The following is a 115,343-nucleotide window of genomic DNA, read 5'->3' as shown; positions in this document are numbered from 1 at the left end:
GTATTTGGCCCTGAATGGGCAGGCGGCGGCGTATTTACGCTGTTTGCCGTGTTGTTTATGTTCATTGGTGCCCAATTTGTTGGTATGGGATTACTCGGTGAATATATCGGTCGTATTTATAACGATGTGCGTGCGCGCCCGCGTTATTTCATACAGAAAGTGGTCAGCGCTGAGCAGACCGAAAATAATCAGGAAGTAGAAAAATGAAAGCGATTGTCTTTGCCTATCATGATATTGGCTGTGTCGGCCTGAAAGCCCTTGTTGAAGCCGGTTACGATATTCAGGCGGTCTTTACCCATACTGACTCTCCTGGCGAGAATCGCTTTTTCTCTTCTGTCGCCAAAGTGGCCGCAGATCTAGAGCTACCGGTATTTGCACCAGAAGATGTTAACCATCCGCTGTGGGTTGAACGTATTAAGCAATTACAGCCTGATATCATTTTCTCTTTCTACTACCGCAATATGCTCAGTGATGACATTTTGTCATCGGCACCACGTGGTGGTTTTAATTTACATGGCTCTTTATTACCGAAATACCGTGGGCGAGCGCCGATTAACTGGGTGTTGGTCAATGGTGAGACAGAAACCGGTGTGACTTTACACCAGATGGTGAAGAAAGCCGATGCAGGCCCGATTGTCGGTCAGCATAAAGTCATCATTAGTGAGACAGATACTGCCTTAACGCTACATGCAAAAATACGTGATGCCGCCCAAGAATTGCTGCGTGACTTATTGCCTAAAATGAAAAGTGCGTCATTGCCTCTGGTACCCCAAAAAGAAGCTGGAGCCAGCTATTTTGGCCGCCGTACGGCAGATGATGGCGAAATTTATTGGCAAAAATCAGCATCAGAAATCAATAATCTGGTGCGCGCAGTGACCGAACCTTACCCCGGTGCGTTCAGTTATCTTGGGCAACGCAAATTGATCGTCTGGCGCGCACGTCCACTCAATATTGTTCATGGCAAGCAAGCTGGTACCGTGCTGTCAACCTCTCCATTAGTTGTCGCTTGTGGTGAAGGCGCGCTGGAAATTATGACGGGTCAGGGGGAGGACGGGTTATATGTTCAGGGGCACCGTTTGGCCCAAGAAATGGGGATTGTCACTGACGTCCGTCTCGGTAACAAGCCAAGTAAAATCCTGAAAAGACGTACCCGCGTATTGATATTGGGCGTCAATGGCTTCATTGGTAACCATCTGACTGAGCGTTTGTTGCGTGATGACCGCTACGAAGTTTATGGCTTAGATATTGGTTCTGATGCCATCAGTCGTTTCCTGGACAACCCGAATTTCCATTTTGTTGAGGGTGACATTAGTATTCATTCCGAATGGATTGAATATCACATTAAAAAATGTGACGTTATTTTGCCTTTGGTAGCGATTGCGACTCCTATTGAATATACCCGTAATCCGTTGCGTGTTTTCGAATTAGATTTTGAAGAAAACCTAAAAATCGTTCGTGATTGTGTTAAATACAATAAACGTATTGTCTTCCCATCCACCTCCGAAGTGTATGGCATGTGTGATGATAAAGAATTCGATGAAGACAGTTCACGACTGATTGTTGGGCCGATTAATAAACAGCGTTGGATTTACTCGGTTTCCAAACAACTGTTAGACCGTGTTATCTGGGCTTACGGCGCGAAAGAAAATTTGAAATTTACCCTGTTCCGGCCATTCAACTGGATGGGGCCGCGTTTGGATAATCTTGATGCCGCCCGCATTGGCAGTTCCCGCGCCATTACGCAGCTTATTTTAAATCTGGTCGAAGGCTCGCCAATTAAACTTGTCGATGGTGGGGAGCAAAAGCGTTGCTTTACAGATATTCATGATGGTATTGAAGCATTATTCCGTATTATTGAGAATCGTGATGGTGCCTGTGATGGACAGATAATCAATATCGGGAACCCAACCAATGAAGCCAGTATTCGTGAATTGGCGGAAATGTTATTAAGCAGTTTCGAACAACACGAATTACGCGATAAATTCCCGCCGTTTGCGGGCTTTAAAGATATCGAAAGCAGCGCATATTATGGGAAAGGCTATCAGGATGTAGAACATCGCACGCCAAGTATTCGTAATGCGCGGCGTATATTACAATGGCAACCAGAAATTACTTTGCAACAAACCGTCACGGAAACTTTGGACTTCTTCCTGCGTGGTGTTGTTATTGAGCAGAGTGTTATTGAGCAGAGTGTTAATGAGAAAAATGCCATTGAGCAAAACAAAACCTCGAAGGATGAACATCAGGTATGAAGCAAGTTGGCCTGAGGATTGATGTAGATACCTACCGTGGGACGAAGGAAGGTGTGCCATCATTACTTGCTGTACTGGAAAAATATGATATTAGTGCCAGCTTTTTTTTCAGTGTTGGGCCGGATAATATGGGGCGCCATTTATGGCGCCTTTTCCGCCCCCGTTTCCTGTGGAAAATGCTGCGTTCTAATGCTGCCTCGCTTTATGGCTGGGATATCTTGCTGGCCGGAACGGCCTGGCCGGGTAAGCAAATCGCTAAAGATTTCGGCCCGTTGATGAAAGAGACTTTACAGGCGGGGCACGAAGTTGGCTTACATGCTTGGGACCATCAAGGTTGGCAAGCTAAAGTCGCCTCTTGGTCAGAACAGCAATTAACTGCGCAGGTGCAATGGGGCGTTGATGCATTACAAGAAAGCATTCAGCAACCGGTCACCTGTTCTGCGGCGGCGGGTTGGCGTGCCGATGAACGTGTTTTGGCAGTAAAACAGTTGTTCTCATTCAGCTACAACAGTGATTGCCGTGGTACTCATCCTTTCCGCCCATTGTTGCCTGATGGCCGCTTGGGTACTGTACAAATTCCCGTCACTTTACCCACTTACGATGAAGTCGTGGGCAGTGAGGTTCGGGCTGAAGACTTTAATGATTTCATTATGAATGCCATTTCACATGATAGCGGTGTGCCGGTTTACACCATTCATGCTGAAGTCGAAGGGATGTCACAGGCATTGATGTTCGAACAATTATTGATGACGGCGCAGGAGCGCGGTATTCAATTTTGTGCTCTGAGTTCACTATTACCCGAAAATCTGGATTCACTCCCCGTAGGGAAAGTTGTACGAGCTGCTTTTCCAGGGCGAGAGGGGTGGCTAGGGTGTCAGTCAGATATAAAGGATGTGCAATGAGGCTGTTAAAAGGAAGTGGCGCTGCGCTGCTGGCATTGTTTTTTGCTTTGGTTTATCTATTGCCGATTAATAGCCGTTTATTATGGCAGCCTGATGAAACACGTTATGCTGAAATAAGCCGCGAAATGTTACAGCGTGGCGACTGGGTGGTACCGCATTTACTGGGAATTCGTTATTTTGAAAAGCCTATCGCGGGATATTGGTTCAATAATATTAGCCAGTGGATCTTTGGTGATACAAATTTTGCCGTACGATTCGGTTCAATATTTAGTACTGCGCTGAGTGCCGTCCTGGTTTATTGGTTGGCAACGTTATTATGGCGTAACCGCTCCACATCGTTTTTAGCGGCATTAATTTACCTTTCCATGCTGTTGGTATTTAGTATTGGTTCTTATGCCGTACTGGATCCGATGATTTCATTATGGCTCACTGCATCGATGGTTTGTTTTTATCTCACGCTGCGAGCAGAAACCGCAAAACAAAAAGCAGGAGCTTACCTCCTCCTTGGTTTGGCTTGCGGTATGGGCTTCATGACTAAGGGGTTTCTGGCATTGGCAGTGCCGGTCATCTCGGTATTGCCGATTGTCATACAGCAAAAAAGAGTAAAAGAGCTGATTGTTTTTGGTCCGATAGCCATCGTGGGTGCGGTAATATTGAGCTTGCCGTGGGCATTAGCTATTGCTCAACGCGAGCCTGATTTTTGGCGCTATTTTTTCTGGGTCGAACATATTCAGCGCTTTGCAGAGAAAGACGCTCAGCATAAAGCCCCCATTTGGTATTATTTACCTATTCTGTGTCTGGGGGTTTTGCCTTGGTTGGGGTTATTACCTGGAGCCTTATTGAAAGGGTGGCGCGAACGGGTTGCACGGCCGGAGCTATTCTTTTTACTCAGTTGGGTATTAATGCCGTTGCTATTTTTCAGTGTGGCTAAAGGGAAACTTCCGACTTATATTTTGCCCTGTATGGCACCATTATCTTTATTGATGGCCGCTTATGCTACTGATTGTGCTGAGAAGATGCGCATGCGGGCATTAAAGATTAATGCTGCGATAAACCTCGGCTTTGGGCTTATTTGTGCAGTGGCTATCTTGATTATTGGTATGGGGCTGGTGGCTCATCTGGTGGCATATGAACCTCATGAACATCAAAAAGTCGTACTGGCGACAATTGCCTTTGCCGGATGGGGGATAGTCGGTTTTGTTACTCTGCGTAATAATGCGCGCCATTGGCGCTGGGCTGCGGCTTGCCCATTGCTGTTTATAGTGCTGGTAGGTTATCTGATCCCACAACAGGTCATTGATTCCAAACAGCCGCAGAACTTCATTCGGAATAATTTTGACGAACTCAATAGTAGCCGTTATGTGGCCACTGACAGTGTGGGTGTCGCGGCTGGGCTTGCTTGGGAGCTAAAACGCAGCGATATTTTGATGTTTAGCGAAAAGGGCGAATTGGCTTATGGGCTGAATTATGCTGACAGTGAAAGTCACTATATCAATGGCCGAAATTTCAACGATTGGCTAGCTGAGGCTCGTAAGCTAGGTGATGTTTCACTGGTGGTTCAATTATCCCGCGATGAGAAAATACCGGATACTTTACCTGCAGCGGATAAAGTTAACCTGATGAATCGCTTAGTCCTTTTGTGGTACAAGAAAACACCATGACCAACTACCTGTTATTGATAATGGTCAGTTTATTGACCTGTGCGGGGCAGTTGTGTCAGAAACAAGCAGCGCAATGTTGGGCCTTGCCGCAAGAAAAGCGGCTGGCCCCGATATTGCGCTGGCTGGTTAGTGCCGTGTTGTTACTCGGTTTGGGGATGTTGCTGTGGTTACGTTTACTGCAACATTTACCTCTGAGTGTGGCGTATCCAATTCTCAGTTTTAATTTCGTGTTAGTCACCTTGGCCGCTCAACTGTTTTATGGCGAGAAAGCGACTTCTCGCCATTGGTTGGGGGTCGCTTCCATTATGTTTGGTATTCTTTTAATTAGTTGGCAGTTATGAAAGGGTATGGCTGGGGAATCGGAAGTGTGCTGCTGGTGACGGCTGCACAATTAATATTGAAATGGGGCATGATGAATACGCCATTAATGTCGTTAGCCGATATTAATGGGCAATTCTTATTCAATCACCTGACACAATTACTCGCCGTTATTTGCGGGCTGGCGGGATATGCTTTATCAATGTTGTGTTGGTTCTTTGCACTAAGATATTTACCGCTCAATCGTGCGTATCCACTATTAAGCCTCAGTTATGCATTGGTTTATTTAGGCGCTGTATCACTCCCATGGTTTAGTGAGTCTGCAACTTTACTGAAGACATTGGGTGCGGGCTTTATTTTACTGGGCATATGGTTGATTAATACAAAACCAATAAAAAGAGACTGAGATTTCTATCCAATTGATATTTAACTGATAAATATCAAATCATAGTGGTTTTATAGACATGAGATTCAGAAGTAGGCTGAGTAATGAGAGTCACCAGCATGCCCGCAACTTGAAAGATGGTGGGTATATACCCTAAATAATTCGAGTTGCAGGAAAGCAGCCAACGCACATGCAATTTGAAGTATGACGGGTATAACTTGTTTTTTCCAAAATCGATAGTTAAATTACCTTACTGATATCCTTCATTAGCAACTAGCTGATTGTATAGTGAATTGGCTAAGCTAAGCTTTACCTTGGTGAATTATTGATGCGGATACGTTTCTGGATCTTTCTGATCAGTATTATCCTTGCTGGCTGTAGCAGCCATGCCCCGACACCAAGTGGTCACTTGTCTGATTCTATTGTGGTGGTTGCCAAACTGAATGAACAACTGCGCCAGTGGGAGGGTACGCCTTATCGTAATGGTGGGTTAGACCAACGCGGCGTTGATTGTTCTGGTTTTGTTTACCGCACATTCCGTGATCGTTTTGACATGCAATTGCCTCGCACGACTATTGCGCAAACCACGTTAGGCACGAAAGTCCCCCGTGATGAACTGATGCCAGGTGATTTAGTGTTCTTTAAAACCGGCAGCGGGCAAAATGGATTACACGTTGGCATTTACGATACTAATGATGAATTCATTCATGCCTCAACGAGCAAAGGTGTCATTCGTTCATCGCTAGAGAATGTTTACTGGAAACGGGTGTATTGGCAAGCGCGCCGTATGTGAAACATCCCCTTCACCCTTGAAGCCGCAGGGGTGTTAGCTGCGCTCACACACCCGAATCACTTACTTGATGTAAGCCCATCGGGATGAGTTTGCTGGCTGCCTACCTGCAACTCCAATGGTATTGGGGTATTCGTTCCCCCTTGAAGCTGCAGGGGTGTTAGCTGCGCTCACGCACCCGAATCACTTACTTGATGTAAGCTCATCGGGATGAGTTTGCTGGCTGCCTACCTGCAACTCCAATGGTATTGGGGTATTCGTTCCCCCTTGAAGCTGCAGGGGTGTTAGCTGCGCTCACACTCATTCACCCGAACCTAAAGATATCTAGGCCGATTATGTTATCTTAGTGGCTGCTTATTCTGGTTCGGAGCCGCGTTTATGTCATCCCTTCGGTTACTCATTTCTGATTCCTATGATCCCTGGTTCAATCTGGCGGTAGAAGAGTGTATTTTCCGCCAAATGTCGCCGGATCAGCGGGTTCTGTTTTTATGGCGTAATGCCAATACCGTGGTCATAGGCCGCGCGCAGAACCCATGGAAAGAGTGTAATACCCGGCGTATGGAACAAGATGGGGTGAAGCTGGCCCGGCGTAGCAGCGGTGGCGGGGCGGTATTTCATGATTTGGGTAATACCTGTTTTACTTTTATGGCCGGTAAACCGGAATACGATAAAACGATATCAACTCAAATTATTCTGAATGCATTGGCCTCTATGGGTATTCAGGCTACGGCATCGGGCCGCAATGATTTGGTGGTGGTCAAGCATGATGGTGAGCGCAAAGTCTCCGGTTCTGCTTATAAAGAAACTAAAGATCGTGGTTTTCATCATGGGACTTTATTGCTCAACGCTGATCTCAATCGTCTGGCTGATTATCTCAATCCTGACCCGAAAAAATTGCAGGCCAAAGGCATTACCTCGGTGCGGTCACGGGTGACGAATCTGGTGGAGTTACTGCCAGGAATTGATCACGAAAAGGTTTGTGTCGCCATCCAACAAGCTTTTTTCAATTATTACGATGAAAAAGTCTCAGCAGAAATCATCTCCCCACAAGCATTGCCCGATCTGCCCGGTTTCGCCGAACAATTTGCCAAACAGAGTAGCTGGGAGTGGAACTTTGGTCAGGCCCCGGCATTTAGCCATCTGGTCGATACCCGTTTTGTCTGGGGCGGAATTGAACTGCATTTTGATGTATTGCACGGTGCAATTGACCGCTGCCAAATATTTACTGACAGTTTGAATCCAGCGCCGTTGGAAGCCCTCGCCGAACGATTACAGGGCACAACTTATCGCCCCGACGCCATTAATGCAATTTGCTTGCAATTAAGTGATGATTTTCCTGACTCACAAGCTGAACTGTTACAAGTTCGCCAGTGGTTGGCGGAGGTTATGCGCTGATGGGTATACCCGTCATACTTCAAGCTGCATGTGTGTTGGCTGCTCTCATTACTCGGCCCGTCCATGGGCCTCGCCTCTGCGAGGCCGCTGCAAGCAGTGTTCAAATCTGCTCCCAGCAGATTTGTCATCCGAATCATTGACTGACGTCAACTCATCGGGAATTATGCGCCTCTAATGAGGCTCACCCTGCGGGCCAGCGCAAGCGCTGTTCAACATGGTTTTCAACCAATTTGTCACTCGGTTGCCGCCTTCCTGCAACTCGAATTATTTAGGGTATACAGAATGGATGATAAAACACCTCAGTTTAATAGTAGCTATGGGCAGAAATTGAGCGGTTTTTATACTCATTTGCAACCCACACCTTTAAAAGGGGCGCGGCTGCTTTATCACAGTGAGCCGCTTGCGCGCGAACTGGAGCTTGATGCTAGTTGGTTTAGCGACCCGAAAGCGGCGGTATGGGCGGGCGAAACGCTATTACCCGGTATGGAGCCATTGGCACAAGTGTATAGCGGCCACCAATTTGGTATGTGGGCGGGGCAATTGGGGGATGGGCGCGGTATTTTACTAGGAGAACAACAGCTTAGTGATGGCAGACAGATGGACTGGCATTTGAAAGGCGCCGGTCTAACGCCTTATTCCCGCATGGGGGATGGGCGGGCAGTATTGCGCTCCGTGGTGCGCGAGTTTTTGGCCTCTGAAGCTTTGCACCACTTAGGGATCCCTACCAGCCGCGCGTTGACCATCGTGACCAGTGACCACCCGGTTTATCGCGAGCAAGCAGAGCGGGGGGCGATGCTATTACGAGTGGCTGAAAGCCATGTGCGTTTCGGTCATTTCGAGCATTTCTACTACCGCCAGCAGCCCGCTCAAGTTAAACAGCTTGCCGATTATGTTATCGCGCGACACTGGCCGCAGTTCGTAGGGCAAGAAGAATGCTATTTGCTGTGGTTTACTGATGTGGTTAAGCGCACTGCACGGCTAATGGCCCACTGGCAGACGGTGGGTTTTGCCCATGGTGTGATGAATACCGACAATATGTCGATACTGGGTATCACCATGGATTATGGCCCATTCGGTTTTCTTGATGATTATGTCCCCGGCTATATATGTAATCATTCTGATCATCAAGGGCGCTATGCTTTTGATAATCAGCCTGCAGTGGCATTATGGAACCTGCATCGGCTGGGGCAGGCGCTGTCTGGTCTACTGACCGCGGAGCAGTTGCAGCGGGGGCTGGAGGCCTATGAGCCAGAATTAATGGTGGCTTACGGTCAGCAAATGCGCACCAAATTAGGCTTTTCCGAGCGCGATAGTCAGGATAATGACTTATTGACGGGGTTATTGAGTTTGATGATTAAAGAAGGGCGGGATTATACCCGGACTTTCCGTTTGCTGAGTGACGTGGAAATACATTCCGCACAATCGCCATTGCGGGATGATTTTATCGACAGGGCCGCTTTTGATAGTTGGTACAGCCGTTATCGCGCGCGTTTGCAACAAGAGCCGATTGATGATGCACAGCGCCAGCAAATCATGAAAGCAGCGAATCCTCACTATATATTGCGTAACTATTTGGCGCAGTTGGCTATTGAACACGCTGAAAAAGATGATATTCAGCTCTTGCAGCGTTTACATCAGGCGTTGCAGCAGCCTTTTGCTGACCAACCTGAATTCAACGACTTAGCGGCATTGCCACCAGAGTGGGGCAAGCATTTGGACATTTCCTGCTCCAGTTAGTCAGAATAGGTGGCAGGAGGACTTTCCCGCCACCCGAGTTTTTCCCCTCAGTTAGTTTCAGCCGCCGCGCGAAGTTGGTTGAGAATATCCGGAGTTTGTAAGCCGAACCCCAGTAGAGCCATGTCATCAAGCACCAGCAGGCGTTTTTGTTTACCTGCCGGTGTGAGGGCCAGCCCCGGCAAGCGCCAGACATTCTCTACGCCCTTGAGCGCCGCCACGCCATGGGTGGTGACAATCAGCAAATCAGGCGCACTGGCGATGATCCCCTCCTGTGACAAAGGGCGATATCCGCTAAATTCCTCAATGGCATTTTTCAGCCCTGCCGCCCGGAACATACTCTCTGCGGCAGTATCTACTCCTGCCGCTAAGGGCGGAATTCCTGCATGAATCATGACAAATAATGCTTTCACTGGCAGCGGGGTTGAAACCACCGTGGCTAGCTGCTGTTGGTAATGCTGAATCAGTTGTTGGCCTTTTTCTTCTTGATTCACAGTGGCGGCAATCATCCGTATCTTATCTATTACTCTCTCCGGCGATTTATCTGCCGGAACAAAGATAAGCTGGATCCCGTGATCCTTCACTTGTCTTAATGCCCTTGAAGACTCGGCGCGTGCGGTGCTCAACACCAATGTGGGTTTTAAAGCAAGAATGCCCTCCACATTCAGCAGGCGCATATAACCCACGTTGGGCAGCGCTTTTAGTGGCGCAGGATTCAGACTGGTGCTGTCACGGGCGACAATGTGCTCACCGGCACCTAATGCGTAGGTGATTTCAGAAACATCGCCGCCAATGGTTACGATACGTTGTGTTGCAAGGCAATTTATTGAAATAACATAAATAAGTGAAATGAAAAATCTAAATGAAACGACCAATTTAAATGCCGCTGTCCATTTATTCATCCAGAGTACCTATTGCGATCAATCCAGCTAATTGATCATGCCATTTATTTTGCTCGGGTTGACCTTCGCTGCGTTGACCAAAGATTTGCAAAATATGCTTACCCTGCTTATCAAGCAATTCCAGACTTGAGACAAATCCCTCTTTAGTCGGCTTGCGCGTCACCCAGCTTTCGGCGATAGCTAACTGATTTATCTGCAAATTAAACTGAGGGTCACTCACGGTTACCCACCAGCCGTCAGCGGGGTTTTCCTGTTGCGAAATCTCAAGTTGTTCAATAACCCCGGTGAATATTTGCATGCATCCACTGTTGCCGACGAACATCATTATTTCATTTTGGTCAGTGTGAGCGGCGTTAAGTATTTGTATTAATGCTTGATTGTTAACCCGACAAGCTAAGTCATCTTTAACCGCGTTAAAAGCCTGTTGGCGGGTAATGTTATGGCGCTTCAGCAGCATAAAAAATTGATGGATATCAGTCAGTTTGCGCCATTCAGCATCAATAATGGCGTTGTCGATGTGAGATACGGTGGGGGCTTCATCAGCAGGCTCTATTGTCAGCGGAGAATTATTCGCCGTACGATACTGAGCGACCAACGCGTGCCAGGCGTCTTGGTTTGTTTCCTCGGTACAATAGATCTGATGAATGGCATTACCTTGAAAATCAAAACATTGGATACTCAGTTGCTCACCGGACGCGGTGGTTTCGCGCAGGCTGAAAATAGTGCTCCAGTGGCGAAAAAACAGTCTTAAATCCAGTGCGCGCGGATTAAGGAGCAAACCCAGATGGCCATGGAGCCGCAAGTTTTGATACTCGCCGATCATTTCATGTGTCGCGTGTGGGTTACGGGTGATTGAGCGGGTGACGCCAACTTTTTTTAACTCGGTAAGCAACAGGCTGGCGCTGATATCCAATCGTTCTGCATCCTCGCCCACCCGGACATAGGCCAGTTCGGCTTCGCTAACATTCAGTTTTTGGGCTAAATCACGCGAGGACAGTTCGGCGTGAGTTTGCTTGGTGTTGAGATAGCGTTGAGACAGTGTTATTTCCATTGATTTGTTCCTTGATAATTTAGTGCCGCAGCTTGTGACGCTGCGACAGGGTTCCATAGAGCCAGTTAATTATGGTTGTTTATTGACCGCGCATCATGGTCGGCGGGATGAAATATCACCATTGATAGCTGATTAATAACTTAGCATTGCGCCCATCCTGAGGCGTTTCTTGCGGCGAGTAATATTCTTTATTAAAGGCATTGCCCAGTACCGCCGTCGTGGTGATCCCGTTGAATGCCCCTTGCCCACGGTAGCTCAGATAAAAGTCATGCACGGCGTAACCCGCTTGCGGTTTATAGGGTTTACGTGACGAAGTTTGGGCGTCATTATTTTTCATAAATTGGGTGTTTTCTGCCATGGTGACTATCCAGCCGGTGCTAAAACCGCTGTTTGCCATCGGGATATTCAGGCGGCTAGTAACGGTGTCAGGATTGATGCTGTGAATAAATTGGCGAGTATCGAGGTTGATGCCACGGGTGCGGTTATAGGTCAGATTCCAGTCAAACCAGATGTTTTGATAATCCAGCGAGGCATCCCAACCCCAGCTTTTGCTGCGCGGAATATTGATATAACCGGAGTAATTCTTAATAAAGGGGTTGGTATGGACTTCACTGGTAATGCGGTCTTTGGCGTCAATATGGAAATAGCTGGCTTTCAATTTGACGGTATCGTTATCGGCCAGCAGATTGTCAAAATGTAAACCCAAACCGGTTTCTTGAGTCACGTTACTCTCTGGTCTTAGATTTGGATTGGGCTGCCAGCGATTAACAAATATCCCCATAGGAAAATGTATTGAATTGTTATAAAGTTCAGCCAATGTTGGGGTGCGAAACGCCTGACTGTAAGCCCCAAACAGCATTAACCAATCGGTCGGATTGACGGTCACCGCTCCGCGTGTGGACTGGTTTTTAGCTTCTCGATCAGCAAAACCCTCGCGGCTGTTTTTATAGCGGTCGAAACGGGTGCCCACCAGCAAGGTCACCGGCAGGTCGCGTAAGGTCACTTCATTTTGTAGCCAACCGGAAGAAAATTTGATTTCAGCCGGGGGGAAACTGCGGGTAACGCCGTTAGGGATTTGCTGCTGGTGGTAGGTTTCCACGCCATAAGTCAGCAGATGAGCAGCCGGGCTGTGAGTGAATAGCGAGCTGCGATTCTCCAGTTTTACGCCACGGGTTAGCTGCTTGCGGCTGCCGTAACCCTCACCGCGTACGTCATCGTTGACATTAATCTCGGAAGTGTAAACTTGCGTGGTGGCATCCAGCCAATTAAGGTGCTGCGGCTGTAAGCGGTAGGTTAGCTCGGCGTCGCGTTGGATAGTCGAGCGCGCCATCATCGGGCTGATATTATGCTTCAAGTTTGCCCCGCTCTGGTTGGCCATGCGGGGTTCCAGCGCGCGGTTGTTGTAATAGCGCAGAGCGGTGCTTAATGATTGGTTATCAGAAAGAGAAATAGTGCCCTTGAGCATCAGGCTATCAATGGCTTCATCGTTGGGCGCCTCATCACCATTGCTTTGGCGAATATTTCCTGTCATACGTTTACTCAGGGCAATAATACCGTCGAAATGTTCGGTTCGGCCAAAAGCAGACATCGTGAGGCCCTGGCTGTGGGAGGCACTGGCGCTATTATGGCTAATTCGCATGCCCAACTTTTCACTCTCTGCAAGTAAATCCGCAGCATCAACCGTCTGGTAAGCAATAACTCCCCCCATGGCACCGCTACCAAATAGCGAGGTTGATGGGCTACGAATCACACTGACTTTCTTGATTAACGCCGGGTCAAGAAATGTGCCATTAAAATGTGTCCCTTTGATTCCCTGACGAATGCCATCGATTAACACCAGCACGCCGTATTGGTCATAGCCCCTGATATTCACGTTTTGCCCGTTGGTGCGGCCAACCCCGGTGATACTCACCCCCGGCACATTTTTTAGCATGTCGGTGGCGGTGGTGGCAGTTTGCTGCTGCGGCAGCGAAGCATCAATGACCGTCACGACACCGGGATGTTTAAAATTGTCGGCTATAGTGCGCGTACCGGTCACTTTCAGAGTGTCATTATGATGCTTTGACGAGGGGCTGGCGTTTGCCGCTGACGACAACGCCAGGGTAATAATCAGACTGCATGAAGATAAACGAAAGACATGAGGCATAAACAGCTTTCCTTATATTATTAAATATAATCAATGGATTGCTGGCTGCCTAAGTATTAACTATTCGGTGGCTGGCGTGGTAAATTGTGATAAGACTTATCACCAAAAAGTGACTCAGAATTACTTAGTCAATATGAGTTTCCCGGTTTTAGTTTGGCGCAAATAATAAAGCTGGCCTTGGTGATTGATGGCGACAACATCATGTAGCCCAAGCAGTTGTTGGCTGTTAATACATGCAAATGGCACTGAGAGGGGTGTCTGGTCAGTGGCATTTTGAGTGTGATAAGTGGCTTTGTGCATAAGGCAATTCTTCAGAGTTCATATTATTATCAAGTTGATAATAATTATCATCTCCATTTGTGGTTTGTTTCAATCCTAATGTTTATTAGTCGTTATTCCGATGCATTTTTTTTCATTAGTTATTAGCACTTTGACTGATTAGGGTCGGGAAAAAAGGGGAGTATACCAATGGAGGGGCTTTGTATATTTAGTACAGTGATGGAATGCCGGTGAAGAGAAAGCGATTCCACCACTGTTATAACGGGAATTAATGCTAATTAACCTTGCTATTCATTGCTCATTAAAACGGCTACTCACGGCATCCGCCAGTAAACTGAGCAACTGTTCAGTATCGGCCCAATTCAGACAAGGGTCAGTGATGGATTGCCCGTAAGTCAGCGGTTGGCCAGCCACAATTTTCTGTGTACCTTCAACCAAGAAGCTTTCCGCCATAACGCCGACGATAGCGGTAGAACCGGCACGGATCTGCTGGCCGATATCTGCTGCAACTTCTAACTGGCGGCGATGCATTTTCTGGCAATTGCCGTGGCTGAAATCCACCACTAAATGTTCGGGTAAATCAAATTCACGCAAACTATCACAAGCCGCCGCGAGGTCAGATGCACCATAATTGGGCGTTTTGCCACCACGCATGATGATGTGCCCATAGGGGTTGCCACGGGTTTGGTAGATAGTCATTTGCCCGGTTTTGTCTGGCGATAAAAACATGTGGCTCGCTTGTGCTGCACGGATAGCATCAATGGCGATGCGGGTGTTACCGTCAGTGCCATTTTTGAAGCCTACCGGGCAGGAGAGGGCTGATGCCATTTCGCGATGGATCTGGCTTTCCGTCGTCCTGGCCCCAATTGCGCCCCAACTAATCAAGTCGGCAATATATTGACCGGTCACCATATCCAGGAATTCGGTGGCGGTCGGCAAACCTAACTCATTGACGGCCAACAGTAAGCGCCGCGCCATTTCAATGCCCAAATTCACCTGACATGAGCCATCCAGTGCGGGGTCTGAAATCAACCCTTTCCAGCCGACCACTGTCCGTGGTTTTTCGAAATAGGTGCGCATGACGATTTCAAGGCGGTCTTGATAGCGAGTCCGTAATACATTCAGCCGCGTTGCATAATCGATTGCAGCATCCAGATCGTGAATCGAGCAAGGCCCGACAATCACCAATAAACGTGGGTCTTCACCGGTGAGTATTTTTTCAATCCGCTTACGTGACGCCGTCACATTATCAGCAACCGTCTCGGAAATCGGTAATTTTTCCGCCAATTGTTGTGGCGTCACCAAGCTATCGATGCGCGAGGTCCGCAGTTCATCAGTTTTGTGCATGAAAACTCTCTAAATCTATTCTTCTCTGCGGCAGAAATACCGGGAAGTGATGGCGATCACAATAAACCAAAAACAGATGAATTCAACCGCCAGCATCATGATTTATACAAATTTTGATTAAATAGGATGTAAACTATTTTTTGCGGGAATGCTATACCCACAGGTGCTAAGGGGGTAATTAGAACATTCGGCGGCTCATCCCCAAAATATCCAGAATTTTGGTTGAGATCTCTTCGACGGAATAGTTGGTGGAATTCAGATAGCGAATCTGATTTTTACGAAACAGGGCCTCGACCTCTCCAACTTCAATCCGGCATTGGCGCAGCGATGCGTAACGGCTGTTTTCACGCCGTTCTTCACGAATGGCTGCCAGGCGTTCAGGATTAATGGTTAAGCCAAACAACTTCTGCTGGAAAGGTTTCAGCGCCGCCGGAAGCTGTAAATTGTCCATATCATCGGCGATAAAAGGGTAATTAGCGGCACGAATACCAAATTGCATGGCCAAATACAGACTGGTGGGGGTTTTGCCGCAGCGGGAAACACCCAATAAAATCACCTGAGCCTGGTCGAGATTACGCAGAGAAATGCCATCATCATGAGCCAGTGCATAGTCAATAGCGGCAATGCGCGCATCATATTTGTCCAGGTTACTGGCAGTTAAACCATGGGTGCGGTTGAGGACGGGTTGCGGTGATACCCCCAGTTCGCCCTGAAGTGGGGCCACCAGCGCTTGCACAATATCTTGGCAGAACCCTTCACTATGCTGAATGAGCTCCCGAACCTCAGCACTGATTATTGAATAGAAAACCAAGGGGCGGACGCCGGTCTCGCGGTATATTGCATTAATCTTCTCGCACACCTCTTGAGCCCGCGTAGCACTTTCAACAAATGGCAGCGTAAAGGTGGTCGCTTTGACCGGAAACTGAGACAAAACAGCATGGCCGAGGACTTCTGCCGTGATTGCCGTACCATCCGAAATATAAAATACACTTCTTTCCACACTGACTCCTGAATAGTTTCCTGGTCGATCTTTGCCGTTGTTTAACGCTATCAGTGTGCCTTATTCGACCTAGCGGTAAAGTGTTCGCTGTCAGAATAGCCTGAAAATAGTTTTTCTTGTTGGGTTGATCGATTCACCTGTCCATGGGGTATGGATGATTGTGCTAGTCTGAAACGTACCCTACTGATCGTCCCATAATTAATGACCTGTAAAAGGATTGTTTCGATGTCCAACAATGGCCTAACCCCGTGTAATGTGCTTTGGTACAACCAGCTTGGCATGCATGATGTTGAAAGAGTGGGCGGCAAAAATGCCTCTCTAGGTGAAATGATAACCCATCTTTCAGAACTGGGTGTCTCGGTGCCCAATGGTTTTGCTACCACAGCTCAGGCTTTTAACGACTTTCTGGAGCAAAGCGGCGTTAACAACCGTATTTATCAATTGTTGGATAAAACCAATGTTGATGATATTGCGGCGTTAGCCAAAGCCGGCGCGCAGATCCGTCAATGGGTGATTGATACGCCGTTCCATCCTGAATTCGAACAATCTATTCACGATGCATATAAGCAGTTAGCGGATGACCCGAATGCGTCCTTTGCTGTACGTTCGTCAGCCACCGCAGAAGATATGCCGGATGCCTCTTTTGCCGGGCAGCAGGAGACTTTCCTGAATGTGCAGGGAATTGATGCGGTGATGATTGCTATCAAGCATGTCTTTGCCTCACTGTTCAATGACCGGGCCATTTCTTATCGCGTGCATCAGGGCTATGACCATCGCGGCGTGGCACTGTCGGCGGGGGTGCAGCGGATGGTGCGCTCAGATCTCGCCTCCTCTGGCGTGATGTTTACCATTGATACTGAATCAGGTTTTGATCAAGTGGTCTTTATCACCGCCGCCCATGGTTTGGGGGAAATGGTGGTGCAGGGCGCGGTCAACCCTGATGAGTTTTATGTCCATAAACCCACATTACGTGACGGCAATCCCGCGATTTTGCGCCGTAATATGGGGTCGAAAAAGATTCGCATGGTTTATACCGAAAACCAAAACCATGGCAAACAAGTTCAAATTGAAGATGTGCCAGAAGCGCAACGCAATCGCTTCGCTCTCAGTGATGATGAAGTGGAAGCACTGGCCCATCAGGCATTACTGATTGAAGAGCATTATGGTCGCCCGATGGATATCGAGTGGGCAAAAGATGGCCATACCGGCCAGCTGTTTATCGTGCAAGCGCGTCCGGAAACGGTGCGTTCCAATCAGCAGGTCATGGAGCGCTACCAGTTAAATACGCAAAGTAATGTACTGGTGGAGGGCCGCGCTATCGGGCATCGCATTGGCGCGGGGCCGGTTAAGGTCATTCATGATATCAGCGAGATGGACAGAATTCAGGCCGGTGATGTTTTGGTGACAGATATGACTGACCCTGATTGGGAACCTATCATGAAAAAGGCATCAGCCATTGTCACTAACCGTGGTGGGCGAACCTGCCATGCGGCCATTATTGCCCGTGAGCTGGGGATCCCTGCGGTGGTGGGGTGCGGTAATGCCACGGATCTGTTGAAAGAAGGGCAGAATGTGACGGTTTCCTGCGCAGAGGGGGATACCGGCTATGTTTATCATGAGTTGCTCGACTTCTCTATTCAAAGTTCACAAGTCACTGAATTACCTGATTTGCCATTGAAAATCATGATGAATGTGGGTAACCCAGACCGGGCTTTCGATTTTGCCCGCTTGCCAAATGAGGGGGTCGGGCTGGCGCGGTTAGAATTTATCATTAACCGCATGATTGGCGTCCATCCGAAAGCGCTGCTGGAGTTTGATCTACAGTCAGCGGAAATTCAGGCTGAAATTAAGGCGCTGATGAACGGTTATGACAGCCCAGTTGAGTTTTATGTCGATCGTCTGACCCAAGGGATTGCCACTCTGGGGGCGGCATTTTCACCCAAGCGGGTGATTGTGCGCTTGTCAGATTTTAAATCTAACGAGTATGCCAATTTGGTCGGGGGCGAAAAATATGAACCCCATGAGGAAAACCCGATGCTGGGCTTCCGGGGAGCAGGGCGTTATGTCGCAGACAGTTTCCGCGACTGCTTCGCACTCGAATGTGAGGCGGTTAAGCGCGTGCGCAATAAGATGAAATTGACCAACGTTGAGATAATGGTGCCTTTCGTCCGCACTGTAGAACAGGCCAAAGCGGTGGTGGAAGAACTCGCCCGACAAGGGCTTAAACGCGGGGAAAATGGCTTGAAAATCATTATGATGTGTGAAATCCCATCTAATGCTTTATTAGCTGATCAGTTCCTTGAATATTTCGATGGTTTCTCCATCGGTTCCAATGATATGACTCAGTTAACTCTGGGGCTGGATAGGGACTCGGGTGTGGTGTCTGAATTGTTTGATGAGCGGAATGAGGCGGTAAAAGCCCTGTTATCCATGGCGATTCAGGCGGCTAAGCGGCAGGGTAAATATGTCGGAATTTGCGGGCAGGGGCCGTCAGACCATGAAGACTTTGCGTTATGGTTGATGGAGCAAGGAATCGACAGCTTGTCCCTTAACCCAGATACCGTGGTGCAAACTTGGTTAAGTCTGGCCCAAGCCACTCATCATTGATAAACCGGCGCATTGATCAATACCCGTAAAGAGTATTTTCATTATCCGCAGCGATGGCTGCGGATTTGAATGTTATTTGTAGTTTTACGTTAGAAATAAATAGCAAAAAAAAAGCCTGTCTTAGGTGACAGGCAAAGACTACACACAGCAATACGTGTATTCGATTACAGATATTTAAATATGTCATTATGAAATGATTTATTTAAATATCTCAGGGGAAGCATTGAGAATATTAAATAAATTCCGAGAGTTAGTCATTAAGAAATATCTGAATAAAATTAATTAAACATATATTTATTATAAAAGTAATTTCGTCTTGTTATTAATAACAACATTATTTAATGAATTTATTTGACCATCTTTTTTTAATCAAAAATAGAATTCGTTGTGAGGAATATAAATATGGATATTAAAGGCCTCATTGTTTATTAATAATAGCGTAAATTGCTGGGCAATAGGGGTTAGGCAGCATAACTGCCAAACCCCATGATATCCGTCATACTTCAAATTGCATATGCGTTAGCCGCTTTTCTGCAACGCGCATTATTTAGAGTATAAATTTCAACGCTCAAAGCTCTTCTAAATGTTTGGCGACTTCGTTAATGCTCTCTTCGGGTTCTGGTGCTTCACTGACCCAAGCCGACGTCAATCGGTAAGAAATAGCTAATACTACCGGGCCGATAAACAACCCAATCATGCCGAATGACAGCAAGCCGCCAATAACGCCAGACAGAATTAATATCATCGGCATATCAGCTTCCATGCGGATCAGATAAGGCCGTAAGACGTTATCCATGGTCCCGACAATACAGCTCCACACCAGTAAGATGGTGCCCCAGGTCGAATCACCCGTCCAGTATAGCCAAATGACGGCGGGGATCATGATGAGCAGTGGCCCAAGTTGCGCGACGCAACAAATAAACATTAAGACGGTGAACAGCGTCGCGTATTGAATCCCGGCAATGGCGAGACCAATCCCGCCCAACACGGCTTGCACCAGTGCAGTGACCACAACACCTAACGCGACAGCGCGAATGGCTTTCGCCGCCAGCACGACTACGGCATCACCGCGTTTATCTGCCGCCCGCACTGCAAAATGGCGAATGCCTAAGCCCACTTGTTCCCCGTGGAAATAGAGCAAAATACTGAACAGCACCATCAGCGCCAGATGAATCAAGAAGTAGCCGATATGAGCGGCTTGTGCGACCAACCAGGTTGCGGCGGCACCGACATAAGGCTGAACTTTGGCGATAAGGACATTCCCGCCACCGGCAATCAATGTATGCCAGCCGCTATACAGCTTGTTACCCACCATAGGGACTGATTTTAACCAGGTGACATCGGGCATTTTTAAATTGGATGGGCTAGATGCCCACTGGATAAGCGGGCCACTGTTTTCCACCAGGCTACTGACCAGTAATGCAATCGGGATAACAAACAGTAAAATCAACAGGATGGTCATAATAATCGCAGCCAACCAGCGTTTGCCCCAAAGTAGATTTTGCAGCCGGATCAGCAGCGGCCAGGTGGCAATAACCACCATGCCAGCCCAGGCAAAGCCCATAATAAAGGGCTGTACCACCCAAAAACTGGCGATAATCATTATCATAATGAATATCACCCCAAACATCAGTCTGGGTAAATCGAAACGACGTAGCTGCGGGTAACTCATCAGTGGGTTCTCACTTCACAATTCATGGCAAGATGGCCATCATACCGTTTTTGGGTACCCATTAGATTTTGCACTAATGAGGGTTCTGCACCAATTTCATTCAGTCTCAGCTGTAATCATGGTGTATTTCCCCCGTTTTTAACAGACCACTTGAGTTTTACTACTGTATTTTTATCAAAAAAGTGGCGAAGTGCTTGGCGTAATATAAATCTGATGGCAGAAAAAGTGTCAAAGTAACGCGCTTTTACTGCGCTATGGCTATTATTTGCGCAATATAAAATTTTGATACTGAATAGTTTATGACGGTATTTGACCTTGGCTGATAGTCATCACTTTCGCATCATTCTGAATTGATATAAATCGTTCGACAAAGGTGATTGCGAACAGATAATCTTCCAGTGGAATAATCCTTAAAACAATGACACATATAGATAGGGTCGCACTAATGATCCCACAGATTTCTCAAGCACCGGGTGTTATTCCGTTGGTGCTGGATTTTTTGGATGCTTTGAAGCAACACGGATTCACCGGCGATACTGCCACTCATTATGCCGATCGCCTGACCATGGCGACGGACAACAGTATTTATCAATTACTGCCTGATGCCGTTATATTCCCGCGCTCGACTGCGGATGTGGCACTGATTGCCCGCCTGGCGGGGCAGGATAATTTCAAATCGTTGGTCTTCGCCCCACGCGGTGGCGGAACGGGCACCAATGGCCAGGCATTGAACACCGGTATTGTGGTGGATATGTCGCGCCATATGAACCGCATTCTGGAGATAAATGTCGAGCAAGGTTGGGTGCGGGTTGAAGCGGGCGTGATTAAAGACCAGCTTAATCAATATCTGCGGCCGTTCGGCTATTTCTTCTCACCAGAATTATCTACCAGCAATCGCGCCACTTTGGGCGGAATGATTAACACCGACGCCTCTGGTCAGGGTTCATTGGTTTATGGCAAAACGTCTGACCATGTGCTGGGTTTGCGCGCCATTTTACTGGGTGGTGAGATGCTGGACACCCGCGCGATGCCGACGTCGCTGGCAGAAACGATTGCGCAGGAAGATTCCGTCACTGGCCGTATTTACCATACAGTGTTGAATCGCTGCCGTGACCAACGTGCGCTGATTCTGGAAAAATTCCCTAAATTAAACCGCTTCCTGACCGGCTATGATTTACGTCATGTGTTTAGTGATGACCTACAAACGTTTGATTTAACGCGGATTCTAACCGGCTCTGAAGGCACTCTGGCCTTTATTGCCGAAGCAACGCTGGACATTACACCTTTGCCAAAAGTTCGCCGTTTGGTGAATGTGAAATATGACTCTTTTGATTCCGCGCTGCGCAATGCCCCGGTTATGGTGGAAGCCAAAGCGCTGTCAGTGGAAACCGTGGACTCCAAAGTCCTCAATCTGGCGAAAGAGGATATTGTCTGGCACTCGGTTAAAGAATTGATTACTGATGTCCCTGATAAAGAGATGCTGGGGCTGAATATTGTTGAGTTCGCTGGTGATGATAAGCCGCTGATTGACAAGCAAATGGAGTCACTTTGCCAGCGTTTGGATGATTTGATGGCGGCCCATGAAGGCGGGGTGATTGGCTACCAGATTTGCAGTGAATTAGCCGGGATTGAACGTATTTATGGCATGCGCAAAAAAGCGGTGGGGCTGCTCGGCAACAGTAAAGGGCAAGCCAAACCAATCCCATTCGCCGAAGACACCTGTGTACCACCACAACATTTAGCCGATTATATTGTTGAATTCCGTCAGTTGTTGGATAGCCACAACCTGACTTACGGCATGTTTGGCCATGTGGATGCTGGCGTATTGCATGTTCGTCCGGCACTGGATATGTGCGATCCGCGACAAGAAATGCTGATGAAGCAGATTTCAGATCAAGTGGTGCAACTGACAGCGCGCTATGGTGGCTTGTTGTGGGGGGAGCATGGTAAGGGCTTCCGCGCAGAGTACAGCCCAGAGTTCTTTGGTGAGGTGCTTTATCATGAATTGCGGCAGATAAAATCAGTATTTGACCCCGATAACCGCCTGAATCCGGGGAAAATTTGTTCTCCATTGGCCAGTGACGCGCCGATGATGAAAGTGGACACCCCCGACAAACGCGGCACTCTGGACCGGCGCATCCCACTGGCGGTCAGAACCTCATTCCGTGGCGCGATGGAGTGCAATGGTAATGGGCTTTGCTTTAACTTTGATGTCCGCAGCCCCATGTGTCCGTCAATGAAAATAACCGGTGACCGGATTCATTCGCCGAAAGGGCGGGCAACGCTGGTGCGGGAATGGCTACGGCTGTTATCCGAGCAAGGGGTTGACCCAGTAGCTCTGGAGCAAGGGCTGGCAACCCAGCGGCCCAGCTTGCGCGGGTTGATTGAAAAAACGCGCAATACCTGGCATGCCAGCAAGGGTGACTATGATTTCTCTCATGAGGTTAAAGAGGCGATGTCGGGCTGTCTGGCGTGTAAAGCTTGCTCGACACAATGCCCGATAAAGATTGATGTACCGGGCTTCCGCTCCCGCTTCCTACAGTTGTATCACACCCGCTATCACCGGCCATTGCGTGATTATGTCGTCGCGGGTGTGGAAGATTATGCCCCGCTGATGGCGAAAGCGCCGAAAGTGTTTAACTTCTTCCTCAAGCAACCTTGGGTGGGTGCATTAAGCCGCAAAAGCATCGGCATGGTGGATTTACCGCTATTGTCCAGCCCAAGCTTAAAGCAGTCATTGTCCGGGCATTACGCCAGCACCATGACGCTGGAACAGCTTGAGAAGTTGTCCGCAGCTGAGCGCAGCCAACATGTTTTGATCGTGCAAGACCCGTTTACCAGTTATTACGATGCGCAGGTTGTTGCTGATTTTGTTCGGCTGGTGGAGAAACTCGGTTTCAATCCGGTGTTATTGCCATTCTCGCCGAATGGTAAAGCGCAGCATATCAAAGGATTCCTGCAACGTTTTGCCAAAACAGCCCGGAAAACAGCTGATTTTCTTAATCGCATTGCGCTATTGGGTATGCCAATGGTGGGGGTTGACCCGGCCTTGGTGCTTTGTTATCGCGATGAATATAAAGAGATTTTGGGTGATTCCCGTGGTGAGTTTAGTGTGCAGTTAGTTCATGAGTGGCTACAGGTGGCGTTGACGGAGCAACCCGAGCAGCCAATCAGCGGCGAACCTTGGTATCTGTTCGGCCATTGCACTGAAACCACGGCGCTACCAGCCAGCAGTCAGCATTGGGCCTCGATATTCTCCCGTTATGGTGCCAAGCTGGAAAACGTCAGTGTCGGTTGTTGCGGCATGGCGGGAACCTATGGTCATGAAGCAAAAAATATCGATAATTCATTAGGTATTTATGCATTATCCTGGCAGCAGGCTTTACAAAAACTGCCGGGTAAACGTTGTTTAGCCACCGGTTATTCTTGTCGCAGTCAGGTTAAACGCATTGAAGGCAATGGCTTGCGGCACCCATTGCAGGCGCTGCTAGAGTTGGTTTAATATCTACAGACCATTAACATTTGTGCAACTTCAAGTAGGAAGGGGAAAGGATGCTTTGGAAACGCAAAACGACGCTAGCTGAACTGAACAAAATTGGCGCTGATTGTATGGTCGCCCACTTGGGTATTGAAATAACCCGGCTGGGCGATGACGAATTGGAAGCGACGATGCCGGTAGACCATCGGACAACTCAACCTTTTGGGCTGCTGCACGGCGGGGCGTCAGTGGTGTTGGCGGAGTCGTTGGGGTCGATGGCGGGGTATTTGTGTACCACTGACGGGCAACAAGTCGTGGGGTTGGAAATCAATGCCAATCATCTAAAAGCGGCCCGGTCTGGGAAAGTGCGCGGCTGTTGTCGTGCTATTCATGTTGGCCGCAGCCATCAGGTTTGGCAAATTGAAGTTTTTGATGAACAAAACAACCTGTGTTGTACCTCCCGTTTGACTACTGCCGTGCTATCCCCCACATAATATACTCGTCATACTTCAAGCTGCATATGCGTTGGCCGCTTTCGTTCACCCCAGTCACTTACTTGTGTAAGTTCCTGGGGACTCGCTCAATTGCCGCCTTCCTGCAACCCGAATTATTTAGAGTATACTCCCTCGAAATGCATACCTATATGTGGCTCTGTGCCAGAGTACATCCATTTTCATTCCCCCTGAGAGAGTTTTCAGCTAAAGTTAATGGAGAAATAGGTATTTTTTATGAATGTTTAAAAATTCAGGGATTAACCCGATTAGCCTCTGAAATAACAAGGGATTTGAACATCGCTGTGATAATTATTGTTTTATTTCATGGCGATAAAAGAGCACTTGTTTATCCAGACTTCTTTGGCCATCGCAGCATGCTTGTTCGTTGCCGCCTCATTTGAGGTCTAAACGGTACTTTTCTTAATATCCCTGCAAAACAAACGGTTGAAGTGATAATTATTATCACTACCATTGTCAATAAGCTGTGTTGATTTCCCCATAATCAGCCAGCTCATTATTAACCTGAAAAGTGAGAATCTCACCGGTATTAAGGTAGGGCATATGCAACAGGAATCCGTCGGGACATTTTCACTCGATGATAATGTTTGGCAAGGCGTTACAATCACTGACAGCGCAGCGGCGCAAATCACCCGACTCATGCAACAGGACCCTGAAGTCAAAGGGTTACAGCTTGGGGTGAAGCAATCCGGTTGTGCCGGATTTGCGTATGTGATGGATATGACCAAGGAGCCGGCCAGTGACGCGCTAGTGTTTGAACAGGGCGGCGCCAGACTTTACGTGCCACTGAAAGCGATGCCTTTTATTGATGGCACCGTGGTGGATTACGTCCGCGAAGGGCTGAATCAGATTTTTAAATTTAATAATCCTAAAGCTCAGCATTCCTGCGGGTGTGGCGAGAGTTTTGGCGTTTGAGCGATGTAAACGAAATGACACGAAGCAATGTAGAAGTTCCAGATGAAGTGCAGGCTTGGGTCAGCGATGGTCGCTACAAAGAAGGTTTTTTTACACAGCTCGCGACTGATGAGCTGGCGAAAGGCCTCAGTGAGGATGTCATTCGCGCCATTTCTGCCAAGCGTAATGAGCCGGACTGGATGCTGGAGTTTCGCCTAGGAGCTTATCGAAGTTGGCTGGAAATGGAAGAACCGCACTGGCTGAAAGCACATTATAAAAGTCTGGATTATCAGGATTATAGCTATTACTCAGCGCCATCCTGTGGCAGCTGCGATGATAGCTGTGATTCGCAGCCCGGAGCGGTGCAGCAATCGTCTGCCGATAGCGCGGCCCCTCGCGATTTGTCTGAACAAGCAATGAATGAGTACCTCACCGCCGAGGTCGAGTCTGCATTTGCCCAGTTAGGGGTGCCGGTGCGGGAAGGCGCTGAAGTGGCGGTTGACGCCATTTTTGACTCGGTTTCGGTGGCAACCACTTATCGAGGGAAACTGGCCGAACAAGGCATTATTTTCTGCTCATTTGGTGAAGCTATTCAGGAGTACCCGGATTTAGTACGCAAGTATCTCGGCTCAGTGGTGCCAGCGAAAGATAACTTTTTTGCCGCGCTCAATGCCGCAGTGGCTTCTGACGGCACTTTTGTTTATGTGCCGAAAGGGGTGCGCTGCCCGATGGAGTTATCAACCTATTTCCGCATTAATGCTGCCAAAACCGGTCAATTTGAGCGCACCATTCTGATTGCTGACGAAGACAGTTATGTCAGTTATATCGAGGGGTGCTCCGCGCCCGTTCGTGATAGTTATCAGTTGCATGCGGCGGTGGTTGAAGTCATTTTGCATAAAAATGCCGAAGTGAAATATTCGACCGTACAGAACTGGTTTGCTGGGGCTGACAGCACCGGCGGTATTCTCAATTTTGTGACCAAACGGGCGTTGTGTGAAGGTGATGGCTCCAAAATGTCATGGACCCAATCTGAGACTGGCTCGGCGATTACCTGGAAATACCCCAGTGTGATTTTGCAGGGCGATAACTCCATCGGTGAGTTCTTCTCGGTCGCGCTGACTAACGGCCATCAGCAGGCGGATACCGGCACCAAGATGATCCACATTGGCAAAAACACCAAATCAACCATTATTGCCAAAGGGATCTCCGCCGGACACAGCCAAAATACCTATCGTGGGTTGGTGAAAATCCTGCCGGGCGCGGATAACGCGCGTAATTTCACTCAATGTGACTCGATGCTGATTGGCCCGGATTCCGGCGCGCATACTTTCCCTTATGTGGAAGTGCGCAATAATACGGCGCAATTGGAGCACGAGGCGACAACCTCCAAAATTGGTGATGACCAACTGTTTTATTGCTTGCAGCGCGGTATCAGTGAAGATGATGCCATCTCAATGATTGTTAACGGCTTCTGTAAGGACGTGTTCTCCGAATTGCCGCTGGAGTTTGCCGTCGAAGCACAGAAGTTGTTGGCCATCAGCTTGGAACACAGTGTTGGTTAAGTCTGAGCTGAATAAGTATTTGCAGAGTTTTGCGCGCCTGCGCACCAAGGAAACCTATGTTAAGCATCAAGAACTTAAAAGTCAGTGTCGAAGGTAACGAGATCCTCAATGGTTTGAATCTGGACATCAAACCCGGCGAAGTGCATGCCATTATGGGGCCGAACGGCTCAGGGAAAAGTACCTTGTCTGCGGCGCTGGCCGGGCGGGAAGAATATGAGGTCACTGAAGGCAGTGTGACTTTCAAGGGCAAAGATTTGCTGGAGCTGGCCCCGGAAGATCGTGCGGGTGAGGGCGTCTTTCTGGCTTTCCAGTATCCGGTAGAAATTCCGGGGGTCAGTAACCATTTCTTCCTGCAAACCGCCGTCAATGCGGTACGCAAATATCGCCAACAGGAACCGCTGGATCGTTTTGATTTTGCTGATTTCATTGAAGAGAAAATTGAGTTGCTCAAAATGCCGGCAGACTTACTGACTCGTTCAGTGAATGTGGGCTTCTCGGGCGGTGAGAAAAAACGCAACGATATCTTGCAGATGGCGGCGCTGGAACCCTCTTTATGCATTTTGGATGAGACAGACTCCGGTCTGGATATTGATGCGCTGAAAATTGTCGCCAACGGGGTGAACTCGCTGCGCAATGAAAATCGCGCCTTTATTATTGTGACTCACTATCAGCGCATCCTCGATTACGTCAAACCAGACTTTGTCCATGTGCTGTATCAGGGGCGAATCATTAAGTCTGGTGATTTCACGCTGGTGAAACAGTTGGAGGAGCAAGGCTATGGCTGGCTTACCGACCAACAGTAATATCCCAAATCAACAACGCATTCTTGCCGAACAGCGTAGCAATGCCTTAGCGAATTTTGGCCAGCTATTTGAACAGAGTCAAAAGCTTAAGCAGCACCAAAATGGTCAGGGTGCTGAAGCTACGGCACATTGGCAACAGGTGCTGGCATTGGGTTTCCCCAGCATCAAGCATGAAGATTGGAAATACACACCGCTGGAGCGTTTATTCGCCCATAGCTTCGGCTTTGCTCCGGCGGTGAAAGTGACGGCGGCTCAGCGCGATAATTTGTCATTGTTGCAAGATGCCCATCGTTTGGTTTTCATTGATGGACGATATGCCCCGGAATTGAGTGACAGTGAATGTGGCCCGTATCAACTGGCACATATAACTGAAAATACTCAGTTTCCAGCGGCGATTCAGTCGGAAGTCTTTTTGCATCTGACCGAAAGTCTGGCTCAGGAAAGCTTGCACATCCGTTTGCCTGCCGGGCAACACAGTGATAAACCGCTGTATCTGTTGCATATCAGTTCAGGCAATAGCTCTGAGGTGGTGAATACCAGCCATTACCGTCACCATCTGGCGATTGAGGCGGGCGCACAGGCAGAGGTCATTGAGCATTTTGTCAGTCTTAATGAACAGCCGCATTTTACCGGTGCGCGGCTGACTGTTTCGGTGGGTGAGAATGCAGAGTTGAACCACTGCAAACTGGCGTTCGAAGCGCCCCAAAGCACCCATTTTGCCCATAATGACTTAGTGTTAAGCCGTGATGCGCGAGCGAAGAGTTATAGCTTCTTGCTCGGCGCGGGGCTGACCCGCCATAACACCAGCGCCCAGTTAAATGGCGAGGGTGCCAGTTTGTCGATGAATAGCTTGCTGCTTCCTATAGGGCGAGAAATTTGTGACACCCGCACTTACCTGGAACATAACAAAGGCTATTGTGATAGCCGCCAACTCCATAAAGTCATGGTGCGCGAGCGGGGTAAAGCTGTCTTCAATGGCATGATAAAAGTGGCTCAGCATGCAGTAAAAACTGACGGCCAGATGACCAATAATAACTTACTGCTCAGTAAGTTAGCTGAGGTGGATACCAAGCCACAGCTGGAAATTTATGCCGATGATGTGAAGTGCAGTCACGGGGCTACCGTCGGGCGTATTGATGCAGAACAGCTATTTTATCTGCAATCACGCGGTATCAATCAAGCTGATGCGCAGCAAATGATTATTTTTGCTTTTGCCGCCGAATTGACCGAAGCCATCCATCACGAAGCCATTCGCAAAGCTGTATTGGCGCGAATTGCCGAGCGGTTGGCTGGGGAGTCGCTATGAGTTTCTCTATTGGGCAAGTCAGTATTGAGCAAGTCAGAGCTGATTTCCCGCTGCTTGGCCGTGAGGTTAACGGCCAGCCGTTGGCATATCTGGACAGCGCCGCCAGCGCACAGAAACCACAAGTGGTTATTGACCGCGAACTTAACTTCTATCGTACAGATTATGCGGCGGTTCATCGGGGCATTCACACTCTGAGTGCCGAAGCAACGGGGCAAATGGAAGCGGTACGTCAACAGGTCGCGGACTTTATTCATGCCGCTTCTGCGGAAGAAATCGTCTTTGTCAAAGGCACGACGGAAGCTATCAATTTAGTGGCGAACAGTTATGGCCGCCATTTTCTGCAAGCCGGTGACAGCATTATCATTACCGAAATGGAGCATCACGCCAATATTGTACCGTGGCAGATGCTGGCAAAAGAGATTGGCATTGAAATCCGTGTTTGGCCGCTGACGGCGACGGGTGAACTTGAATTAACCGCGTTGGCGAGTTTGATTGACGGCACCACTAAACTGTTGGCGATCACTCAAGTTTCCAATGTGCTGGGGACAGTGAATCCCATTAAAGAGATCGTGGCGCAAGCTAAAGCCGCGGGCTTGGTGGTGCTGGTGGATGGCGCACAGGCGGTGATACATCAGCCGGTCGATGTTCAGGATTTGGGCTGCGATTTTTATGTTTTCTCTGGACATAAACTGTACGGCCCATCGGGCATTGGTATTTTGTACGGCAAAAGTGAATGGCTACAAAAAATGCCGCCATGGGAAGGGGGCGGTGCGATGATCAAAACTGTCAGCCTGACACAGGGCACCACCTTTGCTGATGCGCCATGGCGTTTTGAAGCGGGGTCTCCCAATACTGCCGGTATTATGGGGCTGGGTGCTGCAATCAGTTATGTGAATCAGTTGGGGCTTGCTAATATCCAGCAATATGAGCAATCACTGATGCAGTATGCATGGGAACAACTGCGCCAGATTAACAGCCTGACACTGTATGGCCCGGTAAACCGGGCTGGGGTTATTGCGTTCAATCTGGGGCCACATCATGCTTATGATGTCGGCAGTTTCCTGGACCAATACGGTATTGCGATTCGTACCGGGCATCATTGCGCCATGCCGCTGATGGCATTTTACAAGGTGCCAAGCATGTGCCGGGCGTCGCTGGCGCTTTATAATACCCGTGAGGAAGTTGATCGGCTGGTGGTTGGGTTGCAGCGCATCGAAAAATTGCTGGGCTGAGTGTTCTTTAAAACCGATTATACCCAAAGTCATTGGCGCTGCCGGTAGGCAGCAGCGGCCTCATAGAGGCGAGGCCCACGGACGGGCTGAATCGTGAACGTAGCTAATATCCCTGCGGCTTCAAGGACGCGGGGGATTATTTAGGAAGCATGTTATGGCTGGTTTGCCAGATAAAAATAAATTGATTCGTAATTTTTCCCGCTGTTTAAATTGGGAAGAAAAATACCTGTATGTGATCGAGTTAGGTGCGCAGTTGCCGCCCTTAACTGAGCAGCAGCGCCAACCAGAAAATCTTATCTCTGGCTGTCAAAGCCAGGTGTGGATTGCAATGACTCGCTCTGAAGCTGGGCATGTGGTTTTTGCCGGTGATAGTGATGCTGCTATCGTCAAAGGTTTGGTCGCGGTGGTGTTCATCCTGTATCAAGGTTTGACTCCACAGCAGATAATTGAGTTAGATGTTCGGCCCTTTTTTGCCGATTTAGCCCTCAGTCAGCACTTAACACCTTCGCGTTCCCAAGGTCTTGAAGCCATGATCCGCGCCATTCGCACTAAGGCTGTTGCCCTCAACGTTTGCTGATCTACGCCAACATTTTGTGCTTTATTCTTCGCGCTGTGTGCATTTTGCGCCGCGCGTCACAGTATTAAAATGGTGATATTTCAGCAGCTTAAATCGGCCTCCATGCCAGAAAAAGCACAATAAATTACATTGTAACACCTTGATTTTTAGAGATATAAATTGCCTTTATAATATGGGCTGTTACTATATGGTGGCCTTATAATTGGCTGCTAAAATTAACGTAGATATATCCGTCATTTTTCAAACTGCTGGCGCGTTGGCGGCTTTTCGTTCCCCCGAATCACTTACTTGTTTAAGTTCATCGGGATTATGAGCCTCACTCTGAGGCGCTGTTCAACATGGTTTACAACCAAGTTGTCACTCGCTTGCCGCTTTCCTGCAATTTGAGATTTATTGGATATAACCGTGTAAATCGAATTTTAAGAAGTGATGTAGGAACTAAGCATGAAACGTGCATTAACTTTGATTGGTATGTTATTCGCAACTTGTCTGGCGGGAAGTATCACTGCTGCCAATGCGACCGAGTATCCTCTGCCGCCAGCCAATAGTCGTCTGATTGGTGAAAATACTACTTATACTGTTCCAAATGATGGCCGTCCGCTGGAGGCTATTGCTGCCGATTATAAAATCGGTTTGTTGGGGATGCTGGAAGCAAACCCAGGTGCTGACCCGTATTTGCCATTACCGGGTTCAGTGCTCACTATTCCGACCCAGATGTTGCTGCCAGATACCCCACGTGAAGGTATCGTCATCAACTTGGCTGAACTGCGCCTTTATTATTACCCTAAAGGTCAAAACAAAGTTGTGGTGTACCCAATCGGTATCGGCCAGTTAGGGCGTAATACCCCAACGATGACAACCACAGTCAGCCAAAAGATCCCGAACCCAACCTGGACACCAACGGCAAATATCCGTAAGAACTATTTGGCGGAAGGTATTACTTTGCCATCAGTGGTTCCGGCCGGCCCGGAAAACCCTATGGGGCTGTTTGCTATGCGGTTGTCTGCGGGGAAAGGTGAATACTTGATCCACGGCACCAATGCGAACTTTGGTATTGGTATGCGTGTCAGCTCCGGCTGTATCCGTTTACGTCCGGATGACATTGAAGCGCTGTTCAAATCCGTACCTAAAGGTACTCGCGTGCAAATCATCAATGAACCGGTTAAATATTCTGTTGAGCCAGATGGTAAGCGTTATGTGGAAGTTCATCAGCCGTTGTCTCGTGTAGACAGTGATGATCCGCAAACAATGCCAATTGCTATCAGCAGCAGCCTGCAGAAGTTTATTAACGACAGCCAGACTGATGCACAAGTGGTTCAGGAAGCGATTGTACGCCGTGCTGGTATGCCCGTCATCGTCACTGTAGGTGAGACTGCCACTGAGCAGGCTCCGGTTGCTGTAGCGCCTCAGGGCGAGCAACAGGCACAACCACAGAACGAAGAGCAGCAACCTACGGAGCAAGAGATGCCTAAGTTGGTTCAACCAGGCCCGGTTTATTCAGCTGCAAACTAAGAGCTGTGAGCTAAGTTCTCATCTCACACGCACCTTTGCCATGGCAGCCGTCGGTTTGCTGTGGCAAAGCATAGCGTGCACCCATATTGTGAAACGAGTTGATGATAAGTAGGGCGTTAGGGAAGAGGTCAGCAGGGAAGGTCACAATCAGAAACTGGTTTTAGCAAGATAAAAAAAATGGCGCACAATGTGCGCCATTTTTCATTCAGGAAGTAATATTACTTCTTGTAAGCGTGAGCTTGGTTGTCAAGACGTTGGTTAGCACGTGCTGCATCGTCTTTAGCTGCTTGAACGTCAGAACGGATTGCGTTCACGTCGTTGCTCAGTTGGTCAACTTTAGCGTTCAGAGTTTGAACGTCAGAAGACAGTTGATCGATTTTAGCATTGCTTGAACAACCAGCCAGCATAGTAGAAGCCAGAATTACCGCGCCCAGTACAAGTTTAGTACGATTCATTATTAACACCCTCTAGATTAAGTTAATCTCCATGTAGCGTTACAAGTATTACACAAAGTTTTTTCGAAAGAGAATAAATTTTTAGTATTAGGGGGGTTTATTTTGATCGTTCGCTCAAAGAAGCATCTTGTTTTAAAAAAAAGTTAAAAAAACGAGGGAAAACAGCCGGATTCTTTCGGAAAAGTCCGACTCAGAAAAAAACTTTTGGGCGCTTAGGATAAAATGGATTTTTCGGAAAGTTTATTTAGAGATGTTTAAAAAGAAAACGCCGCTATGAAAAGCGGCGTTTTTAATTAGTATTGACTCTTTCGTTGAGATTATAAAACGTGTACGGAAGAGGTATTGGTGGTGCCGCTTGGTACTAAAGCACCAGAAACCATAATGACTACGTCGCCTTTCTGCGCCAGACCGCTGGCCAGAGCCGCTTCTTTACCAATGCGGTAGAAGTCATCTGTTGAAGCAATTTCGGCGACTAATTGAGTTATCACACCTTTAGTCAGAATTAACTGACGAGCAGTGGTTTCATTGGTCGTCAGGGCTAAAATGGTCGCGGTTGGGAAGTATTTACGAACTGACTTAGCTGATTTACCGCCGCCAGTTGCCACCACTATCACTTTTGCTTCCAGTTTTTCTGCAGTTTCTACTGCGCCACGGCAAACCGCTTCAGTGATACGCATTTTGCGATTATCGTTCAGCGTTTCGATGCGGCTTGGCATGATACGGTCTGTACGCTCACAGATGGTCGCCATGATGGTGACAGACTCTAATGGGTACTTACCCTTGGCACTCTCACCAGACAGCATCACGGCGTCGGTACCGTCCAAAATGGCGTTAGCAACGTCGCCGGCTTCTGCACGAGTAGGGCGTGGGTTTTTGATCATGGAATCGAGCATCTGAGTTGCAGTGATAACAACTTTACGTGCACGGTTACATTTCTCAATCATCATCTTCTGGGCGAAGATAACTTCTTCTACCGGGATCTCAACACCCAAGTCACCACGGGCAACCATGATACCGTCAGAGGCTTCCAGGATTTCGTCGAAGTTATTCAGACCTTCCTGGTTTTCAATTTTGGAGATGATCTGGATGTGCTCGCCGCCGTGTGCTTTCAGGTGTTCGCGGATTTCCAGCACGTCAGAACGCTTACGGATAAAGGAAGCGGCAACGAAGTCCACGCCTTGCTCACAACCAAAGATCAGGTCAGCTTTATCTTTTTCAGCCAATGCAGGCAGTTGGATAGAAACGCCTGGCAGGTTAACGCCTTTGTTTTCGCCCAAGTCACCGTTGTTCAGCACTTTACAAACTACAGTATTTTCAGTGACTTCAGTCACTTCCATACCGATCAAACCATCATCAACCAGTACGGTGTTGCCAATTTTTAGGTCAGCGGCAAAGCCCGGGTAGGTCACAGCAACGATGTTATTGTTGCCAATAACGCTTTGGTCTGTGGTGAAAGTGAAAGTCTGGCCTGCAACCAGCGCTGCATCTTTGCCGCCTTCCAGTTTCATGGTGCGGATTTCAGGGCCTTTGGTGTCCAGCAGAATACCGGCTTTCAGGCCAGTTTTTGCCATAACAGCACGGATATTCTTGATACGTTGACCATGCTCTTCATAGTCACCGTGGGAGAAGTTTAAGCGCATAACGTTCATACCTGCATTCAGCAGGTTCGTCAGCATTTCTTCGGATTCGGTTTTTGGACCTATGGTACAAACAATTTTAGTCTTTTTCATGACGGATTTTTTCTACAAGTTGTGATGGATAAAAAGCAAATGTTCCGTTAAATACAGCAACGGAGTGGGATCTGATTAGTGTCTGGTGTAGCGAAACGTTACCAAGAAGCAAAACATTACTAAGAATAGATGACAGTTGCGGAAATAGAATGGAAAACTTTAGCACGAGGCTAAACGCATGATCGGTATACGATGGCGTAAATGTGAGTTGTATTTTTTTAGCGTATCGGCAGATCAAGATGCTGAAACCATTCAACTGAAACGACGGTTCGTATTATAAGCGGTAAGTCGCGGGAAATGAAATAGAAAACAGAAACTCATTGTCGTTTTTTATAAAAATGGGCCATTAGTCGCGCAAACAGAGAGAATAATACTTAGTTTGTTGCGCAACAAAAAAAGTTTTTAACAATTTTAACAAGCGGATGGCGGAAAAATTGATGAAAGCAATATAACCAGACTTAAGAAATTCGAGTAGGGGATATTGAGTCGGACAGAAAATTAAGCAAACAGCAGAGTGGTGCGTTCTAATGGACTCGAACCATCGACCCCCACCATGTCAAGGTGGTGCTCTAACCAACTGAGCTAAGAACGCATTGAGAAACTATCAATTTGAAATTTGTAGATAATACCAAATTGGTGCGTCCGAATGGACTCGAACCATCGACCCCCACCATGTCAAGGTGGTGCTCTAACCAACTGAGCTACGGACGCACATGATACTCTGGTCACTTCAGGTAATTTAATTAAAGTGGTGCGTCCGAATGGACTCGAACCATCGACCCCCACCATGTCAAGGTGGTGCTCTAACCAACTGAGCTACGGACGCACATACTACCCTTCTTACTTGAAGCTATAGCGTTGTTAGCTGCACTTACTCACCCGAATCACTGACTTGAGTCAGCTCTGCGGGACTCGTGCGTTTGCTGCCTAGCTACAGCTCCAATTACTGGGTATATTATTTTCACTCTTATTACCTGCCATCAATGCTGACAGCGGGGACGAATATTAACGAGCTGCCCGTCTGCTGGCAAGGGGAAAAACATAATATTCACTGCAAACTCACGTAATTGCTGAGATTTTACCCATTACGCTGTTTTTTTCTTCATCTTTTCTGATTTATAGGGGCGTTAATCATGGGCATAAGCCGCTGTGATTAACGCCCACAATACGATTAGCTTCCAAAATAATAGCGCTTAGTGTGCCGCTTTTTGCAGAATAAAAGCGGACGGTTGCTTTTGTAACCAACGGATGCGTAGCGCCATTAAGATCGCCGCCAAGGTCAGGCCGATAACAAACCCAATCCAGAAGCCACTAGGCCCCATGGCCGGAACAATATAATCGGTCAGCCCTAACAGATAGCCACTCGGTAACCCCACCAGCCAATACGCGGTAAAAGTAATAAAGAAGATCGAGCGGGTATCTTTGTAACCGCGCAATACACCGCTGCCAATCACTTGAATAGCATCAGATAATTGGTAAAGCGCCGCCAGCAACATTAAGTGGGAGGCCATCACCACGACTTCCGGAGTTTTGTTATACAGCAGCGCAATATGCTCTCGGAATACCACGGTAAACACTGCGGTGACACAAGCCAGCATTAACCCAACCGCAATACTGGTATAGGCGGCCACTTTGGCGTCATCAACCAACCCTTGACCGAGGCGAAAACCAACACGAATGGTCGCGGCGACACTCAGTGACATCGGTAACATAAACATCAGTGAGCTAAAGTTGAGGGCAATCTGATGCCCTGCAACGGCGACAATCCCTAGCGGAGAAACCAGCAATGCCACTACCGCGAACAATGTGACTTCGAAAAACAGCGCCAGTGCAACGGGCAATCCAAGGCCACCGAGGCGTTTCATCACTTTCCAATCAGGGGCGGCAAAACCTTTCTCTAGCTTGATATCTTGCTGTGAGCGGGCGCGAGTCACATACCAGCGCATCATCAAGAACATCACCCAGTAAACTGTCCCGGTTGCTACCCCGCAACCCACCCCGCCGAGCGCCGGGGCGCCAAATTTACCGTAGATAAAAATATAGTTAATGGGAATGTTGACCAGTAAGCCAATAAAGCCAATCACCATCCCTGGTTTGGTTTTGGATAATCCCTCACACTGATTTCGCAGCACTTGGAAAAATAGATAACCGGGCGCGCCCCACATAATGGCATGCAGGAAACCAACCGCTTTGTCGGCCAGCACCGGGTCAATATTGTGCATCTGTCTAATGACGTGGTCGCTGTTATAGATGACCACCATAATTAACACGGAGACACAGGAAGCCAGCCAAAACCCTTGTCTGACCTGGTGAGCAATCTGATTGCGCCGCCCTGAGCCGTTAAGTTGGGCGACCGTCGGGGTCAGCGCCAATAATAACCCGTGACCGAATAAAATAGCCGGTAACCAGATAGAAGTCCCAACAGCAACGGCCGCCATATCGGTCGCACTGACAGAACCGGCCATAATAGTATCAACCACGCCCATGGCTGTTTGGGACAATTGCGCAATAACAACAGGAATAGCGAGAGCTAATAAGCTACGCGCTTCGACAATATACTTCTGCACGTATACACCTTTTTCTACCCGTCGTCTTTCAAGATGCAAGGGGGTTGGCTGCCCTCATTACTCGGCCCTTTCATGGGCCAGGCCTCTTCGAGGCCGCTGCTAGCAGCGTTCAAATCTGCTCCCGACAGATTTGTTACTCGGTTGCCGCCTACCTGCATCTCGAAGTTACTTGGGTATAACCTAGTTATGATGTCAATAACGACTATTTATCGCGCATGAGCGATAAATAAAATAGCGGAAAAACTTTGGAGCATAAAAAGTATAAAAGATTGTACCTTCTCACCGTGCTTAAGCAATCCTTGTCATTAAATATACCCGTCATACTTTAAGCTGCATGTGCGTTGGCTACGCTGAATAACCCGAATCACTTACCTGTGTAAACTCATCGGGATGAATGAGCCTCATCCTTGAGGCTCACCCTGCGGGCTAGCATAAATAATGCTGTTCAAATCGGTTCCCGACCAGATTTGTCACTCACTTGCCGCCTGCCTGCAACTCGAATTATTTAGGCTATATCAACTGAATATCAACGAAATAACTTCAATAGTAATTTTTAGTCTAAGTGGTTTGGTTTTCTTTATCTTCTGAGGCAGAATCACGGCAAAGAAATTTTCTCTCTAGATAAGAGGCATGGCGTATGTTTACCGGTATTGTTCAAGGCACCGCGCCCGTGGTAGCCATCGACGAAAAATCCAACTTCCGTACTCATGTGGTTGAAATGCCCACTGAAATGTTGCCTGAGTTAGCCTTGGGGGCTTCTGTGGCCCATAATGGCTGCTGTTTAACAGTGACCGAAGTTAATGGAAATCGGGTCAGTTTCGATTTAATGAAGGAAACCCTGCGTATCACCAATTTGGGTGATATTAAGGTCGGTGATGTGGTTAATTTGGAACGCGCGGCTAAATTCAGCGATGAAATTGGTGGGCATCTTATGTCCGGGCATATTATGTGTACCGCCGAAATAACTAAAATATATACATCAGAAAATAACCGTCAGATCTGGTTTCGACTGCCCAGCGACGATTTAATGAAATATGTATTACATAAAGGTTTTATCGGTATTGATGGCATTAGCCTGACTATCGGTGAAGTCGTAAGCAATCGTTTTTGTGTGCATTTGATCCCAGAGACACTGGCGCGCACCACATTAGGTAAAAAGCGTTTGGGGCATAGAGTGAATATCGAGATAGACCCACAGACGCAGGCGGTGGTGGATACCGTTGAGCGGGTATTAGCGCAACGCGATATTGCACAGCTGTCTGCAGCGGCAGCTGATAAAGCTATCCGGGGATAGGATACTAAAAGAGTAGGGGGCTGATGAGCCCCCACCTTGACAGCGTTTTTAGAGACTAACGCGCCACTCGAATACCGCCTTCTACGCCATTTGGACTGAATAATACCTGCCACAATTGAATGTCTCTGGCGCGGAATGCACCCGCACAAGCATTCAGATAATAGCTAAACATCCGTTCAAATCGCGGTGAGTAATTCTCCGCTAAATTCGGCCATGCGGCTTGGAAGCGTTCATACCATGCCATCAGTGTTCGGTCGTAATCTGCCCCGAAATTATGCCAGTCTTCCATGATGAAATAAGGTTCGCTGGCTTGGGCTATATGTTGTACTGACGGTAGACAACCATTAGGGAAAATATACTTATCAATCCACGGGTCAACGCTCAGGTCAGTACGATTAGCGCCAATGGTGTGCAGTAAAAATAACCCATCAGGCTTCAGATTTCGGTTAGCCACCTCAAAGTAGGTGCGATAATTTTTGGGGCCGACATGCTCGAACATTCCTACAGAGACGATGCGGTCAAATTGTTCATCCAGGTCGCGATAATCTTGCAGCAAAATAGTGACATCCAAACCTTCACAACGTTTTTGGGCCAATTTTTGCTGTTCAGCCGAGATGGTCACGCCGGAGACGGACACCCCGAAATGACGTGCAGCATAAGCAGCAAGCCCGCCCCAGCCACAACCAATATCGAGCAAGGTCATGCCGGGCGCTAATTGCAGTTTCTCACAAATCATCTGCAATTTGTTTTCCTGCGCTTGCTCAAGTGTTGTGGCGTCTTTCCAATAAGCGCAAGAATATTGCATATTGGGGTCGAGCATGAGGCTAAACAGGTCATTGCCCAGATCGTAATGTTCTTTACCGACAATCCAGGCTCTTTTCTTTGATTGCAAGTTGATTATACGCGCAGCAGCAATGCGTAAAGTATCTTTGAAATGGTGTGGAAGTTGTTTTTCCAGACCCGCTCTGAGAACGCGTTGGAAGAAAATATCCAGACGGTCACATTCCCACCAGCCATCCATATAACTCTCACCTAATGCCAAAGATCCTTCTTGTAATACCCGTTTGAAGAAGTTCGGGTTATTAACTTGAATGTCGAAAGGGCGTGAGCCATTGATTTCAATATCAGCCCGATTCAGCATTTCTTGTATAATGCGAAACCACGGATTTTCTTGAATACTTTGGTCTTCAATACAGGATGAACTCATAGCTTCTCCATCACTTTCTTCTGACTTATGACGCGCGATAAAATTTATATACGCGGGTACATACCAATAAAGTTGGTGTCTGGTATCCATTACGGACAGAGGAAGATTAAGAAGAAACCCTAATGACACTTTGGTTTAGGGCAACTCATCCATAAGAGGAAATGTGACGCAATCCACGCGCACAGAAAATGCTTAAGATAATGCTTTTTTTAAATGGTAATCTAATCAGTTCGATTGAGTATAGGCTGGCCGGAGCGCTTTCTCAATAATAAATCGCGTCCGGCCTGCATGTTCTTTAGTGACTATTTTTATTGGAGATTATGACTCCGCGTAATTATAGTCATCATTATTAGTATGGCTTTTTTCATTTTTCATCGCGTAGCAATGAATGCCATAACCTAATATGGCTAAAGCGACCGTCGATAGCATCACCGTGACTGTTGCCAGTAAAGGTTGGCTGATAAAGAGCGAAACTATCATGCTGGCAATAAAACACAAACCCAACTGAAGTGTGTTTTGTAGCGCTGCCGCTTTGCCAGTATTCGCCGGAAAGGGCATTAATGCATTCGCTACGATAATAGGGTAGCAGGCACCATTCACCAGCGCCATTATGCAAAACGGAATAAGTAAGGTCACCAGTGTTGGTGTCGTCAATGTGGCGATCAGATAGAGCGCAATCATACTGAAGGCATAACCGGCCAACAGCCACGGCAGTAGAGTGTTGCCTTTAATTCGACTCAATGCACTGCGACAAGCAAAACCCCCTAGCAGAAAGGCTAATGTTTGTGGAACATAACTCAAACCAATGGCATTCGGGCTATATCCCATATCACCTAAAATAAAAGGCGAGCCGGTTAACCAGGCGAAAAAACCGGCGCTGCATGCAGCAAACATCATTACGTTGCCGCTAAATACCGGAGATTTCAGCAATTGCCAGAAACTAATGGCACTTTTGCTTTTAAGCCCGTCATCCGAGGCCCCTTTTTTCCGTTCCTTAAGCAGTGCGGTCGGGATCAGCAGTAGCAATGTAATCGCCAATAAAACGACAAAAATTGACCGCCAACTGAAGTGGTTTAATAGCCACGCACCTAATAAAGGGGCTAGCGCAGGGGATAACGCCACTAAAGGCATTATGGTCGCAAACACCCGATTGACTTTGCTACTGTGGTATCTATCTACCACCAATGCTTGCCAGCTCACGGCTGCAGAACAGACTCCCACCGCCTGAATAAAACGCAGAACCAATAACTGTGCCGCTGTTTCAACCCATAAAATCCCCAAACAGCCGATGGCAAATAAACCCAACCCGACTAATAGCACAGGTTTACGGCCTAACTTATCGGAAACAGGCCCCCAGATAAGTTGAGCGATAGCGAAACCAGCGAGAAAGATACTGAGGCTGGCACTGATGGAGCCGGCAGAGGTGCGCAGCTCTTGTTGCATAGCGCCAAAGGCAGGCAAATACATGTCGGTGGCCAGGTACCCCAACATGCTCAAACCGGCCAGGTAGAACATGAAACTAGAAGTCGTTTTCATTTTTTGTGTCTCATTATAATTTTGCAGGCAAAACTCTTATCATGGAAATTCCATTGCGGGGGGCATTCTAGCGGCGAGCTATTCTGTTGTGAAACGGTAATATTTGCGCCATGCTATCAAAAAAATTGATAGTAAATATTCAGTCTAAGGGAAGTGCAGAATCATGTGGTCAGAATATTCATTGGATGTGGTCGATGCAGTTGCCCGCACCGGGAGTTTCAGCGCTGCTGCTCAAGAATTGCACCGCGTCCCGTCAGCGGTAAGTTATACCGTGCGCCAGTTGGAGGAATGGCTGGCCGTGCCGTTATTTGTACGGCGTCACCGGGATGTAGAATTGACGGAAGCGGGCAGGGTTTTTATCAAAGAAGCCCGAGATGTTATCAAAAAAATGAATGGCACGCGGCGACAGTGCCAGCAAGTGGCGAATGGGTGGCGTGGGCAACTCAATATCGTGATCGATAAAATCGTCAAACCTCAGCGGAGTCGCCGCTTAGTATTGGATTTTTATCGCCATTTTCCTGATATCGAACTGCGGGTACGCTATGAGGTATTTAATGGTGTCTGGGATGCACTGGCGGATGGCCAAGCTGAAATGGCCATTGGGGCGACTCGCGCCATTCCGGTTGGCGGGCGGTTTATCTTCCGCGACATGGGCTTTTTGACTTGGCATTGTGTGGTGAGCGTCAATCACCCCTTAGCCCACTTAACCGGTTCCCTTATTGATGACCAATTGCGGCCTTATCCCTCACTCTGTTTGGAGGATACCGCGCGAAATCTGCCGAAACGAGACACCTGGACCTTGGATAACCAACAGCGTTTAGTGGCACCCGATTGGGCGACGGGAATAGATTGCCTGTGTGCAGGATTATGTGTCGGAATGGTGCCCGCGCATATGGTGTCGCCCTTGATTGAACAAGGGAAACTGGTGGTATTAACCTTGGCCGAGCCACTTCCTGATAGCCCGTGTTGTTTGACGTGGGAGCAGAATAATCATTCGCCAGCTTTAGCATGGATGCTGGCGTATTTAGGTGACAGTGTCACACTTAATAATGAATGGCTAAAAGATGATAATGCCGTGATTGAGGACTGAACGCACAGCGTTAGCTGCCGGTAACATGAGGGCTACCGGCAGGTGAAGATTAACGGCGGTAATCGCGGTAGGGGCCATCAGCAACAGAGCGGCGCTCGACCAGCTTAGGGTGTACTTCAATCGTTTGTGGGTCTTCGCGTTTACTGACAATTCTGTCGAGCAACATGGCAAAAGCGGTTTCACCTAATCTCTCTTTTGGCTGATGAATAGTGGTTAGCGCCGGTGAGAAATACCGCGCATTGCGCACATTATCATAGCCGATCACCGAAATATCTTGTGGCACCCGCAGGCCCAATTCATCCGCCGCGCATATTGCCCCCATCGCCATAATATCGCCGCCACAGAATACGGCGGTCGGGCGGTGTTTTTGCGTCAGAATTTGGTGCATAGCTTTATAACCGGATTCTGGCTCAAAATCCCCCTGAACCACCCATTCGTCACGTAGCGGGATATTGGCCTCTTCCAGTGCTTTCAGGAAGCCCTGATGGCGACCACCACCGGTATTCCGTGATAACTGACCGGGAATAGCACCGATATCACGATGACCGCGCTCAATAAGATAACGGCCAGCTAAATAGCCACCTTCGAATGCATTATCAATAATCGAGTCAGTAAAATCGCCACGGGCGGTACCCCAGTCCATCACCACCATTGGAATATTGCGATAATCTTCTAACATCCCCAGCAATTGTTCAGGGTATTCAGAACACATCACCAATAATCCATCGACACGCTTTTGCGCCAGCATGGATAGATAGGCTTTTTGTTTATCAAGATTATTATGAGAGTTACATAAAATCAGGGTGTAACCTTTGCTATAACAACTATTTTCAACCGCTTCGATCACCTCAGCAAAATAGGGTGCTTCACTGGATGTTGCCAACAAACCAATTGATTTAGTGTGATTAACTTTCAAGCTGCGGGCCACAGCACTGGGCGAATAATGCAGCTCTTTAATGGCCGCCCACACAGCGGCTTTGGTATTTTCGGCGACGAAACGAGTTTTATTGATAACGTGCGAAACGGTGGTGGTGGACACACCCGCGTGTTTGGCCACATCTTTAATCGTTGCCATAAAAAGAATGACTCCTAAGCTCACCTGTTACAGCAGGTAAGTATTATGTTAATCGTTTGCCCGTATGACTCGAACACCGCTCAGACAGAAACACGATAGTAGGCTGGTAAGTTGAATCAGCAGGCTGTCTGAGAGGTTTTATTGGACGTTATGAGTCGGCATACAGTTATGAACTGCGAATTTTGGCTGATCTGGAGGAAAAGTGAAAGCGTTAATCAATGTTATAAAGTGCGTAATGAGCACAAGATTTTTTTTCTTAACTGTGGGAAAATGATTTAACGCACTAATTGTGTGCCTTTACCTTACTATACTTGAAGTATGACGAGTATAAAGATTAACCGGCTGAGGAGTTTTTATGGATACCAATCTGAAAATGTCGCTGATTACGACTGTTGGTGCGCTGGCAATGATTATTGTTTTTAGCTTCGTGGCGGTAATGAATTAATTAAACCGCTTGCCGGTATGAAGCCATTAGTAGGGCGGTTAACCCGCCCTTAATTATTTCTACTGATAATAACCACGTGTGTATCTTTCTGTTTGCGCGGTATCAGGCTAAATTTTTCTCAACGAAAGACCAATTCACTAAAGCCCAGAAGTTCTCCAGATATTTTGGTCGCGCATTACGATAATCAATATAGTAAGCGTGCTCCCATACATCCACCGTCAGCAGTGGTTTATCCGCAGTCGTCAGCGGTGTTGCCGCATTTGAGGTACTGACAATCGCCAGTGTGCCATCCGCTTTTTTGACCAGCCACGTCCAGCCTGCGCCAAAGTTTTTCACTGCCGCATCAGTAAATTGTGCTTTAAATTCAGCGAAAGAACCAAAGGATTGATTAATGGCATCGGCAACTTTGCCAGTAGGTTCGCCGCCACCATTTGGTGATAAACAGTGCCAGTAAAAGGTGTGGTTCCAGACTTGGGCTGCATTATTAAAGACACCGCCACTGGAGGTTTTAATAATCTCTTCCAAGGATTTACCCGCAAACTCAGTATCCTTAATCAGATTATTGAGGTTGACCACATAAGTGTTGTGGTGCTTGCCGTAATGGTACTCCAGCGTTTCTGCAGAAATGTGCGGTTCCAGTGCATTTTGTGCATAAGGTAATGCCGGTAATTCAAAAGACATCGCTCTCTCCTTTCGGGGTTGCTCAGGGTGTTTGCTCCTCAAATCCGATCTTTCGCAGTCGCTAAGATAGGGTGAGGGGCGGTTAAAATCGTAATTGTTGTATTTTTGTTGTGGGTATTAATCTTAACAACTTTCAACAGAAATGACAGAGATAACCATATCGTTTGATGGGGTATTGCGTAAAAACCATGCACTGATGTTATTCGATTAAGGGGAGTGATGATTGGGTTATTGGCACCCGATAGCGTTACCGGGTTCGATATTAGTGAATGGTTTTTATTAGCGAATAGATTCTGATTAGCGAATAGTTTTGGGTGTTACGACGCGGCGAGCGCCAACATAATGATCTTGCCAGTAGTCATTATCTAGCATGCTAATACGAATGTCTTCACCCGTACGCGGCGACTGAATAAATTTGCCGTTGCCTAAATAAACACCGACATGATCAGCAACACCACGATTAGCTATATTAAAGAAGACTAAATCCCCACTTTCTAATTCAGCGCGCTTAACCGGCGCAGCATCGCGTAAATGATACATTTCATTCGCTGTACGCGGCATTTTTATTCTGATGACATCTTTATAGGCGTAATAAATAAGCCCGCTGCAATCAAAACCTGTATTAGGGGAGGTACCGCCCCAGCGATAAGGTTTACCGACTTGCTTCATCAGTTTACTCATCGCAGTCTGTTTGGCGTGCTGGTAGCGTTTTTTATGTGCAGGGCTGAGCTTTATCTTATTATTTGCCGCTAATTCGGCATCCGCTTTACCTTGGGCTTTATTTCGGTGGCGGCCATAAGCGACTTTCTCTGTTTTACTCACCGCCGCTTTTTTATTGGCTGCGGTTTTAATCTGTGGTTTTTTAGTTGCGATTGTTTTACTCGGAATTGTTTTACTGCTGCTTGATTTTTTTCCTGTAGTTTTAGTGACTTCCGGTGTTTTCTTCTTAATGGCTTTGCTGGCAGTAGCCGCTGTTTTCTTTTTATCGTTATTGGCGATTGTTTTATTTGTGACATTTTTACTGGCGGTTTTATTGCTGGTCACTTTGGCTTTTTTAGTTGTTTTATCGGCTTTACGTTTTTTACGGTCATCAGAGTTGGCCTGACTGATTTGGCCTTTCTTTTGCTCAGCCGAGACGTGAGCCTGCGGCGAAGCATGCGCAAGGTTTAGAAATAGCTGGGTAAACAGCAGCACAAACAGCGTAAGAATTAAACGCATAATAACGCTACCAACCTTGGCCCTGAAATGAATACGAAGAGTCACAGTATTGCTGAAACTCAGGATATAAAAAAGCAGAGAGCGACAGGATTTGAATCGATATTGTGAGAAAACATTAATGGCGTCGCAATCGTCGCTTTTTCACCCGGTAAATGGCCTTAAATCAACCATATGTCAACGGGTTAGCTGCCCGGTACTTCTGGTATCCCACGATGAAGATAATAATGAAGTCATGGGATCAAAAATGTTATTCTGAATGCACATATTTGTAGCTGACAATATAACCATTTGCTGACAGAGTAAAGCCCCTGCAAAAGATGGCGTTTTATTCCAGTAGTGACAGTCGCTACAATAGACAGGACGCAATAATAAAATAGCCCTAATGGTTAGGTTCTAAGTATTGTAGCCACGAAATGGCTTGAGGAAGCAAGAAATGACGACGATTGATAAAATTCAGCGCCAGATAGCAGAAAACCCAATCCTGCTTTACATGAAAGGCTCGCCTAAGCTGCCAAACTGCGGTTTCTCGGCTCAGGCGGTACAGGCGCTATCCGCGTGTGGCGAACGTTTTGCTTATGTTGATATTTTGCAAAATCCTGACATCCGTGCTGAGTTGCCAAAATATGCTAACTGGCCAACCTTCCCACAACTTTGGGTTGACGGCGAATTGGTCGGCGGTTGTGACATCCTGATGGAAATGTATCAGCGTGGCGAACTGCAACAACTGCTGAAAGAAACGGCAGATAAATACCGTACTGAAGAAGAAAAACCCGCAGCAGAGTAATATGCTGGCAGGTCAGTATAAAAAACAAAAGGTGGCTTGCTGGCCACCTTTTTTAATGGGTCAATGTCTATTTTTTGCTGGAACCCTATTGCTCGGATTCGCCCGCAGGTACCGGCCAGCCACCGAGTTTCTTCCAACGATTGACTAACTCACAGAATAATTTTGCCGTTTGCATTGTATCGTACAAAGCAGAGTGTGCCTGGCTGCTATCAAACGGAATACCTGCCGTCAGGCAAGCTTTTGCCAATACGGTTTGCCCCAGAACCAACCCACTGAGCGCTGCGGTATCGAAGGTGGCAAAGGGGTGGAACGGGTTGCGCTTCAAGCTAGCGCGTTCAGCCGCCGCCATCACAAAGCTGTGATCAAAGTGGGCATTATGCGCGACGATAATGGCGCGGTTGCAGCCTTTATCTTTCAATCCCTTACGAACGGCTTTGAAAATGGCGTGTAAAGCATCATGTTCACTGACCGCACCCCGTAATGGATTGGTGGGGTCTATCCCATTAAATGCCAGCGCTTCCGGTTGCAAATTGGCACCCTCGAACGGCTCTACATGAAAATGGAGCGTTTCATCAGGCAACAGCCAGCCATCCTTGTTCATTTGCAAGGTGACGGCGGCAATTTCGAGTAATGCGTCGGTTTGAGCATTAAAACCGGCGGTTTCCACATCAATTACTACGGGGTAATACCCACGAAAACGGCCACTCAGGGCGTTAAGGTCACTTTTATCTGCCATCAGTTTCTTATCTTCAACGAATTCAGCACGCATTATGTCAAATTTTGGCGTGGGATGCAGGGGGATATCGCGATGAGAAAAAAGGCACCTTGTTGGTGCCCTCTGGTTAATCAGTTTCCGAGGCCGTGTCCAGCACTCTTATTCTCGATTAACTCGATTTTGTAACCGTCGGGATCTTCGACAAAAGCAATAATTGTATTACCGCCTTTTACCGGGCCAGCTTCGCGGGTCACTTTGCCCCCAGCATGACGAATTTGGTCGCAGGTGGCGGCAACATCATCCACACCCAGTGCCAGGTGACCAAATGCAGTCCCCATTTCGTAGCTATCTACACCCCAGTTATAAGTCAGCTCAATGACTGAGCCTTCACTCTCATCGCTATAGCCGACGAATGCCAGTGAGTATTTATACTCGGTATTTTCGCTAGTACGCAGCAAACGCATTCCTAATACCTTGGTGTAGAAATCGATGGAACGTTGTAAGTCACCAACGCGGATCATGGTATGGAGTAAGCGCTTCATAATACCTCTTTATTATCAATAATTTAAAATTGAAAATTTATTGCAAATCAAAGCTAATTTATAATCATATAGTAATATCATTGCACTCACTACCCTATGACGGTCAGTTTATGTGGTGCAAATAAGAACGGCCAGGCATAGCCTGACCGTTATGAAACCAATAGATTGATAGATTACAAGGTCGGGTAGTCGGTATAGCCCTTAGCACCGCCGCCGTAGAAAGTTTCGCCGTCAGGTTCATTCAGTGGCGCATTTTGTTGCAACCGCTCAACCAGATCCGGGTTGGAAATATAGCTACGGCCAAAAGCGACGGCATCAATAAATCCTTTCTCAATCAGGTTTTCAGCTTTTTCTGCAGTATAAGCACCGGCACCGACAATCACACCTTTGAAGCGGGCGCGCACAGCATCGCGGAATGCATCCGAATAAGGCTTGCCACCCGCCCAATCTGGCTCAGAAATGTGCAGAAACGCGATATTGCGTTTGTTTAATTCTTCAACCAGATACAGCGCCGCTTCTTCCTGATCTTCACCATTATCCAGACCATTGAACGGCCCCAGCGGTGAAATACGGATACCAATATGTTCAGCACCCCATTCAGCCGCAGTGGCATCAACCACTTCCAACGTCAGGCGAGTACGGTTTTCAATGCTACCACCGTATTGGTCGGTACGCTGGTTTGATGCCGGAGACATAAATTGATGCAATAAATAGCCGTGTGCCGCATGCAATTCGATATAGTCAAACCCAGCTTCACGAGCATTGGCTGTCGCCTGGCGGAAATCATTAATGATGCCTGGAATCTCTTCCGTTTCCAACGCGCGCGGGGTAGAGCAGGGAACACGAACCCAAGCCCCGGATTCATCACGGATCGTCGTGCGAGTGTCTGCAGCAATTGCTGAGGGCGCAACAGGGGCTTGTTGGCCCGGCTGTAAACTGCTGTGCGAAATACGACCGACATGCCATAACTGTACGGCAATATGTCCGCCGTCATCATGAACGGCTTGAGTGATTTTTTTCCATGCGTTTAACTGTTCTTGCGTGTGTAACCCCGGAGCCCCGGCATAACCTTTCGCCTGGAAAGAAATCTGTGTTGCTTCAGTGATAATCAAACCCGCACTGGCGCGTTGGCGATAATACTCAGCCATCAATGGTGTTGGAATATCACCTGGCTCAATACTGCGCAAGCGCGTCAGCGGGGCCATAAATACACGGTTCGGCAAAGTGAGCGCGCCAACTTTCAAAGGGGAGAACAGTTTAGCAGTCTTCATGGTGCGTCCTATATTAATAGACCAGTCGACTAGTGACTGGGTAAATCCTGAAAATAAAAAATAGTAAACTCAGGATCATTGGATTATTGGGCTGGTTGTAAAATCAGTTCGATACTTTCTAGCGCACAGGTCAGCGGCGTAACGGAGCGTTTCACCTTGGCTCGCAGTGACGCGCCGAGCCATAAGGCATAGAGCGTTTCTGCGGTCGCAGCAGGGGACAGCATGATACGCAAAGAGCCTTCTTCAACACCGGCTTCGATAGCATCTTGCAATCGACCAATGACGCGAGCGGTGCCAATATCTAGCGCGTGGCGCATAGGTTCGGATAAATCACTCACTTCGGCTGATAGTTTAACCGCCAGACAAGCATTGTGACATTCACTGCCACAATAGTTAGCAATAGATTGAGCGAAATAGTGCAGCAAATGGTGACGTTTATCACCTTGTGAACCCGTCAATAGGTTTTCCATTGCAGCATCATAGCGATCAAAATAGCGCTGTAGCATCGCCTCACCAAATACTTCCTTCGAGCGGAAATAGTGATAAAACGACCCTTTCGGGATACCCGCAGTGGTGAGCAACTGACTGAGACCCATACCATTAAAGCCGAGGCGTAGGCTGAGGCTCTCACCGGTTGCTAACAGATGTTCACGGGTGTCTACATGTGCGTGCTGTATTTTGTTCATGCTTAAAAGATTAATAGACCGATTGGTCTAGGTCAAGAAAAAAATGCCAGCAGAGGAGAAACTGGCACTAAGTTTGGCTATTTATTGGGGCATTTTACCGATTAATCTTAACTCCGGCATTTCTGTAGTAAATCCATTCCAGGCTGATACTCAGTAGTTTGAATATTCATCATCCCCAGGAGGGTGTGGAAGAGATTGTCTTGTGAAACTTCATCGTGTTGGGCGCTATCTGATAAACACTGGCGATTAATGCCATAGTTTTTTGTATATTCAGGAGATAACCACATCAATAAAGGTATGTGTGTTTGCTGGCTGGGGGCGAACATATAGGGCGTTCCGTGTAAATACAGGCCATTCTCACCCAATGACTCGCCGTGGTCAGAGAGATAGACCAGCGCGGTGTTAAATTTATCATGATGTTGTTGCAGCAATTTAACGGTGCTGTCTAGCATCGCATCAGTATAAAGAATGGAATTGTCGTAGGTATTCACCAACTCCTGGGAGGTACAATCCTGAATTTGGTTGCTATCACAGGTTGGCGAAAACTGACGGATCTCGGGTGTTGAGCGGCGGTAATAGGCTGGGCCATGACTGCCCATTTGGTGCAGTACAATCACGCTATCGCCTTGTATTCCATTGATATAATTATCTAACTTGTAGAGCAATGCGTTATCCAAACAGACACCATTCTCACAATCGGTAGTGAGTTGTAACTGGGTGACGTCTTGATGGGGAATGCGGTCGCAAGCACCTTTACAGCCGCCGTCATTTTCGCGCCACAACAAATTTAACCCGGCGCGAGCCAGAATATCCATCAAGCCCTGCTGGTGGCTGGCCAGTGTGGCATCATAATTTTTACGTGACATATTGGAGAACATGCAGGGTACCGAAACCGCAGTTTCAGTCCCGCATGACGATGCGTTTTTGAAATAGATAACACCTTGTTTTTGCAAGCGTGGATTAGTTTCTCGGCCATAGCCGCCCAAGGAAAAACTCTCTGCTCTGGCAGTTTCACCCACCACTAAAATGACCAAGGTTTTCTTTTGTTGCCCGCTAATTAAAGGGCCTTTATGGGCATCTTCGCCTATTGTCACTAGCGCCATATTACTGGCGAAATACTTATGTTTGGCGAACTGGACACTACCGCTGACAAAATTACTCGGTGTGAGCATCTTAACGATGCTTTTATTATTACGGATAAGCGAGGCGTAATCTTTATAAAACAGTGTTGCGACAAGCATGATAATGACGGTTGATAGCAGGATATTGGCAGCTCGCAGCCCCAGCATATACCACCAAGGGCGCGTTGCGTTGATGCGCACCAAGCAGACAAGAGTGGCGGGGAAGATACCTAACATTAGCAGCCACAAAGCCATGCGCGGTGTGAAAAGGGCGGTAGCTTCTTGCGCATTGGTTTCAAAAGCATTTTGCAGCATATTGGCGTCGATAACGGCACCATAACTGAACATAAAATAGTTGCTGACGGCCCCTCCGAGCAGAAACAGAATAATAATGGGCTTGCGTAACACGGGTACGGCCAACAGGCTGAAAATAACATTAAGAGCGCAGAAAATGACCACCGGTATAGTGGCGGCAAAGACATAACTGTCACTGCTGTCAAAGTGAATGAGCGACCAAGCTTTATCAATAAACAGCGCATTCTGGAAGAGAGTAAAAAACAGAGCATTGGCTAAAATAAAAACCAAATCGTTACACTGTAACTTATATCGAGCATTCATTGTGAAAATAAGACCCTACAGTTTACTAATTGACAGAATGCTACTGAATAAAACTTAAGATAACCTTAGTCATCAGGGTGCCTTGTGAGGAATGATGAATAATAAGACTTGTCACCCGCCGTGAAGCAGTCTTCAATTAAAGTATACCTTTTGTACTTGGGGCCGCAGGGGTGTTAGCTGCAACCTCAAGTTCTTCAGGTATGTCAGCAGCAGGAGGCGATTTGGCTCAGCAACTTGAGTTTTTTGACATCCCCAGCCCGTGCCGCGGTATCTGCCAAACAGATGACCGTGGCTTTTGTCGTGGGTGTATGCGTAGCCGGGATGAGCGCTTTCATTGGATAAAAATGAGTGACCCGCAAAAGCGAGATGTCCTGCGGTTGTGTCGTCAACGGCTGTTGCGTTTGCAGCGGGCTAACAAACAACAGGATGATCCCTTACCAGAACAACCTTCATTATTCTGATGCGCCATTATTTTGCCTTAGTGTTTAGCGATTATGGCGGTTTCGTTGATCAGCCCCAATTCATTGCCCAGGGAGGATTTAACCTTTCTGCGGGTTGTGTATGCTTATGGGCAGATAAATAAATGAGGTAGCTAATAATGGATACACGTAGTCAACTGGCTCCGATCGGGCCTGAATTTTCTCGCATGATTTGCGGTTATTGGCGGCTGATGGAATGGGACATGACTCCGGCGCAATTGTTGACTTTTATCGAGCAACATATTGAGTTGGGTATCACAACTGCGGATCATGCTGATATTTACGGCGGTTATCAATGCGAACAGGCATTCGGGCAAGCATTACGTCTTAAACCCTCCCTACGCAGCCAACTGGAGTTAGTCAGTAAATGTGGCATTGCCACCACAGCTAAGCCAGAGCATGCCTTGGGACATTATATTACTGACCGCTCTCATATCATTGAAAGTGCAGAACAATCTTTGACGCATCTGCATACAGACTACCTTGATTTGTTGCTAATTCATCGCCCAGATCCATTGATGGATGCAGACGAAGTGGCTGAGGCATTCACTCAGTTACACCAAAGCGGCAAAGTAAAACATTTTGGCGTTTCAAACTTTTCGCCTGCGCAATTCAGTTTACTGCAATCACGGCTGCCATTCTCATTGGTCACGAATCAGGTAGAGATTTCACCGCTGCATCAGCCCGCGATTGTGGATGGGACACTTGATGCTTGCCAACAGTTGCGTATTAAGCCCATGGCATGGTCTTGTTTGGGCGGTGGCCGCCTGTTTAGTGACCCTGAGTTCCAAACATTGCGTAATGAATTACAGACAGTAGCGGACGAAATCGGCGCTGAAAGTATTGAACAAGTGGTTTATGCCTGGGTGCTACGTTTGCCTTCGGCGCCATTACCAATTATTGGTTCTAGTAAGATAGCGCGGGTGAAATCCGCATGGGCGTCACTCTCTCTCACAATGACGCGCCAGCAATGGTTCCGTATTCGCCGTGCTGCGCTGGGCTATGACGTGCCTTAAGTGAGTTCTCTGCGCCAGCCAGCTTCAGGCTGGCGCAACTTTATCTTTCTCATCAGCACTATTTTCCTCGCCAGCACTATTTTCCTCACCCGGCACTGCCAACTGAAGTTGAGTCAGCGAGCAATACAATCGCCAGATAAGTCCGGCCAACTCTCGGCCAGAGGCATCCGGATATTGTCCTAGAATTGCACTCATGCGCTGTAATTCCTGCAACGTGGCTTGCAGTGAACTGGGCTGAACACCTTTTTCGGTCATGCAGCCTTTCAGACAGTGAATACACACATCCCGCACCGCGGATAAAGGGGCTGAAGTGGTTTGCCAATCACGCAACTGCCACACCACATGGCTGCAATTGAGCAGCACCATGCCCCAGCGGAGCAGCCACAAGCGCGCCGGTTGATCTTTGCTGAGATTGAGTTGATTAATGCGGTGATATATCAGTGACTCAAACTGACTCTGGCTTTGTTGCGGATGGCTGCTGAGCTGGTCGATAAAATCACGCCGTAACATACGAATAATTCGCCGACTTTTGCGTTTATCGGAGCTAGGGCGCAGTAGCTGAAATGCAACGCCCGCCAACATGACGCCCACTAGCTTGCCGAGGTTATCATTTAGAAAGTCTTGGTAATCATAGCTGGGCGGGTTGGTCACACTCAGAAACGACCCCATAAAAACAATCAATTGCCCCCACAGGGCGGTATAAGCCGGATGCTGAAGTTTCATCATTTGCATGGTGATTAGAATCGGGAATAACAGCACGGCAAATTGCCAAAAATCATCAAGTTGCACTATCACGCCAAACTTCAGAATAAAGCAGCTAATAGAGAGCAAAACAATGGCTTTCAGTAGCGTGGCAATACTTTCTGTCGGTGAGGGAGTGGCGGAGTAGAGCACGCAACTCACCGCCGCCAATGCCAGCGCGGCACTGCCTGAACTCCACTGAGTATGTATCCAGAATGCACAGCCGATAACAATGCAAACAAAGGTTCTCAGACCATTATAAGCGGCCTCATAAGTATCAGTATGGCGCGCCAATGAGGTCACTGGCGGCGGTAACACCATGCCGATTTCAGGTTCTTTATCCAGTTGCGCCAGCCAGCGATTCACCTGCAAATAAAGCCAACAAAAATGCCGCAATCTTAACCAAAAAGCCCGATGGCGATAATCAAACTCATCATGAGGCGCAATTTGTTGCAGGATCTTGGCTATCTGGTATTTATCACAGCCCGGTTGCTGCAAGGCCGCTAGCAATTGCGCGAGCACCGCTGGCAGATTCTCTGGCGGCGATGGCCAGTTAACTAGCATGCGGCGCAAACTGGTAATCACGCTGGTGATGCGTAGCTGGCGATGCAGAATAAAATTCAATACATTATTTTGCCGCCGTAAGCGGTAATGGCTCCAAAAAGCCTGAATACGCAGCAGATTCATGGTGAGGATCTGCCCAATGACTCCCTCATGTGAAGTGCGAATTTGTGGCGTTTGTTCGGTTTGCCACAATAATTCCGCGTGTTCCAGCAAGCGCGATTGCATACGGCGCAATGATGTCAGCAGTGCTTCGCCGTCTGAAGTGCTGGGGAGCAGCATCATCATCAGACCGCCGCAGAGAATGCCGGTAATCACCTCACAGACTCGGGCCTGGGCGATATCAAAGATTTGTTGTGTGTCAGTGGTATTGACGGTAGAGAAAGCGATGATCGCGGTGGTGTAGCCGGCTAAAGCAAAAGCATAGGAAACGTTATTTTGATAGTGATTTGAGACAAATGTGCACAGGCCAATCCAGGCGGCAATGACAAAAGTAAACAGCCAGGGGTCATTTAGGCAATGGCCGGCAATTATCAATGATGCCGCAGCACCAATCAGGCTGCCAATAACTCGCCCGATACTCTTGCTGATGACGCCCCCGATGGTCGGGAAACTGACCACCGCTGCGGAGGTCATCGCCCAGTATGGCTCATCTAAATTCAGCGTAAACGCAATCCATAGGGATAAACACATAGCCAGCGAATTACGCAGTGCGTAACGCCACTGACCCGCATTAGCCTTGCCCCAAGGCGTTTGTTGCCATGAGGGGAGAGTGAGGCGCATGGTTTAATCCACCAGCGAAATGGTGCAGGTGGTGCCAGCAATCAATGTGACATCAGCCGGGACATCCAACAATTTAATCCTCACCGGAACTCGCTGTGCCAGACGCACCCAGGGCACATTCGGTTTCACATCCACTAATAAATTACCGCCAGTATCGACACTTTGGTCATAAATGGCGCGCCCAATACTTTCCACTACTCCCTGTAAAGGAATGTTTCCATTATACAAAACAATATTAGCTTTATTACCTTCTCTAATGTGTCTGAGCTTAGTTTCTTCGAAATAGCCCATCACATAGAATGAATCAGTATCGATTAGCGCGACTAATGGCGTACCGGTAGTGGCATAGTCACCTACGCGGGTTTGCAAGTTGGTGATGTACCCGTTGGTTGGGGCATAAATGTTAGTTTTGCTAAGGTTCCACTTCGCTTGCTCGAGGCTTGCCAACGCGCCTTGATAGGCTGCTTTCATGCTGTCCGCTGTTAGGTTGGCGATATCAAGGTCTTCACCTGAAATGATGTTTTTGGGTAAGTTTCGGCGACGTTCGGCCTCATGATTGGCTTTAGCTAATTCAGCCTGAGCACGCACTACGGCCGCTTGAGCATTATCCAGAGCCAATTGGTAGGGTTGTGGGTCAATCACAAATAATAAGCTACCCGAGCTTACCAACTGGTTATCATGAACTAATATTTTAACCAATCGACCAGAGACTTCTGGTGTGATACTGACTAATTCTGCCCGGACTTTACCATCGCGAGTCCAGGGTGATTGCATATAATAATTCCACATCCACCAACCGGCACAGAGTGCGAGGGCGAACACGATGACTGAAGAGAAATATTTAAGTGACGGATGAGTCATATCAATTTACCAACTGGCTAATATCCATAAAGAAACGCTGACCGCAATGACAAAAATGGACAGATCCATTAATATTGGATGCCAGATGTCACCAGAGTAGATCCAATTCCGCAGCACATGATGGATCAATAGCCATAGCACCAAACCTAGTATAACTGCCTTGAATATTGGCGGGAAATAGATAGACGCACCTAATACCAAATCTGATAGGGGTGCCTTTGCGGATAATATTGATACATACATAAGGTTAATCCTTAAGTGGTAATTTAAGTAAATTCATAAATATTTTTAAAGGATTTTCCGTATTTATTGCTATTGTCCTAGCATCGACGGTATATATACATTTGTGTTTTTAATGTTAATTACTCAAAATAGACTGGACTCTGGTAGTTATGCTAGCACGCTAAATAAAAGGAGGGGCAATTGGAATCGACATTAGGATCTGATTTAGCACGATTAGTTCGCGTTTGGCGCGCGCTGATCGACCATCGGTTAAAGCCGTTGGAACTGACCCAAACGCATTGGGTTACCTTGCATAACATTAATCGTTTACCACCTGAGCAATCACAGATTCAACTGGCAAAAGCGATTGGTATCGAACAACCATCATTAGTTAGAACCTTAGATCAACTGGAGGAGAAAGGTCTAATTACACGCCATACTTGTGCAAATGATCGGCGTGCAAAGAGGATAAAACTGACGGAACAGTCTTCACCGATAATAGAGCAGGTTGATGGAGTCATATGTTCCACCCGCAAAGAAATTCTTGGGGGGATCTCAGCAGATGAAGTTGAAGTATTATCTGGCTTGATTGATAAGCTTGAGAGAAACATTATTCAATTACAAAGTAAGTAAAATAAAGCTTTACGACTCTATTCACAGCAGAAAGAAAATTTTTAGCCGTAAAAATAAGCCAGAGATCGTTATGATCTCTGGCTTTTATCGATGACATCACGCGTGCGCTGTTATTAATGCACTGTTACTGATGTATTGTCGTATGCGCCATTAATTAGCGCGGGCTAACAGTAACGGTGCTGCCGCTGCTGGCGAGCATAACGCGCTGACCTACGCTAAAGCGTGTTGGGCCTTGTTTCTGAACAACCAGAATGGTTGTGCCATCATCTTTACGCACTTCAAGTTGCACGCCGTCAGTACGGTTCATTGCACCCTGAACACCTTGTCCTGCCATACCACCTGCCACTGCACCCGCCGCCGTCGCCAAGCTACGTCCGGTACCGCCACCAACAGTATTCCCCAGGAAACCACCCAGAACAGCACCACCGATAGCGCCCATAACATTGTTGTCATCGCCACCTTGGATGGTGACCGGACGAACTGAAAGCAATGTGCCGTAAGTCACCGTCTGTACTTGTTTGGCTTGTGATGCACTAAAAACGTCACCAGACAAGGTGCTGTTGTTAGCACAACCGGTTAGAGTTACCGCAGCAATAGCGATGGCGATTAATGGCTTGATCATAAAAACTCCTATTAAAATGCATAACCGTATTACGGTTTAGTCTGTCTGGTATATCCAAATCCAGTCCATTTAAGGCCTAGTATTTGCATAAAGTATGGCTTACCCAAGTATTTATTTCACTACTTAACTTATTTTTGATGGTCGTTTAAGTTTTCGACCACATCAATGGAACCGCAGCTTAGCGGGTAATAGCTCAACCAATATTAAACGGCAGTTTAACTTTCTTAAAGTCAGAAATATCATGCTGTAAACGAAAATGTCAGCATCAATAACTTTTATGTGATTCTTACTGCAAATAGAAAACCTTCTTTAAGACATGCCCCTATGGCGGTATACACTTAAAAAAGTATATCTTTTCATGGTGTTAATTTTATTATTCTGACTAAGCTGGCGCAAAGTCTTGTTGCTATTTTGTCCCTCAACGGGAAATAAGGTCATTGCTATGAAATCAGGCCGTTTTATTGGAGTTATGTCAGGAACCAGTCTGGATGGCGTTGACGTCGTGCTGGCTGCCATTGATGAGCGCATGGTGGCTCAGCAGGCCAGTTATTGCCACCCGATGCCGCTACAGCTGAAGAACGACATTCTTGGCATGTGCCAGGGGCAGTCGACCACACTATCCGCAGTGGGTAAGCTCGATGCCCAATTGGGGATGTTATTTGCCGAAGCCGTGTTGGCGCTATTGGCCAAAGAGGGGTTGACGGGGCAAGATATCACCGCCATTGGCTGTCACGGGCAAACAGTATGGCATGAGCCGCTGGGAGAGCCAGCCTTTACCCTGCAATTAGGTGATAACAACCGCATTGCTGCCATGACAGAAATTGCTACTGTCGGGGATTTTCGTCGCCGGGATATGGCCTATGGCGGGCAGGGCGCACCTCTGGTTCCGGCCTTCCACCATGCATTGTTAGCCCATTCCACTGAGCGGCGGATGGTTTTGAACATTGGCGGCATTGCGAATTTATCTCTGCTATTGCCTGATTCGCCGGTGCGCGGTTTTGATACTGGGCCAGGGAATATGCTGATGGATAGCTGGATTTGGCGCAATCGCTCCTTACCTTATGACAAAGATGCTGCTTGGGCGCAGTCAGGGCGGGTTAATCAGCCACTACTGAAGCTGATGTTCAGTGACCCCTACTTTGCCAAACCCGCGCCGAAAAGCACCGGGCGCGAATATTTCAATGCGGGGTGGTTGGATGAGCAATTGACTAAAGTTCCGGGCATAAAACCTGAGGATATTCAGGCGACATTAGCGGAGCTAACCGCACTGTCTATTGCTGAGCAAGTGCAGTTAGCCGGAGGCTGTGAGCGGTTATTGGTCTGCGGGGGCGGGGCGCGCAACCCATTAGTCATGTCGCGGATGTCAACCTTGCTGCCGGGTACTGAAGTGTGTGTCACCGATGATTTTGGCGTCAGTGGCGATGATATGGAAGCATTGGCCTTCGCTTGGCTGGCATTCCGAACTTTATCCGGTAAATCGGGCAATTTGCCCTCGGTGACCGGCGCCAGTTGTGAGACCATTTTAGGAGCTGTCTATCCTGTATCCTTACGATGACAGTGTTAAGCTGCCCTAGGTTACGCTGGTTTATTCACGCAATAAGGACGGCAAAATGAAATATTTAATGGGCACGACAACCATCTTCGGCGCTGTGGCCGTATTGATGCTGGCGGGGTGCAGTTTGGTAGAACCCACGAAGAGCGAAACCTTGCATTATCAATGTGGCACCACCAAGCTGAAAGTGCTGCAAGACAATAAACAAGATAAAGTCAGCTTTGTTTTAGATGGTGAACAACTGACCTTGCCGCAAGTGCGCGCGGCGTCTGGTGCCAAATACAGTGATGGTCACTATACTTTCTGGTCGAAAGGGAATACGGCTTTTGTTGAGCGTGACGAAAAAGTCATTATCAATGACTGTGTGTGGATAAAATAAATACTTTGATCAAGTAATCAGGCTATTGCTGGCTCAAGGTGATTGTGATTCTGCTGCTGCAAGGGCAGAATAATAATCACTGCTTTCCTGTGCATGATCGAGCTTACATGACTGACAAGAATGAATTTGATGTGGCAGACTCGCGCCGTGAATATATTCGCGGTGGTCTACGCCGTAGCGATTTAACCGAAAATCCATTGGAGTTGTTTGAGCGCTGGCTCAAACAGGCCTGTGATGCACGTTTGCCTGACCCGACGGCCATGTGCGTGGCCACCGTCGATGCGAATGGTCAGCCTTATCAGCGGATTGTGCTGTTGAAGCATTATGACGATCAGGGGTTGGTGTTTTATACCAACTTAGGCAGTCGCAAAGCGCAGCAATTAGCTGAAAATCCGCATATCAGTTTATTATTCCCCTGGCATATGCTCGACCGACAAGTCATTTTCCTTGGTAAAGCAGAGCGCCTTTCCACCCTTGAAGTGTTGAAATACTTCAGTTCCCGTCCGAAAGACAGCCAGATTGGCGCTTGGGTATCCCAGCAATCTTCACGAATTTCTGCCCGAGGGGTGCTGGAAAGTAAATTTCTCGAGCTCAAGCAAAAATTCCAGCAAGGTGATGTACCGCTGCCCAGTTTTTGGGGCGGATTCCGCGTTAAATTCGATTCAGTCGAGTTCTGGCAAGGAGGCGAACACCGGTTGCATGACCGTTTTATCTATCAACGGGATGCAAATGCATGGGAAATTGACCGTTTAGCACCCTGAGAGTGATGAAATCCTAGCGATCGTGCTGCGAGCGCTTTATTCTATACCCATCATACTTCAAGCTGCATGCGCGTTGACTGCTTTCGTTCACCCCAGTCACTTACTTGAGTAAGCTCCTGGGGATTTGCTCAATTGTCGCCTTCCTGCAACTCGAATTATTTAGGGTATAAATCCGCGTTACCTCGTAAAAGACACGTTTTGTGAAAACAATTTTTTTGTGAAAAACAATTTTTGTGAAAAACAATGGAGTCGTTGATGACCAGCAGCAACCTGATTAAACAATTGCAAGAGCGGGGCCTCGTTGCCCAGGTTACGGATGAAGACGCGTTAGCAGAGAGACTGGCGCAAGGGCCAATTTCACTGTATTGCGGGTTTGATCCGACCGCAGACAGCTTGCATTTGGGTCATCTGGTTCCGTTGTTATGCTTAAAGCGCTTCCAACTGGCGGGGCATCGCCCGGTCGCTTTAGTCGGTGGTGCCACCGGTATGATTGGTGACCCAAGCTTCAAAGCCAGCGAACGTAAACTGAATACTGAAGATACGGTGAATGAGTGGGTGGAGAAAATTCGCCGGCAAGTGTCACCATTCCTGGATTTTGAATGTGGTGAAAACAGCGCTATTGCCGCCAACAACTATGATTGGTTTGGTGGCATGAATGTGCTGACTTTCCTGCGTGATATCGGTAAACACTTCTCTGTTAATCAGATGATTAATAAAGAAGCCGTTAAACAGCGCTTGAATCGTGACGATAGCGGTATTTCATTTACTGAGTTTTCCTACAATTTGCTGCAAGCTTATGATTTTGCTTGCCTGAATAAAGCCCACGGTGTGGCGCTGCAAATTGGGGGTTCTGACCAATGGGGTAACATTACCTCAGGTATCGATTTGACTCGCCGCCTTCACCAGCAGCAGGTTTATGGTCTGACCGTCCCATTGATCACCAAAGCAGATGGCACCAAATTCGGTAAAACTGAAGGTGGCGCGGTATGGCTTGATCCGCAGAAAACCAGCCCTTACAAATTCTACCAGTTCTGGATCAATACCGCAGATGCTGACGTTTATCGCTTCCTGAAGTTCTTTACTTTCATGAGCTTGGAAGAGATTAATGCGCTGGAAGAAGAAGATAAAAATAGCGGTAAAGCCCCGCGCGCTCAGTATGTGTTGGCAGAAAATGTCACGGGCATGGTGCATGGCGAAGAGGGGCTGGCGGCGGCTAAACGTATCACCGCAAGTTTGTTCTCCGGTGATTTAAACCAGATGACAGAAGCTGACTTTGCTCAGTTGGCGCAAGATGGCATGCCGACCATTGAACTGACCCGTGATGCTGATTTGCAGCAAGCGTTGGTCAATGCGGAGTTAGTTCCGTCCCGCGGTCAAGCGCGCACCATGATTAACTCTAATGCCGTGGCTATCAATGGTGAGAAACAATCCGATCCGGAATACACGTTCACGGATAGCGATCGTCTATTTGGGCGCTATACCTTATTGCGCCGTGGCAAAAAACATTATTGCCTGATTAGCTGGCTGTAAGAGTAAAAGAAAATAAGGGGCAAGTGTGCTCCTTATTTTTTTGCTGATGGTTTATTCACTTTAGGCCGTACCAATGAAAAATATACTTTCAATTCAGTCTCATGTTGTTTTCGGCCATGCGGGTAATAGTGCGGCTGAGTTTCCTATGCGCCGGATGGGTGTTAATGTCTGGCCGCTGAATACTGTCCAGTTTTCGAATCATACTCAATATGGTCACTGGACGGGATGTGTCATGCCAGCCAGCCATCTGACTGAAATTGTTCAAGGTATTGCCGATATTGATCGGCTGAAAGATTGTGATGCCGTATTGAGTGGTTACATTGGTTCACCGGAACAAGGCGGCCATATCTTGGCGGCCGTTGCGCGCGTCAAGCAGGCCAATCCTAATGCCTGGTATTTTTGTGACCCGGTCATGGGACATCCTGAAAAAGGCTGTATTGTCGCACCGGGTGTGGCAGAGTTTTTCTGCCAAGAGGCATTACCTGCCAGCGACATTATTGCGCCTAATCTGCTCGAACTGGAGCAACTCAGTGGTGCGCGAGTCGAAAATGTCGAACAAGCTGTTAAGGTCGCCCGTGACCTTTGTGTTAAAGGGCCGAAAGTTGTTTTGGTCAAGCATTTGAGCCGCGCCGGTTATAACCTGGACTGTTTTGAAATGTTATTAGTGACCGCTGATGATGCCTGGCACATTAGCCGCCCGCTGGTGGATTTTGGTACACGCCAGCCAGTCGGTGTGGGTGATTTGACGAGCGGATTATTGCTGGTCAATTTGCTCAAAGGCGAACCATTGGATAAAGCGCTTGAGCATGTGACTGCCGCAGTCTATGAAGTGATGCTGAAAACTCAGGAGATGGGTGAGTATGAACTTCAGGTGGTTGCGGCGCAGGATGCGATTGTTAATCCTGGCTGCCAATTCACGGCGACGAAATTATAATCTGTTGCTAAAGTGCCCCTTAATCAGGGGCACTTTAATCCCGCTAATGACTTATTTCTTTATATCTTTTCTGCTGCCAAGGCTTCTTTTACTGCCGGGCGGCCAGCTACCCGCGCCATATATTTGTCTAAATGGCTGCGCTGCTTAATATCAAGCTTCAGTGCATTCGCCCACCGGGTGACCGTAAATAGATAGGCGTCGGCTACACTGAATTTTGAGCCTAACAGATAATCATGTTTTGCTAATTCGCTATCGACGTAGCTGAATTGTTTATCCAGCCGCTCACGGGCAATCGCTTTATATTCATCGGGTGTTTTCGGGTTAAACAGTGGGCTGAAGCCTTTATGTAATTCAGTCGCCACGAAATTTAACCACTCAATGGCGTGATAGCGAGAAAGGGTGCCTGATGGTGCAATTAGCTGACGATCGGGCACAATGTCTGCCAGATATTGCACGATAGCCACACCTTCGGTGAGTAGGCTTCCGTCATCCAGTAACAGAGCAGGAACTTGTCCTTTTGGATTGATGCGCAAATAGTCTTCACCCGTTTCAGTTTTTTTAGTCGCCAGATCGACGCTTTCAATACTGAAATCTAGCCCCGCTTCACGTAATACAATATGGGGGGACAAAGAACAGGCACCGGGTTTATAGAACAATTTCATCACAGACTCCTTAATAGCGAACTGAAAGATAAAAGCTTCTATTAATCCTAAGGCAGGGAGGTAAAAAATGCAGCTAGTACAATGTAATATAATTATGCGGGAAGTAAGAAATTGACCTACAGCAGTGAATTTCCGCCACTGTAGGCCATCCATGACAGTTATTTTCTGTCAGTGGACGAGTTGTTACCGTGGTGGACGTGTGCTGATAGAGGCTGACCAGCTAAAGGTGGTGGTGCTTGGTGCTGTTTTTTTGGTTTTTCTTTCTACGCGGGTTAACTTGGCGATTTGTTCTCGGGCGTTCATGATTTTTTCTATTGCTTCGTCTTTGACTTTATTTTGTTCTGAATTGGTTAATGCCCTTCCTAAATTTATCCTGGCTTTATCGAGTTGCGTTTTGACATCGCGTTGCTCACTTTCGGTCATTTCTTTTAATGTCAGCTTTTTCATTTTTTTTTGCCTTGTTTGCATCAGTCACACACAGTGTACAACCTTATTCTGTGCGGGGATGTAAGAGATTGCGATCCAGGCGACATTAATCACCATAAAAGCCTGTTAGCGACTTTAAAAAAAACTATTTAAGGGCTGTTCACTGAGACATTGCCTGAAGAGCGATGCGTTGCCACCAGTGACAGTGTCACAGAATTCAGTTGTTACTGTCATCAGTCATTACCGTTATCAATGATTACAGCAGGCGCGAACCATAACCCCACAATAAGACAGTGAGGCCCAGAAGTAACTCTAACACCAGCACCCCGATGGCAAAGGTCGAGCCGGAGAAAATAAAACCTTCTTGCCGGTCAATGTTCAGGAAAGTGGGGATCCCCAGATACATCAGATAACCGGCATAACAAAGTGCAATCACCCCGACCAATAAGCACAACCAGATGATTGGGTAGAGGGCAACTACACCCGCCAAAAACATCGGTGTGGCGGCATATCCAGCGAACAGAGTACAATTTTGCCAACTCGGTCGGCTTTCATAACGGCGGGCCATCCAGTAAATGACCCGGCCCATCAGTGCCACGGCGGCCAGAATCAGCACATAGAAAATCACAGCAGAATAGAGCGCGGTTAGCGGGGTTAGTTTTATGCTCTGGCCGTCACCAAAGCTCCAACCGACTTGCGTGGTGCCGATAAATGCGCAAATCACCGGGATAGCCGCCATCAGGAGAATGTGATGAGCATACATGTGGCGTACGCTTTCGCCCTCACGTTTGATTTGCTGTAATTCCTGACCGGGATGGGTCATAAGTCCCCAAACATGGTTGATCATAAATCACCTCATTATCACCGACTACAGTAAGCTTCTCGGGGTTAATGCACCTCGAACACTTTAAAGTGTAGTTTATTTTTTGTACAAAAGAGGGGCGTTATTCACATTGGCTGTGGTGATAATGGAGATATCAATTGAGTAAATGTTTAAGATTAAACCGTGACATTAATTAATGCGTTAATTACCGGAGCCGCTATGAGTATTCAGGGAAATGATAATCGAATCGATAATATAGAGTTTGCTGTCAGTGATATTGCCCGTTCGAAAGACTTCTACGGGGCGGTTTTTCAGTGGCGGTTTACGGATTACGGGCCGAGCTATTGTGAATTTACTGATGGTCGATTGACCGGGGGTTTTACTTTGGGCGAGGTTAAGCCCAATGGTGGGCCACTTGTCATTCTCTATGCTGATGATTTAGCACAGACGCAAAAACGTCTGGAACAGGCGGGTGCCAAGATTGTTATTCCGGTATTTGCTTTCCCCGGTGGGCGGCGTTTCCACTTTACCGATCCAGACGGCTATCAGTTGGCGGTATGGTCAAATAACTGACCGCCCGCGGATGTTAAACAAAAAAAACGCTCCCGAAGGAGCGCTTTTAACCAACCAGCAGATTAAACGGCTGTGGCGGACGGTGCTTTGTTGCTGTCACTCGGTGCTAATGTCATGCGATACAATTTTGGTGCAGTCAGCATCATCAGAACCGCGATGATAGCAGTTACAATACCAATCTGCATAAACACATGGCTATAGATGGCCAGTGATGCATGGGCGTCAGTGATATCACTTGGCACAGCGGTCAATGCGGCAACTTTACCGGCGATCATCGCAGCAGCAGCGGTGGTCAGGAACCATGACCCCATGATGAAGCCCATAAGGCGCTGCGGCACTAATTGCGCCACCATTGCCAGACCCAGGCCAGAAATCATCAGTTCACCAATACTTTGCAATGCATAGCTGAGGATTAACCAATTGACAGAGACAATACCGTGTTCGTTAGCTAAGCTTGCGCCCCATGGCAGTACCAGGAAGGCAGCGGAGCAGAGCACCATGCCGAAGGCAAATTTGTGCGGCATGGGCAGGCTATCGCCCATTTTGTTATAGATTGCGGCCAGTATTGGGCTGGCAACCATAATCCAGAATGGGTTCAAAGCTTGAAATTGTTCCGGCTCGAAGTTAATCCCCAAGATGGAGTGTTCAACGTTATGAATGGCGAAGAAATTCAGTGATGTTGGCATTTGGCTGTACAACACAAAGAACACCACCGCTTCCAGCATCAACAGGAATGCCACAATCATTCTACGGCGCGCGATGCCGTGCAGTGAAAATGTCTCTTTGGCAAAAATACAGATGATGCCGAGAGACACCAGCGCCAGCGCCCAGCGGGCAACTATTTGGTTATGCAGCAGCCAACTGGACAGCGCAATCAGCGCTACCACGCCGACCAGTACCATCAGCAGCTTTTTAAATTGCAACGGCGCGAAGTCAGGTTTAGAACCTTGATTTTTCACCCATTTACGGCAGAACCAGAAGTTCACCAGAGTGATTAGCATCCCAATAACACTCAGTGAAAATGCGACGCTCCAGCCATATTTCACTGCCAACCATGGGGTTGCCATCATAGAGAAGAACGAACCTATGTTGATGGACATATAGTACATGGTGAATGCACCGTCCAAACGCGGGTCGTCTTTGTTATAGCAGGTTGACAGCAAGGAGGATGGGTTGGCTTTGAATAAACCATTACCAACAGCAATGGTTGCCATGCCCAGATAGACCCAGAAAATATCATGGCCGGAGTAGGCTATCATGGAATACCCCACCGCCAGCACCAGCGCACCCAGCACGATAACGCGTTTCGCACCGAGAACTTTATCCCCTAACCAACCACCAATGGCAACGAAGCCATAGACCAGGGCGCTGAAAGAGGAGAATAAGGTTATCGAATCGGCTTCGCTCATCCCGAGCATTTTTACCAGATAAACGGCCATGATCCCTTGCAGGCCGTAATAACCAAAACGTTCCCAAAGTTCTATAGAGAAGATCAGATAAAACGCTTTCGGTTGCTTGAAAGCATTCAAACTGATTTCGGGTTGACTGCCGTTTGGTGGCTGTTGGCTATCTTTTGGTTGTTGATGGTTGTTTGCTGTTGACACGGAAACCCCTGTTTTCACTACCTGACATAGATATAAATGACAGAAAAGACAAAAGTGAATGCGCGAGATGGCATCCTTTTGCGTTGTTATAAGATGTTTAGCGGCGGTTAATGTTCACTATCTTTGTCAACGAGACAAGGGTTTTGCAATGTTCTGTTACATTTATCCCAGTCAGCGCGATGCAGCTATGTTGCAAATGTTATGCAGAATTAACGTTTATGTTTTAGCTCTTTGGCGATTTTTTGTTTTGATTAAAAGCTGAACTGATTTTATTCAGGCATATATTCTGCTATTTACCCATTTCATGGTTCATATCGTTAAATGTATGTGAATAGCCAAATCAATATTGTGCTTATAATGAAAAGTCTGAAATTATCCAAAATTCGGTTAAATGTTAATCAGGCAAGTTCTTGAGTCGAGCAGCAAACTGAGTGCTGGATCCCAGAGTTATGTAAATTTTTGGTCTAAAAAACGGCAGTGCGGCAAAACACCGGATGGAAGCACGATGGTATACTGCATCGAATCATGAAAATCTGAGATTTTGTATGGATATCAAACAGCTTATCTATCTGTGTAATTTGGAGCGCGAACGGCACTTTGGTCGTGCAGCAGAAGCCAGCTTTGTCAGCCAGCCAACTTTGTCAATGCGCTTGAAAAATCTGGAGCGGGAGCTGGGTGTGCCACTGATAAACCGTGGCAATAATTTTGAAGGATTTACTGCTGAAGGTGAGCGAGTTTTAGCCTGGGCGAGAGAAATTGTCTCTGTCTATCAAGGATTAAAGCTGGAGGTGGAATCACTTAAGCACGGTCTGAATGGCACGCTACGGATTGGTATAGTGCCGCAATGCAGCATTTCATTGGCGCAATTGCTGAAAAGCGCCAGTGAGCGCTACCCCCATCTGGACTATCGGGTCTCAGTGTTAAGTGCTGATCAACTGCTGGAAGCCCTGACGGGGCACTCGGTTGATGTGGGAATCGGTTTTTTCGAACTGAGCACTTTGAATGAACTGCATTTTCAAGCTCAACCGCTCATTGATGGCGGGGTTGAGTTGCTATTCCACCCGGAACATTTCCCTGAATTGATTGGCACTGAGCCGCTAACCCTTTCCCAGGTAGCCGCATTGCCACTTTGTTTGGCGGAGCCGAGCCGCTATTTCCGCCGCTATCTGGATAATAATTTTCGCGATGCAGAGCTGTCATTACATATTCGGCTGGAAAGCACCTCTATCTTCCAATTGCTACAAGGGATTTTTGTCGGCTTGGGCTGTGGTTTATTCCCGCAAGGCAGTTTGCTGGAAGAAATGTCCCCGGCGTTACAGCGCAGGTCGGTGGAGATTCCTAAGATGAACCGCCATGCTGCGGTGGTGGTAGCTGAGCCAGGGCGGGTGACACCGCTGGCCCAGCACTTCTTTGATGTTGCCCAAGAATGGCTCATTATCCACCGAGAATAATGGTAGCAACGGGGCTTGAGTCAAACAGTTTGCCCCAGTGTATGGCGTAGGCGGTTGGCCCAGCCCGCCGAGGCAATACAAAAAATAATACTGAGTAGCTGTTTATCACTGAGACCCAAGGCCAGCAACGGGCTAATATGCTGGTGGCTAAAGCGCTCCGGGGCGCGGGTCAGCTCGGCCGTAACAGAGATAAGCTGATGAGTCATTTGTTTATTGGGCAGGGCGGCTAACGCACTGTCAATCAAAGCCGAATTAATCCCCATCTGTAGCGCGGCTAATAATGAGTTATTTCTGGGCAGTTGTTGCAAATTATGCTGATGCCGGGTTTGGCAATAGAGGCTGCCGTTGATTCGGGCACTGACCAGCGAGACTAATTCCTGCCAGTCAGATTCGCTGGTCGGTGAAAAGGGAACTCGCGCTGGGTTATCTAACTGCGCGGTAATCGCGTTATAGGCTGACAAACTCTCTTGATGGTATGCGAGCAGTTGGTTGAGTGTGACCTCGACATCAACCGGTGATTCTTCTGCGGTAATAGACTCATTTTCCGCCAGTGAGGGCAGCCAACCTTGCCATTGTGGCTGACTTTCGGGTAATGGGCTTGAGGGGGCATCCTCCATCCGCGGGAAACCGGGCAGCATGACGGTCGGATAACCCGCTTGAGCAGAAAAACCGGCGACAACTCTGGCCTGAAAACCGATAAAACCAATTATCTGCGATAAAACAATAATATCTGCATTTGTCAGCCCCACCTCTGCTAACTGTTGCAGCGCATGCCGGTCAATCAAGGTCGGCTGGCTGGCGAGTTGGCGTGCATACTGGGTGATTTGTGTGAGCCGTATATTACTTTCCCGCGAGGCATCCGGGCTGGAAAGTGGGGTGAGGCGGGCGGCATAGTGGCTGCATAATCGTTGGACTCCGGTAACCTGAGCAACAGTCAAGGCGCTACTTAACCGGTCATACAGAGAAAAGGTATTTTCGGGGTCTAACGCCACAACCGGAGGGAAAAGCGCCTGATACATGGCATCTGAAGCAGATAAAATTGCGGCATGGTGTTGTAAGATATCGCCTAAAGGGGTGGGGATATCGTTGGCTAAGCCGAGCAGGAAGACACCTTGTTCAATGAGGTTTTCACCATGATAGGGATTGCTGATGTTACCGCTATGTGCCGTGTCATTTTCGTCGGTAATTTGCGCGCTAATAGCCCGGCCACTGCGCTGAGTTTCATGATACCAATGAGCATTATCTTGCCGTCTAAATTGTACCATAGTGACCTCCAAGTTAAGGGCAGCAACACGCCAAAGTTAAAAAATGTGGGTGACACGCCGCAGCCCCTTGCGACGGGTGCGGATGAATGATGAACAGGGCGAGTCGCGGGGTATCTGGTTGGGCGTTATGGCAGAAGCGGGGGTTCAGCATCGGCGAAATATCCTGTTGTTTTATAGAATGAACACAGTGGATATCATTACCGATTGGGTTTGCGAGATAAAATAACGTTAAACCATAATCAATAACCAAAAGTAATAACATATTATTATATATAACAAAAATGTCATTACGTTAGCCAGTAACCGGGTAAAGGGCAGCTTAGGAGTATAAAAAAACCGCGATCAAGAGATCGCGGAGTCAGATTCAATATCGCCAAAACCGAGTTGGCGTTCATGGTCAGCAGTGAGTCAGTCAGAAGTTCGCGGTATCCCGCCGCCAAGCATCTGCGGTGAGCGCTTCACCAAAATGACTGGAAATCAATCGTTTGGTCAAGTCATGCAAGGGCGCAGCCAGCACTTCGGCGGTACTGCCGCGCTCCACCACCGCCCCTTCATGCATCACAATCACCTGGTCACTGATATGTTTCATCATACCCAAGTGCTGGGTTACATAAATATAGGATATGCCGTGTTTTTCCTGTAATTCCAACATCAGATTAATAATCTGTGAGCGCATGGACATATCCAACGAGGCCAAAGCTTCATCGGCAACAATCACTTTAGGTTGCAGGATCAAGGCCCGCGCCAGTGCGATCCGCTGCTTTTGGCCGGAGGCTAACATATGAGGATAATAATTAGCATGATCCGGCAACAGCCCCACTTGGCGTAACGTCTGGTAAATGCGCTGTTCGCGTGCCGCGGCATCTAAATCGGTATTCAGTTTCAGCGGCGCATCCAGCAATTGACCAATACGCTGACGGGGGTTCAATGAGGTGCTGGGGTCTTGGAAAATCATCCGGATACGCTGGCTGCGATAAGCATAATCGCCATACACCAGACGATGGTCATCAATCAGCAATTCACCGTCGGTCGGCTCAATCATGCCCGACAACATTTTCGCCAAGGTGGATTTACCCGAGCCATTTTCACCAATCACCGCCAGAGTCTGGCCTTCGCGCAAGGTAAAACTGACCGATTTAACCGCCTCGACATGTTGACGGCGAAATAATCCGGTACGATAACGGAAAGTTTTGCTCAGATTTCGGACTTCGAGCAACGTCTCGGCCATTATTGCTCCTCCAGATTTAAGGGGAAGTGGCAGGCAAAGGCGTGGTTTTTCACCAAGCGCAAGCGCGGTGTTTCAATGCAGGTTTTCTGTGCATAAGGGCAACGCGGCCCCAGACGGCAGCCAATCGGCAAATGTTCCAGCGACGGAATGGCTCCCGGCAAAGTATTCAGCCGACTTTTATGTGGCAGAGCGCGACCAAAGTCGGGCATGGCGCGGATTAGCGCTTGAGTATAAGGATGGTGCGGGGTAGCCAACAGATCTTCGCAAACTGCACTTTCTACAGTCTGACCGCAATACAGCACATTAACCCGAGTGGCCCATTTGCTCATCATCTGTAAATCATGGCTTATCAGCAAAATCGTGGTGTTGTTATTTTGATTAAGTCGCGCCAGCAGGCGGAAAATTTGCGCTTGAGTGGTCGGTTCCATCGCATTGGTCGGCTCATCGGCAATCAACAAGCGGGGCTGATTAGCCAGCGCGATAGCAATCATCACTTTTTGGCATTCGCCTTCTGTTAACTCATAAGGATAACTGCGCATAATATCTTTATGGTCTTTAATCCCCACCCGGTGCAGCAGCTCGATGGCCCGACGTTTGCGCCAATGAAATCGTTGCCACCAGCGGCCTTTGTATGTCCAACCGGGGATAGCTTGCACCAATTGCTGACCAATACTTTCGGATGGGTCCAGACAAGATTGCGGTTCCTGAAAAATCATCGAAATATTATGGCCGATTACCTTGCGGCGCTCACGCGGAGTCAATTGCAATAAATCAATGTCATCAAAACGAAAGCGGTCAGCGGTAATGCGCCAATTGTCTTTGCTCACTCCACAGATGGCTTTAGCAATCAAGCTCTTACCTGACCCTGACTCGCCGACCAGCCCGCGAACCTCACCCTCAGTCAGGGTAATACTGATGCGGTCAACGGCTTTCACCATTCCTTCAGCGGTCATAAACTCAATCGTGAGGTTGCGAATATCAAGTAACGGCATTATTCGACTCCATATTATTCAACACCCGCATTAATCGCCCGGCGCATACCATCACCTAATAGGTTAACCAACAACACACTGACCAAAATGGCTCCGCCGGGCAGCATTACTGTCCACGGGGCGACATAGACTAAATCCAGCGAGTCCCCGAGCATCGCGCCCCATTCCGGCGAGGGTAATTGTGCGCCCAAATCGAGAAAACCCAATGCCGCAATATCTAAAATCGCCATCGATAACGCCCGGGTAAATTCAGTGACTAACACCGATGCAATATTAGGAAAAATGGCGTAGGCCAAGATATGCGGGGTGGAAGCGCCGTCCAGACGAGCGGCAATCACATATTCTTTATCCAGTTCATCATGCACGGCGCTATAAATGGTGCGCACCATGCGGGGTAACAGTGCCAGCCAGACGGCGAACATCGCGTGCTCTAAACTGGGGCCGACAAAGGCCACCACAATGATGGCCAGCAACAGTGATGGAATAGAGAGCAATGTATCCAGCACGTGATTAAGAATCGCCGAACGAAAACCATGGGTGATGCCCGCAAAAACCCCCAACACCACGCCACACAGGGCTGCCGCCACCGTCACCAGCAGCGCGGAGCCGTAAGTCGATGCCGCACCGGCCAATAAGCGGCTTAAAATATCGCGCCCTAAATCATCAGTGCCCAGAAAGAAAGAGACATTACCGTAGCGTGACCAGGAAGGCGGCAGTAATTGGTAGCCCAAAAACTGTTGGTCGAGGGCATAAGGGGCCAGAGTGCTGCCCAACAGACACAGGGCCAACAACCCCAGGACACCGTAAAACCCCACCATCGCCAGGCCATCAGCATAGAAAAGCCGCCAGGTATACAACAGCGGGCTGGGCATTTTCTTCTCGCGGTAGACATTATCGAAGGGCATACCATTCCTTATGCTTTAACGGCGTCATCATCGCGCCCAGAATATCCGATAGCACATTAACAACGATAACCAACGAGCCGACTACCATCACTCCTGCGGAGATAGCGGCGTAATCTTGTTGACGAATGGCGTTGATAAGCCAGCGGCCTAGCCCCGGCCAGTTAAAAACCACTTCGGTTATCATCGCCAATGTCAGCATGGTTGAGAACTGCAAGCCCAATTTCGGAATGATGGGGGGCAACGCATTGTGCAGGACATGGCGGTGAATAATGGTGAAGCGGGATAAACCTCGGGTGGCCGCCGCCTTAATGTAGTTTTGCCCGATAACATCATCGGTGCTGGTGCGCATTAAGCGGATAACTTCTGTGGTGGGGGCCACGGCTAAAGCCGTGATGGGCAAAATCATGTGCTCAAGCGCACTGAGCATCATCTCTTTACGATAGGGCGAGGTTGATAACCAGGCATCGACCAAGGCCAGCCCGGTGACGGGTTTGACTTGATACAAGAGATCAAACCGCCCAGAGACTGGCAGCCAGCCCAAGTGCAGTGAAAAGAACAGCATCAATAACAGCGCTAGCCAAAACACCGGAATAGAGAAACCAAGAAGCGCAATTGAGCTAATGGCAATATCAGCAAATTTGCCGCGCATCACCCCGGCAATAATTCCCAGCGGAATGCCGACAAACAGGGCCAGAGTAAAAGCTAAAACACAGAGTTCCATGGTGGCGGGGAAAGCTTCGCGTAATTGCTCACTGATCGGCTGACCATTAATGCTGGAAACACCAAAATCCCACTGGAACAAGCTGCTGAAATAGAACTGGTAAGCATCCAATAGCGATGCGCCGCTTAACGGGCCGTGAGGGGTAAAATAGCTCAGACTAAAACTGACTAATGACAACATAAACAACGTTATCACCAGCAGCAATAAGCGCCGTAACGTAAAGATTATCATGGCTTTTTACCCTCGTCGCTCTGACTTCCGCGAGATTGACTTTCGCGAAACACACCGGCAAAAGAAGAATTACCAAACGGGCTTAACACTAAACCTTTAATATCATATCGGTATGCTTGCAACCGTAAGGATGACGCCAAGGGCAACAATGGTAGCTGTTGCTCCAGAATACGCTGGGCCTGCTGATAATATTCAATACGTGCCGATAATTGCTGGGAACGTAAGGCTTTTTGCAGTAATTCATCAAATTCAGGGTCACACCAGTGAGCATAGTTTGTTTGCGAACGAATTGCTGCACAGCTTAATAATGGGCGGAAGAAACTGTCCGGGTCATTACTGTCGGTTGACCAGCCAGAGAGTGTTAGGTCGTGGTTCATCTCCATCAGGCGAGCTTCCTGGAAGCGGCCTTCGACTGGCACGATATTCACCGTAATCCCGACTTGCGCTAAATCGGCCTGTATTAACTCGGCTGTTTTTAATGGGCTGGGGTTATAGGACTGCGATGCCGTCGGCACCCATAAGTTGAGTTGCAGTTTAGTGATGCCCAGTTCTTTGAGAATTTCTTTGGCTTTTTCTGGATTATATTCAGTTACTTGAGCCTGATTATCATAAGCCCAGGATGCTCGAGGTAAAATGGACGCTGCGGTCTCAGCTGTACCGTAATAGATTGATTGCATCAATCTTTGGTTGTTGATTGATAAAGCTATGGCTTGCCGGACGCGTTGGTCATTTAGCGGCGGTTTGCGGGTATTAAAGGCCAAATAGGCGACGTTCATTCCTGGGCGTAGCGTCAGGCGCAGGCGGGGATCATCGCGTAAAATAGATAACTGGCTCGCGGCTGGATAGGCCAATACATCACATTCGCCGGTCAATAATTTGGATAACCGACCGGTTCCTCCTACGCCCAAGTCAATGACGACCTGCGGCATGCGCGGCAAACCTTTCCAATAGTCACTGTTACGGGACAAGCGGATATATTGCCCAGACCGATATTCGTTTAACAAGAAAGGGCCAGTGCCGACTGGTTCGCGGTCAATTTGTTCTTGTCGGCCCTTTTGGGCTAAGACATCAGCATATTCAGCTGAAAGCACTGGCGCATAATGGGTCGCCAGATGCCAAAGAAAGGACGCATCGGGGGCTTTCAGTTTAAATTCAACCGTATAGTCATCAAGCTTTTGGACACTTTGTACCGCGTCAGCAAATTGCAAGCTATCAAAGTAGGGATATTCACCACCGTTGACATCATGATAAGGATGCTTTGGATCAAATACTCGCTGAAAACTGAAAACGACGTCATCAGCATTCATTTTTCGCGTGGGAGTAAACCAATCAGTGGTCTGGAAAGGAACATCTTTACGCAAATGAAAACGGTAGGTCGCGCCGTTATCCAGCACTTGCCAGCGCTCTGCTAATTCAGGAATTAACCGGTAAGTATAAGGGTCGACATCCAGCAAACGGTCATAAAGCTGCGCCGCGAGAGTGTCGACGGTTAATCCGCTACTGGCCATCTGTGGGTTGAAAGTATTCAGTATCCCACTGACACAATAGACAAAACCACGCTGGCGGATATCCGGCAGTGGTTGAGTGGGGGCGGCGGCCGGGGTAGGTTGCGCCAGTGCTGGGGTCGCAAGGCAAGCCAGCGACAGCATCCAAATCGACAGCATCCAAATAAATAAAGCACGCATAAACGCTTCGCAGTCAGTAAGCAATACTCTCATTGTACCGTAATCTGACACTCCCCCCAATCCATTGAGCAAAACAACTGTGCCGTCTGCTGCTTGTTGCAGCAATAAACAGTAAATGATGGTTTATTCATTGGGAAATCATGGATGTCTATCGTTAGGCGGAGAGATATTTTATTCTGAGGTCGCGCATAATCTCATCATAATCAGTATGGTAATGAGAAAAATTCTCAACAAAGTGTTTGCAAGTGCTATTGATAACCATTATCATCGCTTTGCTCTTCGGGATAAGGCCTAAAGTTTCAGGCTTTTGACAGAAAAGCACGACATTGCTCACATTGCTTCCAGTGTTTTTTAAGCCAGCTCGGGTGCTGGCTTTTTTTTTGCCTATGACTCACCCATACATTAATAGCAAGTATAAAACCCAGCAATCTCTCCCTTGGTATTTATAAGTTTTATTTATATATAAAGGGATTTTGGTTTATAAAATACCATGATTTTGAGATATATTTTTCTTGATCATTTTATGTTTATTTATATTTTAGCTGGTTGAGAATTAGATATTAATATACTTCATGAGAGGTTGTTAATGATATTAGTTAAATTTATCACATTATGCTTAGTGAGTATTCTGATAATGTCTAATAGCAAAGCCAAACCACCGGATATTGTCTGGCGAGTTGATACGCGCGGTTTGGAGGATATATTCAATAATGGTTTTAGTGCGGCGGGTGATAATGATAATGTTGTTGAGCATCTCACTGGCAGAAGTTGTCATCATCATGGTGGCGGGCTAATTAGTAGTTCTTTTATTTCGACGACATCTAATCGCGGTTTTGCTTATCGTTATGCTGAGCGAATTTTGCGTGGTATGGATGCGCAGGGTGATGTTCATGCCCAAGTCTATATTTATCAAATTCGGGCAACTGAAAATATGTATAGCGCAGGCACTACGTTAGAGTTTTTATTGCAGGGCGATGACCATGGCCAACATCACGAAATATCGAGAATATTACGCTATACACCCTATTTATCCGAGTGGATGGCGCATCGCAGAATCGAACCAGAGCAGATAGCCACTCAAACCGCCTATTATATATATCGGGGTGCAATACGCAGTGAATCTAACCTCCACAACACCCGATTTGTACAAACACGATCAACAGCTAATGATGGGCCATTTCCCACGGTGTATACCCGAAGGCCAGTAATGCGATGGGCGCGTAGCTGGGTGATGAGGTTAGGAACCAACCCCATGGTAAATGCATGCTTTGGTAATTTAGAACATACAGAATTCAAACGGGATATTCATGGTAGCCGAGGAGGAGATAACAGAATGTTCATGTTAGTAACAATTTTGTAGTCATAAATTAATATTTTCATTCATCAGAAAATATAATAGAGATTAACTCATGAAACTAATCAACTATAGTCTTGTATTTATTATTTCCATATTCAATAGCGTTAGTTTTGCAGTTATGCCTGGTAGTTTACAATCACAATGTGATGCTGATAATGGCACTATGATTTATAATAAGGTGATACAGAAATTTAATATGAGTGTGATGTGGCGTCCTGGAAAATCTCCAATGAATGCTGTTAATATAAAAATTAATGATAGCTGGTACGGTGCCATTGCAGAAGATACAACGTATGGTGATTCGTCCAAAGGGCTGTCCAACTTTGCCCAAGCCGCTTATCTAATTAATTTAACAGTTAATGTTTGTGTGAAAGATAAGTACCTCCGTGGAGTGGAAGGTGTTAATTAGATCTCCATCAGATGAGTATATTCACATTGGCCTGAATAGTTTGCGCATGATTTTATTATTGTGGTTCATTTTCTCCCGTTAATATTGCATGTTTTTTTAGCATGCCACGTAATTGATGGTAAGTTAATCCTAACAGGCTGGCGGCCTTACGCTGATTAAACCGCGCTTGTTCCAAGGCCTGTTGGAGCATGTGATATTCGCTGTTATGTAGCCAATGTTTAAGATTAAGGGGCAGGGAGGGTAATTCGCCGGTTGCGGTGCCAGGATTATTGCTCTCGAGACTTTCATCTTCTCTGCTTGGCCGGCGAGCAAAGGGATCAATAATAATATTATCCAACGCCTCATTATTATCGCCATGGCGATATACTGAGCGCTCGACCACATTCTTCAGCTCACGAACATTGCCCGGCCAACGATATCCTAACAATTGCTGTTTGGCTTGAGGCGTAAAACCAGGGAACAATGGCAAACCTAATTCCCGACACATTTGAATAGCAAAATGCTCTGCCAGCAGCATAATGTCTTGCTGACGCTCACGTAACGGCGGCAGCTGCACCACATCAAATGCCAGGCGGTCGAGTAAGTCAGCGCGGAATTTCCCTGCGGCTGCGAGTGCGGGCAAGTTATCATTGGTCGCGCACACTAAACGCACATCCACCTGTAAGGGTTGGCTGCCACCCACCCGCTCCAGATGACCATATTCAATCACCCTTAATAGTTTTTCCTGTACCAACATCGGCGCAGTGGCCAGTTCATCTAAAAATAGCGTGCCCCCGTCGGCGCGTTCAAAGCGGCCAAGATGACGTTTTTGCGCGCCAGTAAAAGCCCCAGCCTCATGGCCGAACAACTCTGAATCGAGTAAGTTTTCATTCAGTGCGGCGCAGTTGAGTGAAATGAACGGCCCTTGCCAACGGTCTGATAAATAATGCAAACGATGGGCTATCAGCTCCTTGCCGGTTCCCCGCTCACCAATCACCAACACGGGCTTATTCAGTTTTGCCAGCCCGGAAACTTGCTCCAGCACCTCAACAAAAGAGTTTGCTTCGCCTAACAGGTTTTCTATTTGCTCGCTCATGATGAAATTCGCCAATAGTTGGTGAGAATAATCACTCTACCTTTTATTCTCAAACAGTCAAAAATATTTTTTTGTTATTTTTCAGCTTATTAACTTTCACTAAAAGTTGGCACGACTCTTGATATATCACTATCGAGATTATATGAAGCGGCGCAACCAAACGCCAACTTCAGTTTAAAAAAACTAACTTCAGTTAAAAGAACCAATAAGTTAAAAGAGGATGTAATTATGGGTATTTTTTCTCGTTTTGCCGATATCGTGAATGCCAACATCAATACATTACTGGATAAAGCCGAAGATCCGCAGAAGTTAGTGCGGTTGATGATTCAGGAAATGGAAGATACGTTGGTAGAGATTCGCTCAACATCAGCTCGTGCACTGGCTGAGAAAAAACAATTGCTGCGGCGTATTGATCACAGTGAAAGTCAGCAACAAGAGTGGCAGGATAAAGCCGAACTGGCTTTGCGCAAAGATAAAGAAGATTTGGCCCGCGCCGCCCTGATTGAAAAGCAAAAAGTGGCGGCGCTGATTGATACGCTGACTCGTGAAGTCGCGACCGTTGATGAAACACTCAACCGGATGAAGCACGAAATTACGGAGCTGGAAAGTAAACTGACTGAAACTCGGGCCAGACAGCAAGCTCTGACACTGCGCCATCAAGCTGCGGCATCTTCTCGCGATGTTCGCCGTCAGTTAGACAGTGGCAAGCTGGATGAGGCGATGGCACGTTTTGAACAGTTTGAGCGCCGTATCGACCATATGGAAGCAGAGGCTGAAACCGTGGGTATCGGCAAACAAAAATCACTGGAAAGCCAATTTGCTGAACTGAAAGCGGATGACGAAATCAGCAATCAACTGGCGGCTCTGAAAGCAAAAATGAATTCAGCTCAGTAAGTTGGCACTCAATTGCAGAAAAATACCGGGCGGGCCGTCGGGAGAAAGGCGGCCTGCTATGACGACAACGCGGATACCCGCGAGCATAAATTTAAGGGGAATGAATGAGTATCCTGTTTCTTGCTATACCGCTGACCATTTTTGTGCTGTTTGTTGCGCCGATTTGGTTATGGCTGCATTACAGCAATCGCCAGCAAAGTGGTGCTCAACTCAGCCATCAGGATATGCAACGGTTATCGCAGTTAACTGACGATGCCCGTCGGATGCGTGAGCGTATTCAGACTTTGGAAGAAATTCTTGATGCGGAGCATCCGAACTGGAGGCAATCATAATGGGCGATATGTTTAAAAATAATTCATTTAAAAACGATTCATTTAAAAACAATATGTTAAGTAAGAAGAAACTCTATCGCGTGCCCGAAGAGGGGATGGTCAAAGGTGTTTGTGCCGGGTTGGCGCATTACTTTGATATTCCGGTGCGATTAATTCGCGTGATGGTGGTGTTGTCGCTATTCTTTGGCCTGTTTGTTTTCACTATTGCGGCTTATATCGTGCTGACTTTTATGCTGGAACCGGCACCTGCGTCTAGTTTCAGTGCGCATAAGGAAGCAACACCGCGCCAGCTTCTCGACCAGTTAGAATATGAATTGAGCGCTGGGGAGCAACGCTTGCGCCAGGTCGAGCGCTATGTGACTTCCGAAACTTTCGGAGTACAGAGCCGTTTTCGTCAGTTGTAATGTGACCCATTCATTTCACAGTGAAGCCTGCCGGAGGGCATAAATATGAACAATAACTCTGCTCGTCCCCGCGCAGGTGTAGTATTAACTACACTAATTAAAATAATTTTTAGTGTTGCTTTGACCTATGGCCCAGCGGGTGCCGCGGGCTTTATCGTCAAGAATGTCAGCCGTAAACCCTTGCGTTGGTTACTGCTGATGATGCTGGAACCCATGCTGAAACGTGCGATGGGAGCAGCGGTGGGCCAATTTGCTAAGGAGAAGCATGAAACGACTGCAAAATGAGATTACATCATTGGTTAATCGCGGGATGGATAGACATCTGCGGTTGGCTGTAACCGGCCTGAGCCGCAGCGGGAAAACCGCTTTTATCACTTCTTTAGTGAATCAATTACTTCATGTTCACAGCGGCGCACGTTTACCGCTGTTTTCTGCTGTGCGCGAAGAGCGCCTACTCGGCGTGAAGCGGGTGCCGCAACGAGATTTGGGCATTCAGCGCTTTCGGTACGACGAAGGGCTGGCCTCTTTATATGGTACACCGCCAAATTGGCCGACTCCGACCCGTGGCGTCAGTGAGATTCGTTTGGCGCTGCGTTTTCGTTCCAGCGATTCTCTTTTGCGCCATTTTAAAGAGACCTCGACCTTGTATCTGGAAATTGTCGATTATCCGGGTGAATGGTTGCTGGATTTACCCATGCTGGAACAAGATTATTTAAGTTGGTCGCATCAAATGGCGGGCTTGTTACAAGGTTCCCGTGCTGAGTGGGCTAAACCCTGGCTGGCGCTGTGTCAGCAGTGTGATCCGCTGGCCCCTGCCGATGAAAATCAACTGGCGGCGATTGCTCAGGCTTATACTGATTACCTGATTCGTTGCAAAAATGAAGGGCTGCATTTCATTCAGCCGGGGCGGTTTGTGCTACCGGGTGATATGGCGGGGGCACCTGCATTGCAGTTCTTCCCATGGCCGGATGTGAGTGGCCTTGGTGAATCGCGGCTAGCTCAGGCCGATAAACACTCCAATTTGGGGATGTTACGCGCTCGTTTTAACTATTATTGCAACTCGGTGGTTAAAGGTTTTTACAAAGAGCATTTTGTGCGTTTTGATCGGCAAATCGTGCTGGTGGATTGTCTGCAACCGCTGAATAGCGGGCCGCAGGCGTTTAACGACATGCGCCTGGCTTTGACACAATTGATGCAGAGTTTCCATTATGGAAAGCGCACACTATTTCGCCGTTTATTCTCTCCGTGTATTGATAAGCTAATGTTTGCCGCCACCAAAGCCGACCATGTGACAGCCGATCAACACGCTAATTTGGTCTCTTTGCTGCAACAATTGGTACAGGAAGCTTGGCAGAATGCTGCATTTGAAGGGATCAGCATGGATTGTGTCGGGTTGGCCTCGGTGCAGGCGACGGAAAGTGGAATTGTTGACCATCAGGGGCAAAAAATTCCCGCGTTACGCGGTCACCGATTGGGCGATGGTCTGCCGCTGACGGTCTTCCCCGGCGATGTTCCTGCGCGTTTGCCCGGCCCCGCTTTTTGGCAGCAGCAAGGGTTCCATTTTGACGAGTTTCGCCCTCAAACCGTACATGTTGACAGCCCGTTACCGCATATTCGTCTCGACGCGGTAATGGAATTCTTATTGGGAGATAAACTGCGATGAGCGAACCTTTAAAACCACGGATCGATTTTGAGCAGCCGTTGCAACCCTTAGATGAGCCAGTATTAAAAGCCGCACAGGCTTTTGACCAACATGCCGCTGAGAATTTCTATCCAGCGGCCCCGGAACTGGACGCAGAAAATGAAGAAGGTCGGGTAGAGGGGTTGGTTAATGCCGCATTGAAACCCAAACGCAGCTTGTGGCGCAAAATGGTCACGGTGGGGTTGGCACTCTTTGGTGTCAGTGTAATTGCTCAGTCAGTGCAATGGGTCAATCAGGCCTGGCAACAGCAGGATTGGATTGCGCTGGGAGCCACTACGGCCGGAGGGCTTATCGTGCTGGCGGGAGTTGGCTCGGTGGTGACGGAGTGGCGGCGGTTATATCGCCTACGGCAACGGGCAGAAGAGCGTGATATTGCACGAGAACTTCTGGTGAGTCACGGAATCGGCCAAGGGCGCGTATTTTGTGAAAAGCTGGCGCGTCAGGCGGGGCTGGATCAAGGGCATCCGGCACTTCAGCGCTGGCATGCTTCGCTACATGAAACTCATAATGATCGCGAAGTTGTTGAATTATATGCCAAACTGGTGCAGCCTTCACTTGATAATCTGGCGCGGGCTGAAATCAGCCGCTATGCCGCTGAGTCGGCATTAATGATTGCCGTCAGCCCATTGGCACTGGTCGATATGGCATTTATCGCATGGCGAAATATTCGTCTAATTAATCGTATTGCCGCTTTGTATGGTATTGAGTTGGGGTATTTCAGCCGCCTGCGTTTGTTCCGTTTGGTGTTGCTCAATATCGCCTTTGCGGGTGCCTCTGAATTGGTGCGTGAGGTTGGCATGGATTGGTTATCGCAAGATTTAGCCGCGCGTTTGTCGGCACGTGCCGCGCAAGGTATTGGGGCGGGGTTGTTAACTGCCCGACTGGGTATTAAAGCGATGGAATTGTGCAGGCCATTACCGTGGTTAGGAGATGATAAACCCAAATTGGGGGATTTCCGCCGGCAGTTGATCAGCCAGTTGAAAAATACATTACCAAAGAAAGATAAAGCGACTCCGTAATAAAAACTATTTCAGCCGTGGGTCAAAGGCAAAAGAGAGTGGTTTAACACTGTTTAAGCAAGCTTGAAAATCTTTATGCCGAGGGTTGAGCAGTAGATTGTTTTCTGACGGCACCAGAGTGGATGGAACCAGTAATGCAAGTGATGATTCCAGCTCTAACCATTCGGTGCCGATATCCATTGTGGTCGCCGGCGCGGGATCACTGCGCCAGTCAGCAGGCCAATCTTGCGGCTGAAGTAACAGAATATGGCTATCTTCGATTTCAATCTGGAATAGCTCGAACTCGCTCAGCGTTGAGCTGTCTTGGATATGCACCAATGTTTCCAGCATCGCCAAAGACACACTGCTGGCTAAGTAGATGGCGGCGTGCCCCTTATGATTCCAACGGCCACCATAGATTTCGGCGCCATAACCGGTCCAGGTTGACGCCAGATAACGGCGCATCACAATACGGTAGAACTTCATAAGTGCCAGCCTATTGGGGCTTTATTCATAATCTACAGATCCTTATAGTTTACTATCCCTTTGGCCTATTCCTTGCGCCACTGAGTTATGAAAATACGCCGTGCTCCAAACGCCCAATTAAATCACAGACTTCCAGTGCACCGGTTTCCGTTTCCAGCAAGGAGTCGGGGCTGCGGTGACCAAGACCTTTAATCGGGGTAGACATCCAGGCGATAGCTTTGCCCTTATCACCGCCAAATAGATCAACTGCGGCATCCATTACCCGGACGAAACGGGCAATTCGCTCACTCTCTTCAGGGGTGAAACGGCCATCATGTGTGCGTCTACGGGTCAGACTGCGGCTGGGAATACCCGTGGCCCGCAATATTTCAGCTTTAGGGATAGAAGCCCATAAATGGATGCCGTCAATAACATCAACTGAAAAACCCATTTTGATACTATCGACCAATACAGTGCCGCGGCTGGCGGGCAAACCAATCTCTCGCCATAGCGCCCCAGTTTTGGTCGCTGGGGTCGGGTGATATGCTCTCATGTAACCTCCTCGGTCAATTGGCTATGTATACTATAGCCAGATGGCCGATATAAAGCAAAGTGTCACCTGTTCTTGACGAGGATGTTGACGCTACTTATCATTATATTATTCTAACTTATTGCTATAAAAAGTAATAACTCGCTATATATGATGGCTATAGGGGTTGATCCTCTTATCTTGGTGAGTTTGATTGGATAAAAAAAATAGCGAAAAGCCGATTCCTGTCAACTTTTGCTGACAGACTGCTTCATCAGCAAGGGGGGACAGGGTATTATCATAGGCAGATATTCCGCACCTGCCATATATAAGGGCGATACTGATGCGCTTGGAAGTTTTTTGCGAAGACCGAATCGGTCTCACGAGAGAGTTGCTTGATCTCTTGGTTTTACGCGGTATTGACTTACGCGGGATCGAAATTGATCCGATTGGCCGTATTTATCTGAATTTCTCACAGCTGGATTTCAGTGTATTTAGTGCATTAATGATGGACATCCGGCGTATTGATGGTGTTACCGATGTTCGCACCGTCTCCTTTATGCCATCAGAGCGGGAGCACCGCTCACTGCGGGCACTGCTTGAATCCATGCCAGAGCCGGTATTTTCTATCGATTTAAAAGGTAACCTTGAGTTAGCTAATCCCGCTGCCCGCGAGTTGTTTTCCCTCAATGAGGAGAAAATTCGTCATAAAACAGCAGGTAGCCTACTGGGGGGATATAACTTTGCCCGTTGGTTTGAAGGTGGAGAAACCGCGCCTCATACCGAACGTGTGCTGATCAACAATCAGGATTACCTGCTGGAGATCACCCCGATTCAGCTAGAAGACGAAAACCAGCAGAATCAAACGGTGGGTGCTGTGGTCATGTTAAAATCCACTGCGCGCATGGGGCAACAACTGCAAACTTTATCAGTAAACGATGATACTGAATTTAAACAGATAGTTGCCACCAGCGTTAAGATGCGCCAAGTGCTTGAACAAGCACGTAAATTAGCGATGCTGGATGCGCCGTTACTGTTAATCGGTGATACCGGTACTGGCAAAGACTTGTTGGCTCGCGCTTGCCATTTGCGCAGCCCGCGCGGGAAAATGCCTTTCCTCGGCCTTAATTGTGCTTCCTTACCCGACGATGTGGTAGAAAGTGAGCTATTTGGCTATGCCGCCGGGGCTTATCCCAATGCAGTCGAAGGTAAAAAAGGGTTCTTTGAGCAAGCAAACGGCGGTTCAGTTCTCTTAGATGAAATCGGCGAAATGTCGCCTCGTATGCAAATCAAACTGTTGCGCTTCCTTAATGATGGAACTTTCCGCCGTGTCGGCGAAGAGCATGAGGTGCATGTCGATGTGCGGGTTATCTGTGCCACCCAAAAGAATTTAGTGGAATTAGTACAACGCGGTGAATTCCGTGAAGATCTCTATTACCGCCTCAATGTGTTGACCATCACTCTACCGCCGTTGCGTGAGCGACAAGCGGATATCATGCCCCTGACGGCGCTATTTGTTGCCCGTTTTTCTGACGAGCAAGGTGTGCCGCGGCCAAAGTTGGCGCCTGAACTGAGCAGTTTCCTGACAAATTATGGTTGGCCAGGTAATGTGCGCCAACTGAAAAATGCTATCTATCGTGCTTTGACGCAATTGGATGGAGCCGAGCTGCGGCCACAGGATATCGTCTTACCGGAGTTTGAAGTTGAAGCGGCGCTAGGGGATGAAGTGCTTGATGGCTCACTCGACGATATTAGTAAACGGTTCGAACGTTCTGTTTTAACTCGCCTTTATCGCAATTATCCGAGCACACGAAAACTTGCCAAACGGCTAGGGGTTTCTCACACCGCGATTGCCAATAAACTACGCGAATACGGTTTAAGCAGTAAACGGCCTGCCAGTGATGAAAGCGAAGAAGAATAAAGCGTGGCATAAGCTGCGATAACATCTATTGCTATAAAGACATAGATTGCTATAAAGACATAGATTGCTATAAAAAACGGCTGCACCCAGATGGGCCAGCCGTTTGTATTAAAACTAGACTTTATTAAACTAAAGTAGAGAAAATTACTTCAGTGCTGCTAAAGCGGCATCATAGTTTGGTTCGGTGGTGATTTCGTTAACTAACTCACTGTAGATAACTTTGTCTTGACCATCCAGAACCACGACAGCACGTGCAGTCAAACCTGCCAATGGGCCTTCAGTAATCGCTACACCGTAAGCTTGTTTGAAATCTGCGCCACGCAAAGTTGACAAGGTGGTGACGTTGCTCAGGCCTTCAGCACCGCAAAAACGGGATTGGGCAAATGGCAGGTCAGAGGAGATACAAAGAACGACAGTGTTCTCAAGTTCGCCAGCCAATTGATTGAATTTGCGTACGGACGCGGCACAAACACCGGTATCAATACTTGGGAAGATATTCAAAACTTTACGTTTACCCGCGAAGCTGCTCAGGGCAACATCGGATAAATCTTTCGCGACCAAAGTAAAATCTTTGGCTTTATCGCCGGGTTGTGGCAGTTGACCTGCAACGGTCACTGGATTGCCTTGGAAATGTACTGTCTGTGTCATTATTTGATCCCTTTTACAGATGTGTAACACGAAGTTCAGTTTAAGGTAACAATGGCAGCTTGGATATGAGAAATTTGCTAAATAATTCAGATTTTACTGACGTTAGGTTCTAATACTGAATGTCCGCACCCGAATTTTCTGAGGAGTCATAATGAGAACCATGCGTTGCTATCCAGAGGCTTGGCCTCTCCATTCTGCGTTTGTTATTTCCCGCGGAAGCCGCAGTGAAGCAAAAGTTGTGGTTGTCGAGATTGAGGAAGCGGGTATTCGTGCTGTTGGTGAATGTACCCCATACCCACATTATGGAGAAAGTGAATCTTCGGTGATGGCGCAGTTGGCCTTGGTAGTCAGTGCCATAGAGCAGGGCATTTCGCGTGAGACCTTACAACAGCTATTACCCGCTGGAGCCGCCAGGAATGCGGTAGATTGCGCATTATGGCAGTTGGAATGTTTGCAAAATCAGCAAAGTTTATGGCATATGACTCAAACGACACCCATCCTCCATCTCTCGATGGCCCAGACAGTCAGTATCGGTACCCCGGAAGCCATGGCGTACAGTGCGAGTGCATTGGTGAATTTGGGTGCCAAGCTGTTGAAAATAAAGTTGGATGACCATCTTATTGCTGAGCGTTTGGTGGCTATTCGTAGCGCTGCTCCCGACGCGACATTGATTGTGGATGCCAATGAGTCCTGGCGTCCAGAGGGCTTGGCTGCGCGTTGCCAATTATTGGCAGATTTAGGCGTGGCGATGTTGGAGCAACCGCTGCCCGCAGGGCAGGATGACTCGTTACAGAATTTTATTCACCCATTGCCTATTTGCGCTGATGAAAGTTGCCATACACGTGCTGATTTGGCGGGCCTGGTGGGGCGTTATGAAATGGTCAACATCAAGCTGGATAAAAGTGGCGGGTTAACAGAAGCATTGTTGTTAGCCGAACAAGCTAAATCGCTCGGATTTGCCATTATGCTCGGCTGCATGTTGTGCACTTCACGGGCTGTTCGTGCTGCATTACCCCTGGCTTCAGGTGCTCGTTTTGTTGATCTCGATGGCCCTACCTGGCTACAACAGGATGTCGATGACGGGTTACATTTCTCGACTGGCGCTATCGATTTGTCGGCTTAATCTGCCAGGGTCAGCAAGTCAATCAGAGCCGGCAGATAACATTCACTGGCGGCATCGGCAGAAATGGGCGGTAATTCTGCGGTAATACAGGGTAAGTGAATGTCTGCACACCAGCTACCAAATGACCCCGGCGTGGCGTAACCCACACTGGTGACAAGGGGCAAGTCAAAATTCGCCGCCAGTCGCTCACCTAGCGCTGAGCTGTCGGGGTCTTCAATACAGGCCAATGGTTCATGAAAGGAAACCACCCAGCGCGGGGCCAGTTGGCTTATTAATGCGCACAAGTCTTGAGTTTCGGGTTCTGAACCTGCATATACGCCGGTTGATAGCACCACATCTCGTGCATCCGCCGCACTATTCCAACGGTATACCGTTTCGCCCGCCTGCCAGTTTTTTGCCGGAAAATTACGATTAAGGTCCACACCATTGGCATTCGCCCGCAACCCCAGTTGGCATCCATCAGGATTGACTGCCAAGATGACATGGTGGCGCTGTTGTTCCGGTGAAATACTGCGCAATGCACAGGATAGCGCCACAATTGCCGCACTTTCATCGCCATGGGTTCCGGCAATAATCAGCCCAGTTTGTGCGGATGGGGTGGGGGCCGGGAAATAAAGCAGCGGCGCGCCCAAGCGGGATGTGCCGTAGCGTTGCCCTAAAGTGACCAGATTTCCCCGTGCAGTTCGGGGGCGATATTGGCTCATAATATTCTCTGTTATTCCGAATAGGTGCGTATTATATTTAACATAGCATTTAATATTATCATATTGAATCAATAAGTTATTTTGTGATGGGTAAACTAATGCGCCTAATTAGTGATGCATACTGCATTTGGTTTCTGATGGCAGAATTGCACTCTATAGCGCGACTGGAGACAGTATTTTTATTTTACCATCGTCATGGTGGCCCCTAATCTGCTAGTTTATGTTGATGAGATATTGTTACTAATTTCGCTGAAATGGATCGACAACGAAAAGGTTATTAATTATGCGCTATTTCCGTTATGCATTGTGTGCCGCATTAGTTGGTGCAACGCTGGGCGCGGCAAATGCTGCTGATGTCCCTGCGGGCACCATACTGGCTGATAAACAAGAACTTGTTCGTCATATTAAAGACGAGCCAGCCTCTCTCGACCCGATGAAAGCTGTGGGGTTAATCGAGGCGCAGGTTGCCCGTGATTTGTTTGAAGGATTGGTTAATCAAGATGCGCATGGCCAGATAATTCCCGGTGTTGCGACCAACTGGAAAACGGCAGATAACCAAACCTATATATTCACGTTGCGCAAAGATGCTAAATGGTCGAATGGTCAGCCTGTGACCGCGCAGGATTTTGTTTATAGTTGGCGCCGTTTGGTTGACCCTAAAAGTTTATCTCCTTTCGCTTGGTTTGCCGAACTGGCCGGAATGGAAAATGCGCAACAGATTATTGCGGGGAAAATGCCGCCAGAAGCTCTTGGGGTCAGTGCAGTTAATGATTACACCCTTAAAGTTAAACTCAGTAAGCCGGTGCCTTATTTCCCCAGTTTGACTGCAAACTTCAGTTTATTCCCAGTCCCCGCCAGCGTGGTTGAAAAATATGGTAATGACTGGACTAAAGTGGGTAATTTGGTAGGGAATGGCGCATTTAAATTACAAGATAGAGTTGTAAATGAGAAATTAGTCTTGGTGCCCAACGACTATTATTGGGATCATGCCCATACTGTTCTAACGAAAGTGACTTTCATTCCTATCAATCAGGAAGCCAATGCCACCAAGCGCTATCAAGCTGGTGATATTGATATTACCGAGTCCTTCCCAAAAAATTTGTATCAGAAATTATTAAAAGATATTCCTGATCAAGTTTATACGCCGGATCAGCTAGGCACTTATTATTACGCATTTAATACCCAACGTGCGCCAACCAATGATGTTCGGGTGCGCAAAGCATTATCTTATGCTATAGACCGCAAAATTATTGCTGAAAAAGTCTTGGGTACGGGGGAGAAACCTGCGTATCACTTTACCCCCGATGTCACTGCTGGTTATCATCCGGTAGCCAATTTATTGCAGCAGCAAGACCAGGAAGAACTCAACGCACAAGCTAAAGCACTGTTGCATGCGGCGGGTTACGGGCCGGATAAACCACTGAAATTATCTTTGCTATATAATACTTCGGATAATAATCAGAAGTTAGCCATTGCCATTGCTTCAATGTGGAAGAAGACATTGGGGGTGGATGTTCAAATGATTAACCAAGAGTGGAAGACCTATATCGATAGCCGAAATACCGGTAATTTTGATGTAGTCCGCGCATCATGGGTCGGGGATTATAATGAGCCGTCCACCTTCTTGTCATTATTGACCTCTACTCACAGTGGGAATATCGCTAAATTTAAGAGTGCAAATTATGATCGTTTGCTGAGCGAAGCGGGTAAGCAAACTAATCCTAAAGCGCTAAGTGATGATTATAATAAAGCCGAGCAGATTATTGCTGAACAAGTCCCAATAGCACCCATATATCAATTCACAAATGGGCGTTTAATTAAACCCTGGGTGAAAGGTTACCCGATAACTAATCCTGAAGATGTGGCTTATAGCCAAATGATTTATATCATCAAGCACTAATGGGTGTTTTTTATGGTTAACGTTTGATAGTTAATGTTGATAAAAGCATAATCCGCCAGCGTAAGTGGCGGATTATGTTTATATGATGATTATCATATAAAACAAATAGGCTATTTACGGCTGCGCCGCTTAGGAACAATGGCCGATATCGAGATCATAAATCCGGTTAGTGATGCGACTATCAGTGGAAATATAAATGCATCAGATGTTCTTAGTGGGTTGTTTATATCTAAAATTATTACAAATAAGAATATGCTTGTGGCAAATGTTGACGATGAATATAATTCGTTAAGTTTATATTGTAGATTTTCCAAGGCAAATGGCGGTGTTTTTTTGGAAATACAATCCCATGCAATATGAACTAACATGTAAGAAACACAAATAATACAATAGAATTTTGCCAACTCATCAGTGGTTTGCGGTGAGTACCAGTGGGAAGATAGTGACTCCAATGTCGTTCACCAAACTTTGCTTAGATAAAAACCTGCAATTAATACGCTCCCAATAGCTGAAAATGTAAATGCAAGGGAAGTGGTCACTGTCAATGCGGGCACTAAAAAAGACAGGCCACCGGTAAATGCAAATCCCGCTCCTGCGCCACCAATGAGTGCTTTCATTAACGTAATGAAGTTGGTTTCCATAATCAATATCCCTTGAATATATCGTGTTGATAATTTGCAAGAATTGTACATCAAAGCTGTGCATGACCCTTGTGCCTTTATCATTATGTATCCTTAATTCCACTGTTAAAGATATAAGTTCTGTCGTCCTAAAACTTATACTGAATGTATCTGCTATTGCTGCTAAATGATTAATAGATAACGGCCTTGATTATTTTATGGAACAGTAAGTTATCCTGATGCATTACCTTTAAAGATTGAGTTGCGGACGTTACACTGAGCCTATTGCAGGATAAATGCTGAAATAGAGGAAATTGTCGTGGATCTAGTCGAAGGAAAAGCACTTCAGGTTTCTGATGCCGTTTATGCCTATCAACTTGATGGTAAAGGGGGCGTGACTTCCATTGATACCGATGCCATCGCCACCGCAGAGCAGCCTTGCTGGCTGCATCTGGATTACACACACCCAGAAAGTGCTGCCTGGCTGCAAAATACTCCGTTACTCCCAGAGGTTGTTCGGGATGGTCTTGCTGGTGAAAGCGTCCGCCCGAAAGTGACTCGCATGGGTGATGGCACGATGATAACGTTGCGGGGCATCAATTTTAATAATGATGCTCGCCCAGACCAATTAGTCACCATCCGGGTTTATATCACGGATAAGTTGATTGTCTCGACCCGACATCGCAAAGTTTACTCTATTGATGATGTGTTGAATGATTTACAAAGTGGCACCGGCCCGACTAACAGCGGCAACTGGCTGGTGGAGATTGCTGATGGCGTGACCGACCATGCCAATGAATTTATTGAAGATTTACACGATAAAATCATCGATCTTGAAGATGATTTACTGGAACAAAAAATTCCACAACGTGGGCAAATGGCTTTGCTTCGTAAGCAGTTGATTGTATTGCGCCGGTATATGGCACCACAGCGCGATGTTTTCTCCCGGTTGGCCAGTGAGCGCTTGCCGTGGATGAATGATGACGAGCGACGCCGTATGCAGGAAATCTCAGAACGTTTGGGGCGAGGCTTAGAGGATTTAGACTCTAGCATTGCGCGTACTGCGGTGTTATCCGATGAAATTAGCTCATTAATGGCCGATGCGATGAACCGGCGCACCTATACCATGTCAATGTTGGCTATGGTGTTTTTACCGACCACTTTTTTGACCGGCTTATTTGGTGTTAACCTCGGTGGCATTCCTGGGAATACCTATTCTTTTGGTTTTGCGACATTTTGTATGATGTTGGTGCTGTTGGTTGTAGGTGTTGCGTGGTGGTTAAAACGCAGTAAATGGCTCTAATGAGTCACTGACGGTTGAGTAAAAGAGTGTGTCAGATAGGGCGCTAATCACTGTAAAATTGAGCAATATCAACATTTGGCAGTGATGGCTGAGGCATTATCATTTTGCAGGTGAATGCAACGTCAAGCGATGGGCGTTGCGCTCCATATTTGTAATACTTTTATTTTGAATTACTGCATAGCACATAATTGTTACGATGCCGATGTTATCTCAACATCGGCATTTTTTTTGCATTTTTTAGTGAAAACAATGAGGTAGGATAGGGCGAGAGCGTTGCCTCTCAACTCTTATTGTCGAGAGGCAATATCAGTCAGTGGTTTATTTTATTTCTAGCACGTCGAGACGAACCAGTGGCTGTTTTTCACTATCTTCATCATCTTCTGGTTGCCAGCCAACAGGTTGCAGTGGCAACTCTTCGCGGTCAAAAGCTAAATCTCCGCCGTCAACAATCTCACTGTTGTGTGTAATATTTTTAAAATCAAATAGCTGGTGATCATTTAAATGTGACGGCACGACATTTTGCATCGCGCTGAACATAGTTTCAATCCGCCCTGGATACTGTTTATCCCAGTCACGTAGCATATCTTTGATAACCTGGCGTTGCAGGTTGGGTTGCGAGCCACATAAGTTACAAGGAATTATTGGATATTCTCTGGCAACAGCGAAACGCTCAATATCTTTTTCACGGCAGTAGGCCAATGGGCGGATAACCACATGTTTGCCATCGTCGCTCATCAATTTTGGTGGCATGCCTTTCAGCTTCCCGCCATAAAACATATTCAGGAACAGCGTTTGCAGAATATCATCGCGATGATGACCAAGCGCGATTTTGGTTGCCCCTAGCTCAGTTGCAGTGCGGTATAAAATCCCACGGCGCAGGCGCGAGCAGAGTGAACAGGTGGTTTTCCCTTCCGGAATAATGTCTTTCACAATCCCGTAAGTGTTTTCTTCGACAATCTTGTATTCAACACCTTGTTTGTCCAGATAGGCCGGCAGGATATCTTCAGGGAAGCCCGGCTGTTTCTGATCCAAATTAACGGCGATGAGGGTGAAGTTAATCGGCGCGCTTTTTTGCAGGCTTTGCAAAATATCCAACATGGTGTAACTGTCTTTGCCTCCTGACAGGCAAACCATCACGCGGTCACCTTCTTCAATCATGTTGAAATCAGCAATCGCCTGACCCACATTGCGGCGCAGACGCTTGTTTAACTTGTTCAAATCGTAGTGTTCTTTTTTATTAACCACTTGTTTATCTTGCATTTGTTCGTGACTCATATCCAGTTAGAGGCATGACAGGGCATGTTGCTATGACACAAGTTTATCATCCAATAAGTGTATATACCCGTCATACTTCAAGCTGTATGCGCGTTGGCTGTGCTCAATAACCCGAATCACTTACTCATGTAAGCTCATCGGGATTAATGAGCCTCATCCCTGAGGCTCACCCTGCGGGCTAGCATAAATGCTGTTCAAATCGGTTCCCGACCGATTTGTTTCTCTCTTGCCGCCTTCCTACAACTCGAATTATTTAGGGTGTATTTTAATTTATTAATGAGTCATTTTTCATGGTGGCCTGAGTGATTATTTATACGAAAACATTTGAATTCACCACTGTTTTAATAATTGCCCCATCCTGAACATCAACAAAATCGGCAACGATAATCCCCATTATTTGTTTTTCTCGATATTGTTTGCAGAACCAAATGTTCATTCCATCTATCAAATGATGGCCTTGCGCCCCGGAATAGGGTGTTAACAAACCGGATATACTGGTGAAGTTAATATATATATCTTGGGCACGTTTTTTCTGTGCATCTTTGAGCAGAATATCAATAAATTTTCTTTTAAAATGAAGGCTTAATGCGGTATAACCATCATAATTGTCTTGGACATAAATATTAAAGCCTTTGTTTTTAATTTCAAATGTGGCGTCATCTTTCCAGCGAGAGGCATTAATGCCCACTTTATCACCAGAGTAACGCCGTAATAATACTATCTTTCCTCTTACATCCCCAATGGTAGGTATTTTATTTTGCAGATAAAATAATTTATTATGCGGGTTGATATATCTCTCCTGCATAATTTCATTAAATCCTTTAGTGCTTTTTTCAGTGGTATGTTCTTGTTTAACCGATAAAATAATGAACTCTGTCGGGTTGCGTTTAATAAAGTCAATGCAGGTAGTGAGAAAGTCACCAAATTGTTGTTTTAAAAAAACAGCTCCGTGGTGCATAGTGAATACATTATTAATAAGGCGACATCTGGCATCTAAAAATCGAATGCCATGTTCAAGTTGCTCTCTTATATTCCATGTTTGTGTTTGCGTAAATCCAGCACCTAATACATTGGAGCGAAATGATGCGGAATCATGTGTTCCAGGAATGGAAATTTGGCTTAATAACTGTGAATCACTCAGCCGGGACATCCAATTTTTCATGTTCATAATATCCTCCTTGTCAGTGAGAGCCGAAAGTAACCCAGTGAGTTATTCTGTGGACATTCCAAATTTAGATGTAGGAGTAATAGAAATCATCACCAAATAAAAAGCCAGTCAGTAGATAACTGACTGGCTTGTGGGGCTGGCGCATTAATTTAGACCATTATTCGGTCGGCGTTTTATCCGTTTTTCCGGCTAACAAGCTAAGGAAATCATAGCGTTTTTTCAGGTCTTTTTCAGCCTCAGCATACAACTGCGCCGCCACATCTGGCTCTTGTGTGTTGAGCCGCCGGAAGCGCTGCTCATTGAGTAATGTGGTGGTCAAATCGCTGTTTGGTGGGCGGGAATCCAGTGCTAAGGCCACTTTGCCCTCGTCGGTACGGCGTGGGTCAAAACGATACAGTGGCCAGAAACCGGTGGCGGTTAATTGCTTCATTTGATCATGGCTGTAGGCCAAGTCATAACCGTGCTCTTCACAAGGGCTATAGGCAATAATCAATGATGGGCCGGGGTAGGATTCGGCTTCCTGAATAGCTTTAACCGTTTGATTGAGCTGCGCACCTAACGAAATTTGCGCGACATAGACATGGCCGTACATCATCATGCTAACACCCAAATCTTTGCGTGCCTTACGTTTGCCGTGCTCACCAAACTTGGTCACCGCCCCCAGCGGGGTGGCTTTGGATTGCTGACCACCGGTATTGGAGTAACATTGGGTATCCAGTACCAGCACATTGACGTTTTCGGTCAAGCTGAGTACATGGTCTAAACCACCAAAGCCAATATCATAGGCCCAGCCGTCGCCGCCAATCAGCCAGATAGATTTATCGACCAGATAATCTGCATCCGTGGCTAATTGTTGGGCATCATTGCCCGGAATCTCTTTTAATAGCTGGCGCAGTTGGGTGACTTGTTCACGGCGGACTTCGGGTGTTGCATCCTCATTGAGTAATTGCCCAACCAAATCCTGCGGCAACTGTGGAGCTAACTGGTTTATCAAGCGAGTGACACGTTGGCGATGTTGGTCAACCGTCAGACGAAAGCCCAGACCAAACTCGGCATTATCCTCGAACAGTGAGTTAGCCCAAGCTGGGCCACGGCCATCCGCGTTGGTGGTATACGGCGTCGTGGGCAGGTTGCCACCATAGATTGAGGAGCAACCGGTGGCGTTAGCAATCAACAGACGATCGCCATACAACTGAGTCAGTAATTTAATATACGGTGTTTCTCCACAACCGGAGCAAGCACCGGAATATTCAAACAGCGGCGAAATCAGCTGTGAAGTTCGGATATCAATACGCTCCATTTGCGTTTTATCGATTTCCGGCAGTTTGAGGAAGAAATCATAGTGCGCTTTTTCTTCCACCAGATGTGCCAGCCGTGGCTGCATATTGATGGCTTTGATTTCTGGGTTCTGCCGATCTTTCGCCGGGCAGACTTCATAACAAAGATTACATCCGGTGCAATCCTCTGGGGCGACTTGCAATACATATTTCTGCCCCCGCATATCACGGGCTTTGACATCCAGCGATTGTAAGCTGTCTGGCGCACCCAACATAGCATCCGGCTGTACTACTTTGGCGCGAATTGCCGAGTGCGGGCAAGCAGCAACGCAGTGGTTACACTGGGTACACAGATCCGGCTGCCAGATAGGAATATCTTCAGCAATATTGCGTTTTTCCCACTGGGTGGTGCCCACCGGCCAGGTGCCATCAGGTGGGAAGGCCGAAACGGGCAGGGCATCGCCCAAACCGGCTAGCATGGTGGCGGTGACGGTTTTAACGAAATCGGGCGCTTGATCAGAGACAATCGGTGGGCGCATCGGGCTATTTTCATCAATCGGTTGCAATGGAATTTCGACTAATGCATCCAGGGTAGCATCCAGCGCTTGCCAGTTGCGGGTAACAATTTCCGGCCCTTTATTACTGTAGCTGCGGTCAATGGCCGCCCGTAATTGTTCCTGCGCCATGGCGGTGGGCAAGATTTGCGTCAGATGGAAGAACGCCATCTGCATGACGGTATTAATACGCGCGCCCAGTTTGCATTCGCGGGCAATTTTTGCCGCATTAATCACAAATAAGCGGGCTTTGCGCTGGTGCAGTACCGCCTGAACTTCTTGCGGCAGGCGCTGCCACATTTCATCCGCGCTGAACGGGGTGTTAATTAAGAAAATCCCCCCCGGTTTCAAGCGCTCAGCCATTTGATAAGTATCAATAAACTGTAACTGGTGACAGCCGACAAAATCGGCCTGGCTGATGAGATAGGCTGAGTTAATCGGCGTTTTGCTGACTCGCAAGTGAGAGACCGTCAGGCCACCGGCCTTTTTCGAGTCGTAGACAAAATAGCCTTGCGCATACAGTGAGGTGCTGTTGCCGATAATCTTAATATTATTTTTGGTCGCAGAGACCGAGCCGTCACTGCCAAGGCCGTAGAACAGCGCCTCCAAAGTGGCACGTTGCTCGATTTTCTCATCGGTGAGTGGCAATGACAGGCCGGTCACGTCATCAAAAATCCCCACGGTAAAGCGCGGGCGCGGCAGGTCAACAGATAATTCTTTGAATACCGCCAGCGCACAGTCGGGGCCAAACTCTTTGGAGGACAGCCCATAGCGGCCGCCGATCACTTTCGGCAATGTTGCCCGCTCACCCCGGCTATAAGCTTCCGCCAGCGCGGTCATGACATCGAGATAAAGCGGTTCGGCCAGTGCGCCGGGTTCTTTGGTGCGGTCCAATACGGCAATTTTAGTCACGGATGGCGGCAAGACACTGAGAAGATGTTCAGCAGAGAAAGGACGGAATAACCGCACTTTCAACACGCCGACTTTCTCACCGCGCGTGAGCAGGCTATCAATCACTTCTTCACAAGTGCCAATGGCTGACCCCATCAGAATAATAACGCGCTCCGCCTGTGGGTGGCCGTAATATTCAAATGGCTTATATTCGCGCCCGGTGGCCGCGGCAAAAGCCTGCATGGCATCGGCAACATGTTGGTAAGTATTGTTATACCAAGGATTGGTCGCTTCGCGAGACTGGAAATAGGTATCCGGGTTAGCGGAGGTACCGCGCACCACCGGATGGTCTGGCGAAAGCGCCCGGCTGCGGTGGCCGTCTATCCCTTTTTGTGGCAATAGCTGGCGCAGTGTGTCATCGCTGAGTGGCACAATTTTATTGATTTCGTGCGAGGTGCGGAATCCATCAAAGAAATGAATAAATGGGATGCGGCTATTGAGTGTGGCCACTTGGGAAATCAAAGCAAAATCTTGTGCTTCTTGCACGCTGCTGGCGCATAGCATGGCGCAACCGGTTTGGCGCACCGCCATCACATCAGAATGGTCACCAAAGATAGACAGCGCGTGGGTCGCGATGGTGCGGGCCGCAACATGGAGGACAAAAGGTGTCAGCTCGCCCGCCAGCTTGTAGAGGGTGGGGATCATCAACAGTAATCCCTGCGAGGAGGTAAACGAGGTCGATAATGCGCCGGTTTGCAGTGCGCCATGCACAGTAGCAATGGCTCCGCCTTCAGACTGCATTTCAACTACGCGGGGAACATCCCCCCAGATATTAACTTTCCCATCGCCAGACCAAGCATCAGCTTGTTCGGCCATGGTAGAGCTTGGCGTAATAGGGTAGATAGCAATAACTTCACTGGCACGATAGGCCACAGAAGCTACTGCACTGTTACCGTCAGTAGTAATCATTAATTTATACCTTCACATTGCTTATCATGCAGAGAGCACTTTTTTTGCAGAAACACTAGTTTTGCAGAGCATAAAAGTGCTAATGGGGGCGTCTCTGACTGTTATCTGATTATTTGAACTAATAGCGAAATTCTAGCAGAGAGTATTTTTGTCAGTTATCGCATTTGTGTGACGGCGGGGCCGCCAGATTATGTGGAGAATAAGGTGAATTGCGGGGCTGGCGGTATATTGAGGCTTTCAGATAATAATTATTACAATTAGAAAACTATTTATAATAACAATGAGGTTTCACTTATTACGAACAGCACAATAAATGCGCTGTAATTTGGCTTGGTTGTGAAATATTTGTGAAGTACAAATCGATTTAATGAACATTTAATTGCGGATGGGCATAATGTCTGCCCAACACTGAAATGAGAGATCGATAATGAGTGGTTTCATGTATTTAATGATGGCGATTGTTGCTGAAGTCGTGGCAACCACGATGTTAAAAGCCTCCGATGGCTTTACCCGCCTGGTGCCCTCTATTGTGGTCGTGATTGGCTATGGCATTGCTTTCTGGGGATTATCACAGGTGGTTAAAACTATGCCCCTAGGCATTGCTTATGCTATTTGGTCAGGGTTGGGAATTGTTTTAGTGTCAGTTGCCGCGGTATTTATGTACCAACAGAAGTTGGACTGGGCTGCAATGATGGGCATGAGTTTGATTATTGCCGGTGTGTTGGTGATTAATCTATTGTCTAAGACTTCGATGCATTAATCATATACCCGTCATACTGCAAGCTGCATGCACGGGGATAACGGTGATTTTTATCGCCGCGCATACAGTCAAACTATTTAATATCCAACTGATGTACTCCCTCGACGGCTAACAATGTTTCATACACCAGATCCAAACTTTTTTTCGGTGACAATGTCACTTCTAAAGTGAGTTCACAGTCTGGCTCATGTTTCTCTGGTTTGTGGGTGACAGACAGGTTCATCGGGCGAAGCTGCAATTTTTGCATAGCAACCAAAATACGTGGCACACTGTCTGGCAGCAGTTTAATCGCGACAAAATGATGCTCTCCAATCAGGCGGTTACTTAACTGGCGGAAGATTTCCAGCACAACTAACGTCACCATCGTGCCATAAATACCAATTTCATACAGGCCACTACCAATCACCAGACCAATAGCTGCCGTGACCCACATTCCCGCCGCCGTGGTAAGTCCTTTGACCATCTGCTTTTGGATCATGATAGTCCCAGCACCGAGGAACCCCATGCCACTCACGACCTGCGCCGCGACTCGGCTGGGGTCAAAGCTGACGTGTTCTAAGGTTAATAAATCCTCAAAACCGTATTTTGAAACAATCATAAACATGGCACTGCCGATACCAACCAAAATATGTGTGCGTAATCCCGCGTCTTTCGCCCGCAATTGACGCTCTAACCCAATTAACCCCCCTAATGCACCCGCCAAAGTAATTCTTAGTAGTAAATCAGTGATCATAATGGCTCCCATTTTATTTTTTACCCTCGGTAGGTGTTTGATTTTTTCTCTGATTGTTATATCAGTATTGTTCGACACGAAATTAAGTTAGCGAATTCTGTTTATTTATGTTGTGTTTTAATTATAACAGTTATTATATGAACCTATTATAGCGCTATATATTATTCATGCCGGAGCAAAAGAATGAATGCATTATCTTGGTTTGTGGGCGGGGCTGTGTTCTTTTTAGCCGCTTGCAGCAGCAATGACCCAATAGAGACAGTTCCAACCGCTCGATTTTTAAACAGCAATGAGACCAGTGAGCCGGTGCAACAAGCCACCAGTGCCAATGTTCATCATAATCTGAATATGTCTAATCCTGCCGCCGTTAATTGTGCGAATGCGGGCGGTATATTGACGGTGGCTAAGCAACTCAATGGCGGCAGTGTAGGAATGTGTCAGTTACCGGATGGCAAACGTTGTGAAGAATCGGCATTAATGCGCGGCGCTTGCCCGGCTCGCTGATCCCCTTCATCTTTCAAGCCGCAGATGTGTTGGCTGCGCTCAATTACCCGAATCACTTACCAATGTAAGCTCATCGGGATGCTTTCGTTTGCCGCCTTCCTGCACCTCGAAATCTATTGGGTATATAGCTATCTTCATCTTTCAAGCCGCCGGTGTGTTGGCTGCGCTCAATTACCCGAATCACTTACCAATGTAAGCTCATCGGGATGCTTTCGTTTGCCGCCTTCCTGCACCTCGAAATCTATTGGGTATATAGCTATCTTCATCTTTCAAGCCGCAGATGTGTTGGCTGCGCTCAATTACCCGAATCACTTATAAAATATAACTCAGCTTATCGGGATGAATGAGCCTCATCCTTGAGACTCACCCTGCGGACTTTCTGGATATATTAGGCGGTAATAATATTCGGGCAATGTTCGCCGTTTTTCAATTGGGCAATATTCTGCATAGTAGTGGCAGAAATACTGGTCAGGGCTTCTTCTGTCAGGAAAGCTTGATGCCCAGTAAATAATACGTTGTGGCAAGAAGACAAACGGCGGAAAACATCATCCTGAATGACGTCGTTAGATTTGTCTTCAAAGAACAAATCACGTTCATTTTCATAGACATCCATGCCGAGCGAGCCAATTTTCTGTTGCTTCAGTGCATCAATCGCCGCTGTTGAGTCAATCAGGCCACCGCGGCTGGTATTGATGATCATTACGCCATCTTTCATTTGTTCAAATGATTGTTTATTGAGCAAATGATGATTTTCTGGGGTCATCGGGCAATGCAGTGAAATAACATCCGATTCGGCATACAAGGTTTTGAGGTCAACATATTCCGCGCCCAAATCCAAAGCCGCTTGGCTTGGGTAGGGGTCATAGGCTAACAACCGCATACCAAAGCCTTTTAAGATGCGCATGGTGGCGACACCAATTTTACCGGTACCAATAATCCCCGCCGTGCGGCCATGCATATTGAAACCTATCAGACCTTCCAACGAGAAGTTGGCATCACGCGTACGTTGATAAGCACGATGAATACGGCGGTTGAGGCTCATCATCATTCCGACTGCATGTTCAGCCACAGCTTCAGGAGAATAGGCCGGCACACGAACAACCTGAATACCCAGCTCTTTCGCCGCCACCAAATCCACATTATTGAAGCCCGCACAGCGCAAAGCCAGAATCTTCACACCGACGTCTTTTAATTCTTCCAATGTCGTGCGACATGCATCGTCATTGACGAAAAGACAAACTGCATCACAGCCCGCAGCCATCTTCGCCGTTTTGGGGGATAACAGAAAATCGAAAAACTCTAATTCAAAGCCAAAATCTTTGTTGACCAATTCGAGGTATTTGCGGTCATACTGTTTGGTACTGTAAACGGCTAATTTCATCGTGATGTCTCCGCCAAAATATTGTGACCAATTTAACAGGTTTGAATAAATCATACAATTTGGCACAATAATAAGTTAAATAGCACAGTAATAAGTTAAGTAGGGTGTATGTCACTTTCTTATGCCAATGAAGTAAGGTTTTTATTCCAACTTTCAATGGCAACAGTTCTGTTTAATCTACAAGGATAGCGTTATCTATTCTTGCAGTAGAATGATTGCAGTAGAATGATTGCAGTAGATTGATTAAAGCACACCGGACGTCGGGTGAGTGATATATCCGTCATGCTTCAAACTGTCGGTGTGTTGGCTGCGCTCAATTACCCGAATAACTTACCTGTGTAAGTTCATCGGGGTGCTTTCATTTGCCGCCTTTCTGCAATTGGAATTATTTAGGGTATTAAACAAGGCAAGTCATGACTAAATGCGCAAAAATAATGGGTTGGTTGTTGTTAATCAGCGCAATTTCTTTAGGAATATTATGGAAAACCTTGCCGCAGTGGCTACCAAAAGTTGCACAATACTGGTTGCCTGCGGGTAGCCAACTGGTCTTGGCTAGCCCGCCGGTTTGGCATGATGGCGCATTGCGTATTTCACAATTGGGTTACCGGGTGCAGGGCTGCACCTTGGCAAATATTGGGCAATTGAGTGTCGGCTATCACCAAGGCCGTTGGCAGCTAGGGGCCAATACTGTCGCTGTGGATACCGCCTGCTTGAGCCAATTACCGAGCAGTGGCGAGAGTGCGCCGCAAGATTTAGCCTATTGGCAGCAGCAGCTCTCCGTGCTTGACTTGAATATCAACAATTTGCAGATTACGCCGTGGCAGCAATACGCCGGTAAACTGACATTCTCTGGTAAACCGGCCCTCACATCGCCAGACAATAAAAAACTCACCCAAGAATTGCGTTATCAGGGCCCACAATTGAGCTTCGCCGCCACACTGGATGAAGAACAGCAACTTAGTCTGCATCAATTCTCGATTGCTGTTCCCGGTACCCCGCAACCTTTCGAACTGAGTGGTGGAATTAAAATTCCATTGTCGCTGGATGATTGGCCAGAGCAAGGTGCACTCGACGGGGTATTGACGACGGGCTATCTGTCTAAACCGTTATTATTGAATCTGAGTTGGCAACAGCAACAGGGGGTTTTAACCCTGACAGAGCGCGGTGATGATACCCCGCTGGCGCGGTTGCCATGGCGCTTATCCCCGAAAAAAATTCAGATAATCAACGGCCAATGGCAATGGCCCTATGAGCTGCAACCCCTCAGCGGGGGGGTGAATCTGACATTGTATGACTGGGATAAGGGCTTGGACCAAACCGCCATTGAGGCGCGAATTAATGTCATCACGGCGGGGGAAAGTGGCAAAGGCAACGCCGTCCTGACCCTTGGGCCGGGTAGCTTGAGTCTCGTCAACAGTGACATGAAATTCCAACTTAGCGGGCAAGCTAATCTGGAGAAAATGGTCTTGAATGCCACTATTCCCGGCTTACTCAGTGGCTCCATACTGAACCCGACTTGGGTGCTGCACCCCGGCGCTTTACTGCGTGCTCACGGTAACATCACGCCGGAATTGCGCATAAAAGATGCGCGTTGGCCACTGGCGGGCGTTAAAGTGACTGCCGCTGGAGTGACAGGGCGGCTACAGGCGATTGTGGAAGCACAGGACAGTTTTTGGGGCAATTTTAATCTGCATCTGGATGGTCAGGCGCAAGAATTTTGGCCCGATAAAGGCCATTGGCAATGGCGCTACTGGGGCAATGGTCGCCTGCCGCCGCTGGCTGCGAGTTGGGATATGGGCGGCAAGGGGCGTTGGCAGGGAACACTGATAACTGTCGATAAACTCTCAACTGGTTTTGATCGGCTGCAATATGGATTAGTTAAGGTTGAGGCGCCACGGCTGACCTTAACCAAACCCTTGACCTGGCAGCGGGATAATCATCATCCTGCTTTTATTGCCGGGTTCGAGCTGGGCGCTAAAAAAGTGGCATTCAGTGATGGCGGCGGCTACTTGCCTCCTGCGGTGTTATCGCTACAACTTAATGGCCGCGCCCCCGATGATTTTCTATGGCAAGGGAATTTACAAGCGCAAGCCATTGGGCCGATTGCGCTAGGTGGCCGTTGGGATGGCGAGCGGTTACGCGGCGAGGGCTGGTGGCCAAAACAATCGCTGAAGGTATTCCAACCGCTGCTATCCGAAGAGTTAGGTATTAAATTGCGGGATGGCGAGCTTTATGCACAGGCGGCTTTTTCTGCGGCCCGTGAGCAAGGTTTTACCGCCGGTGGACATTGGGTCGTGAAGAATGGCGGGATGTGGCTGGCAGACGGTGAACTGAGCGGCTTAGATTTTGTTATGTCTTATCGTTTAGAAAACCATCACTGGCAGTTGGGGGCGAAAGAGCCGGTCATGCTGCGTATTGCCTCGATAAACAACTTGTTTACAATGCAGAATATCACCGCTGATTTGCAAGGAACTTATCCCTATTCAGAGAAAGCCCCATTGACCTTGAGCAATGTTGGCATGGATATTTTGAAAGGGCATCTGAGTTTGTCTGCTTTGCGTTTACCCCAACATGACGCGGCAGTGCTAAAATTAAAAGGTATTGATTTAAGTGAACTATTTACCGTGTTGCAACCAAAACAACTGGCTATGTCGGGTAAGGTCAATGGCGAATTGCCGCTTTATCTTAATAATCCACAGTGGTTGGTGCGCGATGGTTGGATAGCGAATGACGGCGCGGTGACACTGCGGCTTGACCCAGAACTGGCAAACTCAATCAGTGAGAGTAATTTTGTGGCGGGGGTGGCGATTGATTGGCTGCGTTACATGGAGATTTACCAATCTTATGCCACTGTCAGTCTCGATAACTTGGGTCAATTAACATTGCGTTCAAAGATTCATGGTGTTAATACACAGAAAAACTCCAAACGAGAGATAGTGCTGAACTATCAGCATGAGGAAAATATCTTCCAACTCTGGCGCAGCCTACGTTTTGGTGACAATTTACAAGAGTGGTTGCAGCAAAATATTTCGTTGCGACCAACAGCATCCATACCAGCGAGGGCGAAGGAATGAAGATTTTGACATGGGAACCTATGGCAATAGCGCTGGGTATTTTTATGCTTAGCGGCTGTTTACGCCTGGAAGTGGCAACCCCGGAAAAACCTATCACTATCAATATGAATGTCAAAATTGAGCATGAAATCCAGATTAGAGTGGATAAAGACGTGGAAAATCTGCTTAAAAATCAATCCAATCTATTCTAAGAGGCCATTATGAACAAGCAAACGTCCGGCTGGATTGGGGATACACAAAAGTTGCTTCGCGTAATATTGGGCTGCGTGGTGTTAAGCGGCAGTTTAGTGTTTAGCACTGGGGCTTTTGCCCTGACGTTGGAGCAGGCCAAGCAGCAAGGCCGCGTGGGTGAAACCCTCAGTGGGTATTTGGCACCGGTGAAGAAAGATGCTGAAACACTGGCGCTGGTGGAGCAAATTAATATCGCCAGAGCCCAGAAATATCAGGAAGTGGCGCAGAAGAATCATATTTCAACCGAGGATGTCGCCAAGCTGGCGGGGCAAAAGTTAGTCAACCGCGCGGCGGCGGGGGAATATGTACGCGGTATTAATGGCCAATGGATGCAGCGCTGATACTCGGCGCATCATTCATAAAAAAGCGCGCCTGAAGGCGCGCAATGATGAAATTGACTACTGGGTAAAACGAGGGCAATACAAGGTCATTGCTGTCGTGCATTAACGCAGACACTCGCCTCTGCACGAAAGTTCTTTATTATTAAGCGTTAACAACCTGAGCCAGTAGCTGTTTGGCATCAGCTTGTGCTTTGGTTGCCACTTCAGGACCATAAGCAATACCTTCTGCAAACACGAACTCGACATCGGTGATCCCAATAAAGCCGAGGAACAGGCGCAGGTAAGGAACCACCAGGTCAGTCGGGGTATCTTTATGGATACCACCGCGGCTGGTCAGGATAATAGCGCGTTTACCGGTAACCAGGCCTTCAGGGCCTTTTTCGGTGTAACGGAAAGTCACGCCAGCACGCGCAATCAGGTCAAAATAGTTCTTCAACTGTGTTGGGATGTTAAAGTTGTACATTGGGGCTGCGATGACAATGACGTCATTGGCTTGCAATTCGGCAATCAGCTCATCAGACAGCGCCAGAGCTTCTTGTTGACGCGGTGTTAGCGCAGCATCCGAAGGGCGCATAGCACCTACCAGCTCGCCGTCTAATACCGGAATCGGCTGAGCAGCCAGATCACGCACGGTGATGTCATCGCCCGCATGAGCCGCTTTCCATTGTTCAACAAAGAAGTCAGCGAGTTGGTTAGACTGTGAATAGGTTGCCAGAATGCTTGATTTCAGAACCAGGACTTTGCTCATTGTAATTCCTTAACAGGTAACAGTGACTTAGGCGGTACGCCCTTTCAATGAGATACACTCTATTCAAGTTTTTCTGACAGTGATAGCGCAATATTTTGCGTTCTTTGTTCGATTTTATTGAATGATGATAATCTGAGAAACAGACAGTCAGATATTTGCGCGATTACAGCGCTAACTCGGGCTGTGTTACAATATACGACAAGGGTTTATATCATTAAAATCTCGGAATGACTTACACCGAGTTAGCGGATTAAAAATTGACATTAATGAATAAAAACATCAGCTAATCACATTCAGAGCATAAAATAATTCGGCTGATACTGTGAGTTTCAGCCGCAGCGTAACAAGGAATATTGAACGTGAAATCTTCGCTCGCAGCATTATCCTCCCAACTCGGGGAATTGATGCTCCGTGACCAGCAGCGCATGCGACGTCGGCTGCAAGGCGCACAAAAAGTCCATAATCCAGAGGCCGTAGAGGCGATTACCCGTGAAATAGAGGCCGAATTTGCTACTGCAATGCAGCGAGTTGCTGGCCGTCGGGCGGCCTGTCCGGCTATCACTTATCCTGAAAATTTGCCGGTCAGTCAGAAAAAACAAGATATTTATTATGCTATCCGTGACCATCAGGTGGTGATTGTCGCCGGTGAAACGGGGTCGGGTAAAACCACACAGATACCGAAAATTTGTCTGGAGTTGGGGCGGGGTATAAAAGGGGTGATTGGTCATACCCAGCCGCGCCGTCTGGCCGCACGTACCGTGGCGAACCGTATTGCCGATGAGCTAGACACCTCCCTTGGCGGCAGTGTCGGTTATAAAGTGCGGTTTAATGATCAAGTGGGCGAAAATACGCTGGTTAAGTTAATGACCGACGGTATTTTACTGGCTGAAATTCAGCAAGACCGCCTGCTGATGCAATATGACACTCTGATTATTGATGAGGCCCATGAACGTAGCCTGAACATTGATTTCATCTTGGGTTATTTGCGCGAGTTATTGCCAAAACGTCCTGATCTGAAAGTGATTATCACCTCGGCGACTATTGATCCGCAGCGCTTTTCTCATCATTTCAATAATGCGCCCATTATTGAAGTCTCTGGCCGCACCTATCCGGTGGAAGTGCGCTATCGGCCCATTGTGGATGATGCCGATGATGTTGATCGCGATCAGCTACAAGCTATTTTTGATGCCGTCGATGAACTGGGTCGCGAAAGTCCCGGCGATATTCTGATCTTTATGAGTGGCGAACGGGAAATCCGTGATACCGCTGATGCGCTGATGAAACAGAATTTGCCCCATACGGAAGTGCTGCCGCTGTATGCCCGCTTATCAAATAGCGAACAGAATAGGGTGTTTCAGTCTCATCATGGGCGGCGAATTGTACTGGCAACCAACGTGGCGGAAACCTCACTGACGGTGCCCGGTATTAAGTATGTTATTGACCCCGGCACCGCGCGTATTAGCCGCTACAGTTTCCGCACCAAAGTACAGCGGTTGCCCATAGAGCCGGTGTCCCAAGCTTCTGCTAATCAGCGCAAAGGTCGCTGTGGCCGTGTATCTGACGGTATTTGTATTCGTCTTTATTCCGAACAGGATTTCCTGTCTCGCCCTGAATTTACCGATCCGGAAATTCTGCGCACCAATTTGGCGTCCGTTATCCTGCAAATGACCTCACTGGGGCTAGGGGATATCGCGGCTTTCCCGTTTGTGGAAGCGCCAGATAAACGTAATATTCAAGATGGCGTGCGGCTGCTGGAAGAATTGGGGGCGATCCAAACTGCCAGTAACGGGCATCAGCAATTGACACCGCTCGGTCGCCAATTGGCCCAATTACCGGTCGATCCTCGACTGGCTCGAATGGTGCTGGAAGCTCAGAAAAGCGGCAGTGTGCGCGAATTGATGATTATTACCTCGGCGTTGTCTATCCAGGATCCGCGTGAGCGCCCGATGGATAAACAGCAAGCTTCCGATGAAAAACACCGGCGTTTTGCTGATAAAGACTCTGATTTCCTTGCGTTTGTTAATTTGTGGGATTATCTGAAAGAGCAGCAAAAAGAGCTGTCATCGGCACAATTCCGTAAATTATGCCGCAGTGATTTTCTGAATTATCTGCGGGTACGCGAATGGCAGGATATTTATACCCAACTGCGCCAGGTAGTGAAAGAATTGGGTATCCCGGTCAATAGTATCGCTGCAGATTATCGCAGCGTCCATACTGCTATTCTGACCGGTTTATTGTCACATATCGGCCAAAAAGACGTTGAAAAGCAAGAGTATACCGGCGCACGGAATGCCCGCTTTGCCATTTTCCCCGGTTCCGGTTTATTCAAAAAACCGCCTAAATGGAGCATGGTCGCTGAGTTAGTCGAGACCAGCCGCTTATGGGGCCGTATTGCTGCCCGCATTGAGCCAGAGTGGATTGAACCCTTAGCGCAGCATTTGGTTAAACACCATTATAGCGACCCGCATTGGGAGAAAGCGCAAGGGGCGGTGATGGCTAGCGAGAAAGTGACCTTATTCGGCTTACCTATCGTGACTGAGCGCAAGATAAATTATGGCCCCATTGACCCGCCACTGTGCCGCGAGCTGTTTATCCGTCACGGTTTGGTCGAAGGAGATTGGCAAACGCGCCATGCTTTCTTCCGGGCTAATTTAAAGTTGCTGGCTGAAGTTGAAGAGCTGGAGCACAAATCTCGCCGCCGCGACATTCTGGTTGATGATGAAACACTGTTTAACTTCTATGACCAGCGTATTGGACGCGATGTTGTTTCTGCGCGCCATTTTGATAGCTGGTGGAAGAAAACCAGCCAGACACAGCCCGAGTTACTCAACTTTGAAAAAACCATGCTTATCAAGGATGGGGCGAACAAAGTTAACCCGCTGGACTACCCGAATTATTGGTATCAAGGGTCGCTCAAATTGCGGCTTTCTTATCAATTTGAGCCGGGTACTGACGCCGACGGGGTCACTGTCCATATCCCGCTCCCGATCCTGAATCAGGTTAAAGAAGAGGGGTTTGACTGGCAAATTCCAGGGATTCGCCGTGAGCTGGTGATAGCGCTTATCAAGTCATTACCTAAACCTGTGCGCCGTAACTTTGTTCCTGCACCTAATTATGCTGAAGCTTTTTTGGCCCGAGCAACACCGCTGGAAACCAGTTTACTCGAGGCATTAGAGCGCGAGTTGCGCCGCATGACGGGTGTGACAGTGTCACGCGAGAGTTGGCAATGGGAGCAAGTTCCCGACCATCTTAAAATGACCTTCCGTGTGCTGGATGATAAAAATCGGACTCTACGTGAAGGCAAAGATCTTGCGGCTTTGAAGCTACAACTTCAAGAAAAGGTGCAGGAAACCCTTTCTGCCGTGGCGGATGACGGTATTGAACAAAATGGCTTACATATCTGGAGCTTCGGCTCACTTCCTGTGTGCTATGAACAACGCCGCGGGGGATACGAAGTCAAAGCCTATCCTGCACTGGTGGATGAGAAAGACAGTGTTGCGATCCGCTTGTTTGATACGGAATCTCAGCAACAGCAAGCAATGTGGCAGGGTACACGGCGGTTATTGCTGCTAAATATTCCCTCTCCCATTAAGTATTTACATGAAAAACTGCCGAATAAATCCAAACTCGGCCTTTATTTCAATACTTATGGCAAAGTGATGGATCTGATTGATGATTGCATTGCTTGTGGGGTGGATAAACTGGTGGCGCAATATGGTGGCCCGGTCTGGCAACAGGCTGATTTTGCTCAGTTACAAGAAAAAGTGCGGGCTGAGTTAAATGAAACCGTCGTGGATATTGCCAAGCAAGTTGAGCAGATCCTAACCACGGCGTTTAGTATTAATAAGCGTCTAAAAGGCCGAGTCGATATTTCGCAAGCATTGGCACTTTCAGACATTAAAGCCCAGCTTGGTGGTCTGATTTACCGGGGCTTTGTTACTAATAATGGCTGGAAACGCTTACCTGATACATTGCGCTATTTACACGCGATTGAGCGCCGTCTGGAGAAGTTAGCTGTCGACCCTCATCGTGATCGCGCCCAAATGTTGCGCATAGAACATGTCCAGCAAATGTGGCAGCAATGGCTTAATAAGTTACCGCCTAAACGCCAACAAGATGAAGACGTTAAAGAAGTTCGTTGGATGATTGAAGAACTGCGGGTGAGCTTATTTGCTCAGCAATTGGGGACAGCATATCCCATTTCGGACAAACGTATTTTGCAAACTATCGACCAACTCTCTGCTTAAGGGTTAATGAATATCACTCCGCGCCTGGCCTAATTTTTTGGGCGCGGAGCTTTCCCCCCACTAACAAACTCAGTATTTATATATGTTAAGCATCCTTATTTGCATCTTAAATATGTAATTGATGAAAGCTGCTAATTTTCCTGCGAAGCCCCTCGAAAACAGTCAATTAAGTCCCTTATTGAGCATCGGTGCTATTGCTTCTGACCTTTAACTACGGCTATATCTGCCTTGGCAATGAGGCGGCTTGTTCAAAGTTTGTCTGATTCCGGGTCACCATGTTTGATTACATTTGGTGAGTTTGATAGAGTTTTTCGGGAGCAGGGATTGCTTATGTATGTGATTAATTTATTGGGGTTGGCACAAAGGGAGTTGTTTAAATTGCCGCCAGGGATACAGGCGGCTCTGATCAAAGCTTTGGATGAGTTAGAGGCTTATGGTCACGAGTTACGGGAGCCTGTAGTTCGGGATTTAGGAAAAGGGCTGAAAGAATTGAGGGTCAGTGCGAAGGAGGGGGCCGGGCGAGGTTTTTTCTTTTATCAAGCTGACCGGCAGGTTTATATCATTCATATTTTGCAGAAGAAAACGCAAAAGACCTCCAGACGGACACTGATGTTGGCTTATCAGCGTATGAAAGAAATCAAACGGAGATTGCAGCCATGAAAAAACAAGATGATTTTGACATTATTCCTTTTTCAGAGGTTAAAGCAGCGGCTTTACATCACCCTCAGGTAAATGAAGCTTATTTAGATTTACAGATTAGGCAAACCATGATGACGGAGCTTAAGGCTGCCCGTCAGCAATGTAAGCTGACCCAACAAGAGGTTGCTCAGAGAGCGGGGTTGAGGAAACAGAATATTAGCCGGATGGAGAAAGGCATTATTTCGCCTAATCTGACGACGTTAAGTCGATATGCCGCAGCATTAGGGGGGACTTTTGTTTTCAAATTTAATCAAAAGTCCCATCGTGCAGATAAGAAATAATAGGCAATAAAGTCCCTTTGTTAGCCCATTAATCTATCTCGCAGAATAACCCGTATTATTTGGCTGCTTTATTTGCGAGTGTTTTTAACCGGCCTTTTATGGCCGTGACTGCCAAAGCTCGGTTATCCGCGAGATAACGGTCTTTAGCGGCGGGAGCGGAACTTTGAATCGCAATCAAAGACCACTTTTCGCCATTCTTCAGCAGTAGGGGCGAGCCGCTATCACCGGGTAATGTATCACACTGATGAGAAAGCACGCCTTGCTGTGCCCACCCTGTAATCAGGCAATCTTCATGGCGATAAAGTGTGTCCAGATGGTCAAGGGGGTAACCTGCTTGAATGATTTTACGATCAACTTGTTTAAGTGCTTGAGTTAATTCACTCGCAGTTCCATCCCACAGAGGCAATGGTTTGATTGGAATGGTTTTTTTACTCGTTAATCGAATAAGTGCATAGTCATACGCTGCGGCGGCGGGCGGAACTATCCAACCATCACCATCAGGTTTGAGTTTTTTACCCAATTTAGCATCCACCAGTGTTTCCAGACTGGTCGTCTGATACTTCCAATGACCATTTTGGGAAATAAATCGTAAGGCCACGGCCCGGTCAACTTTACCAGGAGGAGCTAATACGCAATGACCTGCTGTCAGTGCCAGGCGAGGGGAGATTAATGTTGCAGTACAAAGGTTACCGCTTGCCGTTTCAACTTGGCCAATCGCTTGCCATGGCCATTCGGAGTTATCAGTGACCGCTGTACGGTCATCTTTACCGAAAAACAGAGTCATTTGATCTGCAATGCTGGCGTCATCATTTTGCGTGTCTGTCGGTGAGTGGGCTAGAGCCGCAGAAAGAGGTAACAGACTTAATAGTAATAATGAAGATAAACGCATAAATAGTTAGCCTGCCTTATTATTCCTTAGAGGGTTATCTATTCACAAACCTGAGTTCGACTGATTAAATTGCTCATCACGATTTTCCCTACCGCTAACTATAGACATAATTAGTGATGTGTTGTGTTGTCAGTATTTGATTTTTCAATAATTTTAGAGCGAAATAGGCCATTGTTGTTATAAATAGAAAAACAATGTAATCAGCCCGCAAATAATTAATGTGGTCAGAGTGATTTCAAATAAATAACGGCGCAGCATTATCAGCACTCCCGATAAAAAACACCCGGAAAACCGGGTGTTGGGTGAATTCAGTTGTTGCAAACTCATCGTGAAGAGCTGAGTTCAGCTTTTTGGCTGCTATTTGACGGCCGGTACTGCTGCCGGGGTAGATTTAGTCTGTGCCGCTGTTTTGTGGTGTTTTTTAGCCGCTTGTGCTTTTTGCACCGGTGCAGTTTTTTCCGCTTTTTTCATCGATTTTTTAGCTTTTTTGTGATGCGTAGTTTTGGCTGGAGCACTATGGACAGCGGGTGCTCCGGCCATTGGAGCAGCAGGTGGTGCAACTGTGTCGGCGGCGAATGCGATAGAAGACATACCCAAAGTTGCAGCAACAATCAGAGCTAATACTGTTTTCATGATTTATTCCTCAGAGTTCTGTTTGTATATCGGCCCCGTTGGGTCGTTGTAATGAGAATAGAGGAAATGATTAATGGCTTCCGTGAGTCATTGGTTTCGGCTTGTAACCGATTGTACAGGGCTGATTGTTATGACTAATAGGCAACTCAGTATACGATTTGTCACGTGCGTGTAAGCACAGTTTATGGCGGAGATAGCAGGGAAGCCCAAAGGAATGAAACCGCCAAATAAAATGTCAAATTGCTCCATTTTAGTTACAACATACATCAAAGTGAAAAGTCAAAGATCACTCAGTGCTACCTTTGACCACATAGAACCAAGTTGAACACTCGAGCCTCCCTTGTCGGGCAGCGAACAGATGATCCCAGGCTCCTTCATGTGCTCGCAGTCTTGGTTTTCAGACCGCAGTAAGGACTGTCTATCAGGTTCAACAGGACGGATTGCTTTAAATCCTGCTGATATCGAGTCCGGTATTTATCTGTCCGGATGTTATATTCATTTTAAGCAACTCAACGCCACTAAAAGCACGAGATTATTGGTTGATATTGTCAATGGATTTGACTTTGTGCTACTTTCGAGCGCATGGATAATGAAATAATTGATCTCCTGCGCACTGTTGCGGCCAGCTTCCATCTACGAATGAAAGAGCAGGTCGTTGCAAACGATTCTGGCCTCTCCGCTTTCCAAGCTCAACTCCTTAATCTAATCGGTCGCAATGATGGCATTTCCCAGCAGGCCTTGGGATCGTTCACTGAGAGGGACAAGGCTCAGATTGCCCGGGCAATTAAGGAATTGGATACGGGGGGATTTGTGACGCGAAGCTTGAAAGCCTCCGACAAGCGCACAAAGTGCCTGACTCTCACACCTGCGGGCGGCGCCCTCCACATTCAGTTGAATGCTCTGCGAGGGCAACTTGCAGTCGAGGTACTGAGTAGCCTTGATGACGACGAAAAACACGCTCTGCATGTAAGTCTCCAAAAAATGGCAGTAGCAATGTCCTGCACTCTGCGACAGTAATCTCTCTCAACCGCCAAATGAGCAATTAGTTGACTTTATCAACCAACTACTCATAATTGCGGTTTAATGAGAGGATTAACAATGGAAAAAAAGGTCAGGAGAAAGCTGCTGATGCTGAGATTGAGCATTCAGTTTGTCATTGCGCTAGTTATCAGCCTCGTCATGACAGCGATTAATTACGGCCTAAAAGGGGCGTTTTTTCAGAACTGGGCAAAAGGTTTCATTGTCGCGTTTATTATCATTCCGCTTGCGTTACGATTGATCCCTATTATTGCGAGGGGGGTGCGTGTAGTTATAGGTAACCGCACTCCTTTCGTCCTTCGCTGTGTGATTGCTGTGTGCGTCTCAATCATGATGGAAGGTTTGATTGCACTTGTTGTCACGTTCGCTCAGCATGGTTTGACCTCTGGATGGCCTTTGGTGTGGGCGACGACTGTCGTGAAAGCACTACCTTTAGGGCTTCTTGTTGGTGTTACAATGACCTTCATTGTTCAGCCCCGAATGCAGAAGCTGGCAGCCTCTGCACCGGCTAATTAATTCACCAACTATTGCCCATGACTAATGGCAATCCCCCGTTGCGCTCCCACTGGGTCTATCGGGGAATTGGAAACTAAGCTGAAATTTATGGTCAGTAGAGAATACGGCCTCTCAGGGGGAGAGGCCGTATAAAAGGGCAATCTGGGTACTGAAGAGGATTATAAATAGCGCCGCTCTAAATGTTCGCGGAAAAAGCGAGGATTAAGTGGTTCACCTGTCGCTTTGGTGATCAGTTCCGCGGTTGAATAGCGGCTACCCTGTTGCCAGATATTTTGCTGTAACCAATTGAATAGGGCGCTAAGGTCACCATTGGCAATATTCTTATCTAATCCGGGAATAGCATTTCGCGCCGTTTGGAAAAGCTGGGCAGCATACATAGCACCCAGTGTATATGTCGGGAAATAACCAAAGGCACCGTCGGTCCAGTGAATATCTTGCATACAGCCATTACGGTAATTACCTTCGGTGTTAATCCCCAGATATTGCTGCATTTTTTCATTCCACAAGGCCGGGATGTCATCGACCTCGATTTCACCGCTAATCAATGCTTTTTCGATCTCGTAGCGCAAAATGACATGAGCAGGGTAGCTGACTTCATCGGCATCAACTCGGATAAAACCGGTTTTAACACGTTGATTCAGGGCAATAAAATTTTGTTCTGCGAAAGCCGGTTGTTCACCAAATTGCTGTATCACCAATGGACGAATGACTTGCAAGAATTCTTTGCTGCGGGCCAATTGCATTTCAAACAGTAGACTTTGAGATTCATGAATTGCCGTTGAGCGAGCATGTGATATTGGTTGGCCCAGCCATTCACGCGGTAAATTTTGCTCATAACGTGCATGACCTGTTTCATGAATAATACCCATTAATGCACTGAGAAATTCTTGTTCATTATAACGTGTAGTAATGCGTACATCTTGCGGTACACCACCGCAGAATGGATGGACACTGACATCGACTCGGCCACCATCAAAGTCGAAACCGAGCACTTTCATCACATTGAGTCCAAGTTGGCGCTGGTTTTCCAGGTCAAATGGCCCCTGTGGTATCAGGCAGGGTTCATCCGCTTGCTTGGCTGTCACTTTTTGCAAGAGATCGGGTAACCACTGTTTAAGGTCACCAAAGATACGGTCCAAATCGGCACTATTGGTTCCCGGCTCATATAAGTTCAGCAATGCGTCATAGCGCGATGTTCCGGCAGCTTGAGCACGAATTGATGCCTCTTCGCGACTGAGAGTGACCACTTCACGTAGATTTTCAGCAAAACCATTCCAGTCATTCGCGATGCGCTGCTGTCGCCATGCATGTTCGCAGCGGGCACCTGCTAGTGATTTCGCCTCAACCAATGCTTCCGGCAGCAACACGGCATTATTGTAGTGCCGGCGCATCTCACGCAAATTTGCTTGCTCGACATCATCCAGAGTTTCTTGTTCCGCTTGCTTCAACCATTCCCCAACATCTTTGGCCGTTAGTATTTGATGTTGCAGTACATTTAGCTCCGCCATTGCCTCTGAGCGGGCAAGATTACCTTTTGGCGGCATCATAGTTTGCATATCCCATCCGGCAATGGCCGACAAATGCTCAAAGCGAGAAAGGCGTGTAAACGTAGCGCGCAGGTGTTGATAAGCTGTGGTCATAAAAAACTCCATTAAATCTATAGGCCGATTTGTTTTATTAAGGCTAGTATTTGGGCAAAATTATTGGGTAGGCAAAACCATTATTTAGAGTCATCTTGGTCGATAGTGAGTGAGTAAA

The 115,343-nt window shown here is 47.5% G+C and carries 107 protein-coding genes, 3 tRNA genes and 1 other RNA gene (2 of these 111 cut by a window edge); 57 read left to right on the top strand and 54 right to left on the bottom strand.

Going from position 1 to position 115,343, the window contains the following annotated elements:
• The 9 genes from arnC to OP863_RS10790 all read left to right on the top strand — a co-directional run.
• Positions 1 to 207: the 3' end of an undecaprenyl-phosphate 4-deoxy-4-formamido-L-arabinose transferase gene (arnC, locus tag OP863_RS10830; RefSeq protein WP_145591310.1), read on the top strand. It extends 777 nt beyond the left edge of the window; only the last 207 of its 984 coding nucleotides appear in the window; its start codon lies off the left edge, out of view; its stop codon occupies positions 205 to 207.
• Entirely contained in the window at positions 204 to 2,252 is a 2,049-nt protein-coding gene (gene arnA / locus OP863_RS10825) for a bifunctional UDP-4-amino-4-deoxy-L-arabinose formyltransferase/UDP-glucuronic acid oxidase ArnA (protein WP_265525251.1), read from the top strand. Before arnC ends, arnA begins: the two co-directional genes overlap by 4 nt.
• Positions 2,249 to 3,154 carry a 4-deoxy-4-formamido-L-arabinose-phosphoundecaprenol deformylase gene (gene arnD / locus OP863_RS10820; protein ID WP_038632591.1) on the top strand — a complete coding sequence of 302 codons (906 nt, stop codon included), beginning with the start codon at positions 2,249 to 2,251 and terminating at the stop codon, positions 3,152 to 3,154. Before arnA ends, arnD begins: the two co-directional genes overlap by 4 nt.
• Complete coding sequence (arnT, locus tag OP863_RS10815) at positions 3,151 to 4,815, top strand: lipid IV(A) 4-amino-4-deoxy-L-arabinosyltransferase (protein ID WP_145591312.1); 1,665 nt, start codon at positions 3,151 to 3,153, stop codon at positions 4,813 to 4,815. The genes arnD and arnT overlap by 4 nt, the downstream gene beginning before the upstream one ends.
• Positions 4,812 to 5,156 (top strand): 4-amino-4-deoxy-L-arabinose-phosphoundecaprenol flippase subunit ArnE, encoded by a 345-nt coding sequence (arnE, locus tag OP863_RS10810; RefSeq protein WP_265525250.1) that lies wholly within the window; start codon positions 4,812 to 4,814, stop codon positions 5,154 to 5,156. Before arnT ends, arnE begins: the two co-directional genes overlap by 4 nt.
• A complete protein-coding gene (arnF, locus tag OP863_RS10805; protein WP_038632597.1) occupies positions 5,153 to 5,539 on the top strand; it encodes a 4-amino-4-deoxy-L-arabinose-phosphoundecaprenol flippase subunit ArnF in 387 nt (128 codons plus the stop codon). Before arnE ends, arnF begins: the two co-directional genes overlap by 4 nt.
• Before the next feature lie 307 nt (positions 5,540 to 5,846).
• Positions 5,847 to 6,311: an NlpC/P60 family protein gene (locus OP863_RS10800; RefSeq protein WP_038632599.1), complete on the top strand. Its 465-nt coding sequence runs from the start codon at positions 5,847 to 5,849 to the stop codon at positions 6,309 to 6,311.
• 375 nt (positions 6,312 to 6,686) lie between these two features.
• The gene (locus OP863_RS10795) at positions 6,687 to 7,703 is read left to right on the top strand and encodes a lipoate--protein ligase A (RefSeq protein ID WP_265525249.1); all 1,017 of its coding nucleotides are present in this window, start codon (positions 6,687 to 6,689) and stop codon (positions 7,701 to 7,703) included.
• A gap of 282 nt (positions 7,704 to 7,985) precedes the next feature.
• Positions 7,986 to 9,440: a protein adenylyltransferase SelO gene (locus OP863_RS10790; protein ID WP_145591314.1), complete on the top strand. Its 1,455-nt coding sequence runs from the start codon at positions 7,986 to 7,988 to the stop codon at positions 9,438 to 9,440.
• Between the two features lie 47 nt (positions 9,441 to 9,487).
• On the opposite strand, the gene OP863_RS10785 is transcribed toward OP863_RS10790, so the two are convergent.
• The 6 genes from OP863_RS10785 to OP863_RS10760 form a co-directional block, all read right to left on the bottom strand.
• Positions 9,488 to 10,339 carry a heme/hemin ABC transporter substrate-binding protein gene (locus OP863_RS10785; protein ID WP_265525248.1) on the bottom strand — a complete coding sequence of 284 codons (852 nt, stop codon included), beginning with the start codon at positions 10,337 to 10,339 and terminating at the stop codon, positions 9,488 to 9,490.
• A complete protein-coding gene (locus tag OP863_RS10780) occupies positions 10,332 to 11,390 on the bottom strand; it encodes a hemin-degrading factor (protein WP_265525247.1) in 1,059 nt (352 codons plus the stop codon). Before OP863_RS10780 ends, OP863_RS10785 begins: the two co-directional genes overlap by 8 nt.
• Positions 11,391 to 11,505: 115 nt before the next feature.
• The gene (locus tag OP863_RS10775; RefSeq protein WP_265525246.1) at positions 11,506 to 13,536 is read right to left on the bottom strand and encodes a TonB-dependent hemoglobin/transferrin/lactoferrin family receptor; all 2,031 of its coding nucleotides are present in this window, start codon (positions 13,534 to 13,536) and stop codon (positions 11,506 to 11,508) included.
• A 120-nt stretch (positions 13,537 to 13,656) separates the two neighbouring features.
• Complete coding sequence (hemP, locus tag OP863_RS10770) at positions 13,657 to 13,836, bottom strand: hemin uptake protein HemP (RefSeq protein WP_038632610.1); 180 nt, start codon at positions 13,834 to 13,836, stop codon at positions 13,657 to 13,659.
• Positions 13,837 to 14,106: 270 nt separating this feature from the next.
• On the bottom strand, positions 14,107 to 15,162 hold the full coding sequence (locus tag OP863_RS10765) for a 3-deoxy-7-phosphoheptulonate synthase (RefSeq protein ID WP_265525245.1): 1,056 nt from the start codon (positions 15,160 to 15,162) through the stop codon (positions 14,107 to 14,109).
• A 178-nt stretch (positions 15,163 to 15,340) separates the two neighbouring features.
• Positions 15,341 to 16,162 (bottom strand): pyruvate, water dikinase regulatory protein, encoded by an 822-nt coding sequence (locus tag OP863_RS10760; protein WP_038632614.1) that lies wholly within the window; start codon positions 16,160 to 16,162, stop codon positions 15,341 to 15,343.
• A gap of 225 nt (positions 16,163 to 16,387) precedes the next feature.
• Between OP863_RS10760 and ppsA the strand changes: the two genes are divergently transcribed.
• Positions 16,388 to 18,769 carry a phosphoenolpyruvate synthase gene (gene ppsA, locus OP863_RS10755; protein ID WP_038632616.1) on the top strand — a complete coding sequence of 794 codons (2,382 nt, stop codon included), beginning with the start codon at positions 16,388 to 16,390 and terminating at the stop codon, positions 18,767 to 18,769.
• A gap of 103 nt (positions 18,770 to 18,872) precedes the next feature.
• Here the strand turns inward: ppsA and rprA are convergent.
• Together rprA and ydiK are read right to left on the bottom strand one after the other, a co-directional pair.
• Positions 18,873 to 18,981, bottom strand: an RNA gene (rprA, locus tag OP863_RS10750) — antisense sRNA RprA.
• A gap of 356 nt (positions 18,982 to 19,337) precedes the next feature.
• Positions 19,338 to 20,441: an AI-2E family transporter YdiK gene (ydiK, locus tag OP863_RS10745; protein ID WP_038632617.1), complete on the bottom strand. Its 1,104-nt coding sequence runs from the start codon at positions 20,439 to 20,441 to the stop codon at positions 19,338 to 19,340.
• A 445-nt stretch (positions 20,442 to 20,886) separates the two neighbouring features.
• Between ydiK and OP863_RS10740 the strand changes: the two genes are divergently transcribed.
• From OP863_RS10740 to OP863_RS10700, 9 genes are all read left to right on the top strand, one after another.
• Entirely contained in the window at positions 20,887 to 23,943 is a 3,057-nt protein-coding gene (locus OP863_RS10740; RefSeq protein ID WP_265525244.1) for an FAD-binding and (Fe-S)-binding domain-containing protein, read from the top strand.
• A 50-nt stretch (positions 23,944 to 23,993) separates the two neighbouring features.
• Positions 23,994 to 24,413, top strand: a complete 420-nt coding sequence (locus OP863_RS10735) for a hotdog fold thioesterase (RefSeq protein ID WP_038632620.1) — start codon at positions 23,994 to 23,996, stop codon at positions 24,411 to 24,413.
• Between the two features lie 561 nt (positions 24,414 to 24,974).
• Complete coding sequence (gene sufA, locus OP863_RS10730) at positions 24,975 to 25,346, top strand: Fe-S cluster assembly scaffold SufA (protein ID WP_038632624.1); 372 nt, start codon at positions 24,975 to 24,977, stop codon at positions 25,344 to 25,346.
• A 14-nt stretch (positions 25,347 to 25,360) separates the two neighbouring features.
• Positions 25,361 to 26,887, top strand: a complete 1,527-nt coding sequence (gene sufB / locus OP863_RS10725) for a Fe-S cluster assembly protein SufB (protein WP_145588919.1) — start codon at positions 25,361 to 25,363, stop codon at positions 26,885 to 26,887.
• A gap of 56 nt (positions 26,888 to 26,943) precedes the next feature.
• On the top strand, positions 26,944 to 27,690 hold the full coding sequence (gene sufC / locus OP863_RS10720) for a Fe-S cluster assembly ATPase SufC (RefSeq protein ID WP_038632628.1): 747 nt from the start codon (positions 26,944 to 26,946) through the stop codon (positions 27,688 to 27,690).
• Positions 27,665 to 28,996, top strand: a complete 1,332-nt coding sequence (sufD, locus tag OP863_RS10715; protein ID WP_265525243.1) for a Fe-S cluster assembly protein SufD — start codon at positions 27,665 to 27,667, stop codon at positions 28,994 to 28,996. The genes sufC and sufD overlap by 26 nt, the downstream gene beginning before the upstream one ends.
• A complete protein-coding gene (gene sufS / locus OP863_RS10710; RefSeq protein WP_265525242.1) occupies positions 28,993 to 30,228 on the top strand; it encodes a cysteine desulfurase SufS in 1,236 nt (411 codons plus the stop codon). Before sufD ends, sufS begins: the two co-directional genes overlap by 4 nt.
• 154 nt (positions 30,229 to 30,382) lie before the next feature.
• Entirely contained in the window at positions 30,383 to 30,805 is a 423-nt protein-coding gene (gene sufE, locus OP863_RS10705) for a cysteine desulfuration protein SufE (RefSeq protein ID WP_038632634.1), read from the top strand.
• A 444-nt stretch (positions 30,806 to 31,249) separates the two neighbouring features.
• Complete coding sequence (locus OP863_RS10700; protein ID WP_038632636.1) at positions 31,250 to 32,317, top strand: L,D-transpeptidase family protein; 1,068 nt, start codon at positions 31,250 to 31,252, stop codon at positions 32,315 to 32,317.
• Positions 32,318 to 32,535: 218 nt separating this feature from the next.
• Here OP863_RS10700 and OP863_RS10695 read toward each other — a convergent pair whose 3' ends face one another.
• From OP863_RS10695 to OP863_RS10670, 6 genes are all read right to left on the bottom strand, one after another.
• Complete coding sequence (locus OP863_RS10695) at positions 32,536 to 32,772, bottom strand: major outer membrane lipoprotein (protein WP_005165631.1); 237 nt, start codon at positions 32,770 to 32,772, stop codon at positions 32,536 to 32,538.
• Positions 32,773 to 33,089: 317 nt separating this feature from the next.
• A complete protein-coding gene (gene pykF, locus OP863_RS10690; RefSeq protein ID WP_038632638.1) occupies positions 33,090 to 34,502 on the bottom strand; it encodes a pyruvate kinase PykF in 1,413 nt (470 codons plus the stop codon).
• A 515-nt stretch (positions 34,503 to 35,017) separates the two neighbouring features.
• Positions 35,018 to 35,094 (bottom strand) — tRNA-Val (locus OP863_RS10685).
• Between the two features lie 42 nt (positions 35,095 to 35,136).
• Positions 35,137 to 35,213: transfer RNA gene (locus OP863_RS10680), tRNA-Val, on the bottom strand.
• Positions 35,214 to 35,251: 38 nt separating this feature from the next.
• Positions 35,252 to 35,328, bottom strand: a tRNA-Val gene (locus tag OP863_RS10675).
• Between the two features lie 367 nt (positions 35,329 to 35,695).
• On the bottom strand, positions 35,696 to 37,069 hold the full coding sequence (locus OP863_RS10670; RefSeq protein WP_145591372.1) for an MATE family efflux transporter: 1,374 nt from the start codon (positions 37,067 to 37,069) through the stop codon (positions 35,696 to 35,698).
• 637 nt (positions 37,070 to 37,706) lie between these two features.
• On the opposite strand from OP863_RS10670, the gene OP863_RS10665 reads away from it, so the two are divergent.
• Positions 37,707 to 38,363 (top strand): riboflavin synthase, encoded by a 657-nt coding sequence (locus OP863_RS10665; protein WP_038632642.1) that lies wholly within the window; start codon positions 37,707 to 37,709, stop codon positions 38,361 to 38,363.
• A gap of 55 nt (positions 38,364 to 38,418) precedes the next feature.
• Here OP863_RS10665 and cfa read toward each other — a convergent pair whose 3' ends face one another.
• Together cfa and punC are read right to left on the bottom strand one after the other, a co-directional pair.
• On the bottom strand, positions 38,419 to 39,570 hold the full coding sequence (gene cfa, locus OP863_RS10660) for a cyclopropane fatty acyl phospholipid synthase (RefSeq protein ID WP_265525241.1): 1,152 nt from the start codon (positions 39,568 to 39,570) through the stop codon (positions 38,419 to 38,421).
• Between the two features lie 318 nt (positions 39,571 to 39,888).
• Positions 39,889 to 41,106, bottom strand: a complete 1,218-nt coding sequence (gene punC / locus OP863_RS10655; RefSeq protein WP_265525240.1) for a purine nucleoside transporter PunC — start codon at positions 41,104 to 41,106, stop codon at positions 39,889 to 39,891.
• A 163-nt stretch (positions 41,107 to 41,269) separates the two neighbouring features.
• Here punC and punR point away from each other — a divergent pair, with 163 nt between their 5' ends.
• Complete coding sequence (gene punR / locus OP863_RS10650) at positions 41,270 to 42,196, top strand: DNA-binding transcriptional activator PunR (protein WP_145510145.1); 927 nt, start codon at positions 41,270 to 41,272, stop codon at positions 42,194 to 42,196.
• A gap of 49 nt (positions 42,197 to 42,245) precedes the next feature.
• Here punR and purR read toward each other — a convergent pair whose 3' ends face one another.
• Positions 42,246 to 43,271 carry an HTH-type transcriptional repressor PurR gene (gene purR / locus OP863_RS10645; RefSeq protein ID WP_038632650.1) on the bottom strand — a complete coding sequence of 342 codons (1,026 nt, stop codon included), beginning with the start codon at positions 43,269 to 43,271 and terminating at the stop codon, positions 42,246 to 42,248.
• A 355-nt stretch (positions 43,272 to 43,626) separates the two neighbouring features.
• Here purR and OP863_RS10640 point away from each other — a divergent pair, with 355 nt between their 5' ends.
• The gene (locus tag OP863_RS10640; protein WP_019079325.1) at positions 43,627 to 43,716 is read left to right on the top strand and encodes a YnhF family membrane protein; all 90 of its coding nucleotides are present in this window, start codon (positions 43,627 to 43,629) and stop codon (positions 43,714 to 43,716) included.
• A gap of 102 nt (positions 43,717 to 43,818) precedes the next feature.
• Here OP863_RS10640 and sodB read toward each other — a convergent pair whose 3' ends face one another.
• Together sodB and OP863_RS10630 are read right to left on the bottom strand one after the other, a co-directional pair.
• Positions 43,819 to 44,397 carry a superoxide dismutase [Fe] gene (gene sodB, locus OP863_RS10635; protein ID WP_038632652.1) on the bottom strand — a complete coding sequence of 193 codons (579 nt, stop codon included), beginning with the start codon at positions 44,395 to 44,397 and terminating at the stop codon, positions 43,819 to 43,821.
• A gap of 297 nt (positions 44,398 to 44,694) precedes the next feature.
• Positions 44,695 to 45,615, bottom strand: a complete 921-nt coding sequence (locus OP863_RS10630; protein ID WP_265525239.1) for a C40 family peptidase — start codon at positions 45,613 to 45,615, stop codon at positions 44,695 to 44,697.
• A 433-nt stretch (positions 45,616 to 46,048) separates the two neighbouring features.
• Here OP863_RS10630 and OP863_RS10625 point away from each other — a divergent pair, with 433 nt between their 5' ends.
• Complete coding sequence (locus tag OP863_RS10625; RefSeq protein ID WP_004390185.1) at positions 46,049 to 46,399, top strand: Grx4 family monothiol glutaredoxin; 351 nt, start codon at positions 46,049 to 46,051, stop codon at positions 46,397 to 46,399.
• Between the two features lie 85 nt (positions 46,400 to 46,484).
• On the opposite strand, the gene rnt is transcribed toward OP863_RS10625, so the two are convergent.
• The 5 genes from rnt to eptA form a co-directional block, all read right to left on the bottom strand.
• Positions 46,485 to 47,135 carry a ribonuclease T gene (gene rnt / locus OP863_RS10620; protein ID WP_072089114.1) on the bottom strand — a complete coding sequence of 217 codons (651 nt, stop codon included), beginning with the start codon at positions 47,133 to 47,135 and terminating at the stop codon, positions 46,485 to 46,487.
• 110 nt (positions 47,136 to 47,245) lie between these two features.
• Positions 47,246 to 47,656, bottom strand: a complete 411-nt coding sequence (gene gloA, locus OP863_RS10615) for a lactoylglutathione lyase (RefSeq protein WP_004390187.1) — start codon at positions 47,654 to 47,656, stop codon at positions 47,246 to 47,248.
• Between the two features lie 173 nt (positions 47,657 to 47,829).
• Complete coding sequence (locus OP863_RS10610; protein WP_145540595.1) at positions 47,830 to 48,927, bottom strand: alkene reductase; 1,098 nt, start codon at positions 48,925 to 48,927, stop codon at positions 47,830 to 47,832.
• An 83-nt stretch (positions 48,928 to 49,010) separates the two neighbouring features.
• Positions 49,011 to 49,613 (bottom strand): TetR/AcrR family transcriptional regulator, encoded by a 603-nt coding sequence (locus tag OP863_RS10605; protein ID WP_145588929.1) that lies wholly within the window; start codon positions 49,611 to 49,613, stop codon positions 49,011 to 49,013.
• Positions 49,614 to 49,720: 107 nt separating this feature from the next.
• A complete protein-coding gene (eptA, locus tag OP863_RS10600) occupies positions 49,721 to 51,352 on the bottom strand; it encodes a phosphoethanolamine transferase EptA (RefSeq protein WP_145588930.1) in 1,632 nt (543 codons plus the stop codon).
• Positions 51,353 to 51,573: 221 nt separating this feature from the next.
• Between eptA and OP863_RS10595 the strand changes: the two genes are divergently transcribed.
• Positions 51,574 to 51,813, top strand: a complete 240-nt coding sequence (locus OP863_RS10595) for a DUF1289 domain-containing protein (protein ID WP_038639486.1) — start codon at positions 51,574 to 51,576, stop codon at positions 51,811 to 51,813.
• A 137-nt stretch (positions 51,814 to 51,950) separates the two neighbouring features.
• On the top strand, positions 51,951 to 52,847 hold the full coding sequence (locus OP863_RS10590) for an aldo/keto reductase (RefSeq protein WP_265525238.1): 897 nt from the start codon (positions 51,951 to 51,953) through the stop codon (positions 52,845 to 52,847).
• Positions 52,848 to 52,871: 24 nt separating this feature from the next.
• Here the strand turns inward: OP863_RS10590 and OP863_RS10585 are convergent, their stop codons facing one another.
• The 3 genes from OP863_RS10585 to OP863_RS10575 are packed head-to-tail and all read right to left on the bottom strand — an operon-like array spanning position 52,872 to position 56,036.
• Positions 52,872 to 54,932, bottom strand: a complete 2,061-nt coding sequence (locus OP863_RS10585) for an FUSC family protein (RefSeq protein WP_265525237.1) — start codon at positions 54,930 to 54,932, stop codon at positions 52,872 to 52,874.
• 3 nt (positions 54,933 to 54,935) lie between these two features.
• Entirely contained in the window at positions 54,936 to 55,793 is an 858-nt protein-coding gene (locus OP863_RS10580; protein ID WP_145588933.1) for an HlyD family secretion protein, read from the bottom strand.
• 6 nt (positions 55,794 to 55,799) lie between these two features.
• A complete protein-coding gene (locus tag OP863_RS10575; RefSeq protein ID WP_032819688.1) occupies positions 55,800 to 56,036 on the bottom strand; it encodes a DUF1656 domain-containing protein in 237 nt (78 codons plus the stop codon).
• 180 nt (positions 56,037 to 56,216) lie between these two features.
• On the opposite strand from OP863_RS10575, the gene rovA reads away from it, so the two are divergent.
• Positions 56,217 to 56,648 carry a virulence master transcriptional regulator RovA gene (rovA, locus tag OP863_RS10570; protein WP_049561969.1) on the top strand — a complete coding sequence of 144 codons (432 nt, stop codon included), beginning with the start codon at positions 56,217 to 56,219 and terminating at the stop codon, positions 56,646 to 56,648.
• A gap of 154 nt (positions 56,649 to 56,802) precedes the next feature.
• Here rovA and OP863_RS10565 read toward each other — a convergent pair whose 3' ends face one another.
• Positions 56,803 to 57,270, bottom strand: coding sequence for a glycine zipper 2TM domain-containing protein (locus OP863_RS10565; protein WP_038632675.1), 468 nt, complete (start codon positions 57,268 to 57,270; stop codon positions 56,803 to 56,805).
• Between the two features lie 442 nt (positions 57,271 to 57,712).
• On the opposite strand from OP863_RS10565, the gene anmK reads away from it, so the two are divergent.
• The 5 genes from anmK to pdxY all read left to right on the top strand — a co-directional run bounded on the left by anmK (position 57,713) and on the right by pdxY (position 62,426).
• Positions 57,713 to 58,825, top strand: coding sequence for an anhydro-N-acetylmuramic acid kinase (gene anmK, locus OP863_RS10560; protein ID WP_145588934.1), 1,113 nt, complete (start codon positions 57,713 to 57,715; stop codon positions 58,823 to 58,825).
• A gap of 55 nt (positions 58,826 to 58,880) precedes the next feature.
• Positions 58,881 to 59,201 (top strand): MliC family protein, encoded by a 321-nt coding sequence (locus OP863_RS10555; protein ID WP_145588935.1) that lies wholly within the window; start codon positions 58,881 to 58,883, stop codon positions 59,199 to 59,201.
• A 107-nt stretch (positions 59,202 to 59,308) separates the two neighbouring features.
• Complete coding sequence (gene pdxH, locus OP863_RS10550) at positions 59,309 to 59,962, top strand: pyridoxamine 5'-phosphate oxidase (protein WP_038639489.1); 654 nt, start codon at positions 59,309 to 59,311, stop codon at positions 59,960 to 59,962.
• Between the two features lie 255 nt (positions 59,963 to 60,217).
• Positions 60,218 to 61,492 (top strand): tyrosine--tRNA ligase, encoded by a 1,275-nt coding sequence (gene tyrS, locus OP863_RS10545; protein ID WP_038632681.1) that lies wholly within the window; start codon positions 60,218 to 60,220, stop codon positions 61,490 to 61,492.
• A gap of 73 nt (positions 61,493 to 61,565) precedes the next feature.
• On the top strand, positions 61,566 to 62,426 hold the full coding sequence (gene pdxY / locus OP863_RS10540) for a pyridoxal kinase PdxY (protein WP_038632683.1): 861 nt from the start codon (positions 61,566 to 61,568) through the stop codon (positions 62,424 to 62,426).
• A gap of 59 nt (positions 62,427 to 62,485) precedes the next feature.
• Here pdxY and gstA read toward each other — a convergent pair whose 3' ends face one another.
• From gstA to OP863_RS10525, 3 genes are all read right to left on the bottom strand, one after another.
• Positions 62,486 to 63,088, bottom strand: a complete 603-nt coding sequence (gene gstA / locus OP863_RS10535; protein ID WP_038632685.1) for a glutathione transferase GstA — start codon at positions 63,086 to 63,088, stop codon at positions 62,486 to 62,488.
• A gap of 183 nt (positions 63,089 to 63,271) precedes the next feature.
• Positions 63,272 to 63,535 (bottom strand): DUF3811 domain-containing protein, encoded by a 264-nt coding sequence (locus tag OP863_RS10530; protein WP_004706625.1) that lies wholly within the window; start codon positions 63,533 to 63,535, stop codon positions 63,272 to 63,274.
• Positions 63,536 to 63,770: 235 nt separating this feature from the next.
• A complete protein-coding gene (locus OP863_RS10525) occupies positions 63,771 to 64,361 on the bottom strand; it encodes a Yip1 family protein (RefSeq protein ID WP_072082674.1) in 591 nt (196 codons plus the stop codon).
• Positions 64,362 to 64,556: 195 nt separating this feature from the next.
• On the opposite strand from OP863_RS10525, the gene OP863_RS10520 reads away from it, so the two are divergent.
• Positions 64,557 to 64,910 carry a VOC family protein gene (locus tag OP863_RS10520; protein WP_050291686.1) on the top strand — a complete coding sequence of 118 codons (354 nt, stop codon included), beginning with the start codon at positions 64,557 to 64,559 and terminating at the stop codon, positions 64,908 to 64,910.
• Between the two features lie 62 nt (positions 64,911 to 64,972).
• On the opposite strand, the gene dtpA is transcribed toward OP863_RS10520, so the two are convergent.
• On the bottom strand, positions 64,973 to 66,514 hold the full coding sequence (dtpA, locus tag OP863_RS10515) for a dipeptide/tripeptide permease DtpA (protein WP_038632689.1): 1,542 nt from the start codon (positions 66,512 to 66,514) through the stop codon (positions 64,973 to 64,975).
• Between the two features lie 545 nt (positions 66,515 to 67,059).
• Between dtpA and OP863_RS10510 the strand changes: the two genes are divergently transcribed.
• Positions 67,060 to 67,965 carry a LysR family transcriptional regulator gene (locus tag OP863_RS10510; protein WP_145591381.1) on the top strand — a complete coding sequence of 302 codons (906 nt, stop codon included), beginning with the start codon at positions 67,060 to 67,062 and terminating at the stop codon, positions 67,963 to 67,965.
• A gap of 20 nt (positions 67,966 to 67,985) precedes the next feature.
• Here the strand turns inward: OP863_RS10510 and OP863_RS10505 are convergent, their stop codons facing one another.
• The gene (locus OP863_RS10505; protein WP_265525236.1) at positions 67,986 to 69,230 is read right to left on the bottom strand and encodes a CMD domain-containing protein; all 1,245 of its coding nucleotides are present in this window, start codon (positions 69,228 to 69,230) and stop codon (positions 67,986 to 67,988) included.
• 82 nt (positions 69,231 to 69,312) lie between these two features.
• Here OP863_RS10505 and OP863_RS10500 point away from each other — a divergent pair, with 82 nt between their 5' ends.
• Positions 69,313 to 69,456 carry a hypothetical protein gene (locus OP863_RS10500; RefSeq protein WP_155409527.1) on the top strand — a complete coding sequence of 48 codons (144 nt, stop codon included), beginning with the start codon at positions 69,313 to 69,315 and terminating at the stop codon, positions 69,454 to 69,456.
• A 186-nt stretch (positions 69,457 to 69,642) separates the two neighbouring features.
• On the opposite strand, the gene sapF is transcribed toward OP863_RS10500, so the two are convergent.
• Genes sapF through sapA form a run of 5 tightly spaced genes read right to left on the bottom strand, consistent with a single transcriptional unit; the run spans position 69,643 to position 74,992 of the window.
• Positions 69,643 to 70,458 (bottom strand): putrescine export ABC transporter ATP-binding protein SapF, encoded by an 816-nt coding sequence (sapF, locus tag OP863_RS10495; protein WP_120011271.1) that lies wholly within the window; start codon positions 70,456 to 70,458, stop codon positions 69,643 to 69,645.
• Positions 70,458 to 71,450 carry a putrescine export ABC transporter ATP-binding protein SapD gene (gene sapD, locus OP863_RS10490; protein ID WP_145588941.1) on the bottom strand — a complete coding sequence of 331 codons (993 nt, stop codon included), beginning with the start codon at positions 71,448 to 71,450 and terminating at the stop codon, positions 70,458 to 70,460. Before sapD ends, sapF begins: the two co-directional genes overlap by 1 nt.
• A 14-nt stretch (positions 71,451 to 71,464) precedes the next feature.
• Positions 71,465 to 72,355: a putrescine export ABC transporter permease SapC gene (gene sapC, locus OP863_RS10485; RefSeq protein ID WP_038632699.1), complete on the bottom strand. Its 891-nt coding sequence runs from the start codon at positions 72,353 to 72,355 to the stop codon at positions 71,465 to 71,467.
• Positions 72,342 to 73,307: a putrescine export ABC transporter permease SapB gene (gene sapB / locus OP863_RS10480; RefSeq protein ID WP_038632701.1), complete on the bottom strand. Its 966-nt coding sequence runs from the start codon at positions 73,305 to 73,307 to the stop codon at positions 72,342 to 72,344. Before sapB ends, sapC begins: the two co-directional genes overlap by 14 nt.
• The gene (sapA, locus tag OP863_RS10475; RefSeq protein WP_038632703.1) at positions 73,304 to 74,992 is read right to left on the bottom strand and encodes an ABC transporter substrate-binding protein SapA; all 1,689 of its coding nucleotides are present in this window, start codon (positions 74,990 to 74,992) and stop codon (positions 73,304 to 73,306) included. Before sapA ends, sapB begins: the two co-directional genes overlap by 4 nt.
• Before the next feature lie 634 nt (positions 74,993 to 75,626).
• Here sapA and ytxA point away from each other — a divergent pair.
• Together ytxA and ytxB are read left to right on the top strand one after the other, a co-directional pair.
• Positions 75,627 to 76,352 carry a putative AB5 enterotoxin ADP-ribosylating subunit YtxA gene (ytxA, locus tag OP863_RS10470; RefSeq protein ID WP_265525235.1) on the top strand — a complete coding sequence of 242 codons (726 nt, stop codon included), beginning with the start codon at positions 75,627 to 75,629 and terminating at the stop codon, positions 76,350 to 76,352.
• A 49-nt stretch (positions 76,353 to 76,401) separates the two neighbouring features.
• A complete protein-coding gene (ytxB, locus tag OP863_RS10465; protein ID WP_265525234.1) occupies positions 76,402 to 76,758 on the top strand; it encodes a putative AB5 enterotoxin binding subunit YtxB in 357 nt (118 codons plus the stop codon).
• A gap of 55 nt (positions 76,759 to 76,813) precedes the next feature.
• Here the strand turns inward: ytxB and pspF are convergent, their stop codons facing one another.
• Positions 76,814 to 77,833 (bottom strand): phage shock protein operon transcriptional activator, encoded by a 1,020-nt coding sequence (pspF, locus tag OP863_RS10460; RefSeq protein WP_145509930.1) that lies wholly within the window; start codon positions 77,831 to 77,833, stop codon positions 76,814 to 76,816.
• Positions 77,834 to 78,061: 228 nt separating this feature from the next.
• On the opposite strand from pspF, the gene pspA reads away from it, so the two are divergent.
• The 6 genes from pspA to OP863_RS10430 all read left to right on the top strand — a co-directional run bounded on the left by pspA (position 78,062) and on the right by OP863_RS10430 (position 82,184).
• The gene (gene pspA / locus OP863_RS10455) at positions 78,062 to 78,727 is read left to right on the top strand and encodes a phage shock protein PspA (protein ID WP_050291690.1); all 666 of its coding nucleotides are present in this window, start codon (positions 78,062 to 78,064) and stop codon (positions 78,725 to 78,727) included.
• Positions 78,728 to 78,831: 104 nt separating this feature from the next.
• Positions 78,832 to 79,059 (top strand): envelope stress response membrane protein PspB, encoded by a 228-nt coding sequence (gene pspB / locus OP863_RS10450; RefSeq protein ID WP_038632713.1) that lies wholly within the window; start codon positions 78,832 to 78,834, stop codon positions 79,057 to 79,059.
• Positions 79,059 to 79,463 (top strand): envelope stress response membrane protein PspC, encoded by a 405-nt coding sequence (pspC, locus tag OP863_RS10445; protein WP_416222812.1) that lies wholly within the window; start codon positions 79,059 to 79,061, stop codon positions 79,461 to 79,463. The genes pspB and pspC overlap by 1 nt, the downstream gene beginning before the upstream one ends.
• Before the next feature lie 45 nt (positions 79,464 to 79,508).
• Positions 79,509 to 79,748 carry a phage shock protein PspD gene (gene pspD, locus OP863_RS10440; RefSeq protein ID WP_038632715.1) on the top strand — a complete coding sequence of 80 codons (240 nt, stop codon included), beginning with the start codon at positions 79,509 to 79,511 and terminating at the stop codon, positions 79,746 to 79,748.
• Positions 79,729 to 81,126, top strand: a complete 1,398-nt coding sequence (locus OP863_RS10435; protein WP_265525233.1) for a YcjX family protein — start codon at positions 79,729 to 79,731, stop codon at positions 81,124 to 81,126. The genes pspD and OP863_RS10435 overlap by 20 nt, the downstream gene beginning before the upstream one ends.
• Positions 81,123 to 82,184, top strand: a complete 1,062-nt coding sequence (locus OP863_RS10430; protein WP_038632723.1) for a YcjF family protein — start codon at positions 81,123 to 81,125, stop codon at positions 82,182 to 82,184. Before OP863_RS10435 ends, OP863_RS10430 begins: the two co-directional genes overlap by 4 nt.
• A 6-nt stretch (positions 82,185 to 82,190) precedes the next feature.
• On the opposite strand, the gene OP863_RS10425 is transcribed toward OP863_RS10430, so the two are convergent.
• Positions 82,191 to 82,649 carry an RES family NAD+ phosphorylase gene (locus OP863_RS10425; protein ID WP_038632724.1) on the bottom strand — a complete coding sequence of 153 codons (459 nt, stop codon included), beginning with the start codon at positions 82,647 to 82,649 and terminating at the stop codon, positions 82,191 to 82,193.
• A gap of 85 nt (positions 82,650 to 82,734) precedes the next feature.
• Positions 82,735 to 83,181: a type II toxin-antitoxin system antitoxin Xre gene (gene xre / locus OP863_RS10420; RefSeq protein WP_038632726.1), complete on the bottom strand. Its 447-nt coding sequence runs from the start codon at positions 83,179 to 83,181 to the stop codon at positions 82,735 to 82,737.
• Between the two features lie 319 nt (positions 83,182 to 83,500).
• Here xre and tyrR point away from each other — a divergent pair, with 319 nt between their 5' ends.
• Positions 83,501 to 85,078, top strand: a complete 1,578-nt coding sequence (gene tyrR, locus OP863_RS10415) for a transcriptional regulator TyrR (protein WP_145588948.1) — start codon at positions 83,501 to 83,503, stop codon at positions 85,076 to 85,078.
• Positions 85,079 to 85,222: 144 nt separating this feature from the next.
• Here the strand turns inward: tyrR and tpx are convergent, their stop codons facing one another.
• On the bottom strand, positions 85,223 to 85,726 hold the full coding sequence (gene tpx, locus OP863_RS10410; protein ID WP_038632730.1) for a thiol peroxidase: 504 nt from the start codon (positions 85,724 to 85,726) through the stop codon (positions 85,223 to 85,225).
• 151 nt (positions 85,727 to 85,877) lie between these two features.
• On the opposite strand from tpx, the gene ycjG reads away from it, so the two are divergent.
• Positions 85,878 to 86,849 carry an L-Ala-D/L-Glu epimerase gene (gene ycjG / locus OP863_RS10405; protein WP_265525232.1) on the top strand — a complete coding sequence of 324 codons (972 nt, stop codon included), beginning with the start codon at positions 85,878 to 85,880 and terminating at the stop codon, positions 86,847 to 86,849.
• On the opposite strand, the gene mpaA is transcribed toward ycjG, so the two are convergent.
• Complete coding sequence (gene mpaA / locus OP863_RS10400; RefSeq protein ID WP_145588951.1) at positions 86,846 to 87,553, bottom strand: murein tripeptide amidase MpaA; 708 nt, start codon at positions 87,551 to 87,553, stop codon at positions 86,846 to 86,848. The genes ycjG and mpaA overlap by 4 nt on opposite strands.
• Before the next feature lie 283 nt (positions 87,554 to 87,836).
• On the opposite strand from mpaA, the gene OP863_RS10395 reads away from it, so the two are divergent.
• Together OP863_RS10395 and OP863_RS10390 are read left to right on the top strand one after the other, a co-directional pair.
• A complete protein-coding gene (locus OP863_RS10395; RefSeq protein WP_038632736.1) occupies positions 87,837 to 89,453 on the top strand; it encodes a peptide ABC transporter substrate-binding protein in 1,617 nt (538 codons plus the stop codon).
• A gap of 138 nt (positions 89,454 to 89,591) precedes the next feature.
• Positions 89,592 to 89,813 carry a hypothetical protein gene (locus OP863_RS10390; protein ID WP_038632738.1) on the top strand — a complete coding sequence of 74 codons (222 nt, stop codon included), beginning with the start codon at positions 89,592 to 89,594 and terminating at the stop codon, positions 89,811 to 89,813.
• Positions 89,814 to 89,911: 98 nt separating this feature from the next.
• On the opposite strand, the gene OP863_RS10385 is transcribed toward OP863_RS10390, so the two are convergent.
• Positions 89,912 to 90,094 (bottom strand): hypothetical protein, encoded by a 183-nt coding sequence (locus tag OP863_RS10385; protein ID WP_038632740.1) that lies wholly within the window; start codon positions 90,092 to 90,094, stop codon positions 89,912 to 89,914.
• Positions 90,095 to 90,392: 298 nt separating this feature from the next.
• Here OP863_RS10385 and zntB point away from each other — a divergent pair, with 298 nt between their 5' ends.
• Positions 90,393 to 91,376: a zinc transporter ZntB gene (gene zntB / locus OP863_RS10380; RefSeq protein ID WP_265525231.1), complete on the top strand. Its 984-nt coding sequence runs from the start codon at positions 90,393 to 90,395 to the stop codon at positions 91,374 to 91,376.
• Positions 91,377 to 91,694: 318 nt separating this feature from the next.
• Here zntB and ttcA read toward each other — a convergent pair whose 3' ends face one another.
• The 3 genes from ttcA to nifJ all read right to left on the bottom strand — a co-directional run bounded on the left by ttcA (position 91,695) and on the right by nifJ (position 97,510).
• The gene (gene ttcA, locus OP863_RS10375; RefSeq protein ID WP_265525230.1) at positions 91,695 to 92,636 is read right to left on the bottom strand and encodes a tRNA 2-thiocytidine(32) synthetase TtcA; all 942 of its coding nucleotides are present in this window, start codon (positions 92,634 to 92,636) and stop codon (positions 91,695 to 91,697) included.
• 325 nt (positions 92,637 to 92,961) lie between these two features.
• Positions 92,962 to 93,819 (bottom strand): phosphatidylinositol-specific phospholipase C, encoded by an 858-nt coding sequence (locus OP863_RS10370; protein ID WP_145588953.1) that lies wholly within the window; start codon positions 93,817 to 93,819, stop codon positions 92,962 to 92,964.
• Positions 93,820 to 93,976: 157 nt separating this feature from the next.
• A complete protein-coding gene (nifJ, locus tag OP863_RS10365) occupies positions 93,977 to 97,510 on the bottom strand; it encodes a pyruvate:ferredoxin (flavodoxin) oxidoreductase (protein ID WP_265525229.1) in 3,534 nt (1,177 codons plus the stop codon).
• 427 nt (positions 97,511 to 97,937) lie between these two features.
• Between nifJ and OP863_RS10360 the strand changes: the two genes are divergently transcribed.
• On the top strand, positions 97,938 to 98,270 hold the full coding sequence (locus OP863_RS10360; RefSeq protein ID WP_265525228.1) for a DMT family transporter: 333 nt from the start codon (positions 97,938 to 97,940) through the stop codon (positions 98,268 to 98,270).
• A gap of 73 nt (positions 98,271 to 98,343) precedes the next feature.
• Here the strand turns inward: OP863_RS10360 and OP863_RS10355 are convergent, their stop codons facing one another.
• The gene (locus OP863_RS10355; protein WP_050291693.1) at positions 98,344 to 99,003 is read right to left on the bottom strand and encodes an MgtC/SapB family protein; all 660 of its coding nucleotides are present in this window, start codon (positions 99,001 to 99,003) and stop codon (positions 98,344 to 98,346) included.
• A 183-nt stretch (positions 99,004 to 99,186) separates the two neighbouring features.
• On the opposite strand from OP863_RS10355, the gene OP863_RS10350 reads away from it, so the two are divergent.
• Complete coding sequence (locus OP863_RS10350; RefSeq protein ID WP_145588956.1) at positions 99,187 to 99,507, top strand: DUF333 domain-containing protein; 321 nt, start codon at positions 99,187 to 99,189, stop codon at positions 99,505 to 99,507.
• A 388-nt stretch (positions 99,508 to 99,895) separates the two neighbouring features.
• Here the strand turns inward: OP863_RS10350 and OP863_RS10345 are convergent, their stop codons facing one another.
• On the bottom strand, positions 99,896 to 100,888 hold the full coding sequence (locus OP863_RS10345) for a 2-hydroxyacid dehydrogenase (protein ID WP_145588957.1): 993 nt from the start codon (positions 100,886 to 100,888) through the stop codon (positions 99,896 to 99,898).
• Positions 100,889 to 101,301: 413 nt separating this feature from the next.
• Here OP863_RS10345 and OP863_RS10340 point away from each other — a divergent pair, with 413 nt between their 5' ends.
• Genes OP863_RS10340 through OP863_RS10330 form a run of 3 tightly spaced genes read left to right on the top strand, consistent with a single transcriptional unit; the run spans position 101,302 to position 104,534 of the window.
• Positions 101,302 to 103,962 carry a YdbH family protein gene (locus OP863_RS10340; protein ID WP_265525227.1) on the top strand — a complete coding sequence of 887 codons (2,661 nt, stop codon included), beginning with the start codon at positions 101,302 to 101,304 and terminating at the stop codon, positions 103,960 to 103,962.
• Positions 103,959 to 104,153: a YnbE family lipoprotein gene (locus OP863_RS10335; RefSeq protein ID WP_038632761.1), complete on the top strand. Its 195-nt coding sequence runs from the start codon at positions 103,959 to 103,961 to the stop codon at positions 104,151 to 104,153. Before OP863_RS10340 ends, OP863_RS10335 begins: the two co-directional genes overlap by 4 nt.
• Positions 104,154 to 104,162: 9 nt before the next feature.
• Positions 104,163 to 104,534 carry a YdbL family protein gene (locus tag OP863_RS10330; protein ID WP_145588958.1) on the top strand — a complete coding sequence of 124 codons (372 nt, stop codon included), beginning with the start codon at positions 104,163 to 104,165 and terminating at the stop codon, positions 104,532 to 104,534.
• 142 nt (positions 104,535 to 104,676) lie between these two features.
• Here the strand turns inward: OP863_RS10330 and azoR are convergent, their stop codons facing one another.
• Positions 104,677 to 105,282 (bottom strand): FMN-dependent NADH-azoreductase, encoded by a 606-nt coding sequence (azoR, locus tag OP863_RS10325; RefSeq protein WP_145588959.1) that lies wholly within the window; start codon positions 105,280 to 105,282, stop codon positions 104,677 to 104,679.
• A 359-nt stretch (positions 105,283 to 105,641) separates the two neighbouring features.
• On the opposite strand from azoR, the gene hrpA reads away from it, so the two are divergent.
• The 3 genes from hrpA (at position 105,642) to OP863_RS10310 (ending at position 110,509) form a co-directional block, all read left to right on the top strand.
• The gene (hrpA, locus tag OP863_RS10320) at positions 105,642 to 109,529 is read left to right on the top strand and encodes an ATP-dependent RNA helicase HrpA (RefSeq protein WP_265525226.1); all 3,888 of its coding nucleotides are present in this window, start codon (positions 105,642 to 105,644) and stop codon (positions 109,527 to 109,529) included.
• A 330-nt stretch (positions 109,530 to 109,859) separates the two neighbouring features.
• Positions 109,860 to 110,189, top strand: coding sequence for a type II toxin-antitoxin system RelE/ParE family toxin (locus OP863_RS10315; RefSeq protein ID WP_145588960.1), 330 nt, complete (start codon positions 109,860 to 109,862; stop codon positions 110,187 to 110,189).
• Positions 110,186 to 110,509: a helix-turn-helix domain-containing protein gene (locus OP863_RS10310; RefSeq protein ID WP_050291694.1), complete on the top strand. Its 324-nt coding sequence runs from the start codon at positions 110,186 to 110,188 to the stop codon at positions 110,507 to 110,509. Before OP863_RS10315 ends, OP863_RS10310 begins: the two co-directional genes overlap by 4 nt.
• Before the next feature lie 55 nt (positions 110,510 to 110,564).
• Here the strand turns inward: OP863_RS10310 and OP863_RS10305 are convergent, their stop codons facing one another.
• Together OP863_RS10305 and asr are read right to left on the bottom strand one after the other, a co-directional pair.
• Complete coding sequence (locus OP863_RS10305; protein ID WP_050291695.1) at positions 110,565 to 111,398, bottom strand: trypsin-like serine peptidase; 834 nt, start codon at positions 111,396 to 111,398, stop codon at positions 110,565 to 110,567.
• A gap of 357 nt (positions 111,399 to 111,755) precedes the next feature.
• Positions 111,756 to 112,031, bottom strand: coding sequence for an acid resistance repetitive basic protein Asr (gene asr / locus OP863_RS10300; RefSeq protein ID WP_265525225.1), 276 nt, complete (start codon positions 112,029 to 112,031; stop codon positions 111,756 to 111,758).
• Between the two features lie 582 nt (positions 112,032 to 112,613).
• Here asr and OP863_RS10295 point away from each other — a divergent pair.
• Together OP863_RS10295 and OP863_RS10290 are read left to right on the top strand one after the other, a co-directional pair.
• Positions 112,614 to 113,048: a MarR family winged helix-turn-helix transcriptional regulator gene (locus OP863_RS10295; protein ID WP_145588962.1), complete on the top strand. Its 435-nt coding sequence runs from the start codon at positions 112,614 to 112,616 to the stop codon at positions 113,046 to 113,048.
• 81 nt (positions 113,049 to 113,129) lie between these two features.
• Entirely contained in the window at positions 113,130 to 113,585 is a 456-nt protein-coding gene (locus OP863_RS10290) for a DUF2798 domain-containing protein (protein ID WP_186368265.1), read from the top strand.
• A gap of 158 nt (positions 113,586 to 113,743) precedes the next feature.
• On the opposite strand, the gene OP863_RS10285 is transcribed toward OP863_RS10290, so the two are convergent.
• Both OP863_RS10285 and rstB read right to left on the bottom strand, forming a co-directional pair.
• Positions 113,744 to 115,225, bottom strand: a complete 1,482-nt coding sequence (locus OP863_RS10285) for a carboxypeptidase M32 (protein WP_038632779.1) — start codon at positions 115,223 to 115,225, stop codon at positions 113,744 to 113,746.
• Positions 115,226 to 115,305: 80 nt separating this feature from the next.
• Positions 115,306 to 115,343, bottom strand: the end of a protein-coding gene (gene rstB / locus OP863_RS10280; protein ID WP_145588964.1) for a two-component system sensor histidine kinase RstB. It continues 1,276 nt past the right edge of the window; the window shows 38 of its 1,314 coding nt (coding positions 1,277-1,314); its start codon lies beyond the right edge, outside the window; its stop codon occupies positions 115,306 to 115,308.

Source organism: Yersinia sp. SCPM-O-B-9106 (C-191) (assembly GCF_026183365.1).
Taxonomy (GTDB): domain Bacteria; phylum Pseudomonadota; class Gammaproteobacteria; order Enterobacterales; family Enterobacteriaceae; genus Yersinia; species Yersinia rochesterensis.
The sequence above is the reverse complement of the archived record's forward strand: the minus strand, read 5'-3'. Positions and strand labels throughout refer to the sequence as shown.

Excerpts from the sequence above, each read along its gene's own strand:
- OP863_RS10370 (WP_145588953.1), bottom strand. The coding sequence starts at position 93,819 with ATGAACATGAAAAATTGGATGTCCCGGCTGAGTGATTCACAGTTATTA.
- arnD (WP_038632591.1), top strand. The coding sequence starts at position 2,249 with ATGAAGCAAGTTGGCCTGAGGATTGATGTAGATACCTACCGTGGGACG.
- ytxB (WP_265525234.1), top strand. The coding sequence starts at position 76,402 with ATGAAACTAATCAACTATAGTCTTGTATTTATTATTTCCATATTCAAT.
- sapA (WP_038632703.1), bottom strand. The coding sequence starts at position 74,992 with ATGCGTGCTTTATTTATTTGGATGCTGTCGATTTGGATGCTGTCGCTG.
- gstA (WP_038632685.1), bottom strand. The coding sequence starts at position 63,088 with ATGAAATTGTTCTATAAACCCGGTGCCTGTTCTTTGTCCCCCCATATT.
- OP863_RS10775 (WP_265525246.1), bottom strand. The coding sequence starts at position 13,536 with ATGCCTCATGTCTTTCGTTTATCTTCATGCAGTCTGATTATTACCCTG.
- OP863_RS10585 (WP_265525237.1), bottom strand. The coding sequence starts at position 54,932 with ATGCGCCTCACTCTCCCCTCATGGCAACAAACGCCTTGGGGCAAGGCT.
- pspD (WP_038632715.1), top strand. The coding sequence starts at position 79,509 with ATGAACAATAACTCTGCTCGTCCCCGCGCAGGTGTAGTATTAACTACA.
- sapC (WP_038632699.1), bottom strand. The coding sequence starts at position 72,355 with ATGCCCTTCGATAATGTCTACCGCGAGAAGAAAATGCCCAGCCCGCTG.
- OP863_RS10505 (WP_265525236.1), bottom strand. The coding sequence starts at position 69,230 with ATGGTACAATTTAGACGGCAAGATAATGCTCATTGGTATCATGAAACT.
- OP863_RS10345 (WP_145588957.1), bottom strand. The coding sequence starts at position 100,888 with ATGAAATTAGCCGTTTACAGTACCAAACAGTATGACCGCAAATACCTC.
- OP863_RS10295 (WP_145588962.1), top strand. The coding sequence starts at position 112,614 with ATGGATAATGAAATAATTGATCTCCTGCGCACTGTTGCGGCCAGCTTC.
- OP863_RS10290 (WP_186368265.1), top strand. The coding sequence starts at position 113,130 with ATGGAAAAAAAGGTCAGGAGAAAGCTGCTGATGCTGAGATTGAGCATT.
- pdxY (WP_038632683.1), top strand. The coding sequence starts at position 61,566 with ATGAAAAATATACTTTCAATTCAGTCTCATGTTGTTTTCGGCCATGCG.
- OP863_RS10800 (WP_038632599.1), top strand. The coding sequence starts at position 5,847 with ATGCGGATACGTTTCTGGATCTTTCTGATCAGTATTATCCTTGCTGGC.
- sufB (WP_145588919.1), top strand. The coding sequence starts at position 25,361 with ATGACACGAAGCAATGTAGAAGTTCCAGATGAAGTGCAGGCTTGGGTC.
- cfa (WP_265525241.1), bottom strand. The coding sequence starts at position 39,570 with ATGAGTTCATCCTGTATTGAAGACCAAAGTATTCAAGAAAATCCGTGG.
- xre (WP_038632726.1), bottom strand. The coding sequence starts at position 83,181 with ATGAGAGCATATCACCCGACCCCAGCGACCAAAACTGGGGCGCTATGG.
- sapB (WP_038632701.1), bottom strand. The coding sequence starts at position 73,307 with ATGATAATCTTTACGTTACGGCGCTTATTGCTGCTGGTGATAACGTTG.
- OP863_RS10285 (WP_038632779.1), bottom strand. The coding sequence starts at position 115,225 with ATGACCACAGCTTATCAACACCTGCGCGCTACGTTTACACGCCTTTCT.
- OP863_RS10795 (WP_265525249.1), top strand. The coding sequence starts at position 6,687 with ATGTCATCCCTTCGGTTACTCATTTCTGATTCCTATGATCCCTGGTTC.
- OP863_RS10425 (WP_038632724.1), bottom strand. The coding sequence starts at position 82,649 with ATGAAGTTCTACCGTATTGTGATGCGCCGTTATCTGGCGTCAACCTGG.
- OP863_RS10315 (WP_145588960.1), top strand. The coding sequence starts at position 109,860 with ATGTATGTGATTAATTTATTGGGGTTGGCACAAAGGGAGTTGTTTAAA.
- asr (WP_265525225.1), bottom strand. The coding sequence starts at position 112,031 with ATGAAAACAGTATTAGCTCTGATTGTTGCTGCAACTTTGGGTATGTCT.
- OP863_RS10350 (WP_145588956.1), top strand. The coding sequence starts at position 99,187 with ATGAATGCATTATCTTGGTTTGTGGGCGGGGCTGTGTTCTTTTTAGCC.
- OP863_RS10360 (WP_265525228.1), top strand. The coding sequence starts at position 97,938 with ATGAGTGGTTTCATGTATTTAATGATGGCGATTGTTGCTGAAGTCGTG.
- OP863_RS10665 (WP_038632642.1), top strand. The coding sequence starts at position 37,707 with ATGTTTACCGGTATTGTTCAAGGCACCGCGCCCGTGGTAGCCATCGAC.
- pspA (WP_050291690.1), top strand. The coding sequence starts at position 78,062 with ATGGGTATTTTTTCTCGTTTTGCCGATATCGTGAATGCCAACATCAAT.
- sufA (WP_038632624.1), top strand. The coding sequence starts at position 24,975 with ATGCAACAGGAATCCGTCGGGACATTTTCACTCGATGATAATGTTTGG.
- OP863_RS10525 (WP_072082674.1), bottom strand. The coding sequence starts at position 64,361 with ATGATCAACCATGTTTGGGGACTTATGACCCATCCCGGTCAGGAATTA.
- nifJ (WP_265525229.1), bottom strand. The coding sequence starts at position 97,510 with ATGATTACTACTGACGGTAACAGTGCAGTAGCTTCTGTGGCCTATCGT.
- sapF (WP_120011271.1), bottom strand. The coding sequence starts at position 70,458 with ATGGCCGAGACGTTGCTCGAAGTCCGAAATCTGAGCAAAACTTTCCGT.
- OP863_RS10520 (WP_050291686.1), top strand. The coding sequence starts at position 64,557 with ATGAGTATTCAGGGAAATGATAATCGAATCGATAATATAGAGTTTGCT.
- OP863_RS10740 (WP_265525244.1), top strand. The coding sequence starts at position 20,887 with ATGATCCCACAGATTTCTCAAGCACCGGGTGTTATTCCGTTGGTGCTG.
- ycjG (WP_265525232.1), top strand. The coding sequence starts at position 85,878 with ATGAGAACCATGCGTTGCTATCCAGAGGCTTGGCCTCTCCATTCTGCG.
- pspC (WP_416222812.1), top strand. The coding sequence starts at position 79,059 with ATGGGCGATATGTTTAAAAATAATTCATTTAAAAACGATTCATTTAAA.
- OP863_RS10500 (WP_155409527.1), top strand. The coding sequence starts at position 69,313 with ATGAATGATGAACAGGGCGAGTCGCGGGGTATCTGGTTGGGCGTTATG.
- tyrR (WP_145588948.1), top strand. The coding sequence starts at position 83,501 with ATGCGCTTGGAAGTTTTTTGCGAAGACCGAATCGGTCTCACGAGAGAG.
- OP863_RS10780 (WP_265525247.1), bottom strand. The coding sequence starts at position 11,390 with ATGGAAATAACACTGTCTCAACGCTATCTCAACACCAAGCAAACTCAC.
- OP863_RS10590 (WP_265525238.1), top strand. The coding sequence starts at position 51,951 with ATGGATACACGTAGTCAACTGGCTCCGATCGGGCCTGAATTTTCTCGC.
- arnE (WP_265525250.1), top strand. The coding sequence starts at position 4,812 with ATGACCAACTACCTGTTATTGATAATGGTCAGTTTATTGACCTGTGCG.
- OP863_RS10790 (WP_145591314.1), top strand. The coding sequence starts at position 7,986 with ATGGATGATAAAACACCTCAGTTTAATAGTAGCTATGGGCAGAAATTG.
- pykF (WP_038632638.1), bottom strand. The coding sequence starts at position 34,502 with ATGAAAAAGACTAAAATTGTTTGTACCATAGGTCCAAAAACCGAATCC.
- ppsA (WP_038632616.1), top strand. The coding sequence starts at position 16,388 with ATGTCCAACAATGGCCTAACCCCGTGTAATGTGCTTTGGTACAACCAG.
- OP863_RS10530 (WP_004706625.1), bottom strand. The coding sequence starts at position 63,535 with ATGAAAAAGCTGACATTAAAAGAAATGACCGAAAGTGAGCAACGCGAT.
- OP863_RS10765 (WP_265525245.1), bottom strand. The coding sequence starts at position 15,162 with ATGCACAAAACTGATGAACTGCGGACCTCGCGCATCGATAGCTTGGTG.
- punC (WP_265525240.1), bottom strand. The coding sequence starts at position 41,106 with ATGAAAACGACTTCTAGTTTCATGTTCTACCTGGCCGGTTTGAGCATG.
- pdxH (WP_038639489.1), top strand. The coding sequence starts at position 59,309 with ATGACTGACAAGAATGAATTTGATGTGGCAGACTCGCGCCGTGAATAT.
- pspB (WP_038632713.1), top strand. The coding sequence starts at position 78,832 with ATGAGTATCCTGTTTCTTGCTATACCGCTGACCATTTTTGTGCTGTTT.
- OP863_RS10785 (WP_265525248.1), bottom strand. The coding sequence starts at position 10,339 with ATGAATAAATGGACAGCGGCATTTAAATTGGTCGTTTCATTTAGATTT.
- OP863_RS10640 (WP_019079325.1), top strand. The coding sequence starts at position 43,627 with ATGGATACCAATCTGAAAATGTCGCTGATTACGACTGTTGGTGCGCTG.
- OP863_RS10330 (WP_145588958.1), top strand. The coding sequence starts at position 104,163 with ATGAACAAGCAAACGTCCGGCTGGATTGGGGATACACAAAAGTTGCTT.
- sufS (WP_265525242.1), top strand. The coding sequence starts at position 28,993 with ATGAGTTTCTCTATTGGGCAAGTCAGTATTGAGCAAGTCAGAGCTGAT.
- sufE (WP_038632634.1), top strand. The coding sequence starts at position 30,383 with ATGGCTGGTTTGCCAGATAAAAATAAATTGATTCGTAATTTTTCCCGC.
- OP863_RS10580 (WP_145588933.1), bottom strand. The coding sequence starts at position 55,793 with ATGACTCATCCGTCACTTAAATATTTCTCTTCAGTCATCGTGTTCGCC.
- OP863_RS10430 (WP_038632723.1), top strand. The coding sequence starts at position 81,123 with ATGAGCGAACCTTTAAAACCACGGATCGATTTTGAGCAGCCGTTGCAA.
- purR (WP_038632650.1), bottom strand. The coding sequence starts at position 43,271 with ATGGCAACGATTAAAGATGTGGCCAAACACGCGGGTGTGTCCACCACC.
- eptA (WP_145588930.1), bottom strand. The coding sequence starts at position 51,352 with ATGAATGCTCGATATAAGTTACAGTGTAACGATTTGGTTTTTATTTTA.
- azoR (WP_145588959.1), bottom strand. The coding sequence starts at position 105,282 with ATGAGCAAAGTCCTGGTTCTGAAATCAAGCATTCTGGCAACCTATTCA.
- sodB (WP_038632652.1), bottom strand. The coding sequence starts at position 44,397 with ATGTCTTTTGAATTACCGGCATTACCTTATGCACAAAATGCACTGGAA.
- OP863_RS10605 (WP_145588929.1), bottom strand. The coding sequence starts at position 49,613 with ATGAACAAAATACAGCACGCACATGTAGACACCCGTGAACATCTGTTA.
- OP863_RS10395 (WP_038632736.1), top strand. The coding sequence starts at position 87,837 with ATGCGCTATTTCCGTTATGCATTGTGTGCCGCATTAGTTGGTGCAACG.
- sufC (WP_038632628.1), top strand. The coding sequence starts at position 26,944 with ATGTTAAGCATCAAGAACTTAAAAGTCAGTGTCGAAGGTAACGAGATC.
- arnF (WP_038632597.1), top strand. The coding sequence starts at position 5,153 with ATGAAAGGGTATGGCTGGGGAATCGGAAGTGTGCTGCTGGTGACGGCT.
- OP863_RS10340 (WP_265525227.1), top strand. The coding sequence starts at position 101,302 with ATGACTAAATGCGCAAAAATAATGGGTTGGTTGTTGTTAATCAGCGCA.
- OP863_RS10435 (WP_265525233.1), top strand. The coding sequence starts at position 79,729 with ATGAAACGACTGCAAAATGAGATTACATCATTGGTTAATCGCGGGATG.
- ytxA (WP_265525235.1), top strand. The coding sequence starts at position 75,627 with ATGTCTAATAGCAAAGCCAAACCACCGGATATTGTCTGGCGAGTTGAT.
- punR (WP_145510145.1), top strand. The coding sequence starts at position 41,270 with ATGTGGTCAGAATATTCATTGGATGTGGTCGATGCAGTTGCCCGCACC.
- anmK (WP_145588934.1), top strand. The coding sequence starts at position 57,713 with ATGAAATCAGGCCGTTTTATTGGAGTTATGTCAGGAACCAGTCTGGAT.
- OP863_RS10735 (WP_038632620.1), top strand. The coding sequence starts at position 23,994 with ATGCTTTGGAAACGCAAAACGACGCTAGCTGAACTGAACAAAATTGGC.
- OP863_RS10510 (WP_145591381.1), top strand. The coding sequence starts at position 67,060 with ATGGATATCAAACAGCTTATCTATCTGTGTAATTTGGAGCGCGAACGG.
- ttcA (WP_265525230.1), bottom strand. The coding sequence starts at position 92,636 with ATGCAAGATAAACAAGTGGTTAATAAAAAAGAACACTACGATTTGAAC.
- OP863_RS10695 (WP_005165631.1), bottom strand. The coding sequence starts at position 32,772 with ATGAATCGTACTAAACTTGTACTGGGCGCGGTAATTCTGGCTTCTACT.
- OP863_RS10310 (WP_050291694.1), top strand. The coding sequence starts at position 110,186 with ATGAAAAAACAAGATGATTTTGACATTATTCCTTTTTCAGAGGTTAAA.
- hemP (WP_038632610.1), bottom strand. The coding sequence starts at position 13,836 with ATGCACAAAGCCACTTATCACACTCAAAATGCCACTGACCAGACACCC.
- OP863_RS10385 (WP_038632740.1), bottom strand. The coding sequence starts at position 90,094 with ATGGAAACCAACTTCATTACGTTAATGAAAGCACTCATTGGTGGCGCA.
- OP863_RS10700 (WP_038632636.1), top strand. The coding sequence starts at position 31,250 with ATGAAACGTGCATTAACTTTGATTGGTATGTTATTCGCAACTTGTCTG.
- mpaA (WP_145588951.1), bottom strand. The coding sequence starts at position 87,553 with ATGAGCCAATATCGCCCCCGAACTGCACGGGGAAATCTGGTCACTTTA.
- OP863_RS10575 (WP_032819688.1), bottom strand. The coding sequence starts at position 56,036 with ATGTATGTATCAATATTATCCGCAAAGGCACCCCTATCAGATTTGGTA.
- ydiK (WP_038632617.1), bottom strand. The coding sequence starts at position 20,441 with ATGAGTTACCCGCAGCTACGTCGTTTCGATTTACCCAGACTGATGTTT.
- sapD (WP_145588941.1), bottom strand. The coding sequence starts at position 71,450 with ATGCCGTTACTTGATATTCGCAACCTCACGATTGAGTTTATGACCGCT.
- OP863_RS10355 (WP_050291693.1), bottom strand. The coding sequence starts at position 99,003 with ATGATCACTGATTTACTACTAAGAATTACTTTGGCGGGTGCATTAGGG.
- tyrS (WP_038632681.1), top strand. The coding sequence starts at position 60,218 with ATGACCAGCAGCAACCTGATTAAACAATTGCAAGAGCGGGGCCTCGTT.
- OP863_RS10610 (WP_145540595.1), bottom strand. The coding sequence starts at position 48,927 with ATGAAGACTGCTAAACTGTTCTCCCCTTTGAAAGTTGGCGCGCTCACT.
- OP863_RS10555 (WP_145588935.1), top strand. The coding sequence starts at position 58,881 with ATGAAATATTTAATGGGCACGACAACCATCTTCGGCGCTGTGGCCGTA.
- OP863_RS10565 (WP_038632675.1), bottom strand. The coding sequence starts at position 57,270 with ATGATCAAGCCATTAATCGCCATCGCTATTGCTGCGGTAACTCTAACC.
- tpx (WP_038632730.1), bottom strand. The coding sequence starts at position 85,726 with ATGACACAGACAGTACATTTCCAAGGCAATCCAGTGACCGTTGCAGGT.
- arnT (WP_145591312.1), top strand. The coding sequence starts at position 3,151 with ATGAGGCTGTTAAAAGGAAGTGGCGCTGCGCTGCTGGCATTGTTTTTT.
- OP863_RS10305 (WP_050291695.1), bottom strand. The coding sequence starts at position 111,398 with ATGCGTTTATCTTCATTATTACTATTAAGTCTGTTACCTCTTTCTGCG.
- OP863_RS10625 (WP_004390185.1), top strand. The coding sequence starts at position 46,049 with ATGACGACGATTGATAAAATTCAGCGCCAGATAGCAGAAAACCCAATC.
- OP863_RS10335 (WP_038632761.1), top strand. The coding sequence starts at position 103,959 with ATGAAGATTTTGACATGGGAACCTATGGCAATAGCGCTGGGTATTTTT.
- gloA (WP_004390187.1), bottom strand. The coding sequence starts at position 47,656 with ATGAAGCGCTTACTCCATACCATGATCCGCGTTGGTGACTTACAACGT.
- sufD (WP_265525243.1), top strand. The coding sequence starts at position 27,665 with ATGGCTGGCTTACCGACCAACAGTAATATCCCAAATCAACAACGCATT.
- OP863_RS10390 (WP_038632738.1), top strand. The coding sequence starts at position 89,592 with ATGGCCGATATCGAGATCATAAATCCGGTTAGTGATGCGACTATCAGT.
- rnt (WP_072089114.1), bottom strand. The coding sequence starts at position 47,135 with ATGGCAGATAAAAGTGACCTTAACGCCCTGAGTGGCCGTTTTCGTGGG.
- OP863_RS10630 (WP_265525239.1), bottom strand. The coding sequence starts at position 45,615 with ATGCGTTTAATTCTTACGCTGTTTGTGCTGCTGTTTACCCAGCTATTT.
- arnA (WP_265525251.1), top strand. The coding sequence starts at position 204 with ATGAAAGCGATTGTCTTTGCCTATCATGATATTGGCTGTGTCGGCCTG.
- pspF (WP_145509930.1), bottom strand. The coding sequence starts at position 77,833 with ATGAGCGAGCAAATAGAAAACCTGTTAGGCGAAGCAAACTCTTTTGTT.